Raw genomic sequence first — 115,343 nt, forward strand, 5'->3', positions numbered from 1 at the left:
GCTATTCAACGTGCAAAAGAAGATGCCGAAAAAGGTTTGTTTGATGTTCTTTTAGTATTTATGTTTGACCGTCTGGGTAGGAGAGATGATGAGACTCCTTTCATAGTTGAATGGTTTATTAATAATGGAATAGAGGTGTGGTCAGTCAAAGAAGGACAACAAAAGCTAGAAGATCATGCTGATAGGCTTATTAATTATATTCGATTCTGGCAATCAAGTGGAGAGAGTAGAAAAACGTCAATACGAGTAAACGAGAAGCATTCGCAAATGGTGGAAGATGGTATTTATAGAGGGGGTCTAGTGCCTTACGGCTACAAGACGGTTAATTCGGGGGTTTTCAATAAAAAAGGAAAAGAATTACTTAAGGTTGTAATTGATGAGGAAGAAGCTGAGATTGTTAAAAAAATGTACGATCTTGTTCTTGAGGAGGGATATGGTCAAAGCAGGATAGCTCAATATCTAAACGAAAAAGGTATCCCATCAAAAACAGGGAAAAAATGGACTTCCGGAGCGGTTAATAATGTATTAAGGAACCCAATGTATAAAGGCTACATGGTTTATGCAAGGGGTACTGAAAAAGAAGTGGTATCTAAAGAGAAATTAGAGGAACTAGTAATTATTGATGAGGAAAAGTGGAATAAAGTGCAGAGTATACGTGAGAAGAGAAATCCTGAAAATGTAAAAAATAGGGGAGAAGAAAGTATTATTACGACTACGAAAAGCTCTTTGTTACTTGTGGGGTTAGTAAGATGTGGACATTGTGGAAGTCCACTTTGTACAACATATAATAAAAAGAAATATGTTCGTAAAGATGGAACAGAATATGTAAAGCGTGAGGCTAAATACAGATGTTCGGGTAAAGCACAGAAAAAAGTAGATTGCGATGGACAGACATTGTATTCTCCGAAAAAGATTGAAGGTGTGGTTCTTGATGAACTTTACGATTATTTAGACCAACTTGAAACAATCGACCTTACTAGTAAGATTCAAGAGTTTAAGCAACACAATACTGATAAAGAGGTTAAAACGTTAAAAAAGCTCCAAAGCGAATTTGACAAAGTGAATTCTGCGTTAGTGAAATTAAGAGATGAAGCACTCAAAATAATCATGGGGGAAAGTTTCTTTGATGCAAAAGTTGTTAATGACCTTATTAATCAGAAAGAAAATGAGTTAAGGGAGTTGGAAGAATCAATCAATAAAGCAAAATTAGATTTAGAATCCAAGAAGGTAGAACTGTCTGAAATGGAGGAATTGCAGAGATACATTCCTGTATGGAGAGAAGTATTTGAAAAGGCATCGGTGGAAAAAAAGAAAATGATGTTAAGTACAGTAATTGACAAAATCGTTGTTTTTAGAGACCGGGTAGAAATCACTTTTAAAATCTCTTTGAACCGATTTTTAGTAAATGAGGGCAGTCATTCTAACAATGACGCCCTCCCAACTGAGCTAATGCCCCAAAAAAGGATATGGATGATCTGTCCATGTCCCATTATATACAGGGATGCGGACCATTGCAATCCTTTTTTCATTCATCACCCGCTTTCAATATCAACGTGCACGACATCGTCAATGGAGCGGATGACGTAGTAAAGCTCGGCGGTCGAGCGCTTTTGGTCAATGACGGCTCTTAGTTTCAGCAAATGTTCATTCTCTTCCACATCCTTAATGCGCATCGTTTTAATGTTGATGTCCTGTTGCTTTAAATGGTCGATGACCTTTGTAATGTTTTTGGCGTCCGCTACGGTGATTTGCAGCAGCACCTCTTTTTCGCGCAGCTGCTTCGGTCCGAAAAAATTGATCAAAAACGGAATGAGTTCCACACTGACAATGAGAAGCGCGACGCCGAACGCCGATTCCCAATAGAAGCCTGCGCCGACCGCCACTCCAATCCCTGCCGCCCCCCAAATGATCGCGGCGGTCGTCAGCCCAGTGATACTGTCGTTGCCGCGGCGCAAAATGACGCCCGCTCCTAGGAAGCCAACTCCGGACACAATTTGCGCGGCAAGGCGGAGCGGGTCCATCGTAATATGGTCTTTGAGCGGAAAGACGTACGCCGATTCGATCGAAACGATGGTAAGCAAGCAGCTGGAAATGGAAATGACAAGGCACGTTTTCAATCCGACCGGTTTTCGCTTCAATTCCCGTTCCAGCCCGATAATCAGCCCGAGAATGGCGGAAATCCCTAGTTTAAGGAACGGATCAAACATCATCGTTTCTCACCTCGTTCATGGTATAATGGAAAAAAGCACCCGATGACGCCCGTTTTCGCCTTGCGTTAAAACGGCAGTCAGGGACTGCGCTTGACGAGACAAGGAGAGGAAAACGAATGAAGCCGCCAAGCACCATCAAGGCTTATGCCGCTCTATTCATCGGCGCGCTTGCCGTGTCAACATCGGCCATTTTCGTCAAATGGTCGCAGGCGCCGTCTGCGGTGATCGCCTTTTATCGGCTCTTTTTGGCCGTCGTCATCATGACGCCGTTGTTCCTCCAGCATCGAAACGAACTCCGAGGCATCTCGCGGCGCGACTGGCTGTTTTCGCTCTGCTCTGGGGTTTTGCTTGCCTTTCATTTTATCCTTTGGTTTGAATCGCTCGACTATACATCGGTCGCCAGCTCGGTCGTGCTTGTGACGCTGCAGCCGCTGTTTGCCTTCGCAGGCGGCGCGTTGTTTTTCCGCGAACGGCTGACTGTCGGCGCGGTCGGGAGCGCGGTGTTGGCCATCATCGGCAGCGTTCTCATCAGCTGGGGAGACTTCCGCGTCAGCGGCCAAGCGCTGTACGGCGATGGATTGGCGCTGCTTTCGTGCGCGTTTGTCACGGCGTATTGGCTGTTCGGCCAAGAGGTGCGCCAACGGTTGTCCTTGATGACGTATACCTATATCGTCTATGGCATCAGCGCAGCGGTGCTGTGGCTGTACGTGATGCTGTTTCGTCTTTCGCTGACGGCGTATCCGCTTATCGATTGGCTTTGTTTTCTCGCTCTCGCCGTCATTCCAACCCTGCTCGGCCATTCAGTGATGAACTGGGCGATTAAATGGGTCAGCGCCTCGACGGTGTCGATGGCGATTTTATTTGAACCGATCGGCGCTTCCGTCTTGGCCTACTGGCTATTTGGCGAACCGATCCGTCGGTTTCAATGGATCGGCGGTATTTTTATTTTAACAGGAATCGCCCTGTATTTGTGGGAGAAAAACGAAAAAGGCCCGCTAACGATGCAAGAACAGAGCGGACCCTAACGTTCCAACGATCAACGAAGAGCGGCGGATCGGCAGGCGGAATTCATCGAGGCGGCGAGCGAATTGGGACAAATAAGCGAAATCGACTTGTGTGATATCGGGAAGCAGGTAAGCCGATTTCGTCGCCTCCTGCTTTCGCCTTCGATTGAGGGCGGCGATAATGCCGTCTGCTGTCTGAATGCCAATGCCGTGTCCGTAAAACAACCCATCGCCCAAGTAGATCGTATTTTCCCCTTGCCATTGCGGTGTCTGCGGATCGAATTCCGGGTTTTTGAAATAGAGGCAATCACCTGGGAGAAAGGGTTCCCCTTTTTTTGTCCGAATGCCAAGATCTCGGTCGGTATGCCAGTCATACAGCAGCAAATCCGCAAACAGCCGGTTGAACGTTGATGTGTCAATCACGTCAAGCGCGGCCTTGTAAAACACGATGACAATCGCGGTTGCGCATTCAAAAGCGTATCGCTCGCTATGGATAAAAATGTCCTGAATCGCTTCGGAAGCTGTGACATCTGGGCGGAGGCGAAAACCGCCGCGTTCATCCCGCGTCCAAAACTCGCTGTTGCAGCGCGAAAAACGGAAAATGGCAAACCGCGCCCGGCTTTTCGCCAATTCGCCCGCTGCCCGAACAATGCGGTTGCGCAAGGCGATCTCGAACCGAAGCTGCTGTTCATTCGAATATGTGTATAATTGAGGCGAAGAAACAAGAGCATCTAAGATTCGTTGTTCGCTGACCGAGAGAGAAAACGAACTCGAAACATCAAAGTTGATGGGTGATAACACGCGAATCAAAATAAAGAAGCCTCCTTGGTGAAAGAATCGCAGCAACAATATCGATGCAAAACGGACTAGGGGCATCAGTGTTTTTCACTCAATCACCAGCCCCCAAGGCATGGGGATGGAAGTTGTGTTGTCCGGTCGCCTGGAAGTTGATCCTATGGCATTGCAGCTGGCGTTGATGCGAAAAGGTTTAAATATAATAACGGTGCCATAGAAGAAATGTATGCACCGGCTCCGGTGTTCATTCCTTTTTTCAAGAAAAGAACGTTTTCCTGTAGGATGGAGGGGGAGAAAAAAGGAATCAGCGCGACCTAAAATTTTTAAAAAAAGGTATTGCATTTTTGTATTTGGGGTGATATATTAAAAAGCGTCGCTGATCGAAGAGGATGTTTGACAGCGATGTGAAACAAAAAAAGCAGTTGACATCGAAAAAGATGTTATGCTAACATAAAAGAGCTGTTTGAGAGACAAAACAGTTAAATGCTTGTTCCTTGAAAACTGAACGAAACGAAGCGCCAGCGCTTGGACACCTTCGGTGTCGGCGTTGATCAAGCTAATCAACTTTCTTTGGAGAGTTTGATCCTGGCTCAGGACGAACGCTGGCGGCGTGCCTAATACATGCAAGTCGAGCGGACCGAACGGGAGCTTGCTCTCGTTTGGTCAGCGGCGGACGGGTGAGTAACACGTGGGCAAGCGATAAGGAACGACGAGCGATGGTAAAAAAAGGATTGCCATCGCTTATCGTGTTGGGCCGGAAATTATTTTTGAAAAGTAAATAAAAAATCCTTTATCTTGGGATGGTCTGGATGCGAAATGTGAGTTGCATGATATAAATCATCCATGATTTGATCCAAGAGCATATTTTTCGCTTGTTCCAGCTCGTCTAAAATGTGCGAATATGTCTGTAGTGTGATCCCTATATCCTTATGAACAAGTCGTTTTGAATATTTGACCCGTGCTCGGCTTTACATCCGAACGGGCATGGCATCGCTTTGTCACTGAGAATTTGTTCACAAACGGCTCGTTTCTCGAACGTTCCCGGTACAACCGCCGTTGCCGGGCGCTTGGCTTCGCCATCAAATGGATCGCCGTCGTGAGCAAAACGCGGCCAACATCATGCCTATGCCCTCGTCGACAGCTTGCCGCTCCCGCTGTGCCATACCGCAAGAATGCATCGCGTCAAATGGTTTCAAGAGATCGCCGACATCGGGTATTGCGCTTCCAAAAAGCAATGGTACTATGGGTTGAAGCTGCACCTTCAAGTGACCGATCAAGGGTTGCCCGTGGGCTATGTGGTAACGGAAGCATCCTGCCATGATCGTATCGCCGCTGAAAGCGTGATGACTCAAATTCCTCATCCCTATAACTTGGGGGACAAAGGATTCATTAGCCGTGAGTTGCAAAAAAGGCTGTACGAAGAGTATCAAATGGCGCTTTGGACTCCGTCTCGAAAAAAACCAGAAACATTGCTCGTCCGAGGCATGGGAGAAATGGATCCAACAAAAACGCAACGTGATCGAGGTTGATGGTATACCGCATTTTCGGTGGTGCCAAACGAGGGGGAATATGAGTAACGAAAAGGCGGCGGATCGCTCCGCTTTTTGCATGGATTGACGCACCGAAACATGATGAATTGGACAAACTGGGGCTTTTCATCAAGGGGTGAAACGATCTTTTCGCAAATGCGACTAATGATAACAAAGGAGGAGATAGGGCTGAAAAAATGGCTTCTTTTCATCGCTATAGTGTGGAGTGTTTGGGTGGCGGGCTGCAATACGCCGGCTGACCGCTATGCCATTGAAGGGTATGTCGTAAGAAAAGAAGGACGGAGCATTTTAGTTGTCAGTTCTCATCCGCAAGATTTTCGTTCCACCGGCGGGCTTGAAGAGTTTTACAATGCTATCTTGGTTTCCGATGCGCCAGCGCAAGTGAAGATGGGCCAGACAGTTCGGGTCTGGTTTGATGGAGGGATTGCGGAGTCGTATCCAGGACAAGGAAGGGCTCGGAAAGTATTGGTTGTGCCAAGCGTTCCGCGGGATGGCGCCCGTTTATCGGAGGAGGAAGCGATTCGCCGAGCGCTGAAAAAGGAGGCGATTCGTCTCCAGCATATGATTCCTGTGATTCGAGAGGTTCAGTATGACAAGCAAGCGGACACTTGGACGATTCAAATCCAAGACGCCCATGAACGAACGGAATTCGATGTTCAGATTAAGGATGAGTAAGCGTTTTGCCGCATGCGAAGCAAAAGCCGCCCCTCTTCTCAGCACGAGGAGAGAGGGGCGGCTTGCCGATGACGAGCGATAAACGATTGATTGGATTTCATACAGGAGCTACGAAGAAAACGACGAGACAAGCGGACGGTCCGGCAAGTAGAGCTGGGCGTTGTCGCTTTTTCCAGCGGCGATCCAGTCGCGCAAGCATTTGGCGAGCGCCATGCTGTAGACGGCGCCGTTGTCGCCATAGGCGTAAACGAAATAGCAGTTTGGATATTCGTCATACACGCCGATGATGGGCAGGCCGTCGTGGGTGCCGGCGTAGTAGGCACCCAAGTAAAATTCTGCACGGACTGGGATTGTGGGGAAGCGTTGCTGGAACTCCGCGATCAACTGGTCGCGCTTATGAATGAGTTTGGCGTCGCGCTCATCGGCATAGGCCGTATCTTCATCTAATCCCCCGATGATAATGCGGTTGTCGGCGGTCGTCCGCATGTAGATGTAAGGACGGGCTGTTTCCCAAATGAGCGTCCGGTTGTGCCAGCTCGAGAAATCGTCAACTTGGTTGGTCACCACGGCATATGTGCTGCTGAGCACGGCATTCGGGTCCTTTTTGAAATTCAGCGTTTCATAGCCAGCCGCAATGATCACTGATTTCGCGTGAATGACCGCACCGGTGTTTGTGTAAAACATGGCTTGGTCTTTTTCGAGTTTTTTTCCGTTGATTTCGGTTTGTTCGTAAATGGCAACTCCTCGGTGTTTGGCGTATTCCAACAAGCCGAGCGTCAGCTTGTATGGGTTGACTTCGCCGTCTTCTTTCGTCAGCAGCGCTGCAGGCTTGCGGAACGGGTAATGGCGGGCGATCTTCTGTTCAGTCCACCACTCAACGGCAAAGCCGTGTTTTTTGAGAGCGGCGTATTCTTTTTCTAATTTGCTTACATCTTCAGGAGAGCTGGCGTAATACAAACTGTCGCGGGTGACAAATTCGCAGTCGAACGGCAGCTTTTGGGCCGCGTCGGCGAGATCACGGATGGCCTGCTCGCAAAGTTTGAGGTGCCGCACTGCGTGCATTTCGCCAAAGCTATTGATGAGCTCGAAAAACATTTTTTCCCCCAAGTATTGGATCAGGGCCGTATTGACCGCTGTGCTTCCATGCCCTGCTTTTCGTTTTTCGACGACCACGACGTCAAGATCGGTGTCGCTAAGAAAGTAGGCGCATTGGGCGCCCGAGGTGCCAGCGCCGATAATGAGCACGTCGCAGTCGATGTCTTCCTCTAAGACCGGGTAGCTCGGCGGGTCGGGGAACGTTGTAGGCCAGTAGAATGTTCCGGATTGCAAGTTCACACTTCTCGTCTCCTTCCATTTCATTGTTCGTCCTTAGCATGACCGGAATCATTTGGTTTATTCGCTGTGAAGGAGGAGACGAACATGGGATTCTCGAAGGTTCTCATCTGCCAATTCTTCTGTGGGCGATTGTTGCAATCCGCATTGGAAAAGGAGGTTGTGCGCAAAAAGGGGAAGGGTGCCCCAAAAAGGTCGGGACACCCTTTCTTATGACTTGATATAGGCATAAAACAATCAAACAATCGGTTCGCAAACGATGTGTTGTGTTTGGTGAGGACCATTTCCCTTGGGATTCGTTCGTTTCACCGGGATTTGAAGCTTCTCTTTATCAGGCTGTCCCCCTTGTCCCTCTGTTCCCCTTTGGTTCATTACTGCGCGTGCCGCAGGCTGGCGATAGAGGCTTCGTGTTCGATTGAACGTTTGGAGAGAATGGCTAAAATGTGCTCATGACGCTCTTGATTGACTTCGATTCGTTTGACTATTTGATCGATTTCCATGATGGCTTGATGAATCGGGACAAGGTCCTCTTTGGTCGCCATTTTTGCTTGAATTTCATGGATATTGGACTGAAGATCGTTCACAGTGGAACGGAGCTCGGCGAGTTCGTCCTTGGTGGCCATGTTGGTTTCGATGACGCCGACTTTAGAACGGAGCTCGGCGAGTTCGTCCTTGGTGGCCATGTTGGTTTCGATGACGCCGACTTTAGAACGGAGCTCGGCGAGTTCGTCCTTGGTAGCCATGTTGGTTTCGATGACGCCGACTTTAGAACGGAGCTCGGCGAGTTCGTCCTTGGTGGCCATGTTGGCTTCAATGTTGTTTACTCTTGCTTCGATGCTGTCTACTCTCGCCTCGATGCTGCCTACTCTTGCTTCGATCTTGTTCAGTTGATTTTTCATCTCGTTGACGTCGGATGTCAAGATGCCGACGCTCGAATGAAGTTGATCGAGCCGATCTAAAATTTGGGTAAGCACTGCTTCCACATGGATCATCCTTTCCAAGTGTAGATGGAGGGTGATTCAAAACAGCGATTCATCGTTTTGCTGCTTTCCTCACGCTGTCTCGACCTTGTTGGTGAAGGATTTGCCAAAGGGGCTGGGGATCCGAGAGCATGTGTGCAGCAGATCGGGGGACATCCGATTTCCATTTTAGCATAAGTCGAATGGAGGAAGACAAGGGATTTTTTGAAGAAGATGATGAAAAAGGACGGCAAGTTACAGCGTAGATGATCGTCTTGTGAGAGTCGTCTGTGATATTGGATTGAGCCAATCCTAGTCAAAACGGATTGGTGCTATTTTTTTATCATTGTATTGATAAAGATATTCAATATCAATTACCATCTTTAATTGATAAGGAGTATCATTATTAAATAGAGATTGAAGGGGGAATATGTAACGTGTTGCAGAAAAAATGGACCTCTCTTCTTGCCGTGCTGATGGCGTTGTTCGTGTTGCTTGTGCCGTTGGCTCAACCGGCTGCGCCTGTTGAGGCCGCATCCAAGACAAGGGTGTTTAAGACGGAGCTTGGCAAGCTGGTGATCAAAGGTACCCCGAAGCGGATTGTCACGTTAAGCATGGCGGGGACAGACGCCGTTGTCACGTTGGGCTTAAAGCCAGTGGGGTATACAATTTCTAATTCTGGAACGGTGCCTACATACTTACGCAATAAACTAAAAGGGGTGCCAAGCGTTGGGGCACTTAGCGCCCCGAGTTTGGAGAGAATCGCAGCGCTCAAACCGGATTTGATCATTATCGACCATGAATTTGAGTTCCATAAAGCGATTATCCCTCAGCTGAAAAAGATTGCGCCAGTAGCGGGATTTCGTGCGAACAGCTACAAAGAAGCAATGAATCAGCTTCTTGTATTGGGAGACATCTTAGGGCGGAAGGCGAAGGCAAAATCGTTTGTGAATCAGTTTTATAAAGAATTGAAATCGCAGCAGGCAAAATTAAAAGATAAAAATCTTCGTGTATTGGGCTTTTTCGTCAATAAAGATGGCATTAATGTATGGCAGGACAACTCCTTCTCCGGATCGATTTTTACGGCGCTTAAGGCTGATTATGCATTTAAAGAAAAAGGGGATGAATACTCCGACTTTAAAACAGTAAGTTTAGAAAGAATTTTAGAAATCGATCCAGACGTGCTGTTTGCCTATACGGATCCTGGGAAGAATGACCTGAAAAAAGTGAAAGCCAACCCGATTTGGTCCCAATTAAAAGCGGTGAAAAAGAAGCGGGTGGTGGAAGTCAATCGCGATCTTTGGTCTCGCAGCCGGGGACCGTTGGCGGCGAAATTGATTGTAAAAGAAGCGGCATCCATTTTAAAACGTTATCAGTAATAGGATGATGTTGGCGAGAGGATGTCATCTTTGACATACGGAAAAAAAGCCATATGGATCAGTGTCATTGTAGGATTGGGCATCGTTTTGTTGATGATCGTTTCTTTAGTCTCTGGTCCGTTTTTTGTGCCGATTCCAAAAGTGCTGGATGTCCTTTTGCATGACGATGGCTCCAAAGCACGAACGGTTGTCTGGAATCTACGGTTTCCCCGTGCGCTTTTGGCGGTTTTGATTGGGGCAAATCTGGCGGTCGCTGGAGCGATGATGCAATGTTTAACGAAAAATCCAATGGCCGAGCCAAAAATCATGGGAGTGTCGGCCGGCGCTGCTGCGATGGTTGTTCTCATCGAATATTTTTTCGCCGGCCTTCCCCTTCTTTTCTTTTCTCCCCTTGTCTTTTTGGGGGCGGCGGTTGGGGGAGCCCTCGTATATAGTTTGTCTCTAAAGAGAGGCACCCTTTCCCCGGTTCGTTTGACCCTTGCCGGAGTGGCGGTCAGCGCATTTTTGCATGCGATTACCGTGGGAATTTTGGTCTTGCTTGGCCAGGACGCAGCCGCCGTATATGCATGGCTGGCCGGTGGATTAAATGGCTTGACGTGGCGCCATGTTTCGCTGATCGCTCCGTGGTCTCTTGCTGGCTTGCTCCTGTCCATCATGATCGCTTCGAAAATGGATCTGTTGGAGCTCGGCGATGATACAGCCAAAGGGCTTGGTGTTCATGTGGGGATTCTCAAAACGGTGATGGCAGTCATGATTATTATTTTGGCTGGAAGTGCGGTGTCCGTATCCGGGGTGATCGGTTTTATTGGCTTGATCATTCCGCACATCGTCCGAAAAATGGTCGGGGTGAACTATACGTATATCGTTCCGGTCAGCGCCTTGTGCGGAGGAATGTTGCTTTTGACAGCTGACTTGCTTGCACGCTTGGTGGCGCAGCCGATTGAACTTCCTGTCGGGGTGTTTACCGCCGCCATTGGTTGCCCATATTTTTTGTATTTGATTAGGAAGCAGGGCGAATGGAATGCGTAAGCGTGATGTGGGACTTGTGGCTGGTTTGGCATTGCTTCTTGTCATCATCGTGCCGCTCGGCGCTTGTTTCGGAGATGTGAAAATCCCTGTTTCGCAAGTATGGGAGGCATTTTTCAACCGAAAGTCTTCCCTGAATGGGGAAATCGTGTGGGAATATCGCTTGCCAAGGATATTGGTCGGGCTGTTTGTCGGTGCCAATCTCGCCGTATCTGGAGCGCTGTTGCAAGCCGTGACGCAAAACCCGCTTGCCGCTCCGAATGTCATTGGCATGACGGCTGGCGCCAGCTTATTTGCTGTGTTGGCGCTGCTGATCATTCCGCATTTTCCTGTCAGCGGCCTGCTGTTTGCCACCTTTTTCGGGGCTCTCTTCGCCGGCCTTTGCGTGTATGCGTTTGCTTGGAAGAAAGGAATGGATAAAGGCCGGTTTGCCCTATCGGGGATTGCTTTTGATGCCCTGTTTCAGGCCGTCATTACAGGGATTTTGGTTTTTGCGACCAAAGGAATTGATGCCGCGGTCATTTGGTTGGCGGGGAGTTTATGGGGAAGGACGTGGGAACATGTTTTTCTCATCGCTCCTTGGTCAGTTGTTGGACTCGGACTCGCTTATCTTTGTTATCGCCGCATGAATGTCTTGCAGCTGCACGATGATGTGGCCGCAAGCTTGGGAATGCGTGTTCAGGCGGCGCGTTTCCTGATCTTCCTCATTGCGGTCGGCTTGTGCGGAAGCGCCGTAGCTGTATCGGGTCCGATCGGATTTGTGGGACTGGTCATCCCCCATCTTGCCCGTTTGTTGACAAGGGCCGATTATCAGCGGCTCATTCCGGTCAGCGCCTTATTAGGAGCGATTTTGATGATCAGCGCGGATACGGCGGGAAGAACCATCGCGGCGCCAATTGAAATTCCGGTCGGCATCTTAACGGCATTCATCGGTGCGCCGTACTTTCTCTTTCTGCTTCGACGAGCAAAATTATAATGAAAAGGGGATCGGTATGAGTTGGAAAACATGGATGGTTTCTAGTTTCGCAGCCGTCAGTTTAGCCATAGCGGGAGCGGCGGAGTCTGAAGCATATGCAGCGAAACCGGCCAAGCTTGCCATTGAAAGTGCACAGCCGGTGAATGCTTCAACTGTGAAAGAGTATATCGTAAAAGGAAAAGGGCTCAAGGGAGCGAAGATCAAAATAGTGATCACTGATGGAAAAGCATCTGTCACTCATGACACTGTTGTTCAAAAGAGCGGATCGTTTGAAGCGCCGGTCAACGTATCGACATTACGAGATGGGACATTGACGGTGTCTGTCACGCAAATCATCAAGGGACAGAAGCATAGCCGCGTACAAAAAAAGATTATCAAGGATACGAAGGCGCCTTCCGTTCCGGTGATTACGAATAAAGGATGGATCAATGCCAAGCAGCAGAGCGCTTATGCTGTCCAAGGAACAGCAGAACCCCATAGCGCTGTGCAAGTTTTGTTGAGCGATGGAAAGCAGCGCATCACCAAAACGGTGCGTGCAGACGGCAAAGGGAGATTCCGGGCGGTGGTCGATGCAAGAAAGTTGGCGGAAGGAGAGATTACGGTCTCCGCGGTTAGTGTGGATTCGGCAGGAAACCAAAGCGGACAATCGAAGAAAGTGCTTCGGAAAGATGTGAGCATAGAGGCTCCTGAACTGTTGAATGAAGGATATATCAACGCTTTCAACTATGAAGCTTATCCAGTAACGGGGACAGGAACGCCTGGAGAGAAAGTGGTGGTGGAGGCTGGTGATGGAAAAAAATCCGTCTCAGCGAGCGGACTTGTGGATGAAGATGGGAATTATGAAGTAGAGATCAATACTTCTTCTCTGAAGGACGGGAAGATCACGATCCATGTGAAAACGATCGATCAAGCGGGGAATGAAAGCCGGATAGTAAGTGTCGTCCTTATCAAATCGTTGTCTTCTCCGGCCAAGCCGTCTATTGACAATAAAGGTTACGTGAACGCCAGTGCAGATGCAACTGCTTATGAGGTGACGGGCAAGGGAGAGCCAGGGGCGGAAGTGGAGGTCACGTTGTCCGATGGAACGAATGAAATCAGCACAGTCGGTACGGTGGAAGAAAACGGGAGATACCGTGTAGAAGCGGATATTTCCCCGTTAAGCGATGGACTGATTACCATTACAGCCGTTCAAACGAGTGCAACGGGCAATGTAAGCCCGGAGGCAACCGCGACGGTTTGGAAGGATACAGCTGTTGCCGCTCCATCATTGAACGCCCTGCCAGCTGTTACGAATCAAAATCAAGCGGCATACACGATCGCAGGAATGGCAGAAAGCAACGCATCGGTGCAAATCATCATTACGGATGGGCAAAAATCTCTCGTGGAATGGGCGTCGGCGGACTCGAATGGGAATTTTTCGAAGACGCTCGATCTGTCTGCATTCAACAATGGCCAACTGATGATCATTGTGGTGCAGGAAGACAAAGCGCAAAACCATAGTGAAGCGACCACAGCGGTGGTGACGAAAGGGCAGTAAGAAGGAACCTGTCGGCCGAGCCTTTCTTTGAAGCGGGATGCTTTAAAGAGGACTCGGTCGATTTTTTGATGAATAGACATGTTTCAATATCACATAATTATGGAAACGAGGGGCTCTTAGGGAATCGATGATTGGATTAACATGAGGATAAGGATGGAGCCTTATGTTTTTCGAATCCTAATTATTATGGCAGATTGATAGAGAATGAACATAAAGAATTAGACGAAGACTTGGTTTTCTATTTTTGTTCGGATAGATGAGTCTACTCCCGCTTTTTACAGAAAAAACCGTCTGAAAGCCCACGGTTTCAATCGTGGGATGAAAGACGGTGTTGCTCGGTAAATCCCTTAATGGGATTGTTTAGCGCAACAATGTTTATCTTTAAGAGTTTCAGCATAACCATGAAACTTCTACAAAAAGAGAACGAAATGGTATTTGGTGATCGCGGTCGCCTTTGACGTGAAGCCACGGCACGAAACAAAGGTGATGGGCGTTGACATTGGGCTTCGCTATATCGCCGTGGCTAGTGTGGGCATGAAATCGTGGTTTTTCAACAAAAACGATAGAATCCGAAAAAATTTTGCACGAATTTTGCATTTCTACCATCTAGATCATCCATGTTTTTGTCAATCATTATGTTTTTTGGCTCTTCACCACAACATGTACTTGACAAGCAATACGGCTTTCTGCACAAAGATGTACAAAAATCACTGATTTGTTGATTTTCCCTCACAAGCGTAAATAGGATATGTTCAGAAAAAATCAAGCACAACTTTTGGTGAAGAGCCTGTTTTTTAGTACCCATGATGGATTTGACAAACTGGAGCTTTTCATAAAAGAGTGAAACGATTTTTTCGTAAATACCACTAATGATAGCAAAGGAGATCAACATTTCTAGAGGGAGGAGATAGGGCTGAAAAGATGGCTTGCTTTCCTTGCCGCTGTGTGGAGTGTTTGGTTGGCCGGCTGCAACGAGCCAGTTGGTCGCTATGCGATTGGAGGGTATGTCGCGAGAAAAGAAGGGGGAAGCATTTTGGTTGTCAATTCTCATCCGCAAGATTTTCGTTCCACCGACGGGCTTAATGTGTTGTGTTTGGTCATGATCATTTCCCTTGGGATTCGTTCGTTTCACCGGGATTTGAAGTTTCTCTTTATCAGGCTGTCCCCCTTGTCGCTCTGTTCCACTTTGATTCATTACTGTGCGTGCCGCATGCGATAGCTCCTTCCCCTATTTGCTCCGAAACATGAAGGCCGCAAAGCTCTTCCTTCGAGTTCGTGGCTAGCTAGTGAATCAGATCCGACTATTCGTAATCTTTGAGCCATTTCAACTATCGGAACTTCGCCTTCTTGATCAATCGACTCTGTTTGACTTTCTGACGGAAAACGACGGCTCCACCGCCAACACATCACGCAGAAACTGCTTCTTATTGCTTTTTCGTGTGCGACCTTGGCATGTTATCGTTGCATGAATGTCTTGCAGCTGAAAAAATAATTGACAAAGATTATCATTATTGATTAATATTGAAGTTGGAAACTGATTAATGATAATGATAATCATTTTTTAGGGGGTGCACAAATGAGACGAGTTCTTGCTTGGATTTTATCGCTCTGCTTGCTCATTGCAGGAGGATTGGCCGCTTCTGTTCCAACGGGGGAAGCTGCCTCGTCATCTATTACTGTCAAAGATTTGGCTGGGAGAGTCGTCAAGTTCGCCAGTGTGCCAAAACGAGTGGTTGTGCTTGGCAGCGGGGATTTGAACACCTTGCAAGCGTTGGGGGTTTCTGTAGTGGGAAGGCCGACGACAACGGTGCCTGTGAGTGATGAATTAAAAAAAATTCCTGAAGTAGGAAATATTCATCAACCAAACTTTGAAAAGATTGTAAGTTTAAAGCCAGACGTATTGATTGCTGGAACATCGTTTCAAGGTTATTTGCAAAAAGCTGATTCGCTTGGTTTGAAAGTGGTTTTGACATCTGGAAACTCTGTTGATGATATTAAGGATTCCATTTCGTTGCTTGGAAAGTTGTTCGATAAAGAAAGCAAGGCGAAAACGATCATTTCCAAAATAGATAAAAAAGTAAAAAAATATAGTGGCGCCAAAACGAAAGTTCGAGCGCTCATCGTGTTTGGAGCCGGCTCAACGGCTTTGGTTGCGCTTCCTAATTCCTATGCAGGCGATGTACTGAAGAAAGCAGGAGGAGAAAATGTAGCGGCTGATTTCCCGAAAATCAAAGAGTACCCGGGCTATGCATCATTGAGCAGCGAACGCATTGTTGCAAGCGACCCTGATGTCATCTTCGTCATTACTCATGGAAATAAAAGTGAAACAAAGAAAGCTCTGATCAAAGTCATGTCGACTAGCTCATGGAAAAACTTACGGGCGGTGAAAAACAAACGCGTGGTCTTTCTGCCTAATGAGCTGTTTGCGGCAAGCCCAGGGGTTAAAGTAGGGCAAGCGTTGGATTATCTCAACAAAGAACTGCTGAAGGTGAAAGCGAAAAAACGATAAACACCCAACGCCAGAGACGAGGGCGGTGAGTCGAAGAAATGGATGGACATACCACCATAGAACTGCAGAAACCGCGCCGCCACCCGTACTATAGGCGGCGAGTGGCGACCGCGGTAATTTTGACTATTGCAGTGTTCATTGTGTCCATTTATTCGATTGTAACAGGAAGTGTCAAGCTAAGCTTGCCCCAAGTATGGGAAGGGCTGATGAGGGAAGGAAGTTCTTCCGTGCGGACGATCGTCTGGGATTTGCGGTTGCCCCGCATCATTGTCGGTATGATCGTCGGCATGTGCTTGGCTGTGTCAGGAACAATCATGCAAGGAGTCATGAAAAATCCACTTGCTGATCCAGGAATTATTGGGGTTTCGTCGGGCGCGGCATTAATGGCGGTTATCATTACCATTTTGCTTCCTAAATATATTGTTGTTCTGCCGATCGCCGCTTTTGTTGGTGGATTCGCCACAGCCATGCTCGTTTATGCTCTTTCATGGCAGGGAGGCGGATCTGCGCCCGGACGGATTATTTTAGTGGGAGTGGCGATTAACGCGGTAGTCGGAGCCACGATGAGCGCTATTATGTTGTTGTACAGCGATCGTGTGCAGGCGGTGTTACCCTGGATGGCTGGAGTAATTGGAGGAGCCACGATGGAGCAAGCCAAAATGCTGTTGATATACGGAATCCCCGCCTTGGTTCTTTCATTGTTTGCCATAAAGCCAGTCCGACTGCTGCAATTAGGGGATGACGTGGCGAAGTTGCTTGGTCATCGTGTAGAGCGATCACGGTTTTTTTTAATCATCATCAGCGCACTTCTGACCGGGATTGCTGTGAGCGTGTCCGGTTTGATCGGATTTATTGGATTGGTCATTCCGCATGTCGTCCGAATGATTGTCGGGCAGGATGAACGTTTTGTCTTGCCGCTTTCTGCCTTGGCTGGAGGAGCGTTTCTCGTTTTGGCGGATACGTTCGCGCGCAGTTGGTTTGACCCCGTTGAACTTCCGGTTGGTTTGCTTCTCTCTTTTTTAGGCGGACCGTTTTTCTTATACATTCTTTACAAAAGAGGTGGGCTTGGTGCTTTCCGTTCGTGATGTTAGTATTCGACATTCGGAATTGTTTGCTCTTCGGCATGTCGAATTGGAGATTCACGAAGGAGAAATTGTCAGCATCATCGGTCCGAATGGGTCAGGGAAGTCCACGCTTCTGAAAACGATGGCCCGTTTGCTTTCTCCTTTGGAAGGAGCTATCATCCTTGAGGGTCGATTGCTTGATTTATGGGGCCAAAAAGAGTTGGCGCAAACGTTGGCTATGCTTCCGCAAACGCCCCATCACGGTTTAGATATGACAGTTCGTGAGCTGGTCGAATTTGGAAGAAACCCGCATAAACGATGGCTGCAAACGCTTGACCACGAAGACGAGCGAGTGATCGATTGGGCGCTCGACGTTACCAATCTAAAGGAGATGGAGAATCGTTTTTTGCCGTCTTTATCAGGGGGGGAGCGGCAGCGCGCTTGGATTGCCATGGCCATTGCCCAACGGCCAAAGATATTGCTTCTCGATGAACCGACCACCCATTTAGATATTGTACATCAACTTGAAGTGATGGAATTGGTTCATCAACTGAACAAAGAATGGGGGGTTACAGTGGTCATGGTGCTGCATGATGTTAATCAGGCAGCGCAATATAGTGATCGCCTCATTGCAATGAAGCAAGGAACGATTGTCTACGACGGCCCCCCTCAGCAAGTGATGTGCCGACAAATGTTTGAAGAAGTGTTCGGTGTCGATGTGCGTATCGTCTATGATGACAATCAACCGTTCTTTTTTCCGAGAGCCAAAACGTTCGCCGTGGTACGTTCGGTGCAACGGTATACCCCAACCACAGGATAAAAGGGGAAGACTGCCTCATGAAACAAAAAAGAAAGGAGAGTAAGGAGATGCGGGGATTGCGCATGATGAAATGGGCATCAGCCTTTGCCTTGACGACCGGGATTTGGCTGGGAGGGCATATAGGGGTGAAGGCGACATCCCTTGATATACCGAGCGTGGTCAGTGAAGCGAAAAAGCAGATGAAACAAGCGTATTACACGTACATCCAAACGGCTGAGAAAAAAGGAAAACTTGCCAGCAAGCAAGACATAGAAGCGCAATACAAACAAGCCAATGAGCTGTACGCCAAGGCGAAGAAAGCGGTGCAAGCATCGGGTGGCAAGTCAAAATCTATCTATTTGCGCCAGCTTGACGAAACGTACCGTGAATACATTGCACACCGCGTTGTCCCTTATCTTTATGCTTACGAAGCATGGGAGGCAGCCAATCGGGCTGAGGCGGCTGTCCAAACTGCCCTCCTTGATGAAGATCTCGACGAGCTGCAATCGGCTTACGAACAATTGCGCCAGGCATCAGGAGCAGAACAGGCAAAACGGTATTATCAGGTATACGGCCCACAGGTGCGCCAGCTGTTTTTGCAAGATCTAAAGAAAACGAAAACGCTTCTTCATCAATACACAGCAGATGTCGAAGCGTATCAGTGGCTTGAACAAGCAAGAGCAGATTTGGAAAACGGCGACAATGAGAAAGCCAAACAAGCACTGGACGCTGTAGCTCTGTTGTTGCAACGGCTCTCTCCACTGTTTCAAGAACAATTGAAGGCGGAATATTCTGATTTGATGGAAGTATATGATGATGCCACTAAGGCGCCCGTGGCTGATCTCGATTATGTGGAGGCGAAAAATGGAGAGTTGACGTTGTATTTTGATCTGCCGCCAGCTTCTTTGACAGCAGACGATTTGCGCATTACGATGTCGATCAATAATGGCGCTGCACAAATTGTTGTGCCTTCTTCCATTGCGTTCAATGGGGACAAAACAGTTGCCGTTGTTTCCGTGCCCCGCGTGGCTCCTTCTGAAGAAAATCAGTCTGTCGTTTACACAGTTGAGTATAACGGGCAAAAAATAAGTGCGGATGCGTTCACTGTTTCAAAACCATGATTCAAATGAGAACCATCGAGTGATTTTAATGGGGGAAAGGATGGAAGCGGAATGTATGCGGTGACGAATGCGATTCGTGTAAAAAAAGGATATGCTTCGCAGTTGGTGGAACGTTTTCGTGAGCGGAAAGGAATTGAGAAATCTCCTGGCTTTATCCGATTGGAAATTTTAGTGAATGAGCAGCCTGAGGATCACGATGAAGTACGCGTATGCACCACTTGGGAATCAAAAGAAGCGTTCCTCGGATGGACAAAGAGCGAAGCATTCCGAAAAGCTCATGATCAACGCGGGCGAGAACGTTTGGAATATGTATTGGGCAATCAAATGTATTCATATGAGGTAGCTTTGTCATTCGAGCAATGATCGTTCACCGCTGGAGATGGAAAAGGAGCTCAGGTTGAAGGCAAGCTAAGGCGTATGGCGGAAAACGAATGCGCATAATGATTAGAGAAGAAGGGGCTGGCCCAAAAGGCAGTTTGTCTTCAATATACACACAAAAATATAGTGCGAAAGAAGCGGTTAGTGCCTATATATAAGTGAAAAGGGTGTCCCGATCCTTTTGGGACACCCCCCATAGCCATCAAGTTAAGAAAACAGGAATAAATATATGCCTAATTTGACCATCCTTTTGAAGACCTCATAATGTCTTAGAAAGGGTGGTTTTTTTGAAGACGTCCTTATCTCTCCAAGAAGAATGGCATTGTTTTTTAGACGGATTAAGAAGCGTGTTATCGTGCGAAGAACTTGAACATATGGCCCGAGATCATCAATATCGCTCAACACGGAAAAAAATCAAGGCGTTATACAAAAAAGAGCGCTTTAGACATTATCGAGAGTTTGGTCATCATGCCGGTGTCGTAAGAAATTCCCGCCTCATACCATGAAAAAAACCTTCTATAGGGAAGGTGTATTTGGCATGCCTATCTTTATATATTCTCACGGTCACAGCCTCCAAAGATGAAGAGTGAAGCCTTGGAGCTACTCGCTCCAAGGCTTCACTTGATGGCTATGGGGACACCCCCTTTTCTTTGTTTAGCCTATGCCCGCTCGCTGAAGGCGATTTGAATGCCGATTAGGGCGAACAGGGCGCCTTTTAGCCGATTGATCCGTTTGGCGATTCGTTCGTTTGACAGCAACAGATGCCGCAGTTTTTCGGCGCCGATGCTCACCAAGGTGAAAACAACGAGCGCCTGAATGAGGAAGACAGCGCCAAGAAGCAACATCTGTTGCGGCACGCGGCCCACTGACGGATCAACGAACTGCGGTAAGAGCGCCAAAAAGAAGAGCGACACTTTCGGGTTGAGCACGTTCATGACAATGCCTTTTTTGTATAGCGAGGCATATGCCATTGGCTTCTGCTGCCCAAAGGCGAGACTGCTGTCTTGTTCGCGGAACGTCTGCCATGCCAAGTACAGCAAATACGCGGCGCCGGCGTACTTGACGATGGCAAACGCCAAGGCGGATTGGTAAATGACGGCCGAGACGCCGAGCACAGCGGCGCTGATGTGGACAAGCAGGCCGGTGCACAGCCCGAGCGCGGTGGCGATGCCCGCCTGTTTGCCTTGGGACAGGCTTTGGGCGATGACGAACAAAATGTCTGGCCCCGGCGCTAACGTAAGCAAAACGGCGACCCCTAAAAATGAGAAGATCGTTTCGATTTCCATGAGGCATCCCTTCCTTCGGCATGATGACTCTATATGTTCGCCGCGGATCGTATGGATTCCTTTTTGTTTGAAAGGGAAAATGGACAAACGAAAAAGCCGCCCATGCCATTCAAAGCAGAGGCGGCATTTCCTATTCATGGGAAGCTGTTTTCTCCAAAAACGCCCGGCCATAGTGGCCATGGTCATGGAGCATGGCGTGCTCCACTTGGATGGTGGCGTGCTCGATGCCGTATTTTTCCTTCAACATTTCATTCACCGCCAAGATGACGCACAGCGGCTGGATGCGTTCGTTGACAAACACATGAGCCGACAGCGAGTAATGGTCGGTCGAGATGGCCCATAAGTGCATGTCGTGCACGTCTTCGACCCCTTCGATCTTTCGAATGTCGGCGCGGATTTGTTCGAGGTCGAACCCATCGGGCACGGCTTCCATTAAGATGAGATACGATTCGCGCATAATTTTCGCCCCGCCTGTGAAAATGATGGCGGCGATCACGAAGCTGATGATCGGGTCGAACATCGTCCAGCCGGTGAAGTAAATGAGCAGCGCGGAAACGATGACGCCGATCGAGCTAATCAAGTCGCCGATGAAATGCCAAAGGGCGCTCTGAACGTTCAAATTGTCTTCCTCTTTCGTGCTCCGGCTTAAGACGATGGTCAAGATGAGGTTGACGACGAGGCCGATCGCTGCGATCCCGAGCATGAGGCGAAAGTTGATCGGTTCAGGATGGAGAAAACGCTGAATGCCTTCCCATAAAATCCACAGCGCAATGACGGCCAACGTCAGCCCGTTCAAAAACGATGTGATGATTTCAAACCGCAAAAAGCCGAACGTAAACCGACGGTTCGGCGGGCGCGTCGCCATGTAGAGGGCGACCATGCTTAAGCCAAGCGCCAATACATCGGATGCCATATGGGCCGAATCGGACAAGAGGGCGAGTGAGTTGGAAATCAGTCCGCCAATGATTTCGACGGCGGTGAAAAACATGGTCAACAAAAGCGTCACCCAGAGCGCTTTTTTCGATTCATGTTGTGTTTTGACGTGCGGGAGATGGTGAAAATCGTACAGTGTTGGAGCCATAATGCACCTCCATTATTTATAATAATTATCAACTTGTATATATTATAATATAAAAATCCACCTGTGTGCAAATGAAATTTCGACAGCCAGAAACAGCGGTTGTTGGAATTTGTCTAAAAATATAGACGAAGCATTCAAGGAATGAAGCCTTCTGTTGGCGAATAGGAATCAATGTTGTGTATGGCCATCATTTTGCTTCGGAAAGGATGCGATCCAGCTTGATTGCGGCGAATCCGACAGATTTAGAAGTGTATTTGTTTCATGAAGGCCGTTTGTATCAAAGTTATGAGCTGTTCGGCGCTCATGTCATCCGCGACGGCGGAGCGATCGGTACTCGCTTTTGCGTGTGGGCGCCCCATGCGCGGGAAGTCCGTCTTGTCGGTAGTTTCAACGATTGGAATGGGGCGAATTCCCCCCTGACGAAGGTGAACGACGAAGGGGTATGGACGATCGTTGTTCCAGAAAACTTGGAAGGGCATCTCTATAAATATGAGATCATCACACCGGATGGCCGTGTTCTGTTGAAAGCGGACCCGTACGCCTTTTGCTCCGAATTGCGCCCTCATACCGCCTCGATTGTCTACGATTTGAAAGGATACGAGTGGAATGATTCATCTTGGCAGCGGAAGAAACGGCGAAAGCGGATTTATGACCAACCGATGGTCATTTATGAACTTCATTTCGGTTCGTGGAAAAAGAAACCGGACGGCCGCTTTTATACATACCGTGAGATGGCGGACGAACTCATTCCGTACGTGCTGGAGCGCGGATTTACGCACATTGAGCTGCTTCCGCTTGTCGAGCATCCGCTCGATCGTTCGTGGGGATATCAAGGGACTGGCTATTATTCGGTGACAAGCCGCTATGGCACACCGCACGATTTCATGTATTTCGTCGACCGCTGCCATCAAGCGAGGCTTGGCGTCATCATCGACTGGGTGCCGGGGCATTTTTGCAAGGACGCCCACGGGCTGTACATGTTTGACGGCGCGCCGACGTATGAATACGCGAATGAAAAAGACCGAGAAAATTACGTCTGGGGGACGGCGAATTTTGACTTGGGCAAGCCGGAAGTGCGCAGTTTTCTGATCTCCAATGCGTTGTTTTGGCTGGAGTATTACCATGTGGACGGGTTTCGCGTCGATGCGGTCGCCAATATGCTTTATTGGCCGAACAATGATAGGCTGTACGAAAATCCGTATGCGGTCGAGTTTTTGCGCCAGTTGAATGAGGCGGTGTTTGCCTATGACCCGAATGTCTTGATGATTGCGGAAGATTCGACCGACTGGCCTCGGGTGACCGCGCCGACGTACGATGGCGGCCTTGGGTTTAACTACAAGTGGAACATGGGCTGGATGAACGACATGCTGAAGTATATGGAAACGCCGCCGCATGAGCGGAAATACGCCCATAACCAAGTCAGTTTTTCCCTCCTTTATGCGTATTCGGAAAATTTCATTTTGCCATTTTCCCATGATGAAGTTGTGCATGGCAAAAAATCGCTGCTCAATAAAATGCCTGGGTCGTACGAAGAGAAGTTCGCCCAGCTGCGCCTATTGTATGGCTACATGATGGCCCACCCTGGGAAAAAGCTGCTGTTTATGGGCAGTGAGTTTGCCCAGTTTGATGAATGGAAGTTTGAGGGAGAGCTCGACTGGGTGCTGTTCGATTTTGACTTGCACCGGAAAATGGACGAATATGTGAAGCAACTGATCGCCTGCTATAAACGGTATAAGCCGTTTTACGAGCTTGATCATGATCCGAGGGGGTTTGAATGGATTGACGTTCATAATGCCGAACAAAGCATTTTCTCGTTCGTCCGCCGCGGGAAAAAAGACGGCGATCTATTGGTAATTGTTTGCAATTTCACAAATCAGGCGTATGACGATTACAAAGTCGGCGTGCCGCTTTTGGCGCCGTACCGCGAAGTGCTGAACAGCGATGCAGCGGAGTTTGGCGGATCAGGGCATGTCAATTCGAAGCGGCTTTCCGCTTTCCATGAGCCGTTTCATGGAAAACCGTGCCATGTGCGCATGACGATTCCGCCGTTTGGCATTTCCATTTTGCGGCCAGTGCAAAAACGAGGGGAGAGAAAGCAGAATGAAGAAGACGTGCATCGCCATGTTATTGGCCGGCGGCCAAGGAAGCCGGCTTCGCTCGCTGACGAAAAACATCGCGAAACCGGCCGTGCCGTTTGGGGGGAAGTACCGGATCATTGATTTTACGTTGAGCAATTGCACGAACTCCGGCATTGACACAGTCGGGGTGCTGACCCAATATCAGCCGCTTCTTTTGCACTCGTACATCGGCATCGGAAGCGCATGGGATTTGGATCGAAGAAACGGGGGCGTCACCGTCCTTCCCCCTTATTCCGCCTCTTCCGGCGTCAAATGGTACGAAGGCACAGCGAACGCCATTTATCAAAATATGAATTATATTGAACAATACGACCCGGATTACGTTCTCGTGCTGTCTGGCGATCATATTTACAAGATGGATTACCAGCAGATGCTCGACTACCATATCGCCAAACAGGCGGATGCCACGATTTCCGTCATTGAAGTGCCGTGGGAAGAGGCGAGCCGATTCGGCATTATGAACACGAATGAAAACATGGAAATTGTCGAATTTGCCGAAAAGCCGGCCAATCCGAAAAGCAATTTGGCATCGATGGGCATTTACATTTTCAATTGGCCGTTATTGAGGGAGTATTTGCAAATCGACAACGCCGACCCGCATTCGTCGCACGACTTTGGCAAAGATGTGATTCCGCGGCTGCTTCGGGAGAACAAGCGGCTCGTGGCCTATCCGTTCAAAGGCTATTGGAAAGATGTCGGCACCGTCAAAAGCTTGTGGGAAGCCAACATGGATTTGCTCGATGAACACAATGAACTTGACTTGTTTGACCGCTCGTGGCGCATTTATTCGGTCAACCCGAACCAGCCGCCGCAATACATCGCTCTTGAAGCGGAAGTGAGCGATTCGCTTGTCAATGAAGGATGCGTCGTGGAAGGAACGGTGAGGCGCTCGGTGCTGTTTCAGGGCGTCCGCATCGGCAAAGGGGCAGTCGTGAAAGAAGCGGTTATTATGCCGGGGGCGGCCATTGGCGAAGGAGCGTATGTCGAGCGGGCGATCGTTACGCCGGATTGTGTCATCCCGCCGCATTCGACTGTGAGCCCGGGCGATGCTGATGATGACGTCGTGCTCGTAACGAGTGAGTGGATCAAGCAACGGAATAAGGACACCGCAAGGAAGGATGGAGCATAATGAACAACAACGTGATGTTGGGCGTCATCGACGCCACCACGTATATGGAGGCAATGGCGCCGCTTGTCGAGAGGCGTTCCATCGCAGCAGTGCCGTTTGCCGGGCGGTATCGGCTCATTGATTTCGTGCTTTCAAGCATGGTCAACTCCGGCATTGAAAGCGTCGCGATTTTTCCGAAATACCAATATCGGTCGCTGATGGACCATTTAGGATCAGGGAAGAATTGGGATTTAAACCGAAAGCGGGACGGATTGTTTTTCTTCCCATCGCCGGACTTGTTATTTTCCGGTGAGCGCCGGGTCGGGGCGTTCGCCCATTTTGAGCAGCATATCGACTATTTTTTGCGGAGCCGGCAAAAGTATGCGGTCATCGTCAATAGCTACACGGTGTGCAACATCGACTTTGACGCCGTCCTCGACCGCCATATCGAACGCGGCTGCGATGTGACGCGAATTTGCCATCGCGGCGAGCCGCTGGAGATGTACGTGTTGGAGACGTCTCTTCTGCTTGATTTGATCGCCGGCTACAAAGACCACGGCTATCGGAGCATCGTCGATGTCGTCTGCGATGACTGCCATTCGCTCGCCATTTGCGACTATGAATACAGCGGGTATGCGGCCGTCATCGATTCGCTCGCCCGCTATTTTCAAGCAAGCATGGAGCTGCTTGACCGAAGCGCTTGGGAGCAGCTTTTTCTTCCATCGCGGCCGATTTATACGAAAGTGAAAGACGAGCCGCCGACGAAATACGGGCGGGACGGGAATGTGAAGCGCTCGATGATCGCCAACGGCTGCGTCATTGAAGGAACGGTGGAAAACAGCGTCTTGTTTCGTTCTGTGAAAGTCGGCAAAGGAGCCGTTGTGAAGAACAGCATCGTGATGCAAAAATGCCAAATCGGCGACGGGTGCGTGCTTGATGGCTTCATCGTCGACAAAGATGCGAAAATCGAACCGGGGGTCGTTTTGCAAGGGACGGCGGAACGGCCGTTTGTCGTTCGCAAAGGAACGGTGCAAGGGGAGGTCGCCAGCCGATGAACGTGCTGTTTGCCGTATCAGAATGCGCCCCGTTTGCCAAATCAGGGGGATTGGCCGACGTCGCCGGCGCGCTGCCGAAAGAGCTGCGCCGGCTTGGCGTCGATGTCCGCGTCATGTTGCCCAAGTATGAAACAATCACTTCAAAGTGGAAAGAACGAATGGACAAAGTGGCGGAGTTCGTCGTGCCGGTCGGGTGGCGCCGCCAGTATTGCGGCGTTGAGAAGCTCGAGCATGACGGGGTCGTCTATTACTTGATTGACAACGAATACTATTTCAAACGGCCGCAGCTGTACGGCCATGATGACGACGGCGAGCGGTTCGCTTATTTTTGCCGGGCGGTGCTGGACGCGCTTCCGGCGATTTCGTTTCAGCCCGACATCATTCATTGCCATGACTGGCATACCGGCATGATTCCGTTTTTCTTGCGCGAGCAATACCGCCATGATCCGTTTTATGCGGATATCCGCACGATCTTTACGATTCACAACTTGCAGTTTCAAGGGCTGTTTCCGCGCGGGATTTTAGAGGATTTGTTGAATTTGGACGGACGGTATTTCACCGTCGACCATCTCGAGTTTTACGGAAGCGTCAGCTTTATGAAAGGGGCGCTTGTCGCCTCCGATTTGATCACGACGGTGAGCCCGACTTACAAAGAAGAGATTCAAACCGCCTATTACGGCGAGCGGTTGGACGGTTTGCTGCGGGCGCGGCGGAATGATTTGCTCGGCATTGTAAACGGCATTGACGACGAGTTTTACAATCCGGAAACCGATCCGTTTTTGGCGGCGACCTATAGCGTACATACGCGGGAAAGAAAAAAACTCAACAAGCGCGCTTTGCAGCGGCGGTTTGGTCTGCCAGAGCGGGACGATGCGCCCGTTGTCGCGATGGTGACGCGAATGACGGCGCAAAAAGGGCTCGATTTGGTGACGTGCGTCTTTCATGACCTCATGCAGGAAGACATGCAGCTCGTCGTGCTCGGCACCGGGGATTGGCGCTTTGAACAATTTTTCTCGCAAATGGCGGCGGCCTATCCGGACAAAGTCGGGGTGTACATCGGCTTTCACGAACCGCTCGCCCATCAAATTTATGCGGGCGCGGACTTGTTTTTAATGCCGTCATTGTTTGAACCGTGCGGGCTGAGCCAAATGATCGCGCTTCGGTACGGGACGATTCCGATCGTTCGGGAAACGGGCGGGCTGAACGATACGGTGCAAGCGTACAATGAATTCACAGGAGAAGGGAACGGATTCAGTTTTACGAACTTTAACGCCCACGACATGTTGTACACGATCCGCCGGGCGCTGTCGTTCTACCGCCAGCCATCTGTCTGGGAGCGGCTCATGGAGCGGGCGATGCGCGGCGATTACAGCTGGCGCCGGTCGGCGAGGGAATATCGAAAAGCGTACGAACAGCTGAACAAAAAGGGGGAAGACGCGCTTGTTCGCGGATAAAGAAACGTTTCAACGGGCGTTTGTGACGCGGGTCGAGGCGTTGTGCGGCAAACCGTTTGCGGAGTCGACGGTGCGCGATCATTATCATGTCCTTGGCCATATGGTGCGCGAACATATCAGCCGCCATTGGATCGCGACGAACGAGCGTTGCCGGGCGGAGCGGCGGAAGCAAGTGTACTATTTGTCGATCGAGTTTTTGCTCGGCCGTTTGCTCGGAAGCAACTTGTTAAACCTCGGCGTCCGCCCGATGGTGGAAGAGGGGCTTCGCGAACTCGGCATCCGGCTTGAAGACGTCGAGGAATGCGAAGCGGACGCCGGGCTTGGCAACGGTGGATTGGGGCGGCTCGCCGCCTGTTTTCTTGATTCACTTGCGACGCTCAATTTGCCGGGCCACGGACAAGGCATTCGCTATAAACACGGGCTGTTTGACCAAAAAATCGTTGACGGCTATCAAGTCGAGCTGCCGGAGCAATGGCTGCGAAACGGGAACGTTTGGGAAATACGGAAAGAAGAGCTGGCGGTCGAAGTTCGCTTCTGGGGAAGGGTCGAGGTGTCGGAACAAAACGGCCGCCTTGTGTTCCGCCATGTCGACAGCGAAAACGTGATGGCCGTGCCGTACGATATGCCGGTCATCGGCTTCGGGACGAACACGGTCAACACGCTCAGGCTTTGGAGCGCCGAGCCGGCGAAAACGTTCCCGCTTTATAAAGATGTGATGCAATACAAGCGGGAGACGGAAGCCATTTCGGAGTTTTTGTACCCGGACGATACGCACGATGAAGGCAAACTGCTCCGGTTAAAGCAGCAGTATTTTCTCGCCGCCGCCAGCCTCGGCAGCATCACTCGCGCCCATCGCCGCCAGCACGGGAGCTTGCGCCGCCTCCATGAATATGTCGCCATTCATATCAACGACACGCACCCGGCGCTCGCGATTCCGGAGTTGATGCGCATTTTGCTCGATGAGGAAGGGATGAGCTGGGAAGAGGCTTGGCACATTACAACCCATACGATCGCGTACACGAATCATACGACGCTGGCGGAAGCGTTGGAGAAATGGCCGATCCGCCTCTTTCAGCCGCTGTTGCCGCGCATTTATATGATCGTCGAGGAAATCAACGAACGGTTTTGCCGCGAGCTGTGGGAACGTTATCCCGGCGATTGGGGGCGGATTGAACAAATGGCCATCGTCGCCCACGGGATGGTGAAAATGGCGCACTTGGCCGTCGTGGCAAGCCATAGCGTCAACGGCGTGGCGAAACTGCATACGGACATATTGAAACAGCGGGAAATGCGCTTGTTCTACGAATGGGCGCCGCACAAGTTCAACAATAAAACGAACGGCGTGACGCACCGGCGCTGGCTGTTGAAAGCCAACCCTGAGCTGTCGACGTTGATTACGGAAACGATTGGGCCGCGCTGGATCCGCGAGCCGGAAGCATTGATTGAGCTGAAGTCTTATGCTTCCGATCCGGCGTTTCAGCAGGCGTTGGCTGCGGTCAAACAGCAGCGGAAGGCGAGGCTTGCCGTCCGCATTTACGAAAAAACCGGGATTCTTGTTGACGAATCGTCCATTTTTGACGTGCAAGTGAAACGGCTGCACGCTTATAAACGGCAGTTGTTGAACGTTTTGCACATTATGCATTTATACAATCGACTGAAAGAGGATTCACACTTCTCGATTTATCCCCGCACGTTCATTTTCGGAGCGAAAGCGTCGCCAGGCTATTACTACGCCAAGCGGATCATTAAGCTCATCCATTCGGTGGCGGATCAGGTGAACAACGATAAACGGACGAACGAGCAACTGAAGGTCATTTTTTTGGAAAATTACCGCGTATCGCTCGCGGAAGAAATCATTCCGGCCGCCGATGTGAGCGAGCAAATCTCAACAGCTAGCAAAGAAGCGTCCGGGACGGGCAACATGAAGTTTATGATGAACGGCGCTGTTACGCTTGGCACGCTGGATGGAGCCAACGTCGAAATCGCGGAAGCTGTCGGGGAGGAAAACATGTTTTTGTTCGGGCTGACGGCCGATGAAGTGCTCCGCTACTACGAACACGGAGGCTATCGGGCGCATGAGTATTACCATCATGACAAACGGATCAAGCAAGTTGTCGACCAGCTCATCAACGGCTTTTTCCCTGATGTCGGCGACTACTTTGAGCCGATTTACGACTCGCTCTTGGCGCAAAACGACGAATATTTTGTGCTGCGCGACTTTGCCGCCTACGCCGAGGCGCACGAGCGGGTTGAGGCCGCTTACCGCGATCCGGCGCGCTGGTGGCGGATGAGCGCCGTCAACATCGCCCATTCCGGCCGTTTCGCCAGCGATCGGACCGTAGCGGAATACGCCGCCGACATTTGGGGTCTTTTGCCGTCGGGGGAACGTTTCTCAACTTAGGAAAGGACGTTTTGGGGCTGATTTTTCATTCAATCATCGTCCTTTTTAGGGAATTTCGAGGGAATAAAAGCAAAAGGGCGTTCCGTTTGGCCGGAGCGCCCTTTCTCGCTTAGTCGTCGCCGTCGAGCCAGTCGCCGATGCCGCCGAGGATGCTGCCTTCGCCGACCGACCGTCCGCCGGCGCTCGGGGCTGCAGCGAGGACGCGGTCAGCGAGCCGGCTGAACGGAAGCGACTGCACCCACACTGCTCCCGGACCGGTGACGGTGGCCAAAAACAATCCTTCGCCGCCGAAGAAGGCGGTTTTGATGTTGCCGACATATTCAATATCGTAGTTGACGTCTTTCGTCATGGCGACAAGGCAGCCGGTGTCAATGCGAAGTGTTTCCCCGGGCTGCAAGTCGCGGCAGTGGATCGTTCCGCCGGCGTGCAAAAAGGCAAGCCCGTCACCTTCCAACTTTTGCATAATAAACCCTTCGCCGCCGAAAAAGCCAGCGCCTAGCTTGCGCTGAAACTCAATGCCGACGGAGACGCCTTTTGCCGCACACAAAAAGGAGTCTTTTTGGCAGATGAGCTTCCCGCCAAGTTCGCTCAAATCGACCGGGATGATTTTTCCCGGATACGGAGCGGCGAAGGCGACGCGGCGCTTGCCGCTTCCTTGGTTGGTAAACACGGTCATGAACAAGCTTTCGCCGGTGAGCAGCCGCTTCCCCGCGCCGACAAGGCGGCCAAGCAGCCCTTTTCCGGACGAGGAGCCGTCGCCAAATACGGTTTCCATGACGATGCCGTCATCCATCATCATCATCCCGCCCGCTTCCGCGACCACGCTTTCGTATGGGTCGAGCTCGATTTCGACAAACTGCATGTCATCGCCGTACAGCCGGTAATCGATCTCATGTGCGTTCATCATTTCGCCTCCATTAGGATCATATAACGTTCTGCTCTGTACTACGGAAAACGGCATTGGCCTGTTTCACAAAAAAGACCATCTTGCCGATGGCCTTTTTCATGGAGTCGTTTCCCCAAAATGCTGCTGGGACGGTCTTTCATCGTACCGGCGGTAGCTGTCTTTCGATGTATACGGGTCTTTTTCATACGCCGGCAAATCGCCGATGTTCGACATGATGCCTTCGTCATCCAATATGTTTTCCAGCAGCTCATGCTCCCGTGTCGGGTACACACGTACGCGTTGGCCATGCAAATCGACGGCCGCGAAATTTTCCAAGTCTTCGACATAGCCGACGTTCTCTTCCGACTCGGCATACACTTCGCTGTAGGAATCGACGTTTTTGCCAAGGTCCGAAGGGGTGTCGGACGTGCCGTAGCGGGCTACTTCCTGCCATGCATCTTCCGCGTCGTAAGCGACCGATTCCGCGCGGTCATCGAAATCGAATTTGCCAAACGGCGGCATCAGCACGCCCTCTTCAAGCGGCCGCTTTTGCGACACCGTTTGATCCGGGCTGTGCTCACGGCAGTAGAGTGCTGTTGGCAACGCTTCGAGCCGTTCGTATGGGATCGGACGACCGCATACGCAGCACGTTCCGTATGTGCCGTCGACGATGGCGCCAAGCGCCCGTTCAATCTCGCGAAGTTCGCGCTCGGCATGCTCCTTTAGGGCGAGATCTTTTTCCCGCTCATACAGCTCTGTCGCCTCATCGGCCGGATGGTTGTCGTAGCTCGCCAGCTCACCGACCGCATCGTGGGCGTGGCTGCGGATCGTGCCGAAATGGTCGTTTTGCTTGAGCCGGTCTTCCGTCTCCCGTTTCATGTTGAGCAGTCTCGAGCGGAGGGCGGCAAGCTGTTCGTTCGTCAGCATCAGTCGCAATCCCTTCCTTCGCAGTAGCGTCTATATGATGTAGTATGGGCGAAAATCAAAAAAAAACACGGTCATGTTGACCGTGTTACAGCCAATGGGCAATGAGCAAGCCAGCGGCGAGCAAAAAGCCGAACTGCGTATTCGTTTGCGCCGTCGCCTTCATCGCCGGCATCATCTCGATCGGCTTGATTTTGCCGATAAATCCGCGCGTCGCCGCAACCGCTTTCGGGATGCTCAACAGCGCAAGCAGCGCCCAAGGCGGAACGATGTGAAACAGAACGAGGGCGGCCGTCCAAAGAAAGGCAACGGAGAACATGGCAGCGAGCAGGCGGATGGCCCAGTTGCGGCCGATCAAAATCGCGAGCGTCTTTCGCCCTTTTTCACGATCGCCGTCCAAGTCGCGAATATTGTTCGCCAGCAAAATGGCGCCGACCAAAATCGCGATCGGAATGGCGGTGAGCACGGCACCGCCGCTGATATAGCCTGTTTGGATGAAAAATGAAATCAAAATAATGACAAAGCCCATAAAAAACCCAGCCGCCAGTTCGCCAAACGGCGTATAGGCGATCGGAACCGGCCCTCCGGTGTAAAAATAACCGGCCGCCATGCAAATCGTTCCGACAACGGCGAGCCACCAGCTGCTTTCGGCGCAAATGTAGACGCCGATGAGCATAGCCAACCCAAGACAGCCAACCGCCAACGCCAGCACCGTTTTCGGCTTGAGGCCGTCGCGGACGATGGCGCCGCCGATGCCGACCGATTCCGCGGAATCGAGGCCGCGTTGATAATCGTAGTATTCGTTGAACATGTTCGTCGCGGCTTGAATCAACAAAGAGGCGATCATCATCGCGGCAAACAGCAGCCAATTGACAGACGTTTCGCCCATCGCCAGCACCGTGCCGACGCATACGGGCACAAACGCCGCCGTCAACGTATGCGGGCGCGTCAGCCGCCAAAAGACGCGCCAGTCGCGTCGCGCCGGCGGGCGATGGTCCATATGTGTGAATGATTGCATATTCATTCCCCTTAGATTCTGTGAAAATGTCATTCGTTTATGTCCAAAATAAGTGTAGGCAAACGTTGAAAGCATGTCAACCCTTCCCGATAGATAAATGATTTCCTATTATATATAATGGGAAGTGGGGATGGAGGGGGAATTTTACGACAGAAAGCGTGAGGAACGTGGCGATTGGATTTCGACATCACCTGCAGCAACAATTGCATAGATTGGCGGTGAATGCAGCGCGGCCGTTTGTCAGCTGGGCGGAACCGTGGGAGGGCGTTGATCCGGTTTCTTTTTTTATGCAAGGGCCGTCATGCGGCTTCCGCGAACGGTTTTTTTGGGCGGATCGAACCGGAGGCACGATATTGGTCGGCCTCGGCTCCGTTTATGCGATCGAAACGGAGAAGGCCGACAGCCGGTTTGATGACGTGGAAGCGGGCCGGCGCCGATGGGAGAAGGAGATGGAGCCATACGGCGCGGTCGATGCGCCGCCGTTATTGTTTGGCGGATTTTCGTTTGACCCCTATCGGCCGGGCACCGACATTTGGCGCGGCTTTCCGGCCGGGAAGCTCGTGGCGCCGGCCGCGCTTCTTGCCGTAAGAAACGGCAAAACGACGTTGACCGTCACCATGCCGACCCATCAACAGGGAAGGGATTGGGAGCGGATCGGGCGCTTGCTTGAGCGGATCAGCGGCCCTATGGCCGCTCCAAAGCAACTTCCGCGCCTTGTGTCAGACGAAGAAGAAGAGAAAGAACGATGGTTGGCGGCTGTTCATAAAGCGATCACTTCGATTCGCGCGGGGGAATTGGACAAGGTAGTGCTCGCCCGCGCTCGGCGCCTGGCGTTTGCCAAAACGGTGGATGCCGCAGCCGTACTCCAGCGGCTTCGCGAGCAGCAGCCGTTTGCTTACATTTTTGCGTTTGAACAGGACGGCCGCTGTTTTATCGGGGCTTCCCCTGAGCAGCTTGTCCAAAAAGAAGGGAAAACGTGCCGGTCGGTTTGCCTCGCCGGATCGGTGCGCCGCGGGGCCGCTATGGAGGAAGACGAGCGGCTTGGCGCTTGGCTGCAGGCGGATCGAAAAAACAACGAAGAACATCAGTTTGTTGTGCAAATGATCGGCCGCTTGTTTTCTTCCGTCTGCGAGACGGTCGAGATGCCGCCCGCGCCGCAGCTGCTCAAGCTGCCGCACATCCAGCATTTATGCACTCCGGTTGTCGGCCGTGGCTGCCGCGAGCGCTCGGTGCTCCGCTTAGTGGAAATGATGCATCCGACACCCGCGCTCGGCGGAACGCCGCGCGATCGGGCGCTGGAGGTGATCCGCGCCCTTGAGCCGCTTGATCGCGGATGGTATGCAGCGCCGATCGGCTGGGTGGATGGCGACGGCAATGGAGAATGGGCGGTCGCCATTCGCTCCGCCTTGCTCGCCGGGAAGGAAGCTATGCTGTTTGCCGGTTGCGGCATTGTGGCGGATTCCGATCCTGACAGTGAATATGAAGAGACGAACGTCAAAATGGCCCCGATGTTATCGGCGTTGGGAGTGATGAACGATGGCTGATGCCTTGTCTGTTTATGTAGCGGCATTGGTGGACGGATTGGCGGAGGCTGGGGTGACGGAGGCGGTGATCAGCCCCGGTTCGCGCTCGACGCCGCTTGCGATCGCGATGGCGGCCCACCCTAGCTTGCGACTATATATGAATATCGATGAGCGGTCGGCCGCGTTTTTCGCCCTCGGCTTGGCGAAAGCGAAGCAGCGTCCGGTCGCGCTCGTATGCACGTCCGGAACGGCGGCGGCCAACTATGGGCCCGCGGTTGTCGAGGCATACTATTCGCGCGTGCCGCTTGTGGTGCTGACGGCCGACCGGCCGCATGAACTGCGCGATGTCGGGGCGCCGCAGGCGATTGACCAGCTCTACTTATACGGACGATACGCCAAGTGGTTTGTGGACTTGGCGCTGCCGGAAGAGGCGGATGACATGTTGCGATACGCGCGGACGATGGCGGCAAGAGCCGTTCAAACGGCCGCCGGTGCACCGTGTGGGCCTGTGCATGTGAACGCGCCGTTTCGCGAGCCGCTTGTCCCGCATATCGATGAGGCGGTTTGGGAGCGGGTGCGGTCCGTTTCGAGAGCGCCGCAAGTGTGGCGCGGCCGCCCAGCGCTGCCGCAAGAGAGCGTATCGGCGCTGTATGAGCAGCTGTCGGCGGCGGAACGCGGGGTGATCGTCTGCGGGCCGCTCGATCGCCCTGGGTTTGCCGAGGCGGTCACAGAGTTGGCGCGGGCGCTTGATTTTCCGATTTTGGCCGATCCGCTTTCCCAACTGCGCGCAGGTACGCATGACAAAACGTATATCATCGACAGCTATGATGCCTTATTGCGGGAAGAAACCGCCGCTTCCAAGCTTGTTCCAGATGTGGTGCTTCGGTTCGGCGCCATGCCGGTGTCGAAGCCGCTCTTTTTATGGCTGAAGCGCCATCGCGCGATTCGTCAAATTGTTGTCGACGACGGCGGCTGGCGCGATCCGACGTTGTCCGCGGACAGCTTCGTTCAGAGTGATGAATGGATTCTTTGCCGCCAGCTTCTTGAACAGGCGAAACCGAAAGAAAACAAAAGCGCGTGGTCGGCGATATGGCGCGAGATGAACGCGATCGCCCGCGCGGCGCTTGAGCGCCATCTGCCAAAAGAAGAATGGTTTGAAGGGAACGTGTTCACGGAGCTTGCCGATTTGCTTCCAGCCGGGGCGGCGCTGTTTGTCGGCAACAGCATGCCGATTCGCGATGCGGATACGTTTCTCTTTGCGACGAACAAGCCGCTTCGCGTTTTGGCCAACCGCGGCGCCAACGGCATTGACGGAGTCGTCTCGAGCGCTTTGGGCGCAAGCGTTGCCGCGAACCCGCTTGTATTGGTGATCGGCGACTTGTCGTTTTACCACGATTTAAATGGCTTGTTGGCGGCGAAAATGCATTCGTTGTCCGCTACCATTGTGTTGTTGAACAACAACGGCGGCGGCATTTTCTCGTTTTTGCCGCAGGCGCGCCATAAAGGGGAATTTGAAACGCTATTTGGCACGCCGACGGATTTGTCGTTTGTCCACGCCGTCGAGATGTACGGCGGCCGCCATACGGTGCCGCACCATTGGGTGGAGTTCCGCCGCCATGTATCGGAATCATTGTCATCAGGCGGGCTTCATGTCATTGAAGTGCGCACGTCGCGCGCGGAAAATGTCCGAATGCATCGATTGTTGTGGAACGAGGTTGCCCGGGAAATCGCGAAATATCTCGAATCAAGAGGAATGGCATGACCATGATGGTGAATGGGGTTTGTTACCATGTGGAACAATACGGAGAAGGAGAGCCGCTTCTGTTGCTTCACGGGTTTACGGGCAGCGCGGACACGTGGCGGCCGCTCGCCCCGTTTTGGCCGGACTTCCGTGTGATGGCCGTCGACTTGTTGGGCCATGGGCGGACCGAGGCGCCAAAGGACGCCCGAAGGTATCGGATCGAACACGCGGCGGCTGACTTGGCGGCGCTCCTTGACGAATGGGGCGTCGAACAAGTGAACGTGCTCGGATACTCGATGGGCGGCCGGCTCGCGTTGGCGTTCGCCGTTTGGCATCCGCACCGCGTTCGCCGCTTAGTGCTGGAAAGCAGTTCGCCCGGCTTGAAGACAGAGGAGGAGCGGCGCATGCGGCGGGGAGCGGATGAGGCGTTGGCGCGAAAGATCGAAACGGAAGGCGTCCGTGCTTTTATCGATGATTGGGAAAAAATCACGCTGTTTGCCACTCAGCAGGCGCTTCCGGATTCGGTGCGGGCGGCGATTCGCCGCGAGCGGCTCCGCCATACGGCAACGGGGCTTGCCAACAGTTTGCGCGGGATGGGGACCGGCGTGCAGCCGTCATTTTGGGAGCGGCTTGGGGAACTTGACATGCCCGTGCTCCTTGTTTGCGGGGAGCGCGATGAGAAGTTTTGCCGCATCGCCGCCCAAATGCACGAGCGGCTGCCCAACAGCGAACTTGTCTGCGTTCCGGATGCTGGACATGCAATTCACGTGGAACAGCCCGGCATTTTTGCTAAAATAGTAAGTGAATTCATAACAAAGGGGGAAGTGTAAATGCCGTTTGAATGGGTGAAGCAGTACGACTATGAGGACATTATTTACGAAACGTACAACGGCATCGCCAAAATTACGATCAACCGTCCGGAAGTACATAACGCGTTTCGGCCGAAAACGGTGAACGAGATGATCGATGCGTTCACAAAAGCGCGCGATGATTCGAATATCGGCGTCATCATTTTGACCGGCGCCGGCGGCAAGGCGTTTTGCTCGGGCGGGGACCAAAAAGTGCGCGGCCATGGCGGCTATGTCGGCGAGGATGAAATTCCGCGCCTCAATGTGCTTGATTTGCAGCGGCTCATTCGCGTCATTCCGAAGCCGGTTATTGCGATGGTTGCCGGCTACGCCATCGGCGGCGGGCATGTGCTTCATGTCGTCTGCGATTTGACGATCGCCGCAGACAACGCCATTTTCGGCCAAACGGGGCCAAAAGTCGGCAGCTTTGACGGCGGCTATGGCGCCGGCTATTTGGCCCGCATCGTCGGCCATAAGAAGGCGCGGGAAATTTGGTATTTATGCCGCCAGTACACGGCGCAAGAAGCGCTCGAAATGGGGCTGGTCAACAAAGTCGTGCCGCTTGAGCAACTTGAAGAAGAAACGGTCAAATGGGCGCAGGAAATTTTGGAGAAAAGCCCGACGGCCATTCGCTTCTTAAAAGCGGCGTTCAACGCCGACTCTGACGGCTTGGCCGGCATTCAACAGCTTGCGGGCGACGCGACGCTTCTTTTCTACACGACCGAAGAGGCGAAGGAAGGAATGCGGGCGTTCAAAGAAAAACGGAAGCCGGACTTCGGCCAGTTCCCGCGGTTTCCGTGATGGGAATAAAGCAGCTTGATGAAGAATCAAGCTGCTTTTTGCCGCTTTTTCAAAGCGAGGAATGATGGCCGATGGGCGAGAGCGGCAAGAAAGGAGGAACGCTAGATGACAACGATGCCAAACTGGCTGAAGCAGCGGGCGTTTTTAACCCCGGAGCGAATCGCTGTGAGCGACGGGCGGCGGACCAAAACGTTTGCCGAATTGTATGAAGCGGCTGCCGTCTGGGCGCGTCGCCTCGCTCAAGCAGGCGTCAAGGAAGGAGATATTGTCGCCTTGCTGATGAAAAATCGCATCGAGATGATCGAGATCATCCATGCGTTGTTTTTTCTCGGCGCCCGCGTCCTGCTGCAAAACGTGCGCCTCACGTCCTATGAGCTCAGCTGGCAACTGGATGACAGCGGCGCGCGGCTTGCCATCGCCGATGAGGAGCTGGCCGGGAGCTTTGACGGCGACGGACGCGTTCTGACTGTGGGCGCGGTTGCCGCGCTTCCGGAAGTGGACGTCTCCTTAAAAGAAACGTGCGATTTGGAGGAAACGGCCACGATCATGTATACGTCCGGGACGACCGGCACTCCGAAAGGCGTCTTGCAAACGTACGGCAACCATTGGTGGAGCGCCGTCGGTTCGGCGCTCAATTTAGGCTTGCATGAGCGCGACTGCTGGCTGGCCGCCGTGCCGCTGTTTCATATCAGCGGCCTGTCGATCGCCATGCGCAGCGTTATTTACGGCATGCCGATGCGGCTGCAAACGTCATTTGACCCGAAGAAAGCGAACGAATGGATCATGCGCGGCGACGTGACGATCATGTCGGTCGTGGCTGCCATGCTTCAGCGGATGGTAGCCGAGCTCGGGGAAGCGCGCTACCCCGATACGTTCCGCTGTATGCTGCTAGGGGGCGGACCGGCGCCGCGCCCGCTGCTTGAGGCGTGCAAAGAAAAAGGCATTCCGGTGTATCAGACGTACGGGATGACGGAAACGGCGTCGCAAATCGCGACGCTCGCGCCGGAATACAGTTTGACGAAGCTCGGTTCGGCCGGCAAGCCGCTTTTTCCAGCGGAGCTTTGCATCCTAAAAGACGGAAAGCCGGCTGCGCCGCATGAAGCGGGAGACATTGTCGTCAAAGGGCCGAATGTGACAAAAGGATACTTGCATCGCCCGGAAGCGACAGCACAAGCGATCCGCGGCGGCTGGTTTTTGACCGGCGATATCGGCTATGTGGATGAAGACGGATTTTTGTACGTCCTTGACCGCCGTTCTGACTTGATCATTTCCGGCGGCGAAAACGTCTATCCCGCTGAGGTGGAGGCGGTGCTGCTGTCGCATCCCGATGTGGAAGAAGCCGGGGTGACGGGCGTCGAGGATGAAACGTGGGGGCAAGTGCCGTATGCGTTTGTCCGCCTGAAACGCGGAGCGTCGCCAGACGAGGCGGCCCTTCGCGCATTTTGCCGCGAGCGGCTGGCAAAATATAAAGTGCCGGCCCGCATTTACTTCGTCGACGAACTGCCGCGCAACGCCGCGCAAAAACTGCTGCGCCGCGAACTGAAAAAGCTTATTCCAAAAATGGAGCAAACGGTGAGAGATGAATAGACATATATGTTCGCGAGTAGAAAAAGGCAGGACCTCACCTAGGCCGAGGTTCCTGCCTTTTTGCCGCTGCCATTCCCGTGGCGTTCCGACCGGGTCGTAGGCGTCCGCTGAATGGAAGTCCTTGCTTTTAGACCGCTGTGATCCAGCTTCATCCATCCGCTTTGTCCCCAGTTGGAGGGCGGCAGTCAAACGTCATCCCTTGCACGGCTGATTTCCATCGCGCAGATGGAAACATAGGGATGGCCATCCAACGTCGTTTTTTTGCTCCACCTGGCGTTTGTTCCGAAATGGACGGCCCTCAAACGTCATCCATCCACCCGAGTTCAGCGGCCCGATGGGCGACGAGCCGTTCAATCTCAGGCGGGAGCTGATCAAACGAACCGAACTCATAATCCCACAAACGGGCGAAGGAGTCGATGCAAGCTGGGTATGTTCCTAAAGCGGCCCGCTTCATTTCCGTTTGCAGCGCTTGAATGAGGCTCGCGCGTTTGTTCATCGTCATCCCCCTCGAACGATGCAAGCGCCGCCCGGTCGGCCGGACAGCGCCTCGTTGGTCTCGCATTATGCTTCATGGGCCGGAACAAACGTTTTGCAATCTGTTTCCGTGGAATCAGACGCCATGTTTCCGGCATGGCTGACCACATAAATGGACTCCGCGCTGCAGCGGTTCCCTTCCGCCCAATAATGGCAGTTGCGCACTTCGCAAAGAACATCTTTCGCCATGGTCATCCCCCTTGTCGTGATGAAATCGCCGTCGTCCATAGTTTGACGCACGAGCAAGGATTTTATCCATCGTTACCTGATAAGACTCCCAACGGAAGAAGGGGCAATCGACGACTTCCGTCGCGCCTGTTGCTTCACGCTGTCCCAAATGGAAAGAAGGGCTTCGTGCCGAAATGGTGTTTGCCTCGTGCCGCTGTTGAAGAGGACATCATGGCCCAAAAATAGATGAAAATCTTTCTTATTTTAATTGACACAGAAAATCATTCTCAATTAAAATAAAAGAGAACAAAGAAGAGAACAAAGGAGGATTTTATGATGGCATCGCTTCTTGTCGTTGGAGCGGATCATTTAGGCCATATTACCGATAAATTGGAGCGTTCTGGATTCCGGGAGATCATTCATGTCAGCGGCAGAAAGGTGAATATGGTGAGGCGGGACATCCCTGATCATGTCGACGCCATATTGGTCATGATCGATTACGTGAACCATAATTTGGCGAAAAAAGTGAAAGAAAAGGCGAAAAGCAAAGACAAGCCCATTTATTTTGCGAAACGGTCATGGAGTTCGATCAACGCCGTACTGGAGCAGCTGGAAAAACATGCATGAACAAACAGGAGGCGAGCCATGATGCCTATCCATCACGAGACGTTGGACGTCTGGCCGTATGCGCTGCGCCGGTTTCTTCGCCGCGTCATTCAAGCGTATTGCGACACCGCGCCTTCGCTGCGGTCGCCGCTTTGCTTGCTCCGGTTGATTGATCAGCACCGTTCGCTCCTTCCTTTGTCGATGTTTCCGACGCCGTTGCATTATGCACTCGTGTTGGCCAAGGTGACGGATCATTTGCTGCAGTTTTTTGGTTCGATGGAAGAGGCGGCGTGCAAGCCGCTATTGCTGGCGGACGGCGGACTGGGGGAAGAGGCGGATCGAGCGTTGTACATCGTATACCGCGACCGGATCCGTGTGCTGCTATGGTGCGAGGAAGAGGAAGCCATCCGCCGATGCAAAGAAACAGCGTCGTCTTTATGCCGGGACGCGATCGGATGTTGCCCGAACGAACTGGAATGCTGCTTTTTATGGACGGGCGGACGCCGCGTTGAGTGGCTTTCGGCTTGAATGGAAGGACCACAGGCATGAAAAGCGCCGTTTTATAGGCAAAGCGTTGTCGGATCAATTTTGGCTTGAACAGAGAGGAAGGGACGGCGTATAATAAACGTTAGTGAGAATGAAAATCGTTATTTTAAAAAATGGAGGAGCAAGCCATGAAACGCATGCCTTGGAAAGTCATGGCCACGTCGGCGGCGGCCTCGCTGCTGTTGGTGTCCGGGTGTTCCGCCGTCGGAGAAAAAGGAAACAAAAGCTCCGCGGACGCCGCGCGTCTGCACGTGCCGGTGGCGGACGATCATTTTGATACGGCCGGCAATATGTTTGCCTATTCGGAGTTTGAGCTGTCCGGAGAGCCGTTGGCGGAAGGGCTCGGTCTTGATTTGGACACCCTTGATGCGAGAAAGCCTGATAAACCGACGAAATTCGACTATACGGCTGGCATCGAGTCATACGAGTATTCCGAAGAGGCGATGTACGAAGTGACGGAAAAGTCAGGGCTCGGGCTTCATCTCATCAACGGCCCAATCGCCAAGCAACGGGCCGAACAGCGGCATAAGCCAGCCGATCAGGCGCTCGCCGACCGTTTTTATGAGCTTGCGGACAGCGTCGGCTATCCGCGCGAGGAACTTTTCCGCAACATGTTCCCAACCTTCATTGAGTATGCCGGCGGCGATCCGCATTATGCGCAAAAGGTTGACACGGGCGTGTACGCGGAAAATGACGACGGTACATACGTTCCTGTCTATCAAGTCGATTTCCAATCGCTTCGCTGGGACCGTGCGAAAATGGACAAAGTGCTCACGCCATCGGCTTACGGCGGCGTCTTTTTGAAACAGGCGCTTTGGGCCGGCGACTTTTTGGGCAATTTCCACCAAAAAGACAGCGATGAAGAAGTGGAGGGGAAAACATCGAAGGATGACCAAAACGGAAATATCGCCCTTGGCGTCAGCTCTGCCGATGGGATGCAAGGGATGATTTTGACGGAACAAATATGGAACAAGCTCGCCTTTATCCGTGACCATTTATTTTATGATGCGAAGCAACAGACGTTGACGAAGGCTGCCGGCAGCCGCTACAACCCAAGCGGGGGATTTGTCTATTTGCCTCATGCGGTGGAAGTGGCGGAAGGAGGCAACGAGCTGGCGCCGGACGCGGCGAAGCTTGTCCTCAAAGATCCCCGCAGCCTGCTTGAGGATCAATGGCTCATGCTTTGGCCGGCGGCGGAGTTTTTCGGCATGACCGACCAGCGGCCGGAAAACAAAAACCAAAACCCCGCGTTTTTGGCCGTGTTTGATGGAAAACCGTTCCCAAGCGCGCCAAAGGAAAACCTTGACGCGACGACGGCGAACGACCGCATGGCCGACGACCCGTATTCCGTCAACCGCGACGTGCTGCTGCAAGTGTTCCGCAACATCGATGCCATGCATTTCAATGAAAAAGCGGGCGCGTTTGTGACCGAACATGACGGGCGAACGCAAGGAAATCGGGTCGATACGTTCCAAGCCGGCTATACGATGGAAGCGCTCCGCATCTTTGAACGGGCGATCGATGGGATGCCGGTCGGCTATGCGAGCGGAGAGAGCGCCAAAGGGCTCGGCACGCCAGAAGGAAAGCGGGCGCTCGAGCTCATCCGTCGACAAGCGGATTTTATCATGCACAACTTGATGCGAAAAGACGGACTTGTCGCCAACGGCTATACGATCGGCCAAGGGCCGGATCAAGACGAGCCGACGCTTCTTGCCCAGCTTGGCGCGATCCGCGGGCTGACGGCGGCGTTTTTGGCGACAAAAGACGAAGCATACCGCGATGCGGCGCGCCGTGTTTATGAGGCAATGGACAAACAGTTTTGGGATCCAAAATGGCACGTGTACCATACAGGAGAAAAAGTGGACCAATATACCCCATGGCTCGCTGGCGCGTTGTCGGGAGTGTTTCGCGTGGCGCTGCAAAACTTGAACAACGATCAAGCGGATGAGACGGCGAAATCCCTTGACCGCGAAACGATCATCTCCCGCTACGTCGACTTTTACGACCGAATCGTCGACGGCCCGACGCTTCAGGAAGGGATGCAGGCAAGCGAGTTTTGGGATACGGGGGATGTGTACATGAAAGGGAAAAAACTAGGCAACACCGATCATGACCATGTCCCGCAAGTGCAGGCGGCTGGAGGGAAATATGGCGTCGCTCCAGTGTTGCGGACCGTCAAAGTGGAAACAGGATCAAGCGAAAAATAGTCGAAAGAAAAGCGGCCGATATCATTGAGATTCGCCGCTTTTCTTTATAAAATTGAGGATGGTTATCATTTTCGTGAAAAACGGGGGAAGATGGAAATGCGAAAATGGTGGTTCGCTGCGGCGATCGCCGTGCTGTTGGCCGGCTGTCAGGACGAAAAAGCATGGCAGGAGCAGCCGAAAGTGGTCAGACACGCCCCGGCGCACGGCGACAACATCGCCGTAAGCAGCGACGGGCGCTATGTCTACACCGCCAACATCGATGTGGATACAGTGACAATCATCAATGCGAAAGCGAAAACGAAGGAAGCAGAAATTCCTGTTGGCCGCGAACCGCGCCAGCTCGCTCTCAGTCCGGATGGACGGACGCTGTATGTGTCTTGCATGTATGACGATGAAGTGGATGTCGTATCGATTGACAAGCGGAAAGTCGTCGACCGTTGGAAAACGGGGATTGAGCCATTCGGCATCGTCACAAGCCCCGATGGCAAGGAAGTATACGTCGCCAACTACCGATCGGGCACGGTCTCGGTGTTTGACGCCGAGAGCGGGAAGCGGACCAAAGACATCCAAGCGGGCGATCGGCCGCGGGCGCTGGCGCTGACAGCGGACGGAAGGAAGCTGTATGTGACGCAATATTTGGCGGCCAAAGTCACCGTGATTGACACAAAGAAGCGGCGGGTGGTCAAGGAAATCGCCCTCGCCCCGTCGCCGGACAAAGCCGATCGAAAAAAGAGCCAAGGCATTCCGAACACGCTTGAGCAAATCGTCATCGCCCCGGACGGCAAAAAAGCGTATATTCCGCACTTATTGACGAATATCGATACGCCGATTCAGTTTGAGGAAACGGTCTTTCCGGCCATCTCGGTCATTGATGCAACGAAAGACGTTGAGTTGACGAACGAGCGGAAAGAGCTGTTTGCTGCGATCAATGTCACCGATGTCCATAACGAGACGATCATCGTTTCCAATCCGTACGATGTGGCGTTTTCTCCGGATGGCGGCAAAGCGTACGCGATCATGTCTGGAAGCGAGGATCTCGTCGTCTTTGACTTGCGCCGCGGCGGCAAGGCGACGCAAATTTTGCGCCGCATCCACGGCAACAACCCGCGCGGGATCGCGATTTCGCCGGATGGAAAGACGCTTTACGTCCACAACGCCATGAGCCATGATTTGGCCGTGATCCAAACCGGAGGAACAAGCCCATATGCGAAAGCGAAGCAGGAAGACGGCACGATCCGACTCATTGCGAAAGATTCGCTCTCTCCGCTCGTGCGCGAAGGAAAAACGATCTTTTACAGCGCGAACAGCGACGAGTTTGCCATCAACATCACCGGAAACAATTGGATGAGCTGCGCTTCGTGCCATAGCGACGGCGACATCAACGGCTTGACGCTCATGACGGCGAAAGGGCCGCGCAACGTGCCGAGCAATATTTTGGCGACGAAAACCGGGCTGTTTATGTGGGATGGGTCGCGTGACGATTTTGCCGACTACATTCATACCGTGCAGGGCGAGATGGGCGGCATGATGACGATCGACCCGTCCAAGCCGCTGCCGCCGAACGTCCAGCATATGTTTGACGCCATTCTCGCCTACTTGAACGACCCCCGCTCGTTCCCGGTGCCGAAAAGCCCGTATCGAAAAGCGGACGGCAGCTTGACGGCGGAAGCAAAGGAAGGGGAGCGCCTGTTTAACGGGAAAGGGAATTGCTTACGCTGCCATGGGGGCGAGTATTTCACCGACAGCGTCAAGGCGGTCGGGCCGGACGGGAAATTGACGACTGCCAACACCGCCTACTTGCACGACATCGGCACGGCCAATCCGAAGGACCGCGCCTCCAAAGGCGACGCCCGCGCCCGGTTCACAAACCCGCGGACGCCCAAGCAGTGGGATACGCCGACGCTGCGCGGCGTATGGGCGACAGCTCCGTATTTGCACGACGGCAGCGCAAAAACGATCGAGGAAGCAATCCGGCGCCATCGGACGAAAGAAGTGCAAACATTGACGCCGGGGGAAATTGCGGCCATTGCGGCCTATGTCCGCTCGCTGCAATAGTGAGAGTGAAGGAGGAAAAGGCCGCTTTTCTTTCTGCAGGACAGAAGATAGTACCGTCATAAAGGAAGGTGCCCCATGTGTGTTGGGGACACCTTTTTCCTTGTTATTTTGGCCGTACATAGCGCTTATCGTGCATAAACAAACGCCAGAAATAGACGAAGCCGGGAAACAAAATGAGAAAGCCCACGATGTAGGAGGCAAACAGCGCCCGAAATGTATCCGGATGGGTAAAGGCCGACTCGATCGTGACATCCGGATACACCATATAGGGCAGATGGGCTTTTCCATAGGCATAACTAGCCAGAAAATATTGAATGACAATCGCGATGACCGCAAGCCGTGGCCTCCCTCTGACATGAGGGTGGCGAGAAGACGGCAGGGAGAGGGCGATGCCCGCGGCGGCGAACATCGCCACCGAACCGATCAGCCACGGCCAATACTCCATCATCTTGTCATACAGCCATTTGGCTTCGTAGCGCATCGTCAGCATCATGCCCCCCGTCATCAACAACGAGAGGGGCCCCGTGATCCACGCGTTGCGCCGATACAGGCGATAGGCTTCCCCGTCTCCTGCTTCAAGAGAGTAATCCGCCAATAAGAGAGAAGAGAGAAACAGCGTGCTCAAAATCGCAAAGCCCATGAAGGAATAGGCATGGGGGCTTGTAAAGAAGCGCTCCAAATCGAGAGTCGGGACGCCCTTGCGGATGTCGATGAATTCTCCATGCGTAATGGGCAGCACGCTAATGAGCAAGGCCGGGATGATGATCCCGGTGATGCCGGAAATATAGGTGAGCGCTTTTTCATATTCTTTGGCGACGTGGGCAAACACGAGAAAGGCGCTGCGGACCGCGAGCAAGATCAAAATGATGCTGCCGGGGACAAGAAGCACCGTCCCAAGCAGGAAGGCGGCGCCGGGAAAAAAACTGAACAAGGCGACCACAATCGCGACGATAAAGACATTGGTCACTTCCCAAGTGGGCGATAAATAGCGGTTCGCAATCTTGGTGGCATTCGCTTTGTCGCGATGGATGTAGATCATCGACCAAAACCCGGCGCCAAAGTCCATCGTCGCCATGACAGCATAAATGAAAATAAACCCCCATAGCACGGTAATGGCAATCAGCTCATTGGTCATGAATCGTTCTCCTTTCTAGACGGGCAGCGTGCCTTCATTGGGCGGTTTGCGCAGCTCGTCCGCCACCGGATGGCGGCGAAAATAATAGCGAAGCACAAGCACCACGGCGATGCTCAATAGGATGTAAATGGACACAAACAAAGCAAACAAGACTGCCAAATTTCCGGTTTGCGTGACGGCTTCTTCCGTTTTCATCATCCGGTAAATGACCCATGGCTGCCTTCCGGTGCAGGCAAAAATCCAGCCGCATTCAATGCCGATCACAGCCAGCGGCCCGGCGGCGACAAAACTATATAGGAGCCAGCGCGGAAAGGCAGGCCGCTTCCGCCATTTCTGCCAGATCAATGCGGCTGCCGACAGGAACAGGAGAAGCACGCCGATGCCCACCATGGCGTTAAATAGCGTATGAACAAACAGCGGCGGCCACCATTCTTTCGGAAAATCGTTCAGCCCTTTGACGACGGTGTCGAAACGGTTGCCGGCCAAAAAGCTGAGCGCCCACGGAATTTCAATAGCCCACTTTACAGATTGCGTTTTTGCATCGGTGAACCCGCCGATGGCCAACGGGGCATGGGATTGGGTTTCAAACAGCCCTTCGGCCGCCGCTAGTTTTTCCGGCTGGTATTGATGAAGGAGTTGGGCCGATTCATGACCGTTGATGGCAGTCAACAGCGAGAATACGCCTCCGACCGTCAACGAGAGCTTGAGCGCTTTTTGGTGAAAACGCCGCACTTGCTCGTTTTGGGCGGCGCGCAGCAGCTGGCAAGCGGCGATGGATGCCAACACAAAGGCTCCGGTCATATAGGCGGACAGGACGACATGTCCGGCCGTGACGAAAAAGCTTGGATTGAAAAAGGCCGCCCATGGGTCGACATCCACGATTTCGCCGTTTTCGATCCGAAATCCCGCCGGCGTGCCTTCAAAAGCGTGCACGTTGGTAATTAAAATGGCGGAAGCGCTGGCGCCAAGAGCGACAAAAAACACGCTCACAATCCGCATCAACGGAGAGATGCGGTCAGCGGCGTACACATAAATGGACATAAACAATGCTTCAATAAAAAAGGCGTAAATTTCAATTTGAAACGGGAGGGACATCACTTTTCCGATCACTTCCATAAAGCCCGGCCATAGGAGCGACAACTGCACCCCGGCGATGGTGCCTGACGGAATGGCCACTCCAAGCAATACGGCCAATCCTTTCGTCCAGCGTTTCGCCATGACGGCATAATCATAATCTTTTGTCTTTTGGTATAAAAGTTCCGCCAGCAAAATCATGATCGGGATTCCGACTCCAAGTGTGGCGAAAATGATATGAAACGCCATCGTCGTCCCGAATAAGCTGCGGGCAATGATCACGTCATCCATTTCACAACATCCCTTTCTTTTTTCTTATCGTTTTCCATTTTTTCTTTGATTATTCCTTATTTTAGGGAAAGATGGTCTGGAAGGGAAACGAAACCGCCTGCCTCAATCGAAAGAGGCAGGCGGGTTGTATTTTAATCAAGGGCTTTTTGCAGCACGCGGAGATTCTCGGCCATAAGGGAAAAGTAATCTTTGTGGGCTTTTCGATCTTCATCGGTCAGCGATTCCAAGTTATGCAGACGGAGCGGCTTGGCGCCGATTTCGTTCTGAATCACTTCCGCCGTTTTGGGATGAACATTTTGTTCGAAAATGACATAGCGGATGTGATGCTGTTTGGCTGTCTGGATGAGCTGAGTCAGCTCTTTTTGCGATGGTTCGTTGCTCGGAGAAAGCCCGGAAACGCTCAGCTGTTTGATTCCGTAGCGGTCTTCCCAATATCCGTAGGCTTGATGGGAAACGAGTATCTCTTTTCTAGGAGCTTTCTCCACTGTTGAACGGAATTGCCCGTCAAGGCGCTCGAGTTTCATCTTTAACGTTTCAAAGTTTTGCATAAACAGGTCTTTTTTTTCCGGTTTCAGTTCCATCAGCAAATCGCGGATGTTCTCGGCGATCGCAATGGAGCGGATGGGGTCAAGCCATACGTGAGGATCTTTGTCTCCGTGTTCATGGCCATGTTCTTCCTCATGTCCCTCTCCGTGTTCGTCTTTGTGCCCTTCGCCATGCGCATGCTCCTGTTCATGGTTCGAGTCAAGCAATTCGATGCCGTTTGTAGCAACGAGAAATCGGACATGCTCATGCTGCAGCGTTTCCTGCAGTTTTTCAGCGAACGGCTCCATCCCGTGGCCAATGTAAATGAAGGCGTCCGCATCGGCAATCTGCTGCACGGTTTTGGTTGTCGGTTCGAACGTATGGGCTTCCACTCCCGGCGGGTAAACGCTTTTGACGTTCACGGCGTCGCCGCCGATTTTTTTCGTAAAGTCTTCAAGCGGATAGACGGTTGTATAAATCGTCAATGGGTCGGTCGATGTTTGGGCCTTATGTGCCTCCGGTTTTGCTTGGCAGCCGTATAGCCAGGCGCTTGCCGCCAAAAGGAAAGACAAAAGAATGGATGATAGTCTCATATTGAACTCCTTTCTGGGCTCAAGATGTCCGCATTTATTATATCGTAATCATTACGATTTGAAAATGATGGATCGCCGTTTAGGCCGAAGGGATCAATGAAGGAAACGGATTGGGCAACAGCGTCCAATCTTCCTTCATCTCCTCATCCGTCAGCAAACATTCGTCGAGCGATCGCTCGATGCGATCTGCGTTCATCTGGATACCAATCAACACGAGTTCGGTCACACGGTCGCCGTAGGTGTCATCCCACTTTTCCCGCCATGCTTCCTCTTCTTGCCACAGCTGTTTGATGTCCTCTTCTGGATAGGAAGCCATCCATCGTCCTGCTGCTTGCATGGAGATGGATGTCCCTGCTTGCGATAGGAGAATGCACCAGTCGTTCCAAGACGCGAGCCAAATAAATCCTTTCGCGCGCACGACTTCGGTGGGCCAGTTTTCAAGCCAATTCATCAAACGTTCCGGATGAAACGGCCGCTTTCTTCGATAAACAAAGGAAGAGATGCCGTATTGTTCAGTCTCGGGTGTGTGCTCTTCATTCAGCTCTTTGATCCAGCCGGCTGATTGGCTTGCTTTTTCAAAATCAAATAAGTGGGTGTTTAAAATGGAATCGAGCGGCACTTGGCCGAAAGTGGCCGGGATGATGACGGCTTCTGGATTCAGCTTTTGGAGCACTTTTTGCAGTTTTTGAACTTCCTCCGGCGAAACAAGATCGATTTTATTCACGACAATGACATTGGCGAACTCGATTTGTTCAATGAGTAAATCCGCAATTTCGCGGCTGTCCGTTTCATCGACGGCCTGTTGGCGGTCAAGCAAGGTTTCTCCCGAGGAAAAGTCCGTCCAAAAACGGTTGGCGTCGACAACCGTCACCATGGTGTCCAATCGGCATTTTCGGGATAGATCGATTCCAAGTTCCTCATCCAAATACGTAAACGTTTGCGCAACGGGAATCGGTTCGCTGATTCCGGAAGATTCAATGACAATATAGCCGATTTCCCCGTTTTCGACAAGCTGATCGACCGCTTTGATTAAATCCTCCCGCAAGGTGCAACAGATGCAGCCGTTTTGAATTTGGATGAGCTTTTCTTCGGTGCGGAAAAAGCCGTTTTGCCGAACGAGTTCGGCATCAATATTGATTTCACTCATATCGTTGACAATGACGGCGATTTTTTTTCCTTCCCGATTGTGCAAGATATGATGAAGCAAAGTCGTTTTTCCTGATCCTAAGTAACCGCTTAATACCGTGACAGGGATTTTTTTCATCTGTGGCGCCTCCTTTTTTTGAAAATCATAATCATTACGATTTACAGAATTAATCATATAAAAAAATCAAGCAAATGGCAAGGCCATTAAGTGATTTTGTTTCTTTTCGCATGTTCTGATGATTCAGGAACGGGATCAAAACCGCCCGGATGGAACGGATGGCATTTCAAAATGCGCTTCGCCGTCAGCCATCCCCCTTTTATGGCGCCAAAGCGCCGGATCGCTTCGATGCCATAGTTCGAGCAGGTCGGATAAAAGCGGCATGTCGGCGGCTTGAGCGGAGAAAGAAAGCGTTGATAAAAGCGGATGCACCAAATCAGCCATTGGCCCATGCCCAATTCTCCCTTCTGTGATCATCATGATTACAATAGAACAAACCGTTTTTTTATTCAAGCAAAACGACTGTCGTTCGCTCGGAATGGGGATGCTCGCCCAGACCTTGCTTTTGGGGCATAGACGCCAAGCGAGAGGCAAAAAAGATGCGGGACGCCCCTCGTTTTGGTTATGATAAAGAAAGAGGATCAAAATAGCTAGGAGTGATTGACATGCCTTCACCGGTGGAAAGCTTTGAATTGGACCATTGCGCGGTCAAAGCGCCGTACGTGCGGCATTGCGGCGTTCACAAAGTCGGCAGCGACGGCGTCGTCAATAAGTTTGACATTCGCTTTTGCCAGCCGAACAAAGAAGCGATGGACCCGGCCGCGATTCATACGCTTGAGCATCTGCTGGCGTATACGCTGCGCAAACATGCGGCCAAGTATGATCACTTTGACATCATCGACATTTCCCCGATGGGCTGCCAAACCGGGTTTTATCTTGTCGTGAGCGGCTCGCCGACCGTGGACGAGATCATTGATTTGTTGGAAGAAGCCATGAAGGACGCGCTCGCCGCGACGGAAGTGCCAGCCGCGACCGAGCGGCAATGCGGCCAAGCGAAGCTCCATGACTTGGAGGCGGCGAAAAACTTAATGCGCTTTTGGTTGTCGCAAGAGAAAGAAGAGTTGAAAAAGGTGTTTGGCTGATGAACAAGCCGGCCCCGCGCCGCTACCGCGGCTGCTTCGGGCCGGCTTGTTGTTCGCTGCTGCGCTCTTCCGGGAGCGGATCGACCGTATGTTGGTAGGTATACGCTTTGGACGTCGTGACGACCGCCAGCACAAGAACGACAGCGGCGATGATGAGGCAAACGATCAAGGTCCAGTACATCATGACGCCCGCCTTTTTTCTTTTTATTATACCATATCTGGCAGAGCTGGCGTTCATATTTCCGGTGGAATCGGGCAAGCTATCCATCGATACGTTTTCCATGTTTCATCAACAAGCCAGCTGGGTACAAGAACTATGAGGAGGAGTGAGAGAATGACAACTAGACTGATCGATCTTGTCAACAAGCAAATTGCCAACTGGACCGTGTTGTACGTCAAATTGCACAACTATCATTGGTATGTCACCGGTCCGCAGTTTTTCACGTTGCATGAAAAATTCGAAGAGCTGTACAACGAAGCCGCGACTCACATTGACGCGCTTGCCGAGCGGCTGCTGGCGCTGGGCGGCAAGCCGGTGGCGACGATGAAAGACTGCCTCAATCAGGCGTCCGTCAAAGAAGCGTCCGGAACGGAGACGGCCGAGCAAATGGTCGCTTCGATTGTCAGCGACTTTGAAACGATGATCGGCGAATTGAAAGAAGGCATGGAGCTGGCGGAAAAAGTGAACGATGAAACGACGGGGGATATGTTGCTTGGCATTCATCGCAGCTTGGAAAAACACGTTTGGATGTTGAAATCGTTCTTAGGACGATAAGAAGAGGAGGCTGTCCTCAGGCCGGGGGACGGCCTTTTGCTTTGTCCTTTCTTTGTCGAAAAAGGGCGATTTTTTAGGGAATGCGCCGCGCCGCGTTCTCCCCTCCGGGCATACGATAGTTACGCGTATCCTATGTTCAAGGAGGGGGGAACGTGAACAAGCCAATCCCGATGCTTGGCGTTTCATTGTTTGGCTCGCTCGTGTCGCTGTTTGTCGGCAGCGTGGACTCATTTGTCGTGATTTTATTGGCGCTGGTCATTGTCGACTACCTTACCGGCATTGCCGCCAGCGCGGTTGAAGGCAAGCTGTCCAGCCAAGTCGGCTTCCGCGGCATCGTCCGGAAACTGTTGATGTTCGTGCTGGTGGCGGCGGCTCATTTGGTCGATATGGCGATCGGATGGAACATGCATTTGATTCGCGATGCGATCGTGTTTTTCTACATCGCTAATGAGTTCATCTCCATCGTCGAAAACGCCGGCCGGGCCGGCGTGCCGATCCCGTCGGTGCTGCGCAAGGCCATTCAGCTGTTGAAAGACGAGATGAAGTAAGCATATTTTTCCCGGATTGCCCCACACTAAGCAAAAAGAGCAGAAGGAGTGAACGAAGGTGGCAGACGAACGGAAAAAGACGTATTACGTGTCGATGGCAACCGGGGAAATTTCCCAATTGAAAACCGCGTCGCCGTGGGACTTTCAAATCGAGGCGACTGATGAGGAAATCGCCCTCCTGCGCGAGTATTTCGACCAGAACTACTCGACTGACTGGCAGGCGTTTTGGCGCGCCCATGTGCCATACATCCAATACCACTATGACCGGGAAAACGATGCGTACGACCGGACGTTGACGAAAATTTATGAAATGATTTACCGCCTCGGCAACGAGGAGGCAAAGGAGCATATCCGCTCGCTCGGCATCCTTCCTGACGAAAAAGAAGAGTAAACGCCGCGAGCCGAGCGGCGTTTTTCTGTATAATGGGGAGAGGAAAGGGGAGAGTACGATGCATGAATTTCGCGATTATTACGGGCATCGCGTCCGGCTGGCGTTTACGGCCGATCCGTTTTCCGCCTCCCCCGGGCATGTATGGGTCATTTGCCGCTGTGGCGGCCAATGGCTCCTGACCGATCATCCGCGCCGCGGTTTGGAGTTTCCCGGCGGCAAGGTGGAACAAGGGGAGACGGCGGACGAAGCGGCCGTCCGCGAGGTGATGGAGGAGACGGGGGGAGTGGTCGAGTCGCTTCATTATCTCGGTCAATATGAAGTCCAGTCAGACATCGTGAAAAACATTTATTTCGCATCCATCGCCGCGTTCATGAAGCGGGAGTCGTATGAGGAGACGAACGGCCCGGTGCTGCTTGAGGAGCTGCCGGACGACATCCGCGCCGATTCGCGCTTCAGTTATTTGATGAAAGACGATGTGCTGGCGCTTTCGCTTCTGGAACTCCGGCGGCGCGGCTGGATCGACTGAAACGCGGGCGGCTGTCCTTGAGGGCGAATCTTTAGGAGAAAAGGAACAGCTGGCGGCGTTTTGCCTTTTGCGAGGATGGCTGTACATAAAAAGAGACGCCCATCCCTCGTTTTGGAACGTCCCTTAACGGCGTCTGCTCCACTTTTTCTCGATGATGGCGACAAGCTGATACATCACCGTGGACAACAAGGCGACAATGAGCAGGCTCATCAACACAAGGGTGAAGTTGAACACTTGGAAGCCGTAAATGATTAAATACCCAAGTCCTTGTTTCGAGACGAGAAACTCGCCGGTGATGACGCCGACCCAGGCGAGGCCGACGTTCACTTTCAACGTCGAAATGATCGCTGGGAACGACGCTGGCAGCACCGCTTCTTTAAAGCATTGATAGCGGGTGGCGCCGAACGTCCGCAGCACTTTCAAATAGTTCGGGTCGACCTCTTGGAACGCTGAATAGACGACAATCGTCGTGATGATGATCGAAATGACAACGCCCATGGCGATGATGGACGTAAATCCCGGCCCGAGAGCGACGATCAAAATCGGCCCGAGGGCGACTTTTGGCATGGCGTTGAAGACGACCAAATACGGATCGAGCGTTTTCGCGAGGCGCGGAAACCACCAGAGGACCGCGCCGATGAGCGCCCCGCCGACGGTGCCGATGAGAAAGCCGAGCAACGTTTCAAACAGCGTCGCCCACGTGTGGACAAACAGCGAATGATCGCTGAGTTTTTCGCCAAACAGCTTGACGATGGCCGACGGTGAGCTGAACAAGAGCGGATCGACCCAGTGGAAGCGGCTGGCGGCTTCCCAGACGGTGAAACAGGCGACAAGCAGCACCGCCTGCCAAAGGCGGATCACCCGCCGCTCTTTGCGCAACGCGGCGAGGTACTCACGGTGCAGAGATTCGATGCGATCATGGAGCGGCTTCAAGGTCCTCCATCTCCTTCCAAATGGATTGGAACAATGGCGAAAACGCCGGATGCCGGCGGGCGGCAAGCGGCGGGCAGCGCCGCAGTTCATCGGGAATGGCAAACGTCCGTACAAGGCGGCCCGGACGCGGCGAAAGCAAGAAAATGCGGTCGCTCATGGCGATGGCTTCCTCGATGTCATGGGTGACCAAGATGGCTGTTTTTTCATATTGTTGCAGCGTCGTCCAGACGAGCTCCTCGAGCTTCAGCTTCGTTTGCTGATCCAAGGCGGAAAACGGCTCATCGAGCAAAAGCAGCTTCGGGTCGGTCGCGAGCGTGCGCACAAGCGCCGCGCGCTGGCGCATGCCGCCGGAAAGCTGGCTCGGGTAATACGATTCGACGCCGCCAAGGCCGATCTCGGCCAGCAGGGCGAGCGCCCGCTTTTTCGTTTCTGGCGTCAACGTTCCCGTGATGTTGAGTCCGAGCAAAATGTTTTCCTCGATCGTTTTCCAAGGGAATAGATAGTCTTGCTGAAGCATATAGCCGACCGCGCGCCGCGAAGCCCGGGCGTCTGTTCCGCCTGTCCAGAGCGGTTCGCCTTCCATGAGCACCGTCCCTTCCGTCGGTTCGATCAATCCGGCGATGATCGACAGCAGCGTCGTTTTGCCGCAGCCGCTTGGGCCGAGAAAGGAGACGAACTCCCCTTTCTCGACGGACAGCGACACATCAGCGAGCGCGGTGACGGCGGTCGTTTTTGTCAAATACGTGTGCGAGAGGCGGTCGATCGAAAGAAACATTCCGTTCACCCGCTTTCATTGCGTGTTCATCGCGTTTTTGGCAAACGACGAATCGACAAGCGTGTTTAGATTGATGCGCTTCGGCAGCTCGCCAGCTTCGGCCATAATGTCTTGCAAGTGGTTCCACTCTTCTTCATCTAAAATCGGATCGGTCGCGTACGTGTTTTGGCTTTTGTACCGGTCGACGACTTTTTCGATCAAGGCCAAATCGGTGTCTTTGAAATATGGCTGGATGGCTTTCGCCACCTCAGCGGCGCTGTGCGATTCGACCCATTGCTGCGCTTTGTAGAGGGCTCTTGTGAATTTTTCAATCACGTCTTTATGCTCTTTCATATAGCTTTGTTTCGCCATGTACGATGTGTACGGGACGCGTCCGGACTCCGTGCCGAACGAAGCAACGATATAGCCTTTCCCTTCTTGTTCGAAAAGGCTCGCCGTCGGCTCAAACAGCTGGACGAAATCGCCCGTCCCGCTCGCAAAGGCGTTGGCGATGTTGGCGAAATCGACGTTTTGGATCAGCTTCAAATCTTGATGCGGGTCAATGCCGTGCTTTTTCAGCACATACTCGCCGACCATCTGCGGCATGCCGCCTTTCCGTTGGCCGAGGAACGTGCTTCCTTTCAGCATCTCCCACGTAAAGTGGTCGATTTTTTTGCGGGAAACGAGAAACGTTCCATCGGTTTGGGTGAGCTGCGCGAAATTGATGACCGGATCGTCCGTCCCTTGTGCATACACATAAATGGATGTTTCCGAACCGACCAGTGCGATGTCCGCACCGCCGGAAAGAAGCGTCGTCATCGTTTTGTCGCCGCCCCATGTCGTCGTCAGCTCGACATCGAGCCCTTCTTCCTTGAAGAACCCTTTCGCCAAGGCGACGTACTGCGGCGCGTAAAAAATCGAGCGCGTCACTTCGGCGAGGCGAACGGTTTTAAGCGGTTTTTTTCCTTGATCGGCGCCGTTGCTGCAGGCAGCGAGCGGCAAAAGGAGAAGAAGCGAACACAACCATGCGATCCATTTTTTCATGCGGCCTACCCCCTTTTCGTCCACGTGCGGTGAACATTGGTTTCACCTTATCGTATGCACGCAGCAAAAATGTGTGAATGCCTAAAAAAATAGGCGGCCGGTCGAGAACGGGCAACAAATCCATTCGTACAGCGGGAAGGAGGCGGGCGTATGAACGGGGACATCATCGACCAATACCGGTTTCCGTCACCGCACCCGGGCATCGAGGTGTTCGTTGTCACCTATATGTCCCAAGGGCTGAAGGTGAAAGGGTTTTTCGCGGCGCCGAAAGGAAACGGCGTGTACGACGGGTTTTTGTATTTGCGCGGCGGGATCAAAAACGTCGGGCAGGTGCGAGTGCCGCGCCTCATTGAGTTCGCATCGCGCGGATTTGCCGTCTTCGCCCCGCTTTACCGCGGCAACGGAGGCGGGGAAGGGAACGAAGATTTCGCCGGCGACGACCGCTATGATGCGTTTGCCGGGTTTGAGCTTCTTCGCCGCCATCCGCTCGTCCACCCAGGGCGCGTCCATCTGTTCGGCTTCTCGCGCGGCGGGGCGATGGCGCTCCATGCCGCCCTTATGGCGGAAAAGGTCTGTTCGGTGGCGGTTTGGGGCGGGGTGACGGATATGGAGCTGACGTACTGGGAGCGACCCGACTTGCGGCGGATGATGAAGCGCGTCATCGGCGGGACGCCGAACAGATGCCCAGAGCGCTACCGGCACCGCACGCCGCTCTACCATTTGGAGCGGCTCAAGGCCCCGGTGCTCATCATCCACGGCGGACGTGATGAGAACGTATCGATTGAGCACGCTTGGCGGCTGGAACGGCGGTTGAAGCAGCTCGGCAAACCGGTGACCTCATGGTACTTCCCTGCGTTCACCCACTATTTCCCGCCGCCAGCCAACCGCGAGATCGTGCAAAGGCTTACACAATGGATGCAACAACAGCCGACGGTGTGATACGATACGAGTAGAAAGGCGGCGCGGCCGCCAACGAATCAATGGGCAGCCAAGGAGGTTGAAAGGATATGGGCATGCCGATGGAGCTGCAGACGGTCATTGTGACCAAAGGAAACGAACAGCGCATTCAAGGCAATACGTTTGTGTTGAAAAAAGACGGCTACCGCTTATACCCGCTCGATGTGCCGCTTGAAGTGCGCCGCACACTGCAAAGCGAAGCGAGCGGCATCGCGGTCGTGAAAAAGCTCGAGTGGGAAGACAGCCGAACGACGGTGACGTACGAGCTTGTCAGCCTGTATTCGACAAATTGAATATGGCTGTCTACAGGGAGGGCCTGATCAGTGCGGAACGGATCCATTTGGCACGGGCGCAAACGGAAAAACGGTTTGCGCTCTTTGTTTTGGTTTTTGCCGTCTATTTTCACTTGTGGCGTCAGGACGACTCAGACAAGCATAAACAATAGTCTTTGCTTGAGGATTTCCTGTAGAATGGAAAGCGACGTTTCATAATACCTATAGAAAAAGTAGGGGGGAAGAGAAGGAGTTTGGTTGTGGAGAGAGAATATAATACGATGAATTCAATGTCGCAAGGAGGGGAAACGTGGCCAAACAGCGAATCGATCATGACCGGTTGTTCAAAGAGTTGTTGTCCACATTTTTTGAGGAGTTTTTGCTTCTTTTCTTTCCAGACGTGTACGAGCACATCGACGTTCACCATTTCTCTTTCCTCTCCGAGGAACTGTTCACCGATGTGACGGCCGGAGAGAAGCACCGCGTCGACTTGTTGGTCGAAACAAAGGTAAAAGGGGAAGACGGGCTCGTCATTGTTCATGTCGAGCATCAAAGCTACACCCAGCGGACCTTCCCTGAGCGAATGTTTCTCTACTTCAGCCGCTTGTTTCAAAAATACCGCCGCCGCATTCTCCCGATCGCCATCTTCAGCTATGACGAACAATACGATGAACCTTCCTCATTGGTCATCCAGTTTCCGTTTTTGACCGTTCTCGACTTCCGCTTTTTAACGGTGGAGCTCTGCAAACTGCCGTGGCGCGCGTACATCCGCCATGCCAACCCTGTCGCCGCTGCTTTGCTAAGCAAAATGGGGTATAATGAAGATGAGAAAGTCGAAGTGAAAAAGGAATTTTTGCGCATGCTCGTCCGCCTCGAGTTGGATGAAGCGAAACAGCGGCTGTTGTTCGGTTTTTTTGAGACGTATTTGCGGCTATCCGAAGAGGAGGAAGCCAAACTGCGAAATGAGGTGAGCCAAATGGAAACGAAGGAAGCGAAGCGTGTGATGGAGCTCATCGTCTCATACGAACAGCGGGGGATGGAAAAGGGAATCCAACAAGGAATCGAACAGGGGATAAAGCAAGGGATGAAGCAAGGACGCCAACAAGGGATCGAGGAAGGGAAGCTCGACGTGGTGAAGAGAATGCTGGCGAAAGGGTACGATGTCGACACGATTCACGAACTGACCGGGCTGCCCATTGAGAAGATTGAAAGGCTGAAGGGGTAAGCGCACCTTCGCCGTCAAGCCTCACATTGTCGTCGACCCCCAATCGTGCAAAAACCCCGGGGGATCGACGACAATCATTTTATGCGTTCGAACCTTACGGCCATCGAGGATAAAGTCTATTGACAGAATTTGTCGGTGACGTTCATCGTCCCGATTGGCGTTTTTATCCTACCTGAAAAGGGCAGGAGCGCAAACAACCCTTCGTTTTGCGCTCTGCCATATGATGAAGCAAGACTGATTCCTTTGTTTTGCTCTGAAATAAAGCGATCATTTACAAGAAGGAGGTCACAAAATAGTCCCAGTGATTTCTCCTTTTTGGCTCTCCTTATAACTCCAGATTTTCCGCTGACGATAACTGATCCAACCGCTGATGAAAAAGCAGCAAACAGACAAATAAAACGAAAAGCGAATCCCGTAAACATCGGCTATAAAGCTCATCAATAAGGCGGAAATCCCGAACGTTACGGAACTAATGACTCCCTGCACGGAAAAAACATGAGGCAGAGCGTCCATCCGGGCATTTTTTTGCAAAATCGTCTGAAGGCAAATCACCTTCCATTGTTCGATGATCCCATACAGGGCGGAATACAGAAGCGCCAGCGCACCGTGCGTCGTTGTACCAAACAAAAGCGTTACAGCAGCGATACAAAACGGGCCAAACAATACAAAAAATTGCTGATTTTTTTCAACCGATTGACTAAACGTAACGCTTAACAATCCCCCTATCACCATGCCGCCAAAGAAAACAGAGTTAATATATCCCCACCATTCCTCCCCTACATGTAATTGTTCTTTCACATACATATAAAGGATGGCCGAAATCCAGACGCCATTTCCGATTCCTTCAAAAAATGACATGAAGCTAATCGATTTTGCGTGCACATTTCTCCACGTGTATTCCCATCCTAGACGGATCGAAAGGAGAAAGTTCTTTAGGCCTTTGTCTTGGACCGTATTCTTCTTTGTATGTTCTTGTATAGGCAACAGAAACATGAGAATGCTTGAAACGATATAGAACAATAAGGTGATATGGATTAAAAGGAACGGCGATCCCGCACTGACAATCAAACTCCCGATCGGCCATGCGCTAAGTTTGATGAATTGGTCTAACGTGTTTAAAAAACTGTTGGCTTTCAAGATTTCCTCCTTGGAAACTATAAAAGGAACGAGGGAGTTTTTAATCGGATTATTGATCCCGTCTAAAAAAGCGATCAATGATACAAAAACGTAAACGATCGCAATGTGATGTTCCGCACCCCATTGCAAAAACAGCGAGAGAAAAAGCAGCAGAAATGTTTTACACAGTTGTCCGTAGGACAATAACGTTTTTAGTTTATATTTTTCGAAAAATATCGGTGCGACGATTCCGCTAATAAATAACGACAATGTAACGAAAAAAGGGACTAATGCGGCAGCCATGGCTTTCGATGTCAAATGATATAGGTAAGAGACAACGGAAACAATGTAGAACACATCTCCGAAATTCGCGAAAGATTGTCCGATCCAAAGGAAATGAAATGGTTTCTTTTTCATGAGCTCAATCCTCTCTTTGATCATCGAAACGACTGGTGATGGAATAGTCAAAATGAACCAAAAATCAGATCTTCAGTCTTTGATGAAACTGGCTTTTTGCCACGCCCCAAAACGATGGAGCGAAGGAAAACGGGTTGATTTTCAACAATCTGCTAAAGGTAAATGGATATACTGAAGCAATGGAAGCCTCCCCCTTATTCTGTTAGAGTCCATTTTTATTTCTATGGTGCTGGTTGAGCGTCAGCGCTCAACTAGCACCACGGGTATAGAATAATTTTATTTTTTTGATTGTTGTAATTATACATTTTTTTTTGTTAAAATAGCAATTAATACAAATAGAAGGAGGTGTTATTCCATGAATAAAAAGCATGTCGAAAATATTAAACGTTATGTTGAACATTATTTAAAAAGTAATGCACAAATGTCTCTTGTAGTACAACCACTTAGAATGCAAATTCATTTGACAAAGTAGTTTGTTCAATTTATGAAAAAAATGGGGCTAGTTGATCGCTAAAACTCAACTAGCTCCAGGAACATCGCGAAAAGTCCAACCTCGACGGTTACGACCCATGGGAAGGGGAGCGCTCCTTCACCCGTGGGACATCACCCAAGAGCCTAAAATGGCCTCAAAACTGTCGAACTCGGGTGAAAGATGTACTTGACTTTTAGGAACAAACATGATATTGACCCTCCCGGTTGAACAAAATAACAAAAAATGGAAATTGATCTTTTTGACGTTATGAAAAACGTTTTTTGTCAAGTGTATTTTGTGGTGAAGAGCCATAAATATACCGTGAATAGGGGAGTAGTATGTCAAGTATAGTTCAGACAGAATCAAAAATCTTTTTACCATTTCTGCATAAATCACACATTATCGAGAATATCGAGATTCTAAAAAATTATGTCGAGCAGGAAAGTGGAAAGAAATTCCCATTAGGTGTCACGTTAAAAGAGAAATATTTTGAAGCCATAAATTATATTCAAGATGTTCCTGTTCCATACTCAAACGAAAAAATACATGTTACATATTTTGATAAAACATTGCAAAATAAATTACTTAGTTTGGGTATGATTGACAAAGAGGATTTGGAAAACGATAAACACATTTATTCACAACAAGAGCAAGAAGTAATTACTGATAGAATTGAAAAAGCATTAAAGTTGATCAAAGTATTGCATAATGATTTGTATGATTTAATTAATACACTTATTGGTACCTTTTTGATTTTAAAAAAAGATTTGTTTGGTGGAGGATCAGTGTCCAATGTTATGGGATTAGTATGGTTAAACCCTCAATCTGATTGGTCAATCATTGAATATGCAGAGGCCATTTATCATGAGTTTATCCACCAAAGTATCTTCTTGGATGATATGATTAACTGTATGTTTCCTAATGCTAATGAATGTGCAAAAGAAGAAGCTCTAGTTACATCAACCATCTTGAAAATCAAAAGGCCTTTAGACAGAGCATATCATGCTGCTGGAGTTTCTATAGGAATTATGCATCTTTATCACTTGTTTAATGATTCTAAAAATTCTGAGAAGTATATGGATGATTTGCGGAAAACAGTTGAAGAAATAGAGGCAAGAACACAATTCTTGGGGGAACAGGGAGTAAAAACTTTAGAAATCATGCGCAAGTTCATTAATCATCCATCTTTTGATGACATTACGTATTCCTTACAGAACTAATGGCCATTGCGACAAATGAAAACACAGAAGCCCATTGCGTTTGATCGAGTCCGGTTGTTTTGAGGTTGTTTGAGGCGAATGAAACGGATCGACGTACAGAAATGCTTCAGGATTCAGTGTCGGAGACGAAAGCAGAGGAAAGAACAGAAAAACCGGCCGAACAGGATGTTCCCTGTCCAGCCGGGTTCTTGTTACACGAGCGGTCCGCCGAGTTTTTCGATGGACGGATTGATGTGGGCGAATTTTTGGAAGTTGGCGCGGAATTTTTGCGCCAGCTCTTTTGCTTTTTGTTCGTATGCTTGTTTGTCGGCCCATGTGTTTTGCGGCTGCAGGACGTCATCCGGCACGCCCGGGACGTGCGCCGGGATGGCGAGTCCGAAAATCGGGTCTTTGACCGTTTCGACGTTGTCGAGCTCCCCTTCGACGGCGGCTTGCACCATCGCGCGGGTGTAGACGAGCTTCATGCGGCTGCCGACGCCGTACGGCCCCCCTGTCCAGCCGGTGTTGACCAAAAAGACGCGGACGTTGTGTTCGGCGATTTTTTGCCCGAGCATTTCCGCGTATTCAACGGCCGGGCGCGGCAAAAACGGTGCGCCAAAGCACGTTGAGAACGTTGCTTCCGGTTCGGTGACGCCGCGTTCGGTGCCGGCGAGCTTGCTTGTGTAGCCGCTTAAGAAATGGTACATCGCCTGTTCGCGCGTCAGCTTGCTGATCGGCGGCAGGACGCCGAACGCATCGGCTGTCAAAAACACGATCGTGGACGGATGGCCGGCGACGCTCGGGTCGATGATGTTTTGGATCGCCTGAAGCGGGTAGGCGGCGCGTGTGTTTTCCGTCAGCGTGCCGTCGTCGTAATTCGGCACCCGCGTCGCGTCATCGAGAACGACGTTTTCGAGCACCGCGCCGAAGCCGATGGCGTCAAAAATTTGCGGCTCTTTCTCGCGCGATAGGTTGATGCATTTCGCATAGCAGCCGCCTTCGATGTTGAAAATGCCGCGGCTTGACCAACCGTGTTCGTCATCGCCGATCAAGCGGCGGTTCGGGTCGGTCGAGAGCGTCGTTTTTCCCGTTCCCGACAAGCCGAAAAAGAGGGCGACGTCGCCTTCCTGCCCGACGTTGGCCGAGCAGTGCATCGGCAGGATGCCTTGTTCCGGCAGCACATAGTTCATGACCGAGAAAATCGATTTTTTCATTTCGCCGGCATACTCGGTGCCGCCGATCAACACGGTGCGCCGTTCAAACGAGATGATGATGAACGCTTCCGAGCGCGTCCCGTCCACCTTCGGGTCGGCTTTAAAGTTCGGCGCGCAAATGACGGTGAATTGCGGCTCGTGCGCGGCGAGCTCCTCGGCGTTCGGCCGGATGAACAGCTGATGGACGAACAAGTTATGCCAGGCGAATTCGTTGACGACTTGAATCGGCAGCCGGTATTTCGGATCGGCGCCGGCAAAGCCTTTAAACACGAACAGCTCATCTTTCTTCATTAAATAATCGAGCACTTTGTCGTACAGTTTGTCAAACGTTTCTGGAGACATCGGCTGGTTGACGGCTCCCCAGTCGATCGTTTGCTTCGTGGACGGTTCTTCGACGATGTATTTGTCTTTCGGCGACCGTCCGGTGTACTTGCCGGTCGTGACGGCGACTGCCCCGGTGTGGGTCAGCCGTCCTTCGTTCCGCTGCAGCACTTTCTCGACGAGCTCGGCGACGGACAGCTGATGGCGGACGTATGGTTTTTGCAGCAATACATCCAGTTTATTCGTCATATTTGCGATCCCCATATTCAAAACCTGCCTTTTTTATTGTAATCACTCTTGAAAATAGTATAACACATTTTTATTAATAGTCCATACTAATTGTGTGGGTTTTTCAAACTTTATTTTGTCCAATGTGTTGATTTCCTTGAGGAAAGAATTTTCGCGGCTGGAAATGATAAAAAATGAATTTTGATAGTTGACTTTGCCGATTCCATTGCGATAAGATAAGTCATTGAACGGATACTCTTATCCCGAGCCGGTGGAGGGACAGGCCCGATGAAGCCCAGCAACCGTCACAACTGTACATGTGTGAAATGGTGCTAACCTGTGGCAAGGCGCAGTCCTTGAACGATAAGAGTGAAAGGAGCAATACGATTGCCATGGCCTTTCCTCAGCCGTTACAGGAAAGGTTTTTTATATTGCGAAGGGAAAAAGGGAAATGAGTTCCGTGTCGCCACATTATGCCAAGAGGAGGAAACAAACCGAATGTCAGCCAAACGCCGCTTGTTTACGTCAGAGTCTGTGACGGAAGGACATCCGGATAAAATTTGCGATCAAATTTCTGATGCCATTTTGGATGCCATTTTGGAAAAAGATCCGAACGCCCGCGTCGCTTGCGAAACGAGCGTGACGACCGGGCTGGTGCTTGTGAGCGGGGAAATCACGACGTCAACGTACGTGGACATTCCGCGCATCGTCCGCGATACGGTTCGGGAGATCGGCTACACGCGCGCCAAATACGGATTTGACGCCGATACGTGCGCGGTGCTGACGTCGATTGACGAACAGTCGCCGGACATTGCGATGGGGGTTGACCGGGCGCTCGAGGCGCGCGAAGGTCAGATGACTGACGAGGAAATTGAAGCGATCGGCGCCGGCGACCAAGGATTGATGTTTGGGTTCGCTTGCAATGAGACAGAAGAATTGATGCCGTTGCCGATTTCGCTTGCGCACCGCCTGGCGCGCCGATTGGCGGAAGTGCGCAAAACGGACGTCTTGCCGTACTTGCGGCCGGACGGAAAAACGCAAGTGACGATCGAATACGATGAAAACGGCAAACCGGTGCGCGTCGATACGATCGTCGTGTCCGCGCAGCACCATCCAGAAATTACCCAAGAGCAAATCCAGCGCGACATTAAGGAACATGTCATCAAGCCGGTCGTGCCGGCGGAGCTGCTTGATGAGAACACGAACTATTTCATCAACCCGACAGGACGATTTGTCATCGGCGGTCCGCAAGGGGATGCCGGGTTGACGGGGCGGAAAATCATCGTCGATACGTACGGCGGCTACGCCCGTCACGGGGGCGGCGCGTTCTCGGGCAAAGATCCGACGAAAGTCGACCGTTCGGCGGCGTATGCGGCCCGCTATGTCGCGAAAAACATCGTCGCGGCAGGGCTTGCCGACAAATGCGAAGTGCAGCTTGCCTACGCGATCGGCGTCGCCCGCCCGGTTTCGATTTCGATCGATACGTTCGGCACCGGCAAAGTGTCGGAAGACATTTTGATTGAAGTCGTGCGCAACAACTTCGATCTCCGCCCGGCGGGCATTATCAAAATGCTCGATCTTCGCCGCCCGATTTACAAACAGACGGCCGCTTACGGGCATTTCGGGCGCACGGATATCGACCTGCCGTGGGAGCGCACCGATAAAGCGGCGACGCTGAGAGAACAAGCGCTGGCGAACAAGTAAGGCCGGACGGCGCGGATGCGCGAGTCGTTTCGGGCGTCGGCAAACGCAACAGCACAAGAGCTGCCGGATCACGGCAGCTCTTTTTCGTGAGGACGCGCGGCTTGCTGCAGCGCCTTGTAATACTGCCCTTTCTCGACATATTCACGGCGGATGCGCTCCATTTCGCGGATGTCGTCTTCCGTCAGTTCGCGGACGACTTTCGCCGGCCGGCCGAGGGCGAGCGTGTTGGGCGGAATGTTTTTGCCCGGCGGCACTAAACTGCCGGCGCCGATAAACGCGCCTTCCCCGATTTCTGCGCGGTCCAAAATGATCGAGCCCATGCCGATGAGCGCGTTTTTGCGAACGATGGCGCTGTGCAAAATGACTTGATGGCCGACGGTTACACCGTCTTCAATGATAAGCGGATTGTTTGGACTTTGATGCAAAATTGAGTTATCTTGAATATTGACCCGGTTGCCGATCACCGTCGGCGCCACGTCGCCGCGAATGACGGTATTGAACCAAATGCTCGTCTCTTCGCCGATCACGACATCGCCGGTGATCGTCACATAGTCGGCGATAAAGGCGGATGCGGCAATTTGCGGCGTTTTGCCTTTGTATGGGTAAATCATGGGCGTTCGTTCCTTTCTATGGCAAAATCGATCGTTCACCATGTATTGTACAACGAGGCGTCCAAATCGCCAACGAAAGCGAACGCGCCTAATCGAGATTGGTGAAAAACGTTTCGTTTCGCCTGATGAGGGGTTGGGATCGGGAAAGAAGATCCGATTCCACAAAGCTTCTCAACATGGGAAGAACCGTTGTTGAGCGGCTTTTTCATTTCATCGCCGCCCCTTTTATGGGTTTGCCCCGGCTGCATTGATGGCAATACTGAAAGACGAGATCGCAGGCTGTTCAGACGGGAACCGATTTTGGTTGCCGATAAGATGGAAATGCTAGGAGACGAGACCATGGTGTTTGCACCTGAGGTGAGCCGATTGAACATTCCGAAAAACCCCATCGCCTTGATGAAAATGGTGTATCGTGACGTGCTTCCGCTTGTCCACCGCGAGCTTGCCTATTGGCGGCGCCAGGCCGAGTGCATTCCCGACCCGGAGCTTCGGCGCCAGGCCTTGGCGAGCATCGCGTCGAAAACGTTCCATTGCGAAGGCGGCTCCATTTTGGCGCTCTTGGCCGGAGAAAACATGGAGGATTGCATCCGCTTTATCGTGGCTTACCAGACGATCAGCGATTATTTGGATAATTTGTGCGACCGCAGCACCTCGCTCGATCCGCTCGACTTTCGCGCCTTGCACGATTCGATGCCGGACGCGTTGACGATCGGCGCGGAGCCGTCGAACTATTACCGCCATCGCCGCGAGCAGGAAGACGGCGGCTATTTGCCAGCGCTCGTCCGCACGTGCCAAGAGGTGCTCGAGACGGTGCGCCATTATGAGACGATCGCCCCATTTTTGCATGAATTGGCCGGATATTATTGCGACTTGCAAGTGCATAAACATGTCGAAGCGAGCGAGCGGGTGCCGCGGCTGGTGCAATGGTTTACGCAATACAAAGACGCCTTGCCGCCGATGGAATGGTATGAGTTTTCCGCCTGCTCCGGTTCGACGCTCGGTATTTTCTGCCTCGTCGCCTATGCGTTTGGCGAATCGCTGCCGCCGGAGATGGCGAGACAAGTGCGCGACGGTTATTTTCCATACATTCAAGGGCTGCACATTTTGCTCGACTATTTGATCGATCAAGAGGAAGATCGGAACGGCGGCGATTTGAATTTTTGCTTTTACTATCCGAATGAAACGGTGATGCTTGAGCGGCTTTGCCATTTCATCGAAGAGGCCGACCGCCATGTCGGCGCCCTTCCGCACGGCGAGTTTCACCGCCTCATCCACCGAGGGCTTCTTGGGTTGTATTTGTCGGATGCCAAGGTGAAAAAGCAGCGCGGGCTGCGCCGGCTGGCGCGCCGGCTCGTCCGCGCTGGCGGGGCGGCGTCGCAGTTTTTCTATTGGAACGGAAAAGCGTACCGCTTTTGGCAGGAGCGGCAAAAACGGCTGTCCTTTTCGTAAGGGCAGCCGTTTGCTTGTATCGGCAAAAAGGGACTGGGTTCGATCCATTCAGGCGCCCTGATCTGCCCGGGTTTCGAGCGCGAGCAAAAACGGCGGGTTGTTTTGCCGATTGATGAATTCGTATTTCAAGACATGGATGCGCCGTTGATCAAGAGAGCGGACGTAATCAAGGAGCGCGTCGCGTTCGCGCTTTCCTTCCGGATGGCCTTGGTAGACGACAAGAACGATGACGCCGCCCGGCTTTAGGATGGAAAGAAGCTGATCGACTGCTTTGATCGTCGATTCCGGCTTGGTGGCGATTTGCTTATTGCCGCCCGGCAAATAGCCGAGGTTGAACACGGCGCCGGAGATGCGTCCGTGTACAGCGGCGGGAAGCGTGTCAAGCAGTTCGCTATGGCTTCGTTCGAACAACGTCGCCCGCCCGCATAGCCCATGTTCCGCGAGGCGGGCGGAAGCGGCGGTGATGGCCTCAGGCTGAATGTCAAATCCGAACACATGGCCTGTCTCCCCGACGCGTTCGGCCAAATACACCGTGTCGTGCCCGTTGCCAACCGTCGCATCGACGGCGATGTCGCCTTCGTTGACTGCTTGATCAAGCAAAAAGCGGGCGAACGGCAAAATGTTCAGTAAAGCCATCAGTTGGCCCCTCCTTGTGATCGTTTCATCGTTTATGTTGGCAGGCGTGGTGCTGCGCCAAAGATGTCGGATGCCCTCGCTTTTTCCCTAAAGCCTCGCCATCCTCTGCGCCGGCGTGACAGAAAACCTTGAGCTGACCGACATCGGCCTGATCGAGCTGAACGAAGATCCTCACGTCGGCATTGTAACAAAAACTTCATGGAAAATCGACCGCTGCCAATCATTGGCGTGATACGGCCGGCCGATGCGGCGCATAGTAAACATGAGGGAATATCACGAAACGAGGTGAGCGCATGGCGACAAGACAATCCGTTGAGGAATTTTTGCAGCGGTGTGAAGATGTGATCCGCTACGCGAAAGAGCAATATACGGAAGCGCAAAAGCAGGAGCATTACAACATCACCGAATACACCAACGCCCAGCAGATGCTCGAGCAGACGGTCATCGACCTAGCGCACTTGGCGCGAAGCTGCAACGCCCAGCAGCGCGAGCAGCTGCATCGGATGCGGCTTCAGCTCGAGCAATTGCAAAACGACATGATTTTGCTTGACCGCTAAAACGGGAAGCGGCCGCATGGCGATCATGTTGCCAAGCGGCATCTGTTCGCTTGACTGATGAAACGAGGAGGAACACGGCATGAAGCGACGCCTGAAACAAACGAATCCAGAACAAAAAACACCTAGCGGTCAAAACAATAACGATCTTGAGCTTGGCCAAGACTTTGACCCGGTGAAGCTGGCGAAAAAGCAATACGAGAAAACGGGCGGCCAACCGATCCGCTCCAAGCAGCGGAACGGGTGACGATAAGCCAAAGGGGCGGAAGCCGCTTTGGCTTGTTCTTCTTTTCGCGCAGGAGCCCCGCTTCAAAAGCCATTGTTTCCGTGGGGAGTCAGTTTGGCAAAAAAGTGGCGGAGGCATCGGAACGCTCCGCCTTTTTGATTGCATTTTTTCCTGTTTTCCCCTACAATTATTTCGGAACTCAAAATAAAAGTCAGAAAAGGATGATAACCGATGCCCCGCGCTCTTTGGTGGCTGCTTGTCGGCATGGCGCTCAATGTGACAGGGGCGTCGTTTCTATGGCCGCTAAACACGATCTATTTGCATGAACAGCTCGGTCAGCCGCTCGCTGTCGCTGGTGTCGTGCTCATGCTCAACTCTGGGGGAAGCGTCATTGGCAGCTTGGCCGGCGGCTTTTTGTTTGACCGGATCGGCGGGTTTCGCGTTTTGTTGGCCGGGGCGTGCTTGACGATAGCCGCGCTCGGCGGCTTAAGCGTTTGGCATGGTTGGCCGCATTATGCCGTGTTTTTGGCGTTTGTCGGCGTTGGCAGCGGCGTCGTCTTTCCGGCGGCGTCGGCGTACGCTGGAACGATTTGGCCGGAAGGGGGGCGGCGGGCGTTCAACGCCTTGTATGTCGCGCAAAACATCGGCGTCGCCGTCGGTTCGGCGCTTGGCGGGCTTGTCGCTTCATATTCGTTCTCGCTCGTTTTTTTCGCCAACCTTTTGTTGTATGCCGTGTTTTTGTTTACGGTTGTGGCTGGGCTGCGCCGCGTTCCGTTGCCGCCGCGGCGGAAAAAAGAGCGAGAGGGCCGGACGGGGGACGAGGCGTCCCGGGCACACATCCGCGCCCTCGTCCTTCTTTGTGTCGGCTATGGACTGTGCTGGTTGAGCTATGTCCAATGGTCGACGACGATCGCCGCCTATACGCGCGAGCTCGGGATACCGGTCGGGCAGTACAGCTTGCTTTGGACGATCAACGGCGCGTTGATCGTCTTGGCCCAGCCGCTGTTGTCAGCGCTCATCCGCCGCTTCATGCCGACGTTGAAGCGGCAAATCGTGATCGGTTTTTTGATTTTCGCCGTTTCGTTTGCTATGCTGTTGGGGGCGCATTCGTTTGCCGAGTTTGCTGCGTCCATGATGGTGCTCACGATCGCCGAGATGATCGTCTGGCCGGCGATTCCGGCCGCGGTGAATGAATGGGCGCCGCCGGGGAAGGCCGGGTTGTACCAAGGAATTGTCAACGGAACGGCCACGGTCGGACGGATGATCGGACCGGTCATCGGCGGCTCGGTCGCCGATCTGTTTGGAATGAAGCTGCTCATCATGATGTTAGCATTGTTTGCCTTATTGGCGGTGCTGGCCGCGCTTTTGCATGATCGTCATCTCCCGAAGCGGACGGAGAACGCGGATGAAAAAACCGCGGCTTCCGTATAGATTTCGACTTGCAATTGATCGACAAATTTTTTAAAATAATAATAAATTTGTCATTCTGTCCACTCATCGGTCGATTCATGTGCGAATAAGGCGAATAACGATGAAGAGGAGCAGTAGCGGGCCCGACGGACGGCAGAGAGTTGACGGATGGTGCGAGTCAACCGAAGTCGGCCCGTGAACTCGCCTCGGAGTTGCCGGCGCGAACGATCCCCGACAGCGCCGGCCGTCGATCCGCGTTAAGGAAGAAAGCGGGTGCGCCGTTTGGCGCGCCAAAAAGGGTGGTACCGCGGGAAGCGCGCCTCTCGTCCCTTTGCGTGGGGATGGGGGGTTTTTTTGTACATATTTTCGTCCATGATGCAAGTAGAACTGGATAGGAGGAGTGCTGCGATGAGCTTCAACCACCGCGAAATTGAACAAAAATGGCAGGACTATTGGGAGAAACACAAAACGTTCCGCACGCCCGATGATGATGACAAGCCGAAGTTTTACGTTCTCGACATGTTCCCGTATCCATCTGGCGCCGGTTTGCACGTCGGCCATCCGGAAGGATATACGGCGACGGATATTTTGGCGCGCATGAAGCGGATGCAAGGGTACAACGTCCTTCACCCGATGGGCTGGGACGCGTTCGGGCTGCCGGCTGAGCAATATGCGCTCGATACCGGCAACGACCCGGCGGAGTTTACGCAAAAAAACATCGACAATTTCCGCCGGCAAATCAAGTCGCTTGGCTTTTCGTACGACTGGGATCGGGAGATCAATACGACCGACCCGAACTATTACAAATGGACGCAATGGATTTTCTTGAAGCTGTACGAAAAAGGGCTCGCCTACATGGATGAAGTGCCGGTCAACTGGTGCCCGGCGCTCGGCACGGTGCTGGCCAACGAGGAAGTCATCAACGGCCGGAGCGAGCGCGGCGGGCATCCGGTCATCCGCAAGCCGATGCGGCAATGGATGCTGAAAATCACCGCCTACGCCGACCGCCTGCTTGAAGATTTGGAAGAGCTCGATTGGCCGGAAAGCATTAAGGAGATGCAGCGCAACTGGATCGGCCGTTCGGAAGGAGCGGAAATCGAGTTTGCCGTCGACGGCCATGACGAAACATTCACTGTGTTCACGACGCGTCCGGATACGCTCTTTGGCGCGACGTACACCGTCTTGGCGCCGGAGCATCCGCTCGTTGAGAAAATCACGACGCCGGAGCAAAAGCCAGCCGTTGACGCCTACTTAAAGGAAATTCAAAGCAAAAGCGACCTTGAGCGCACCGATTTGGCGAAAGAAAAAACGGGCGTGTTCACCGGCGCGTACGCCATTCACCCGGTCACCGGCGAGCGGCTTCCGATTTGGATCGCCGACTACGTCTTGATGAGCTACGGCACCGGAGCGATCATGGCCGTGCCGGCGCACGATGAGCGCGACTACGAGTTTGCGAAAACATTCCACTTGCCGATGAAAGAAGTCGTCGCCGGCGGCGATATCGAAAAGGAACCGTACACTGGAGATGGTGAGCATATCAACTCCGAGTTTTTGAACGGCTTGAACAAGCAGGAAGCGATCGACAAAATGATCGCCTGGCTTGAGGAGCATGGCAAAGGGCGGAAAAAAGTGTCGTACCGGCTGCGCGACTGGCTGTTCAGCCGCCAGCGCTACTGGGGAGAGCCGATTCCGATCATCCATTGGGAAGACGGCACGATGACGCCGGTGCCGGAAGACGAACTGCCGCTTGTGCTGCCGAAAACGGATGAAATCCGTCCGTCGGGAACGGGCGAATCGCCGCTCGCCAACATCGAAGAATGGGTCAATGTTGTCGACCCGAAAACTGGGAAAAAAGGGCGGCGCGAAACGAACACGATGCCGCAATGGGCCGGAAGCTGCTGGTATTATTTGCGCTACATCGACCCGCACAACGACAAGCAGCTCGCCGATCCGGAAAAGCTGAAAAAGTGGCTGCCGGTCGACGTCTACATCGGCGGGGCGGAGCACGCGGTCTTGCATTTGCTTTATGCCCGCTTCTGGCATAAGTTTCTTTATGACCTTGGCATCGTGCCGACGAAAGAACCGTTCCAAAAGCTGTTCAACCAAGGAATGATTTTAGGCGAAAACAACGAAAAAATGAGCAAATCCAAAGGCAACGTCGTCAACCCGGACGACATCATCGAAAGCCATGGGGCCGACACGCTGCGGCTGTATGAAATGTTCATGGGGCCGCTTGAGGCGTCGATCGCTTGGTCGACGAAAGGGCTTGACGGGGCGCGGCGCTTCCTCGACCGCGTCTGGAGACTCTTTGTCACCGAGAATGGCGAACTGAACCCGAACATTGTCGACGAACCGGAGAGCGACACGCTCGAGCGCGTCTATCATCAAACGGTGAAAAAAGTGACGGAAGACTATGAAGGCTTGCGCTTTAACACCGCCATTTCGCAGCTGATGGTGTTCATCAACGAAGCGTACAAAGCGGAGCAAATGAAAAAAGAATACATGGAAGGCTTCGTCAAGCTCTTGTCGCCGGTCTGCCCGCACATCGGCGAGGAGCTGTGGCAAAAGCTTGGCCACACGGACACGATCGCCTATGAACCGTGGCCGACGTATGATGAAACGAAGCTTGTCGAGGACGTCGTGGAAATCGTCGTGCAAATCAACGGCAAAGTGCGGTCGCGTTTGCACGTGCCCGTTGACTTGCCAAAAGAAGCGCTCGAGGAGCGGGCGCTCGCCGATGAAAAAATCAAAGAGCAGCTTGAGGGCAAAACCGTGCGCAAAGTGATCGCCGTCCCCGGCAAGCTCGTCAATATCGTCGCCAAGTGATGATGAGGGCGGGCTTCGGCCCGCTCCTGATCCACCAACGAAAGGGGTCGATCTGCCATGGAAGAGATCAAGGAAATCACGCCGGCTGAAGTGAAAGAAAAGCTTGAGCGCGGCGAAAAGCTGAATATTGTCGATGTGCGCGAAGACGAGGAAGTCGCGCTCGGCATGATTCCGGGCGCGAAGCATATCAAAATGGGCGACATCCCCAATCGGCTTGAGGAATTCGACCGCAACGAAGAATATATTTTCGTCTGCCGCTCCGGACGGCGGAGCGAAAACGTCTGCCGCTACTTGCAGGAGCTCGGCTATCGCGTCCGCAACATGACGGGCGGCATGCTCGAGTGGGAAGGCGAAACGACGCCGAAGCGATAAGCGCTTTCCGTTCAAAGAACAGGACATGGCGGCGGGCTGTCATCCAAGTGCTCCCATTTTTGTCGAGACCAAAACGACAGAACGTATCAGCGGATGGAACAGCCCCGCTCGGTCAAGAGGAATGGCTTGCTGGCGCCGGCCTTTTCATGCGTCCGGCGGCTTGCGCGTCTTCGGTCGGCGTATAGTGGGGAGTCGGGCGGTTCCGCGTTTCTCAACGGTGAATATTGTTCTTCCCGCACGGTCCAATGGTTGTTTGCCGCTGGTCTTGCATGAGCGAAAAAGCGTCCCAGCTTTTTGGGGCGCTTTTTCCATTTTGTTTTAGTACCAAAGTGTGATGCAAGAAAAAAAAGGAAAGGATATAATTTTCGGTAAAATCAGACACTTGTTCGAAGGAGGAGCTCTCTATTGAAACTCGGCGACCGCTTGAAATTCGCCCGTTTGATGAAAGGCCTGACCCAAGAAGAAACGGCTGAAGGCATTATTTCGGTGTCTTATTTGTCGAAAATTGAGAATAACCAAGTCATCCCGAGCCAAGAGGTGCTCGAATGCTTGTTTCGTCGGCTGGACATCCGGCCGGGTGGAAACGAAACAATGCCTTCATGGTTCGAATGGGTGATGTCGTGGTATAAGGCGATGACGAACCGTGATGTGCCTGCCGCGCGGGAACTGTATAAAACGGTCAAAGAACGATGCGAGCAGTCTGGGGATGCCGAAGCCATGATTTATTTTCAGCTGATGCGAATCCGGTATTGGCTGCTTCTTGGCGACAAAAAGGGGGCGGAAACGGCGGCGCAAAGCGTGCGGGACTGGTATGGGTCGTTGAGTGATGACATGCGCTATTATTATTGGAAGTTTTTTGGGCTTTTATATTATTGTCAAGAAAAATATGACGATGCCTTGCATTGTTATCAAAAGGCAGAAGAGTTGTTGAAGGGAGAATGGAAAACGAGCAGGGAGGAGGCTGATTTGGCTTACTTGTCGGCGCTTGCTTCTAGCCGTCTGTGGAAATGGTTCCAATGCCTTCAATACGCCGAGCGAGCGCTGGCGCTCAGCCAGGCGGAATACGACTTGCGGCGGAGCGCCGAATGCCATGTGCTGTTGGCGATTTGCCATCGGCGCTGCGGGGAGATCGACAAAGCGGTTGACCATTGTCTGCTGGCCCAAAAGGCGGCGAGGATGGTCGAGGATCGACGGCTTCTTGGGATTGTGGAACACAATCTCGGCCACTTGAAAGGAATGAAACGTCAATACCGCGAGGCGGTGCAACATTATGAGAACAGTTTGATCTATAAAGAGGACGCCCCGCTGGATGCTCGGCTCATCACGCTTTTGTCGCTTGTTCGCGTGCATTGTGATGCCAAGCATTATCGCAAAGCGTCGATGGCTGTCGAGGAAGGGTGGAAACAGCTCGAACAAGCCCCTAACGGCGCGTCCGAGCATTATGAGTATTATTTGCATTTTTCCATTTACCGGCTGCTTTTGAGCGCAGACGATGAACGGTTAGAGCGGCTGCTCAAACAGGAGGCGATTCCCTATTTCCAAAAAAAGAAGGAGTATGACGACGCGTCGTTGTATGCCGAATATTTGGCGGATTGTTATATGCGGAGGCGCCAATACAAGCAGGCGGCCCAATATTATCAGCTAAGCTGCGCCCTCTTGCGGACGCAAACCGGCGTTTGAAAGGAGGTGAAGCTCGTGAAAAAGCGGGTCATCGTGATCGTCGCTCTCGCCGTCCTTGGCCTCGCTTCGGCCTTTGGCCAAGGCATCGGGGTGAAAGAGGCGGCAAAAGATGAGCATCCACCGCCGACCGTGATCGCCCGATAAAAGAAGCGGCCGGATTGGCGCTTTGCCTGTCTGTGTGGATCTTCTTCGAACCGATCCGTCTCCTGTTTTCGCCACGGTGCGAAAGCGGGGGATGAGTCGGTTTTTTTGTTTCGTCCGTCAAAGCACGTTCTGTGGAAATCCGTTGGCTCCAGTGAAAAAGATCAATCGTTTTTTTTGCTTGGCTGCTTCGCTGTCGGTCGTGTTTCACTTTGGCCGTTTTGTCGCAGGCGGAAAGCCGCAAAGAGGGAAAAACGGAAAATAGGCTGCCGGATCAGCCCGCATGTCGCCCGATCATTTTCCCAATACCCAATCAAAATATATTGTAATAAAATTTTATCTAGAATAAATAATCCAAAAAATAAGAAAGGGGTAAAGGGAATGAACAAACGGGCGATGCTTGGCGCGATTGGGTTGGCGGTTGGATTGATGGCTTGGCCGCTCGGCGCTTCGGCGAAGGAAAAATCAATAGTATGGAACGAACAGTGGAAGACGCCATCGTTCGTTTCGGGTTCGCTGTTAAAAGGCGAGGAAGCTCCGGAACAATTGGTTTACCGTTATCTTGATCAAGAGAAGAATACGTTCCAGCTTGGTGGACAAGCCCGTGAACGGCTGAGCTTGATTGGCAAACAAGTGGATGAACTCGGCCATACGGTCATGCGTTTTGAACAGCGCTATCACGGCATCCCCGTGTATGGCGCCGTGCTTGTTGCCCATGTCAACGATGGCGAATTGTCCTCTTTGTCGGGCGCGCTCATTCCGAATTTGGACAAACAAACGTTGAAAACAAAAGCCGCCATTTCCGTTCAACAAGCGGAAAGGATCGCGAAACAAGATGTGGTGGATGCAGTGACGAACGAATGGCCGGCTTTCGAAGTGGGAAAATCAACGCGGCTTGTCATCTATCCGGATGGGGAGGACGCACGCCTCGCTTATGAAGTCAATGTCCGCTTTTTAACCCCTGTGCCAGGCAACTGGATCTACATGGTTGATGCTACAGACGGAAGAGTGTTAGATAAATGGAACCAAATGGACGAGGCAAAGCCGGACGGCGGGCAGCCGGTCGCCGGTACGTCGACAGTCGGCGTGGGCCGCGGTGTGTTGGGCGATCAGAAATATATCAATACGACGTACTCTTCGTATGACGGTTATTACTATTTGCAAGACAATACACGCGGCAGCGGCATTTTTACGTATGACGGACGAAACCGCACTACACTGCCCGGCAGCTTATGGGCCGATAGCGACAACCAATTTTTCGCCAGCTATGACACGGCGGCGGTGGACGCCCATTATTACGCCGGCGTCGTGTATGATTATTACAAAAATGTACACGGCCGGCTGAGCTATGACGGCAGCAACGCCGCCATCCGTTCGACCGTTCATTACGGCCGCGGCTATAACAACGCGTTTTGGAACGGTTCGCAAATGGTGTACGGCGATGGAGATGGACAGACGTTTTTGCCGTTTTCCGGAGGCATTGATGTCGTCGCTCATGAGTTGACCCACGCCGTGACCGATTATACCGCCGGGTTGGTGTACCAAAACGAGTCCGGTGCGATCAATGAAGCGATGTCCGATATTTTCGGCACGCTCGTGGAGTTCTACGCCAACCGCAACCCGGACTGGGAGATCGGCGAAGACATTTACACGCCTGGGATCGCCGGCGATGCGCTCCGCTCGATGTCCGACCCGGCGAAATACGGCGATCCGGATCATTATTCGAAACGGTACACCGGCACGCAAGACAACGGCGGCGTCCATACAAACAGCGGCATCATCAATAAAGCGGCGTACTTGCTCAGCCAAGGAGGCGTCCATTACGGCGTGAGCGTCACCGGCATCGGCCGCGACAAAATGGGGAAAATTTTCTACCGGGCGCTTGTCTACTATTTGACGCCGACGTCGAACTTCAGCCAGCTGCGCGCCGCCTGCGTGCAAGCGGCCGCTGATTTGTACGGGTCGACAAGCCAAGAAGTCAACTCGGTGAAACAGGCGTTCAATGCGGTTGGCGTGTATTAAGACGAATGAAGTTTCTGACGTCACGCGTCCCGCTGTTCGGGGGCGCGTGACGCCTTTTGTGGGCAGGATTTTCCCTAAATGCGTGGAAAAGGAAAAAGAAAACGGGGGAATGGCGATGTACAAAGTGAAAGTGTTTGATAAAGAGCATGAAAAAGATTTGGAAGCGGCGGTCAATGATTTTTTAGCCCGATTGAAAGACGGACAGTTGATCGATGTCAAGTACAGCGTGGCGGCGATGGAATCGGAAGGCGAGCAAATCTACTGTTTTTCCGCCATGGTCATTTACCGGACTTGACACTTCACACGGCTCCAGACTGCGGGATTCTTTGGCCGTTTTCGTGCTGATCCCCCCAAAGCGGGCGACGCTTTTTTCGTTGCGGCATTTCCATTTCAGGCGGCGACATTTTGCGATCGCTCGCCTTGAAGACGGGCGTTGTCGGAATGTCAGCGGACGCCCCCGAGCGCCCGAGGGGCATGAGGACGGCGGTCAATTCGTTGCTGTCTGCTCCGCGGAGCCGTTCGCCCCGTTTTTTTCCGCCAATGCATAGCGGGCGGCGTTCACGCCGGCGAGCCGCCCGGTGACAAGGGCGGCGGTGATGTTGTAGCCGCCCGTGTAGCCGTGAATGTCCAAAATTTCCCCGCAAAAGTAAAGGCCGGCCATGCATTTGGAGGCCATCGTTTTCGGCTCAATTTCTTTGACCGACACGCCGCCGCCGGTGACGAATGCTTTCTCAAGCGGCAGCGTGCCGTGGACGTAAAAGGTAAATTGTTTGCACTGTCGGACAAACGCCCGCAGCGCCTCATGGCCGACCGTGCCGGCAGAGGCGTGCGGGTCGATGCCGGCCCGCTCGAGCAAAAAGACGGCGTACCGCTCGGGAAGCACCGTTTTGGCGATCGTTTTCATCGCCTTTTTCGGCTCCTCTTTGCACAGCTTGGCGAAATGTTGGAACAGCTCTTCCTGCGTCACGTCCGGAAGCGCGTCGATGCTCATTTCGACCGCGCCGTCCGCCGCTTTTTTCAATGCCTTAACGACAAACTGGCTGCAACGGAGAGCAGCTGGGCCGGAAATGCCGAAGTGCGTAAACAGCATATCCATCCGGTGGGTGATGATCGGTTTGCCATTCGGCTTTAAGACGCTTAACGCGACGTCGCGCAACGACAAGCCTTGCAGCGTCCGCTCTTGGATGAACGGCTCATGCGAGACGATCGGAACTTCGGTTGGAAACAATTCGGTCACCGTGTGGCCCGCTTTTTCCGCCCACGGATAGCCGTCGCCCGTTGAACCGGTTTGCGGCACCGATTTGCCGCCGACGGCGACGACAACCGCACGGGCGTGGATCGTCTCCCCGCTTTTCAGCGTGACACCGACTGTTTTCCCTTGTTCATACAGCACGTCCGCCACTGGCGATTCAAGCCGAACATCGACGCCAAGGCGCGACAATTCGCGAACAAGCGCGTCGACGACCGACTGGGCGCTGTCGCTTTTGGGAAACATGCGACCGTGGTCTTCCTCCTTGAGCGGCACGCCGAGCCGTTCAAAAAAGCGGATGATGTCTTCGTTATTGAAAACGGAAAAGGCGCTGTATAAAAAGCGGCCGTTGCCGGGAATATGGCGGACCATTTCATCCACCGGCAGCCGATTCGTCACATTGCAGCGTCCGCCGCCGGAGATGGCGAGCTTGCGCCCGAGCTTTGTTCCTTTTTCCAACAAGAGCACCTTCGCCCCTTCTTCGCCGGCGCCGATGGCCGCCATGAGCCCGGACGGACCGCCGCCGATGATGATGACGTCGTATCCCATGTTCATTCCACCCTTTCTTTCTGCGCGTGGCCGATATTTTTCGTTCCATTGACAACTATGGTAAAATAAATATGTTGTCATTTTCAACGTCCATGGCTAGGGAAGGGGTCATATGTCAACATCGAAACTGCTGCGCGGCACGTTTATTTTAACGGCTGGCGTGATGATTTCTCGCCTTCTTGGTTTATTTTACGTCATCCCGTTTTACCATCTTGTCGGCGAGCGCGGCGGGGCGCTGTACGGATACGGCTATGTGCCGTACCAAATTTTTTTGAGCTTGGCGACCGGCGGGCTGCCGGTGGCGGTGTCAAAGTTTGTGTCGAAATACAACGCGCTTGGGGAATACGGCGTCGGCTATCGGCTCTTTCGCTCTGGCCTTGTCTTGATGATCGCAAGCGGCATCGCCTCATGGCTCATTTTGTACGCCCTGGCGCCCATCTTGGCGCCGCACGTCATCGACGCGAAAACGAACGTCAACTCGGTCGACGACGTCACGGCCGTCATCCGCGCGGTCAGCTTTGCGCTCCTCATCGTGCCGGTGATGAGCTTGATCCGCGGATTTTTCCAAGGACATGAGTCGATGGGCCCGACGGCGCTGTCGCAAGTCGTCGAACAAATCGCGCGCATCGCGTTTTTGCTTGGGGCGTGCTACGTCATTTTGCGCCTGATGGACGGCTCGATCGTCTCCGCTGTGAGCGCGGCGACGTTTGCTGCGTTTGTCGGGGCGGCGGCGGGGCTTTTGGTGCTGCTTGTCTATTGGTGGAAGCGGCGTCCGTATTTGCAGTCGCTGCTTGCGCGTGACCGCGGCGAAGCGGACGTGTCTCTTTTGGCGATGTATAAAGAGCTGCTTCTTTCTTCGATTCCGTTTGTTTTTGTCGGCTTGTCGATGTCGTTGTACCAGCTCGTCGATCAGTTTACGTTCAATCACGCGATGGCGGCGGCGGGCCGCGGGAACATCTCCGAGCACGCGTATTCCGTGTTCAACATGTGGGCGCAAAAGCTCGTCATCATCCCCGTGACGCTCGCGACCTCGTTCAGCTTGGCGCTCATCCCGACGATTACGAAAGCGTATGTCGCGCAAGACCGGAAAGCGCTGCGGCAATATTTGAACCAGACGTTTCAAGTGCTCATGTTTTTAACGCTCCCGGCGGTGATTGGCATGGCGGTGCTGGCAGGGCCGGTGTACAGCTCGTTTTACAGCTATGATCCGCTTGGTGAACAAGTGTTGCGCTGGTACGCGCCGGCGGCGATTTTGTACGCGTTGTTTTCCGTGACGGCGGCGATCATGCAAGGCATCAACGAGCAGCGGTTTACGGTCGTCAGTTTGACAGCCGGCTTGCTTGTGAAGCTTCTGCTCAACACGCCGCTCATTATGAAATGGTCGGCCGTCGGGGCCATTGTGGCCACGATGGCGGGCTATTTCGTCTCGGTGGCGTTCAACTTATGGGTCATTCAGCGCCGCACGCGCTACCGCTATCGGTTTGTCGCCCGCCGGACAGCGTTTATGGCCATCTTGACGGCGGCGATGTCAGCGGCGGTTATGGGGGTCGAGGCTCTGGCGGCCCGATGGATCGATTACCGCGACAGCACTGCCCAATCGGTGAGCGCTGTTGCCATCGGCGCAGCGGTCGGGGCGGCCGTCTATTTGTTTCTCAGCATCCGCTCCGGATTGTTTTCCGTGCTGTTTGGCGACCGGTTTGCGTTTTGGCGCCGGAAAGAGAAAAAGGCGGTATCGTAGGTGAGGATGTATGGGGATCGGCTGTTGACCGGACGGCCGTTTCCTAGAAGCGGCTCGTTTAGGCGGGGAGCCAGGCGGACGGCGCTTCTTGCGAACATCGCGGCGCCCTAGCGAAAGGGTTCGACGACGGCTGTTTTTCACCATCCTCCATGCCGTTCGGCTTGCGGCAAAAAAGAAGGCGGTCGTCCCCGCCTTCTTTCTCGATATCGCTTACGACAGGCCGAGCCGGCGTTCGATGCGATCGAGGCGGCTTTCCACCCGGTCGAGCCGGCGGTCGAGCCGTTCGACGGCCCGCTCAAGCCGTTCGATGCGCCGCGCCCAGTTGGCGAATGGACCTCCCGGGTATCCGGGCCAAAGCTGGCCGGCTGGCGGCTGTTGACGGTAATCCTCCAATGTCGGGACATAATAGTAATATTCGTTCATCAGTAAATCCCCCTTCTCGATGTTTCCTTCACAGTGTATGGGGGGAAGGCGGAAGCGGACTAGATGAATGCCTAATGAAGGAGATATTTTTAGGGAGGGAGATTGGTGGAGCTGCGCATTGACAAGCTGCTCGCCCATATGGGATATGGGACGAGGAAGGAAGTGAAAAAGCTGCTCAAGTCCGGGGCGGTGAAAGTGGACGGCGCGCCGGTCCGTGATGCGAAAACGAAAGTGCGGCCGGATGAGCAAATCGTGACCGTGTGGGGAGAAACGGTCGAGTACAAGCCGTTCATTTACTTGATGATGAATAAGCCTTCGGGGGTCGTTTCCGCGACGGAAGATGCCGTGGAAGAGACGGTCGTCGATTTGCTTGAAGAGGAAGACCGGGCATTTTCCCCGTTTCCGGTCGGCCGGCTTGACAAAGATACGGAAGGTCTGCTGCTCTTGACGAATGACGGCCAGCTCGCCCATCAGCTGTTGTCGCCGAAAAAACACGTGCCGAAAACGTATTTTGCCGTCGTGGACGGGGAAGTGACGGAAGCGGATGTCGCAGCGTTTCGGCGCGGCGTCGTCCTTGATGACGGCTATGAAACAAAGCCGGCCAAGCTCGTCGTGCTGAAATCCGGCCTTCGTTCCGATGTCGAGGTGACGATCACGGAAGGGAAGTTTCATCAAGTGAAGCGGATGTTTCAAGCGGTCGGCAAGCGGGTCGTCTATTTAAAACGAATGCAAATGGGGCCGCTCGCCCTTGACCCGGATTTGGCCGTCGGCGAGTATCGGGAATTGACGGACGAAGAGGTGGACATGTTGAAACAATACCGGCCAGAGATGAACGAAAAAAAAGGAACCTGATGCGGTTCCTTTTTTATGGAAAAATAGTGGATATTCATCTGTGGAAAAATGGTTCGCGTTCATCTCTCATCTTGCCTACCCTATTGGCACCGGGTTTACGAAGAGATGCGCACTTTTTTGTTTGTGGTCGTCCATTTGCCCTTGCTTGGGCTGCGAACGAGATCGTTGTACATAAGCACGTTTAAGTCGCGCTGGATCGTTCGTGGGGTGGTGCCGAACTCATCAACAAGCTCTTGGGTCGTAACCGTTCCTTTTTCGCTAATGTACATATACACGGATTTGATGCGGGTAAGCATCCGATGTGTTGAAGGTTTCAAAAGACCACTCCCTATCTTAGCATCATTCGCATGGCACAACCGACCGCTAGCAGATGAGAGATGTCTTTGTCTGTTTACTACCATTGTACACGAAATGAGAGGGAAAATGCTACCCGGTTGCTTCTATTCACGAAAAATTTCAACACTTTGTCATGAAACGGAAATCGATTTGCAACGAATGAAACATTTTGACTTCCTGTTTTTGATATGATACGTTGGCAACAAAGGGTGTTGAATAAGGAAAGGAAGAATGGCGTTGAACATCAACTGGATGAACGAAGCGAAGAAACGAAAAGACGATCTTGTCCGCGACGTGCAAGCGCTTGTCCGCATTCCGAGCGTCCGCGATGATCGGCAGGCGCAGCCGGGTGCGCCGTTTGGGCCCAAGGTAGCCGAGGCGCTTGAGCATATGCTTCGCCGCGGCGGGGAGGAAGGGTTTCGCGTCAAAAATGTGGACGGGTTTGCTGGGCACATCGAAATGGGGCAAGGGGAGAAATTGGTCGGCGTGCTCGGCCATATCGATGTCGTGCCGCCCGGGGACGGCTGGACGATGGATCCGTTTGCCGCTGAGGTGCGCGGCGGCCGCCTTTACGGGCGCGGCGCGATCGATGACAAAGGGCCGACCGTCGCGGCGTTTTACGCGATGAAAATCGTCCGTGATCTCGGGCTGCCGCTTGCCAAGCGGGTGCGGCTCATCATCGGGGGCGATGAGGAAAGCGATTGGCGGTGTGTGGAGCATTATTTCCGTCATGAAGAAATGCCGGAGGTCGGATTTGCACCGGATGCGGATTTCCCGATCATTCATGCGGAAAAAGGGATCATCGACGCCGATTTGGCGTACTGTCCCTCTGAATCAGAGAGGGCAGAGGGGCTGGCGCTTGCCTCGTTCGAATCCGGGCGTCGCTACAATATGGTGCCGGATGCAGCCGAAGCGGTGGTGGAAGGCGTTCGGGAGGCGGAAGATTGGCAGGAGCGATACGAATCGTTTTGCCGGGAGTGCGGCGTAAAGGGGAGTATGAGGCAAAGCGAAGAGGCCGTCGTCTTTCAATTGGAAGGAGTGTCCGCTCATGGCGCCGAGCCGGAGCGCGGCAAAAACGCTGGCGTCTATTTGGCGCAGTTTTTGGCTTCGCTTCCCCTCGATGGCCGAAGCCGGCCGTTCATTCAGTTCATCGCCTCCGCCTTTTTCGGCGATGCTCGCGGCCGGCGGCTTGGCCTTGCGTATCGGGACGAACAAAGCGGCGACTTGACGGTCAACGTCGGGGTGCTGTCGTATGACCGGCAGCATGGCGGAACGATTGGGCTGAACATCCGCTATCCGGTGACGGCCGACGGCGAGGCGATCCGCCGGACGCTCGCCGGCGCCGCGGCTGAACATGGATTCGCGCTGAGCCGGTTTAGTGATGCGAAGCCGCATTACATCGACCCGAACCACGAGCTTATCCGCACGCTTCAGCGCGTCTACGAAGAGCAGACGGGAGAGCCGGCCCGGCTTTTGGCCATCGGCGGCGGCACATACGCTCGCGCCTTGGCCGCCGGGGTGGCGTTTGGCGCGTTGTTTCCAGGCCGTCCCGATGTCGCCCACCAAAAAGATGAGTATATCGAAATCGATGATTTGGTGAAAGCCACTGCCATTTACGCGCAGGCCATTTACGAGCTGGCGAAATAGGCGGCTCGCCGCCCCGGCGAAACAAGAGAGAGGGGCGGATGTTGTGTTAACGAAAAAAAGGGGGGGCGGGATGGAAGCGACGTTCAAACGGGAGGCGACGGTGCGAAAACAGGTGTTTCCTCTCTTTTATTTTCTCATCTTTTTTGCGTTTGGCGCGTTGTTTCCGCTTTTGTCTGTCTATTTGCAGGAAGAGGCGCAGTTGCCGGGAGCGGCGATCGGTTGGATCATGTCGCTTGTTTCGATTGTGGCGATGGCTGCTCAGCCGCTGTGGGGCGCGGCCGCCGATTATACGCGCAAACCGGTCGAACTGTTGACGGTGGCGCTTGGGGTGGCAGCGCTGTTTGGGCTTCTTTATTCGCTGGCTGGAAGCTACCGGGTGTTCGTCGCCCTGACCGTGTTGTTGTCGGCGGTGCAAAGCGCGATCGTTCCGCTTTCCGACAGCCTCGCCCTTCGCCACGTGCACGAACAGGGAGGAAACTACGGGGCGATTCGGCTTTGGGGATCGATCGGGTTTGCCGCGGCCGTGTTGGTTGTCGGATGGCTGTCCGATCATGTCGCGTTTGCGGTCATTTTTTACGCCTTTTCGTTGGCGCTGTTGGCCGCGTTGGTTTTGGCCGCCCGCCTGCCTCGCTATCAGGCGGCGCCGGGGCGGTTGACATGGCTTGACGTCCGCGGGCTTCTTTCCGTTCGCCCGTTTTGCCTGCTGCTTGTGGCGTCCTTTTTGCTGTTTGGTCCGATTTATGCCAACAATTCTTATTTCGGGCTGTTGATTCACGAGCTTGGCGGCACGCTGACCGGCATCGGCTTCGCCTTTTGGCTGGCTGCCGGAAGCGAAGCGCCGTTTATGAAAACGGCCGACCGGCTCATCCGCCGGTTCGGCATGACGCGCCTGCTCGTGTTGGCTGCGCTCGTGTCGGCCGCCCGCTGGTGGTCGTATGTCGCTGATCCGCCGCTTTGGTTTGTCTATATCACAGCGATCGTTCAAGGATGTTCGGTCGGGCTGGCGATTCCAACCGCCTTGCAGTATGTGCGCCGTTTAGCGCCCGATGGGGTGCAGGCGACGGCCGTCTCTCTTTACGCGGCGACAAGCAGCGGGCTTGGTGCGTGGTTTTGCACGTTGGCGGGCGGATATTTGCTTGAGCGTTGGCAGATCGGCGCTGTCTACGTGTTTTTTGGCGTTTGCACTATTGCGGGCGCGTTGGTGCTCATTTGGTTGGGAAAAGTGGAGAAAACGACCGAATCGGCAGGTGAGAAAGGATGAAACGGAATCATTATTTCATCGCCGTTCCGTTGACAGCGGAAGTGAAGCAAGCCATCGCCCGTTTTTCGAACGAAGCGGCGCCGTCGCTTCCGTTTCGCACATGGGTGCATGAACAGGACTATCATATCACCCTCGCATTTTTAGGCGATGTGCCTCTAGAGAAAATGGCGCCGCTAGGCGAGGCCATGACTGCCGTGGCCGCCCGCTGCGCCCCGTTTTCCCTCGCGCTTGCCGGGCTGGGGACGTTCGGGGAGCGGACGTCGCCGCGCATTTTTTGGCAAGGAGTCGAAACGGAAGCACAGTTGCATGCCCTGCGGCGCGACGTGTATGAAGCGTGCATGAAGCTTGGATTTTCCTTGGACCGCCGGCCGTTTGCCCCGCATATCACGATCGCTCGCAAATGGCAAGGAACCGAACCGTTTCACCCGGATCGCCTCCGTTCGCTTGCCGCGGCCAAGGCGGTGTTTTCGGTGCGTGAGATGGTGCTGTATCGGACGAATATGGAACGGACGCCGAAGTACGAAGCGATCGCCGTGTTCCCGTTGCTTGGCGCGCCGATGAATGGCTGGAACTAACAGGTGAAACAATGGGTCAGCTCGTGAAACTCATGGATTGCATTTCCCGCTACGAAACCGATGTGTACTATTATGTGCCGGAATTCATTCGGCTGAAGCAGCGGCAATGGGAGCAGGCAAAAGCGCGGTGGCAAGCGGAACGGACGGCTGAGGCGAGCGGTTGGCTTGAAACGGGCGAGACGTGGGATGGTTGGCTTGACAAACCGTCATGGTGGGAGCGGCTGACGAAACGATGGCGCCGCCGTGCCGCGCTTACGGAAGAAGAGCCGTTTTCTTTTGCGCCGATGGCTCGTCCGGCGGCGACTCTAGAGGAATTGAAACAGCAGTTTTTGGATGAGTTGTTCGAGTTGCAGCTGAAATGGGCGAGCTCCACGATGATGTACGTTTCCTCCCTCGATGAGGCGGTGTATGGCGATGAGACGTTGAAATATTTTTTGCAGCGGTTTCCGGATACGCATTTATGCTTTTACCGGCCCGTGGCGATGGTCGGCAAGGCGCCGGTGGAGCTGGAGACGATGGTGTTGACGCCATCTGCGATCTGGTGCATTGCCTTTGTCGAAGGAAGGTCGGACAACATCGTCATGGCGTCAACTGGCCGGTTTTGGGTGGAACGGGCGGGAACGAGCGAAACGAGGCGGGTCAACCCAGTCGTGTCGCTGCGGCGGACGGAGCAGATCGTTTCAGACATTTTTCGCAACCATGCGGTTGATTGGCCGATCCATCTCGTGCTGTTAAACCGCTATGGCTACATTGACAGCGGCGGTCTTTTTCCGTTTGTCCGCTATATCGATAAGCGGAACTATGAAGAGTGGTTTTCCCGTCTGCGCCGCTCCGCTCTCCCACTTCGGCATGGGCAGCTGAAAGCGGCGGAGGCGCTGCTTCGCCATTGCGCCAGCTTTTACGACCGCCGGCAAGACGAGAATATGAGCGGCGAGGAAGGGCAACAATAGAAACATCTGTGCATCGATAGGGCGACCGGCCGATGAGTTGGCACCGCCCTTTTTCTTTTACGTATGATAGTATTGACGGGAGGCAAGAAAGGGGTGAACGAACATGCTTCACATCAGCCGAACGTTTGCCGCCTATTTGGACGAGATGGATCAAATCGTTGTGCTTGCGCCGAAATCGCTCGGCTTTGATGGGATGGCGCCGTTGACGCTTGTAGCGCCGAGCGGCGAGGAGATTCCGCTGTCCGTGCAGCACGTCGAGGATTGCGGGGAGACGGTGAAATATGTGTGCCGGTTTGCATCCGCGTTCGAGTTTGGAGCGACATACTGGGTGCGTTCTTGCCGCGGGGAGGAGACCGATGTTCAAATCGGCGCCGTTGTGCGCACTCCTGCATTTGATGATCGGTTTTTCTATGATGGGCCGTTAGGCGTGGAGTATTCCAAAGAACAGGCGGTATTTCGCGTATGGGCGCCGACTGCCACCGCGGTCAACGTCAAGCTTGTTCATCCGCATCTCGGCGAGATCCGCTGCGTGCCGCTTGAGCGCGGCGAGTGCGGCGTATGGTCAGCCGCCGTCCCCGGCGATTGGGAACGAGCGTGTTACACGTATATCGCCTGCATCAACCGCGTATGGCGCGAGGCGGTGGACCCGTATGCAACTGCTGTGTCGATCAATGGCGAGTTCGGCGTCGTGATCGACTGGGAGAAAACGAAGCTGACGCCGCCCTCTTCGCCGCTTCCGCCGCTCTGTTCGCCGACGGATGCCATCCTTTATGAACTGAGCATCCGCGACTTTACAAGCCATCCGGACAGCGGCGCCGTCCATAAAGGGAAGTATCTCGGGTTGGCTGAAACGAACACAAGCGGGCCAAACGGGACGGCCACTGGGCTTTCGTATGTCAAAGAGCTGGGCGTCACCCATGTGCAGCTCATGCCGTTTATGGACTTTGCAGGCGTTGATGAGCGCGACCCACAAGCAGCATACAACTGGGGATACAATCCCCTTCATCTATATGCGCCGGAAGGGAGTTATGCGACCGATCCAGCGGATCCATACGCACGCATTGTAGAATTGAAGCAGGCGATCCACACGCTGCACGAAAATGGATTGCGCGTCGTGATGGATGCGGTCTACAACCATGTCTACGATCGGGAGCAATCGCCGCTTGAGAAGCTCGTTCCCGGCTATTACTTCCGCTACGACGCCTATGGCCAACCGGCCAACGGCACAGGCGTCGGCAACGACATCGCTTCGGAGCGGCGGATGGCGCGCCGTTGGATCGTCGATTCGGTTGTGTTTTGGGCGAAAGAATACGGCCTTGATGGGTTCCGCTTTGATTTGATGGGCGTGCACGATATCGAGACGATGAAGGCGGTGCGCGATGCCCTCGACACCATCGATCCATCGATCCTTGTGTATGGGGAAGGGTGGGACTTGCCGACACCCCTTCCGCCGGAACAAAAGGCGACGATGGCCAACGCCAATCAGTTGCCGCGCTTCGCGTATTTTAATGACCGGTTTCGCGATGCGGTGAAAGGGAGCACCTTTCATTTGCCGGATCGGGGATTCGCCCTCGGCAACCCAGGCGGGCGAGAACAGGTGAAGCTCGCCATTGCCGGGAGCTTGCGAGCGCTCGGCGGGCTGTTTTGCCACCCGCGTCAGTCGATCAATTACGTCGAATGCCATGACAACCATACGTTTTGGGATAAGATGGAGGCGGCCAACCATGATGAGCCGGAATGGCTCCGGCGGAAGCGGCAAAAGCTGGCGACGGCGATCGTTCTGTTGGCGCAAGGCATTCCGTTTTTGCACAGCGGCCAAGAGTTTTATCGGACGAAAGGCGGCGATGGGAACAGCTACCGATCGCCGGATGCGGTCAATCAGCTGGATTGGGGGCGGAAAAGCCGCTATGAAGACGACGTCCGCTACGTTCAAGGATTGATCGCTCTTCGCCGCGCGCATGGCGCGTTCCGCCTCGCCACGGAAGCGGAAGTGCTGCGCCATTTGACGTTTCTTGAGCCGCTGCCGCCCTCGGTCATCGCCTACCGATTGCATGATGTCGCCGTCTATGGGCCATGGGATGAGATCATCGTCATTCATCATAACGAAGAAAAAAAAGAGGCCATCCACCTTCCAGACGAACGGGAATGGGACATCGTATGCGACGGACAGCGGAGCGGAGCGGCGCCGTTTCGCCGAGTGCGTGGCAGGCTTGAGCTTGACGGCATTGGCACATGGGTGCTCGTCAAAACGGACGCTTGATGCGGCGAATGAGGCCCCGGCGGCAGACAGTCCATCTCTTCTTTTTTGGCCTTGGCGGGCCAGGGCTGGAAGCTTTAACATCTTTCCGAAAGAAGTCTCCCACTTCTAAACGAAGTGAAAGTGGGAGATGAATGTCGGTTGGCGTTAGCCAACGAGTATGATAGAATATGGCTAGAACGGACACCTTCGGAACGAAGGGAAGCGTAAAGGGTTCTTGTGTGTGGCTTACCGTTCGGCGAACACACACAAGTCGCTTGAAGCCCCCACCTCTAAGCGAAGCGTAGGTGGTGGGTAGTTCACGCAGCTTGTTTGGCAAGAAAAATGTTTGCATGCCGGAGCGATATTTCAGTATAATACAAGTAAAACGGACGGAGGAAGGACGCGGCCTGGCCGTCCTTTTTATTTGGCGCGAGAAGAACGGAGACGTTTCTATTTTTAAGTCGCAGGTGAACACGCTTGGAACAGTTACTAGGTAAGGAGTGGGAGATCACTCCCGCTGGCGGCGCTACAGGGGATGCGTATTTTGCGGAATATGAAGGAAAGAAATTGTTTTTAAAGCGGAATTCTTCTCCGTTTCTTGCTGTGCTGTCGGCCGAGGGCATCGTCCCGAAGCTTGTATGGACGAAGCGGCTCGAAAACGGCGATGTATTTACGGCCCAGCAATGGCTGAACGGCCGGGAGCTGAAGCCGTGGGAGATGGGAAGCGAGCAAGTGGCGGCGCTGCTCAGGAAAATCCATCGTTCCAAAGAGCTGGTGACGATGCTGAAGCGGCTTGGCAAATCTCCGCTGCGCGCGAAGAAGATGCTCGCTCTCCTAGCCGAGCAGCAGCGGCGTCATCCAGTCGGCGTTTTGGCCGTTGGCCAGGCGCTCGACTGGCTGGAGCAGCATGTGTCGTCATTGCCAGATGGCGAATATGTTGTCTGCCACTGTGACATCAACCATAACAATTGGCTGCTGGCCGATGATGGCACGTTGTACTTGATCGACTGGGACGGAGCGATGATCGCTGATCCGGCGATCGACATCGGCATGCTGCTTCATCTGTACATTCCGCGCGCCGAATGGAAGGCGTGGCTCGACCAGTATGGATGGGCATGGAGCGAAGAGCTTGCCCTCCGCCTGAAGTGGTATACGATCGCTCATACGCTGCACTCGCTGTTTTGGCCGAAAGGGAAGGACGGCCAAAAAGAAAAGGAGCAGTCGCTTCGGTTATTGGAACGGGTCATCACCGAGCATTGACAGCGGCCTGCCCCGCTTCTGTCGAAAGGGGCGAAACGCCGGCGGTCCCGGGTGTTTGGATCATCATCTTTGGCCGGGAAGACGCGGGGCAAGGGGAGAAGGTCATTCCAGCTCATTCACCCAATCGGCGAGCTGGCTTTGGTGAGCGGAAATATGAGCGCTTAAGTCGGCGCTGTATTTCCCGCCTTGGCCGTAAGCGTAGATATGAGGGAGAATTTGCTTGACTCGGCTGTCCACATCATCGTTGGCGAGCAGCGATTGGACAAGCCGTTCAATTTGTTCGCATTCGGACACCGTCCCGCAGCAATCGAGCTGATGTTCGGATAAAATGTCGCGCAGCACGGTCAGTTGATGGCTGTAGTCGAGCGGCATGCTGGCCACCATCCTTTCGCAAAGGTGTACGGTTTTATCATGCCCGGATTGAGCCGGGTTTATCATCCCAAACAGAGAAGACCCCCACGAGTGTGAGCGTAAGCGGGAGAGTGTTCAAGTCCGGGCGTTTTTCCGTTTTTGCTTCTTCGTTGCAAGTATATATTCATCATCCTTGACGGAAAAGCAGTTTATCCATATTTCGACCGACGGAGGCAAGCTGCAGGCTTCCCCGTCACGCCAAGGCGTGGTGGAAGGCCGAACAGCCGCCTGCTTCACAAACCTATATATGGGGTCTTTAAGCGGCGTTGTTCGGTCGCCCGACAGTCAATCCAATACTCCGTAAAAGCGGCAAGTGGTAAAGCTTTCAATAGAGGATCGTCAAACCAACAAACGAAAACGAGGCTGAGGTGTCGATATGCGTTTGCGCAACAAACCGTGGGCGAAAGACAAAATCGCCGCGTATCCGCAATATGTCATCCCCGATCCCGAAACAAAGCGCGGGCGATGGCGAGAGCTGTTCGGCCGAGACCGGCCGCTCCATGTCGAGATCGGGACGGGGAAAGGGAAATTTATCACCGAAATGGGGCGTCTCCATCCGGATGTGAATTTTATCGGCATCGAGCTGTACCCGAGCGTGTTGGTGTCCGCGCTTGACAAACTGATCGAAAGCGGGCTCTCAAACGTCAAGCTGTTGAACGCCAACGCGAAAGATCTGACCGCGTTTTTTGCCGATGGAGAAGTGTCGCGCCTTTATTTGAACTTTTCCGACCCATGGCCGAAAAAACGGCACGAAAAGCGGCGGCTGACGCATCGGGGCTTTTTGGCGCTCTATGACCGCATTTTGGCGGAAGACGGGGACATCCATTTGAAAACAGACAATCAATCGTTTTTCGAATACTCGCTTGTCAGTTTGTCGCAATATGGGTTTGTGCTCGCATCGGTCCAGCTCGACTTGCATCAAAGCGGCATTGCGGACAATGTCATGACGGAGTATGAAGAAAAATTTTCCGCCAAAGGAAACCGCATTTACCGCTGCGAGGCGGTGCGTCCGTTGCGGCAGTCGTCATAGGCCCGAACCGATTGGTCGGGTCTTTTTCTATTTCCGATTGATGGAGAAAATGGTACACTAGTGGAGGGGGGAGAGAGGAAATGGAACAGTTGCGAATTGGACAAGTCACCTTGACATGGCTTCGGGGCGGCGTCACTCATCTGGATGGCGGAGCGATGTTTGGCGTTGTGCCGAAGCCGCTTTGGTCGAAAAAATATCCGCCGAATGACCACAATCAAATTGAGCTGCGCACCGATCCGATTTTGATCGAGGCAGGCGGCACAAGGCTGCTCCTTGAATCGGGAATCGGCAACGGCAAGCTGACCGACAAGCAAAAGCGCAACTTCGGCGTCACGGAAGAATCGGCGCTCGATGAATCGCTCGCCGAGCTCGGGCTGACGCGGCGCGACATCGACATCGTCCTTATGACCCATTTGCATTTTGACCATGCGTGCGGATTGACCGTTTGGGAAGACGGACGGCTTGTGCCGGCGTTTCCGCGCGCAAAGGTCATCGTGTCGGATGTCGAGTGGGAGGAAATGCGAAACCCGAACATCCGATCACGCAATACGTATTGGAAAGAAAATTGGGAGCCCATTGCGGATCAAGTCGTTCCATTTGCAAAGGAAACGGAAGTCGTTTCGGGCATCCGCCTTATCCATACCGGCGGGCATAGCGCCGGGCATGCGATCGTGATCATCGAATCAGATGGGGAGATGGCCATTCACCTTGGCGATTTGCTTGGCACGCACGCTCATCAAAACGTCCTCTGGGTGATGGCGTACGACGATTATCCGATGGATTCGATTTTTGCCAAACAGCGCTGGCTTCCGTACGGCATGGAACGAAACGCGTGGTTTACGTTTTATCACGACGCCTATTACCGGGCAGTCCAATGGCGGACCGATGGAACGGTGGAAGCTGCCGTGAAGCGGGAGCGGCCGCTATGACAGCGGCCTAGCGTCCACGATGGCTCCCGTGTAGGCGTTGACGAAAAATTCGTCATCCTCATCGCCGCGGCAGACACCGCCGCGGTATACGGTGTACGTCCATCCGTCCTTTTCATACCGCTGTGGGGCGGATTGAATCCAAAAACCGCGGATGCCCCCTTGGCCACCAAGCGCGCGTTTGGCCATGGCCAGCGCTTGTTCCGGAGCAAGGAGCGCTGGTTTGGAAGCGGAGCGGATGGCATAGACGACGGCCGCACCGACGGCGGCCGCGGCGAGCCACTGTTTCCAAGCCATGTTTCGTTCCTCCTTCTCGCTTTGATACGGTTTAGTATAGCCGATTTTGGCGGAACATGTAAGAAGGTCGGAAAGGAAACAGAATGGTGAAATCGAACACAGAAAGGAAGACGCGTAATGAATGAGGACACGCTGCAATTGTTCCAAACGTTGACCGAGCTCCCAGGTGCACCGGGTTATGAACATCCGGTGCGGCAGTTTATGCGCCAAGAGCTCGCGAAATACGCCGATGACATTGTGCAAGACCGCCTCGGCAGCCTTTTCGGCGTCAAGCGCGGCGAGGAGGCGGGCCCGACGGTGATGGTCGCCGGCCATATGGATGAAGTCGCATTTATGGTGACGGCGATCACCGACAATGGGATGATTCGGTTTCAGCCGCTCGGCGGCTGGTGGGATCAAGTGCTCCTTGCCCAGCGCGTGCAAATCATGACGAACGAAGGGCCGATCATCGGCGTGATTGGATCGATCCCGCTGCATTTGCTTGATGAGGAACAGCGCAAAAAACCGATGGAGATCAAAAACATGTTGATTGACATCGGAGCGGAAAGCCGCGAAGATGCTGAACGGGTCGGCATTCGCCCCGGCCAGCCGATCGTGCCGGTCAGCCCGTTCACGGTGTTGGCCAACGGAAAAACGGTCATGGCAAAAGCGTGGGACAACCGGTTTGGCTGCGGGTTGGCGATCGAGTTGTTAAAAGAGCTGAACGGCGAAACGGTGCCGAACGTCTTGTACGCTGGGGCGACCGTGCAGGAAGAAGTTGGGCTGCGGGGGGCGCAGACGGCGGCGGCGATGATCAACCCCGATATCTTTTTTGCCTTGGAAGCCAGCCCAGCGAATGACATGTCCGGCGACAAGCAGGCGTTCGGCCATATCGGCAAAGGGGCGCTCATCCGCTTGTACGACCGGACGATGGTTACGCACCGCGGCATGCGCGAATTTGTGCTTGATACGGCGGAAACGATTGGCGTTCCGTACCAGTTTTTCATTTCCCCAGGCGGCGGAACCGACGCCGGGCGGGTGCATATCGCCAACCGCGGTGTTCCGTCGGCGGTGATCGGCATTTGCGCCCGCTACATTCATACGCATGCGTCGATCATTCATATCGATGATTACGCGGCGGCGAAACAATTGATCGTGGAGCTCGTCAAACGGTGCGACCGGACGACGGTCGAGACGATTCGCCAAAACAGCTGAGGAGAAGCGAACGCTTCTCCTTTTCCATGACAGGGAGGGCACTGGATGAAAATTGTTGCGGTCGGAACGAACAACGAAGCGAAAATCGCCGCTGTTCGGGCGGTGCTTTCGGAAACGGAATACCGCATTGTATCGCTTGAGGTGCCATCAGGCGTTTCCGCGCAGCCGCTGTCTGATGAGGAGACGCGGCTGGGCGCCATCGGGCGCGCCAAACGGGTGCTCGAAGCGGCCAAGGCGGACATCGGCATCGGATTGGAAGGCGGCGTGACGAAGATCGATGGGCAATGGTGGCTGTGCAACTGGGGAGCGCTCGCTGACCGAAACGGCGTGGTGGTGGCCGCCGCCGGCGCCCGTCTCGCCCTCCCGCCGGACATCGAGGCCGGCATCGAGGCGGGGCGCGAGCTTGGCGATGTGATGGAAGCGTACACCGGCCGGAGGAACGTTCGGCGGAAAGAAGGCGCGGTCGGTGTGCTGACGAACGGGCGCGTTGGCCGATCAGCGATGTTTTCCCATATCGTCGAGCTTTTGGCCGGCCAATATGAATGGCTTTGTCAAAACGGGCCGTTCCATGTATGATAAATAACGAACGGTCATGCCGATGATGGCGGCCGGCTGAATGAGCGGGCCGCGTTCCGCCAAGGAGCTGGATCGAGCGGCCGGCAAAGCGCGCGGCGGCAAACGGGGGAAACGCTGCGCGGGCATGGCCAGGATGGTCAAAGCCGGATGCGCCCTTTTCCAAGCCTCTTCAGAAAGAGACGGAAAAGCGCGGTCGCCGGCAACATGAAGGAGGAACAAGAATGAACAGCCGGCAAATGTATGAGAAGATGAAAGAGCGCCTCGCCGCCCACCCGCACTGGACGTTTCGCTTTGACCCGAAGCAGGATGCGATGCGTGTGGAAGACCGCCGCACGAAAAAAGGGGTGACGATCTCGCTTCCTGGCGTGATCGCCAAATGGCACGAACAAAAAGACGAGGCGGTGCGCGAAGTCGTTTATTATGTGGAGCAAACATTGAAAACGATGGAGGGAGACGCGGGGCTTTCTAGTCATGAACGAAACATTTATCCCGTCATTCGCTCGGCGTCGTTTCCGGCAGAGACGAAAGAAGGCGTTCCGCTGCTGTTCGACGATCATACAGCCGAAACGCGCATTTACTATGCGCTTGATCTCGGCAAAACGTATCGCTTGATTGATGAGCGCATGCTGGAGAAAGACAACTGGAGCCGCGAGCGGGTAAAGGAGATCGCCCGTTTCAACGTTCGGTCGCTGCCGACGCCGGTGAAAGAGGACCGGGTGGCGGACAACGTGTTTTATTTTGTGAACACCAATGACGGGTATGATGCGAGCCGCATTTTAAACGAATCGTTTTTGGCCGGCATGCGGGCGCGCGTGGCAGGAACGATGGCTGTTGCGGTTCCGCATCAAGATGTGCTCATCATCGCTGATGTACGCAACGACATCGGTTATGACGTGCTCGCGCAAATGACAATGAGCTTTTTTGCCGGCGGCCGCGTGCCGATCACGGCGCTGTCGTTTTTATACGAAAATGGGAAACTTGAACCAATTTTCATTTTAGGAAAAAAACGGAGAACGTAACCGCAAGGGGGAATGAAGCGATGAACGTGTTTTACAACCGAGAAGGGGTCGGCGACGTGCTGCTTGTGTCGCTGAAACCGGCGGCGGATGAGGAACGGACGTTTGTCAGACAAGGTGACGTCGTCCGCATCATGTCCGAACGGACGGGCGAGACGGTCGGCTATAACATTTTTTCCGCATCTTCATACTATCCGTTTTCCGGCAACGGTCCGCTGGAAGTGAATGAGGAGCTCGTCGGCGTCATCAACGACATCTTGGCGAAAAACGGGTTTGACGAACCGATCGAAGCTGACTTGTCGCCGAAGTTTGTCGTCGGATATGTGAAAGAGAAAACGAAGCATCCGAACGCCGATCAATTGAGCGTCTGCCAAGTCGATGTCGGCGGTGAGGTGCTGCAAATCGTCTGCGGAGCGCCGAACGTCGCCAAAGGGCAAAAAGTCGTCGTCGCCAAAATCGGCGCGGTCATGCCCAACGGCCTCGTCATTCAAGAAAGCGAGCTGCGCGGCGTCCGGTCATCCGGCATGATTTGTTCGGCCCGCGAGCTTGGGCTGCCAAACGCCCCGCAGGAGAAAGGCATTTTGGTGCTGTCCGATGAGTATGAGGTCGGCCAGCCGTTCGTGTTTTGACGTTCCGACGGGCGGTGCAGACGGATTCCGACTGTTGTTTCGCCACTGGAACGACGCCAGTGGCATTTTTTCCGACAATGAAGGCAAAGAAAGAGTGACGTGATGGATGAAATTTTGGAAACGATGGCTTCGTTTTCTCACGAGCGACGAGGAAGAGGAAGGGAACGAGCAGCGAGCGAATTCCCCTTGGTCGGCCGGCACGCCCGAGCGCGGCGCGGTGAATGTCATTTCCCCATATCCACAAGGCCGCTTTCGCTTTCCGTTGATTCCGGATGACCAGCCGGGTGAAAATCGGGAAAGGCCGAGGCGGGCGAAAAGCGAGGCATCCCGGCCGTTGCCGAGTCGGCGCCCGTCGGCTGGCGTTTCAAGGGAAATAGAGGAAAAACGACCGTTCCGCCCGTCCGATGTGCCATCCCCGGTTTTTGGATATGATCGGAATCGGGGGAAACAGCCGCAACGAGCGGATGAAATGGAGTCGGCCGGTGCGGGGGACATAGAGAATTGGAGCGATGAGGCGGTTCGGGAAGAGGCCCTCCGCGGCGAAGCGGCGCGGCGAGACGCGCGAGAGGGCACAGAAAGCCGGGCGGCTGAACGGCCAAAAGAAGAGGCGCCTTTGGTCAAGCAGGAAGAGGAATGGAACGAAGACGCGAGCAAAGCGATGCCCGCGGCGGTTATGGAAACAGAAGGAGACGATGAGCTCGCGCCGGCGGCAGGGCAGGAAGAACGTGATGCCGAGGAGGATGAAACCAAAAGGCAGGAGCTGGACGAACGAGGCGGCGAGCACGGGCCGCACGAGCCGGCCGACGGCTTGGAGAGCGAAGGGCGGGAAGCGCCATCACAGATGGGGAATGGAGACGGAGGGAGCGCTTCTTCGACAGAACAGCGGGAGACGACCCAAGATCGCGAAATCCGTCACTCGGCGGCGCCTGTTCGCCGAGAGGAGGCCTCCCGCCCTGAACGAACGCGCATTCCGTATAATGTGATGATGTTCAAGCAAGATTGGCGCAAACTCGAAGAAAAGGCAGCGAATCGATCGAACGGCAACGCGCTGCCGCCCTTGGTGCTTCTCGAGCCGCCGGAAAAAGCGGCCGAACGCGACGAGCAGTGGCTTCGCGAGCAATGCCGGCGGTTGGACGAGACGTTTGCGAGTTTTCAAATCGGCGCGCACGTCGTTGATGTGACGCAAGGGCCGACAGTGACGCGGTTTGAAGTGCAGCCGGATTTAGGAGTGAAAGTGAGCAAGATTACGAGTTTAATCGATGATATCAAGCTCAGTCTAGCGGCGAAAGATATTCGCATCGAGGCGCCGATCCCAGGAAAGCGGACGATCGGCATTGAAGTGCCAAACCCGACGAGCCGTCCGGTGCGCATTCGGGAAATTTTAGAAAGCGAAGCGTTCCGCAAAAGCCCATCGCCGCTTACCGTGGCGCTTGGCCTTGACATCAGCGGTGCGCCGGTTGTGACCGACATCCGAAAGATGCCGCATGGGCTCATTGCTGGAGCGACCGGATCGGGAAAAAGCGTCTGCATGAACGCCATGCTTATCAGCATGTTGTATAAAGCAGCGCCGCACGAAGTGAAATGGCTGCTCATCGACCCGAAAATGGTCGAACTGGCGCCGTACAATGGGCTGCCGCATTTGCTCAGCCCGGTGATCACCGAGGCGAAGGCGGCGGCGGGGGCGCTCAAGTGGGCGGTTGGCGAAATGGAACGGCGGTATGAACAGTTTGTCCACGCCGGCGTGCGCGATATTGAAAAGTATAACGCTCATCTTCGCGAAAGCGGCAGCAGCGAGCCGCCGCTGCCGTACATCGTCATCGTCATTGATGAACTGGCGGACCTGATGATGGCCGCTCCAGCCGATGTCGAAGAATCGATTTGCCGGCTGGCACAAAAGGCGCGGGCATGCGGCATCCATCTGCTGATCGCCACGCAGCGTCCGTCGGTCGATGTCCTCACGGGATTGATCAAGGCGAACATTCCGACCCGCATCGCGTTTTCCGTCTCCTCGCAAGTCGATTCGCGCACCATTTTGGATGTAAATGGGGCGGAGCGGCTGCTTGGGCGCGGCGATATGCTGTTTTTGGAAAATGGTTCGGCCAAGCCGGTGCGGTTGCAAGGCTGCTTTATTTCCGATGAAGAAATCGAGCGGGTGGCAGCGCACGTGAAAGAGAAGCAGGGTCCATCCTATCTGTTTGATCCAGACGATTTTCGGCAAACGGCGTCGATGGGCGGCGAGGATGACGAACTGTTCGAGGAGGCGTGCCGGTTTGTCATCGCCCAAGGAGGAGCGTCGACATCGAGCCTGCAGCGTCATTTTCGCATCGGCTACAACCGCGCCGCCCGGCTGATCGAGATGATGGAGCAGCAAGGGTTGATTTCGGAGGCGCGCGGCAGCAAACCGCGCGATGTGCTGATGAGCGAGGACGAGTGGGAGCGCTGGCGCGAGCAGAACAGCTGAAGGCGGACGGCCTCCTTTGGGCGGGCGGTAGTGTTTTGCCTCCTTGCATGCTATAATGAGGAAATGAAATGGATGGTGCCCCGCGATGAGAGAAATGGCAAAACGAGATGGATATCATATACTGTCTTACAGAGAAGACGATGGTTGGAGGGCTTAACGATGACAGTTTACCATTTTGTAGGCATTAAAGGCACGGGGATGAGCGCGCTCGCGCAAGTGCTTCATGACCTTGGCTATACGGTGCAAGGGTCGGATGTAGAGAAATGGTTTTTCACGCAAAAGGCGCTTGAAGAGCGAGGAATCCCGGTGCTGCCTTTTTCGAAAGACAATATTCGCCCAGGTTATACGGTCATCGCCGGCAACGCATTTCCGGATACGCATGAGGAAATCGAGGCAGCCCGTCAGCTTGGCGTGCCTGTCATTCGTTACCATCGCTTTTTAGGCCAGCTGGCAGGCAAGTTTACGAGCATCGCGGTGACCGGTTCGCATGGAAAGACGACGACGACGGGGCTGCTTGCCCATGTGATGCAAGGAGCCCATCCAACGTCCTATTTGATCGGAGACGGCACGGGAAAAGGAGAGCCAGGAAGCCAATACTTTGTGTTTGAAGCGTGCGAATACCGCCGTCACTTCCTTTCCTACTTTCCAGATTATGCGATCATGACAAATATTGACTTTGATCACCCGGATTATTTTGCCAATGTCGATGATGTGTTTTCCGCTTTCCAGCAAATGGCGAATCAAGTGAAAAAAGCGATCGTCGCCTGCGGGGATGATCCGTATTTGCCGAACATTCAGGCGAAAGTGCCGATTTTGTTTTATGGATTCGGCGAAGAAAACGATTTTCAGGCGCGCAATATCGTCAAGACGACGGAAGGGATGGCGTTTGATGTGTTCGTGCGCAACACCTTTTTCGCTTCGTTTGCCATTCCGCGCTTCGGCGATCATAACGTATTGAATGCTCTCGCCGTCATCGCCCTCTGCCACTACGAAGGGGTGGATGCGGGCACGATCGCCAAGCGGCTGCAAACGTTTGAAGGCGTGAAGCGCCGCTTCAGTGAAAAAACGGTCGGGCGCCAAGTGCTGATCGATGATTACGCGCATCATCCACGCGAAATTACGGCGACATTGGAGGCGGCAAGGCAAAAATATCCGGGGCGCGAAGTGGTGGCGATTTTTCAGCCGCATACGTATACACGGACGCAGACGTTTTTGCGCGAGTTTGCTGAAAGTTTGCGCCAGGCGGACCACGTCTATTTGTGCGACATTTTCGGCTCGGCGCGCGAACATGAGGGCAAATTGTCGATCTGTGATTTGCAGGCGCAAATCCCGCGTTCCCAGCTGCTTGAGGAGCAAAACGTAGCCGTGTTGAAGCAGCATCAAGACGCGGTGTTGGTGTTCATGGGCGCTGGCGACATTCAAAAGTTTCAGCACGCTTACGAACGGGCCGTTCTTTCCGCTTGACGCGGATCAGAAAGGCGGGCCATAGAGATGGTCCGCTTTTTTCTGTTTCAAATCGTTCAAAAGGTGTTAAAGAATAAAAGACGCAGTAGAGAAGGAGGGAGATGGAGTGGAATGGATGCTGTATGCGAGTGCGGTTATTGCGGCGCTGGCCTTTTTGTTATTGGTGATTTACATAGCCAAGACGCTCGTTGTTTTGCAAGAGACGCTCCGCCGGTTGACGGAGGCCATTGGGCATACGGACGAGCAGGTGAGGGCGTTGTCTGGAGAGATTCAACAATTGTTTCATACAGCTAACAGCGTTGTCCACGATGTGCAAAAAAAGGTTGATGCGCTCACTGGGGTAGTGGAAGCGGTCGGAGAAACAGGAGATGCCATCAGGACGATGAACCGGGCGATTCGCCAGACAGCGTCTGCTCTGCTTAGCGCGACGACCGCTGGGACATCAAAATGGAAAAAAATATTGCGGTGGGCTGATGGTTTTCGCGACGGATGGGAAAAATGGAGAAAAAAGCAGTCTACAAAGGAGGTTGTCGTCAATGGGAAAAAATAATGGAAATTTTATCATCGGTGCGTTGGTCGGCGGCATTGCCGGCGCAGCCGCTACGCTGTTTTTGACAAGCGGGAAAGGGCGCAAATGGCTTGAGGAGCAAAAAGTAGATGAGAAATGGGAGACTGTGAAAACGACAACGACGGAGCTGCTGGAAACGGCGAAAGAAAAAACGAGAGAAGTCGCTGACTACATTCCCATCAAAGCAAGCGAAGTCGCGTCGGGGGTAGGCGTTGCGACGAAGGAGGCAGCGGTCAGCGCCAAACAAGCCATGAAAGAAGTAGCGGCCAATGTCAAAAACGTGGCGAAAGAAGTGGCGACAAACGTGGAAAACGCCGTCAAAGAGATGATGCCAAAAGCCAATAGCGCAGTAGAAAAAGCATCTGACAAAACAGGAGAAGTGGTCGAACAGATCGCTTCTCAAACGGAGGAGGTTGTGCAAAACGTATCTTCCAATGTGGAAGAAGCGCTGCAAAACCTCAAAGAAACGATCGACAGACAGGAAATCAATCGAGAAACGCTGCAAAAACTGCTAGAAGAAGCCGAGGCAGCGTTTGACGACGCCGAGAAAAAAGCTGAGGCGAGAAAAGAATCGGAGTGAGAGCCGAGAATGGAGAAGCTGGAGACGATCGAACAGTTTGAGCGCATCAAGAAGGAAACGAACCGTTTTTTGTTCGTCAAGCATAGCCTCACCTGCCCGATCAGCCGGGCGGCGTTAGGCGAATGCGAGAAATTCGCTGCCGACCATCCAGAGCTTCCTATGTATGGCTTGTACGTTCAAGAGGCGCGGCCGCTCTCCAACTATATCGCCGAAACGACCGGAGTGAAACACGAGTCGCCGCAAGTGCTGCTGTTTGAAAACGGCCGCGTCGTCTGGCATGCGTCCCATTGGGCCATTACGTATGGCGCGCTCTCGGAGCATGTCGGCGTTTGACCGTCCGCCTTGACTGCGGGCGGTTTTTTGCACCCTTTTCGCTTTATTGCTTAAAAGCGTTTAATCAAAAAAGCATTTTTTTCGTGACAACGATAGCTCCATCGATTATAATAAACACTAATTACACGATTTCGCTCTCCAAGACGGGGGAGCCGCTTGCCAGAAAGCGGCGAAAACAATGCACGACACTTGGCGAAAGGATGAGAAAAGCATGAGCAATGAGAGATTAGACGAACTGCGGGCGCGAGTCGATGAGATCAACTTGCAGCTGCTCAAGCTGATCAATGAACGGGGGCGGCTCGTTCAGGAGATCGGAAAAATTAAAGAAGCGCAAGGGACGCACCGCTACGACCCGGTGCGCGAACGGAAAATGTTGGATCTCATTTCCGAGCATAACGATGGGCCGTTTGAAACGTCGACGCTGCAGCACATTTTCAAGGAAATTTTTAAAGCAGCGCTCGAGTTGCAGGAAGATGACCATCGGAAAGCGCTCCTTGTCTCGCGGAAAAAGCATCCGGAAAACACAATTGTTGAAGTGAAAGGCGAGCGAATCGGCGACGGCAACCAATATTTCGTCATGGGCCCGTGCGCGGTCGAAAGCTATGAACAAGTCGCGGCGGTGGCGGAGGCGGTGAAAAAACAAGGCATCAAGTTGCTGCGCGGCGGCGCCTACAAACCGCGCACATCACCGTACGATTTCCAAGGGCTCGGCGTGGAAGGGCTGAAAATTTTGAAACGGATCGCCGATGAGTTTGATTTGGCGGTCATCAGCGAAATCGTCACGCCGGCGGACATTGAAATCGCCTTGGACTATATTGATGTCATTCAAATCGGCGCGCGCAACATGCAAAACTTTGAGCTGCTTAAGGCAGCCGGCCAAGTGAACAAGCCGATTTTGCTGAAGCGCGGCTTGGCGGCGACGATCGAAGAATTCATCAACGCCGCTGAGTACATCATGTCGCAAGGAAACGGGCAAATCATTTTGTGCGAGCGCGGCATCCGCACGTACGAGCGGGCGACGCGCAACACGCTCGACATTTCCGCTGTGCCGATCTTAAAGAAAGAGACGCACTTGCCGGTGTTCGTCGATGTCACCCACTCAACGGGGCGGCGCGATCTGCTCATCCCATGCGCCAAAGCGGCGTTGGCGATCGGCGCCGACGGCGTCATGGCCGAAGTGCATCCGGACCCAGCGGTTGCCTTGTCCGATTCGGCCCAGCAAATGGACATCGCTCAATTCAACGAGTTTATGGAAGAAGTGCGCGCGTTCCAACGTCAGTTTGTTCAGGCGTAAGACGATCCCCTCGGTTGCGGCCGAGGGGATTTTTTGATGAGATGGCGAGTGTTGGGGCAAACTACCCGTGAACGGTTTGTGAACAAACCGGCAAAATGGTTGCGATTTCGTTGCGAGTTGGCGATAATGTATCGTATGATAGTTGTACATACATTCGGAATTCACGGGTTACCGGATCGAGTGAAAAGGAGTGAACGCAATGACCGTAACGATTTACGATGTGGCGCGGGAGGCGAACGTCTCGATGGCGACCGTCTCGCGCGTCGTCAATGGCAACCCGAACGTCAAACCGTCGACGAGGAAAAAAGTGCTGGAGGCCATCGAACGGCTCGGCTACCGCCCGAACGCCGTGGCGCGGGGGCTCGCCAGCAAAAAAACGACGACAGTCGGGGTGATCATCCCGGACATCTCAAGCATTTTCTTCGCTGAGCTGGCGCGCGGCATAGAAGACATTGCGACAATGTACAAATACAACATTATTTTAAGTAACTCCGACCAAAACAAAGAAAAAGAGCTGCATTTGCTCAATACGATGCTTGCCAAGCAAGTGGACGGCATTTTGTTTATGGGCGGGACGATCACCGAAGAGCACGTCGCTGAGTTTCAAAAGTCGTCGGTGCCGATCGTGCTTGCGGCGACGATGGGACCGAATGAGATTCCTTCGGTCAACATCGACTACGAGCAGGCGGCGTTTGAAGCCGTGACGTATTTGCTGGAAAAAGGAAACCGCCGCATTGTCTATGTGACCGGCCCGACTGACGATCCGATCAACCAGCGGAAGTTGGCTGGCTACCGGCGCGCGCTTGAGGAACACGGCGCGTCGTATGAGGAAGAGCTCGTCATTGAGGGCGACAACTCGTACGACTCCGGCTTGGAGGCGTATGAGAAAATCATAGAGCTGGCCGAACGGCCGACGGCGGTGTTTGCCGGCACGGACGAAATGGCGCTCGGCATCATTCACAGCGCCCAAGACCACGGGGTGCGCGTGCCGGATGAACTGGAAGTCGTCGGTTTTGACAACACAAGGTTGGCGACGATGGTGCGGCCGCGGCTGACGACCGTCGTGCAGCCGATGTATGACATCGGAGCGGTGGCGATGCGGCTCTTGACGAAGTATATGAACAAAGAGCCAGTGGACCACCATATCGTTGTCTTGCCGCACCGGCTTGAAGTGCGGGAGTCGACGCGATGACCAAAAGGGCTGATCGAAGCGCATTGTGCGTTCCGGTCAGCTCTTTTTGTTTTGACACCCACTTTGACGGTTAAACAATGGGACTACTTGCATGAGAGGTCGCCCGTTTTCACGAAAAGGGATAGAATAATGATAAAATTTTCCTTTAATTTCTCGTTGTCGTGTTCATAAAATCATACTTGACTTATAGGAATAATGTGTATATGATGAAAATATCTTCGTCACATTAGTCAATGGAGGAATGATATGGGACGGATGTATCAAATCGCACGTCGTTCGGTCGTGTCAGCTTATTTGCTTTTATTAGTGGCATGGCCGATCTCCGCCATTTATATACAAGGGTTTTCTAACGGTTGGAATGACTTTTGGAAAGAAATCACAAATATTTTGGCATGGAAGGCCATCATCTTGACGTTAAAGTGCAGTGCCATCGTTACGCTATTTCAAGCAGTGGCAGGAACATGGGTTGCGTTTGTGCTCGCCCGCTATCACTTTATTGGGCGGTCGTTGCTGAATGCGTTGATTGACTTGCCCTTCTCGCTGCCCACTTCTGTGTCTGGAGTCATGTTGTTGTCGCTTTTCGGGCCCGGCCATCCCATTGGCCGCTGGCTAAACGAACACGGAATTTCGATTCTTTATCAGCCGTATTCGATTATGGTAGGCATGTTTTTTGTGACGTTTCCTTTTGTGATTCGCACTGTTCAACCGCTTATGGAGAAGCTGGACCGAGCGGAGGAAGAAGCTAGTTATGTGCTGGGGGCGGGCAAAGTGTATACGTTTTTCCGCGTTCTTCTTCCTCATGCATTTCCTGGTGTGATAGCGGGGAGCATGCTTGCTTTTTGTAGATCGTTATCTGAATTCGGCGCCTTATCGATTATTTCTGGAAATTTGCCTGGGAAAACACAAGTGGCATCTGTTTGGATTTACGGGGAAATTGAAAGCAACAATATCGCAGGGGCTTCGGCTGTATCGGTTGTTCTGATTACGATTGCATTCGTCGTGCTGTTAGCGGTCAACAGCTGGCAAAAGAGGAGTGATGGATATTGAGCAGAGCCGTTATGATTGCATCAACGGTTGTATGGCTGTTGCTTGTATTGATTCTGCCGTTTTCAGGCGTGGTCACGGCTGCGTTTTCTGAGGGAACGGCTTCTATGGTGAATGCCTTAACAAGCAGAGAAGCTACCCACGCATTTACGATAACCGGGATCGTGACGGTGATTGTCGTCTTGTTCAATGGAATAGTTGGAACAATGCTTGCGTTTGAGTTGGCGAGGGGAAAGCGCCAAACAAAACGATTGTCAGCCGTTCTCCATGCCATTGTGGATCTTCCATTTTCTGTTTCCCCTGTCATCGCAGGGCTGATGATCTTATTGATATTTGGCCCTTCTACGATGTTGGGAACGTTCTTTGGCCATATAGGGGTCAAGATCGTCTTCGCGTTGCCGGGAATGGTGTTGGCGACGATTTTTGTGACATTCCCTCTGATGGTGAGGGAAATCGCTCCTGTTTTAACGGCCATCGGAACGACAGCTGAAGAAGCGGCAGCTACGCTTGGAGCAGGACCGGTTCGCACGTTTTGGACGGTAACTTGGCCGATGATTCGTTGGGCTGTTGGATATGGACTTGTTTTGACAATGGCGCGTTCGGTGGGAGAATTTGGCGCTGTACTAGTTGTATCAGGCAATATTATGAATCAGACGCAGACCGCGACGACGCTTATCTACCAACATGCCGTTAATAATGAGATGGTGGCAGCTAACAGCATCGCTTTTGTGTTGGGAATGTTTTCGGCTTGTGTGTTGCTTGTTTTAGAGTGGATGAAACAGAGAAAGGAAGGGAAAAAAGATGCGCATCGAAGTGCGGCAGTTGGAAAAGCGATTTGGATCGTTTCAAGCCGTTGACAATGTTAGTTTCTCCATTGAGCAAGGACAATTGGTCGGACTGCTTGGGCCAAGCGGCGGGGGGAAAACGTCTATTTTGCGCATGTTGGCTGGATTGGAGATGCCGGATCAAGGGGAGATTTTCTTTGATGGGAAGATTGTCAATCCTATCCCTCCTCAGAAAAGGGGCATCGGATTCGTTTTTCAGCATTATGCCCTCTTTCCACATATGGATGTGTTTGAGAACATCGCCTATGGCTTGAGAGTGCAAAAACGAAAAAAAGCTGTGATTCGCGAACGCGTTTATGAATTGCTCCATATCGTCGGATTGGAGGGAATGGAGAAGAAATATCCCCATCAACTGTCCGGGGGACAGAAGCAACGGGTAGCTTTAGCTCGTGCGCTGGCACCCGAGCCAAAATTATTGCTTCTGGATGAGCCGTTTTCTGCTATTGATGCTCAAGTTCGCAAAGAGCTTCGGCGATGGTTGAGGGGATTGATCGAACAGTTGGGGATGACAACAGTGTTTGTCACCCATGATCAAGAAGAAGCCATTGAACTGGCTGATCAGCTTATCGTTGTGCGGGAAGGAAAAGTAGAACAGCAAGGTACGCCATGGGACATTTACCGAAATCCTGTTTCTCCGTTTATTGCCTCTTTTGTTGGAGAGACGAACCGTTGGCAAGGACCTGTCAAGCTCGCCGGTTTCCCAGAGTTGGATCGATTCCATGGTTCACTCTTTATTCGGCCTGAATGGATTCATATGAGGAGGGAGGGAGGTCCCGGACATGAAAAAGGAATGGTAAAGCAAATCCGATATCAAGGGGGAAGATGGCAAATTGAAGTTGAGTTGGCAAACGGTTTGCATCTGTTGACCTTTATTCAAGGAGACCATCATATTTTCTCTTTAGGACAGCAGGTCTCGATTTGGATTGAAAGAGCGCTCGGATTTACAGATAAGGAGGTGAGGGCCTTTGAGTGTGCATCTCCCAAGACAGTGAATGCGCCAGCGCTCTCGTCCGTGTAACGCCATATTTTGAAGATTGAGACAAAATAAATATGGACAGATAAAGAAATTGGTGCGCGTGAAAGGACAGTCAAAGGGCGTTGCTTCCTCATGATCACAGAGGGGTCGTTCCATCGGTTGCTTGCATTCATGGCGGTGCAGGCATCGCAAACATCATAGTCCTTGTTATAGATTGGAGAACTGCTAGGGGAGGAATCGAGCATGAAATGGAAGCAAACCATAATGGGAGCGATAAGCAGTGTGCTCTTAGTGGGAATGCTGCTTTCAGGGTGCAGTGCATCAGAGGGAAAGAGCGGGGATAAGGAAAATGCTGCCAAGACGGCGGACAAAACGATCACGCTTACGCTTGGATGTTATTCCACCATTAAAGATGAAATAGAAGAAATCATCCCCATTTTTCAAAAGCAATGGAAAGAGAAAACAGGGCAAACCGTGCAATTTCATGAATCTTATCAAGGCTCAGGCGCTCAGGCGCTCAATGTGATCAATGGATTTGAAGCCGATATTGTGGCACTTTCTTTGGAAGGTGATATTCAGAAGATTGTGAAATCAGGACTCATTACCCATGATTGGAAAAAAGATCCTTATAAAGGGATTGTAACGAAATCGATTGTTGCTCTAGGGGTAAGGGAAGGAAATCCCAAGCATATTGATGATTGGTCTGATTTGACAAAAAAAGGGGTGCAAGTGTTGTTCCCTGACCCGAAAACGTCGGGAGGGGCCAAATGGGATATCAACGCTATTTATGGAGCAGGATTGAAAATCTCTGAGGAAACGAAAGGCCAAAAAGATGAAGTCGCTGCAAAAAATCTGCTCCGCAGTATTTATCAGAATGTTGCTTCACTTGATAAAAGCGGTGAAGAATCGATGTCCACGTTTGATAAAGGTATAGGAGACGTGATTGTCACTTATGAAAACGAACTGCTGTCCCGCATACAGCAAGGGAAGCACTATGAGATCGTCATTCCGCGCTATACAACTTCGATTGAAAATCCTGTCGCTCTTGTCGACAAATATGTTGATCAACATGGGACGAGAAAAGTAGCTGAGGCATTCTTACAATTTTTGTTTTCGAAAGAAGCCCAAGAAATTTTTGCAAAACACGGATTTCGTCCAGTGGAGCCATCTGTTGCGCAACAATACAAAGAAAAGTATAAAGAGCCAGAAGGATTGTTTACAACGGATTATCTAGGGGGATGGGAGAAAGTCAATGAAACGATTTATGGTCCAGGAGGAGTATGGGAGCAAGTCGTTTCTGGAAGATAAGAGAAAATTCCCATCCCGCAAAGGCAGAGTGAAGGAAATGGGCTCTGCATGCAACCGCCGTCAAGGGAAATAGGGAAGAATGTCGATTAACTAAATGGGACAAAGGGCAGCGCCAAATACGCGTCCGCCTCCCTTGGCAGGCAAGGGAGGCGGCGTTTTTTATGGTTGTCTCGACTTTTGGCTGCGGATGAAATACAACGCTTTTTCCACCGTCTGGGCGTTTTTTTCGCTGATCTCCGCCTTGCGCGGGATCGGGGGATACAAGTCATCCGGGTCGTCCCACTCAAGCGGAAGCGCGACAGGTGAAAGCGGTTGCCACCGTTTGCGCCATTCATCCGGCAGCGGGCCGGACACATCGGCTTGTCCCGTCATCTCGAGCCAAAGGAGCGCCCATGCCCGCGGCACGACGCGCCAGATGTCATAGCCGCCGCCGACGGCGATCCAGCGTCCGCCGCAATATTCATGCGCGATTTCGTGCGCGAGCTTCGGAATGGCTCGGTACGTTTTCATCGTCACCGACAAATGGGTGAGCGGGTCGTAATAGTGGGCGTCAACGCCGTTTTGCGTCACGATGACGTCTGGGCGGAAAAAGTCGGCGATCTCTCGCAGCGCGGTCGTATAGGCGGCGATCCATGATTCGTCTTCCGTGAACGCATCAACGGGAATGTTGAACGAATAGCCGTAGCCCGCGCCTAAGCCGCGCTCGTTGACGTTTCCTGTTCCGGGAAACAAATAGCGTCCTGTTTCATGAATCGAGAACGTGCAGACGTTCGGATCGTCGTAAAACGCCCATTGCACCCCGTCGCCATGGTGGGCGTCGGTGTCGACGTACAACACGCGCAGTCCGTATTTCTCCCGGATGTATTGAATGGCGACCGCGCTGTCGTTGTAGACGCAAAAGCCGGACGCTTTGCCGCGGAAGCCGTGGTGCAGGCCGCCGCCCAAGTTGAGGGCATGCTCAGCCGCTCCGGAAAGAACGGCATCGACGGCGGTGAGGGTGCTGCCGACCAAAAGAGCGCTCGCTTCGTGCATGTTCGGGAAAATCGGCGTATCCTCGGTGCCAAGGCCGTAGTTGTGCGCCGCCGCTTCCGACAGTTCGCCGCGCCCGGCTGCTTTCACCGCCTCGATGTACGAGCGGTCGTGAATGAGCGCGAGCTCGTCGTCCGTTGCCATGCGTGGGGCGATGACGTGCCGGTCATCGAGGGCGCCGAGCGTGCAAAGCAAGTCGTATGTCATTTTGACCCGCAGCTGGTTGAACGGATGGTCGTCATGAAATTTGTACTGAAGAAATTGCTCGCTGTAAACAAATACGCACTTTTCGCTCATGACGTAACCCCCGGCAAGTTCGGCCATAGCACGCGATAGCCGGCGCTTTGCAAATCGCGGATCAATGGAAGCGGGTTCATCGTCTGCACGCGGAAAACTAAAATTTTCTCATTCGGATCCGGAGCTGGGTACACCAAGACGCTGGCGATGTTCACATGGCGCTCGCTGATGATGGCCGCCGCTTTGCTTAACATGCCGGCCTCGTTCGGCACTTTGATCTCGATTTGCGACCCCGGCTGGTGAACGCCAGTCAATTCAATGAACGTGCGGAGCAAATCCGTTTGTGTGATGATGCCGACGAGTTTCCCATGGTTGACGATCGGCAGGCAGCCGATTCGGTGTTCGTAAAAGAGCGCCGCCACCTCCTCAACGAAATCGAGCGGATGGCCGACGATGAGGTCGGTTTTCATCATCGTGCTGACCGGTTTTTGCAAGTCTTCCAAATGTTCATGAAGATGGAAAATGGACGGGCTCGCGTCGCGCAAATCTTGGCTCGTCACAAGCCCCAGAAGACGTCCTTCCTCGTCGACGACCGGCAGATGGCGGATGCGGTGATGTCTTAGCAGCTGCAGCGCTTCGGCGATCGTATTCGTGGGACAAAGCGTCACGACCGGCGCTTTCATGATTTGTTCGACAAGCATCGTTCTCCTCTCCCCTTTGTGCGTGGCATTTCATGCGCACCGCCCGCAACCGGCAAGGCGGGCGCAAACGTCCGGACAGCCGAGAATGTCAGCTAGTACATATAGCGGTTCATAAACCGAAGCCGGTCGAACCGCTGAATGGATTCGGCGTCGACTCGTTTGCCGATGCGGACCATGAGGCAGTTTGCCGGATGGGAGCAAATTTCCGGGTCATCGGTCGCATACCAGACGAGCCCGCCGGCGTTCATCATTTTCTCCATCACTTTTCGGTACTCCCATACGTTCAGCCCAGTGCCTTTGAGATCCCAATGCCAGTAATACTCCGTTGTAATGATGATGTAGTCTTCCATGGCGTCGTCCATCATCGACACGATGAGCAAGTTTTTTCCGACGCCAAACCCGCGGAACTCCGGAATGACTTCAATGGCGCCAAGCTCAAGCAAATTTTCCATGTTCCCTTCCGACCAACGCTCAAGCGGATCGGGATACAAAAACGTCACATATCCGACAATCACCTCGCCGCGGCGGGCGATGATGATCCGCCCTTCCGGCAGCTTGGCGATTTCGATCAACGCTTTGTGCTGTTTGGCAGGCGGGCGGAAGGAAGTGAGGTCATGGTGGAATCCGTAGCTGGCCAACGCTTCCGGCGTCACCGGCCCTTCGATGAGGAGCGTTCCTTTCGGGGTTTTCAGCTCTTTGGCGTTATACGTTTTTTTATGTTCCATTCGTCCACCACCTGAATTGGTCGTTCTGCTTCCATTATACATAAAAATGGCGCCAGCTGGCGCGGTTCAAAAAAATTTCAAAAAAGCGGGGACAAGGAATATTTTAAAAATTGAGAAATGGTTTTCAATGGACTATAATAGAAATGTAATCACTTACATAAGGGGGATCGGAGAATGAACACAGAACGGCTTCCCGTCATACAAGGGGACTACAATTTGAAAAACTACGAAGAAACATATAAACAGTTTCAATGGTCGGAAGTGGAGAAAGAGTTTTCTTGGCATGAAACGGGCCGAGTCAACATGGCGTATGAGGCGATCGACCGCCATGCTGAGTCGTTCCGTAAAAATAAAGTGGCGCTCTATTACCGCGACGCGGTGCGGAACGAGAAATATACGTTCAAAGAAATGAAAGAGATGTCCAATAAAGTGGCGAACGTCTTAAAACAGGCGGCGGACATTCAGAAAGGCGACCGTGTGTTTGTGTTCATGCCGCGTTCTCCGGAACTGTACTTTGCGGTTTTGGGCATCATCAAAACCGGCGCCATCGTCGGGCCGTTGTTTGAGGCGTTCATGGAAGGAGCGGTGCGCGACCGCCTCGAAGACAGCGGGGCGAAAGCGATCATTACGACGCCGGAGCTTCTGCCGCGCGTGCCGGTCGGCGATTTGCCGGAGTTGAAGTGCGTCTTTTTGGTTGGCGACGGTATTGTCGAGGAAGGGCCGTACATCGATTTGAAAAAGCGGATGAATGAGGCAAGCAAGCACTTCGACATCGAATGGGTCGACCGCCAAGACGGCTTGATTTTGCATTACACATCCGGTTCGACCGGCAAGCCGAAAGGCGTTTTGCACGTCCATAACGCGATGATTCAGCACTATCAAACGGCGAAATGGGTGCTCGACTTAAAAGAAGATGACATTTACTGGTGCACGGCTGACCCGGGGTGGGTGACCGGGACGTCGTACGGCATCTTCGGCCCGTGGCTGTGCGGAGCGTCAAGCGTCATCGTCGGCGGCCGCTTCAGCCCGGATGCTTGGTATCAAACGATCCAAGATTTCGGCGTCACCGTCTGGTACAGCGCGCCGACGGCGTTCCGCATGCTGATGGGCGCCGGCGATGAAGTCGTGAAAAAATATGATTTAAGCTCGCTCCGCCACATTTTAAGCGTCGGCGAGCCGCTCAACCCGGAAGTCATCCGCTGGGGGATGAAAGTGTTCGGCCGCCGCATCCATGATACGTGGTGGATGACGGAAACAGGCGGGCATCTCATTTGCAACTACCCGTGCATGGAAATCAAGCCGGGATCGATGGGGAAACCGATCCCAGGCGTCGAGGCGGCGATCATTGATGACCAAGGAAACGTCCTGCCGCCGTACCGGATGGGCAACTTGGCCATCAAAAAAGGCTGGCCGTCGATGATGAAAACGATTTGGAACAACCCGCAAAAATATGAATCGTACTTTATCGGCGACTGGTACGTATCCGGCGATTCGGCCTACATGGATGAAGACGGCTACTTCTGGTTCCAAGGCCGTGTTGACGATGTCATCAACACATCCGGCGAGCGCGTTGGGCCGTTTGAAGTGGAGAGCAAGCTCGTCGAGCATCCGGCCGTTGCCGAAGCCGGCGTCATCGGCAAGCCGGATCCGGTGCGCGGGGAAATCATCAAAGCGTTCATCGCGCTTCGCGAAGGGTACGAGCCGTCCGAGGAACTGAAAGAAGACATCCGCCAGTTCGTCAAAAAAGGGCTCGCCGCTCATGCCGCGCCGCGTGAGATCGAGTTCCGCGACAAACTGCCGAAAACGCGGAGCGGGAAAATCATGCGCCGCGTCTTAAAAGCGTGGGAGCTCAACTTGCCGACCGGCGATTTGTCGACGATGGAAGACTGATGAGCGAAAAGCGTCTGGAACATCCGCTGTTCCAGGCGCTGTTGTTCTTTTCCGGCGAAAGCCGAAGCGGGGCGGCTGCAAAGACGGTGATGGAACGGAAAACGCGGCCAACAGCGTGATTTCTCCATTTGAAAAACCTGATAAATGCCCGTTTCCTCTTCGCTTAAGAACCATCCATTTGGCGAAAATCGTTGTGCTTTCCCCATCTTCACAAAACAAGAAAGGGTGTCCCAACAAGGATCGGGACACCCTTTTCGATCACCATATATACGCGCCAACTCTTTGTTCAAAACGAATGGCATCTTCTAAAGAAAGCCAATCAAAGAAAGACAATCTTTTGGGTCAGCTCCTTGTCACTCCACGTCACCCGACGGCGGGGGAGAAGACGGCTCGCCGCTCTTTTGATGACCGGAATTGGGCGGCGAGGCGGACGGCAACGAAACGGGGTTCGACGGCGCCGATTCCTGTCCGGCGATGTCCACAGCAGTGACGCAGTACGCGGCGCCCGGCTGCAGCGGCGAAAACGAGGCTGCCTCGTCCGCTTTAACAGCGGCGGCGAGGCGTCGTTCCCCCGTTTCGTTCACTAGATAGACGCGGTAGCCGATGACATCCGGCTCGTTATGGCGATTCCAGACGAGCTTGCCCCCTGCAAGCCGAGCGGCGGGTGGAGCCGGTGGACGGCCGTTTTCCTTTAATGTGGAGACGAGCGATGCATCGCCCGCCTGCCCTTCGCCGTTGATCCCCCAATCGGCGAGAAGCTTCGGATTCACGATCACTTCGCGAGTGACAAACTCTTCCGGCGTCGTCTCAAGCGCCATATAGCGGCGTCCGCCGATGACGACGACCCGGCTTTCCATCACTTCCTCGCCGCTTCCTTCCTGCGGCGCAAACTTCGTATTGTACAAATCGTAGCGGACGAGCCCGGCTTTTTCGCACGCGGCCGACGGACTGAAGCCGCTTGCGGCGCAGTAAGCGCGGCGGACGATGCCGCCCGGCATGAGAAACCGCTCCGGCGGAGCGATGAGCTTCGGATTTTGGTCATAAGCCGCATTCATCAGCCGCGCCCATAACAGCTGGGTGCGCCGGCTGTAGGAAAGCCCTTTGTAGCGCGATTCAAGCGGCGCCGGCCGGTCATAGCCGATCCAAACGCCGAACGTGACGTTCGGATTGACGGCGACAAACCACGAATCGCGATTGTCTTGCGATGTCCCTGTTTTGCCGGCCCAGTCCGCGGAAAATTTCAAGTAGTGCGGCACCGATGAGGCCGTTCCACCGTGAAGCACGTCGCGCATCATATCGATCATCAAGTACGACGTTTGCGGCGAAAACACCGGGACGGGTTTGCTTTGATGTTCGTAAACGATCTTTCCGTTCTTGTCCACAATCTTCTCAATCATGTAGGCGTCCACGAACGAGCCGTAATTGGCGAACGTCGCGTAGGCGTTGACGTTTTCCTCAACCGTGACACCGATGTGCGTCCCGCCGATCGCCAAAGCCGGATTGGCCTCTTCTTGTTTGGCGACGCTCGTGATCCCCATTTTATGCAAATAGTCGATCGGATGGCGGGATCGAATTCTCATATACGTCCGAACGGCCGGAATGTTGAACGATTGCTGCAAGGCATAGCGCGCCGTGACGAGCCCGTGCGTTTTTCCGTCCGCGTTTTTCGGCGCGTATGAGCCGATCGAAAGCGGCAAGTCGGGAATGATCGTCGCTGGCTGGATGACGCCCATCTCCATCGCCGGCGCGTACACCAAGAGCGGCTTCATCGTGGAGCCGTTCGAGCGGTGCGCTTGGGTGGCGTGGTTCAACTGCTCGCGCCCATAATCGCGGCCGCCGACGAAGCTGATGATTTTTCCCGTTTTGTTTTCGATGAGCATCGCCCCGACTTCGACCGGTTGGCGATGAGCGACCGTTTTTCCGGTTTTGTTGTCTTTGGTGTAATAGACGTTGTCGTTTCCGTAATACGGGTAGCGGGCGGCGATGCGCTGCATTTGTTCATAAATCTTTTTGTCGATTGTCGTATAAATCCGATATCCGCCTTGGCGCAGCGCTTTTTCCGCTTCGCCGAGATAGCGGCGGAAACGAGCGGGGTCGCGCTTCACCTCTTCTGGCTTATAGCCGTCGCGCTTGGCGAACGTCTCGGCGAGCACCTCTTTCGCCCGCCGCTCAATCTCCATCGTCAAAAACGGATATTGTTCAAACGGCGACGGCTTTGGGGCGGCCAAATGCTTCGCCACATCATAGGAAAGCGCTTCCTTATACTGCTTTTCCGAAATATAGCCGGCCCGCTTCATCCGGTACAGCACCGTTTTCATCCGTTTCAATCC

At 53.3% G+C, this 115,343-nt stretch carries 105 protein-coding genes, 4 pseudogenes, 1 riboswitch and 1 other annotated feature (2 of these 111 cut by a window edge); of the genes and pseudogenes, 74 read left to right on the top strand and 35 right to left on the bottom strand.

What is annotated here, in order from left to right; all coding sequences use genetic code 11:
• Nucleotides 1-1,587: the 3' portion of a recombinase family protein gene (locus B9L19_RS03625; RefSeq protein WP_089113859.1), read on the top strand. It extends 198 nt beyond the left edge of the window; the window shows 1,587 of its 1,785 coding nt (coding positions 199-1,785); its start codon lies off the left edge, out of view; the stop codon is at nt 1,585-1,587.
• Here the strand turns inward: B9L19_RS03625 and B9L19_RS03630 are convergent.
• Nucleotides 1,533-2,210 (bottom strand): MgtC/SapB family protein, encoded by a 678-nt coding sequence (locus B9L19_RS03630; RefSeq protein ID WP_011232387.1) that lies wholly within the window; start codon nt 2,208-2,210, stop codon nt 1,533-1,535. The genes B9L19_RS03625 and B9L19_RS03630 overlap by 55 nt on opposite strands.
• 116 nt (nt 2,211-2,326) lie before the next feature.
• Between B9L19_RS03630 and B9L19_RS03635 the strand changes: the two genes are divergently transcribed.
• Nucleotides 2,327-3,235 carry a DMT family transporter gene (locus tag B9L19_RS03635; protein WP_025950009.1) on the top strand — a complete coding sequence of 303 codons (909 nt, stop codon included), beginning with the start codon at nt 2,327-2,329 and terminating at the stop codon, nt 3,233-3,235.
• Here B9L19_RS03635 and B9L19_RS03640 read toward each other — a convergent pair.
• Nucleotides 3,206-4,024, bottom strand: a complete 819-nt coding sequence (locus tag B9L19_RS03640) for a protein-glutamine gamma-glutamyltransferase (RefSeq protein ID WP_047752591.1) — start codon at nt 4,022-4,024, stop codon at nt 3,206-3,208. The genes B9L19_RS03635 and B9L19_RS03640 overlap by 30 nt on opposite strands.
• 746 nt (nt 4,025-4,770) lie before the next feature.
• Nucleotides 4,771-4,974: pseudogene (locus tag B9L19_RS19645) on the bottom strand (hypothetical protein); the annotation flags it as partial.
• Between B9L19_RS19645 and B9L19_RS03650 the strand changes: the two are divergent.
• Both B9L19_RS03650 and B9L19_RS03655 read left to right on the top strand, forming a co-directional pair.
• A pseudogene (locus B9L19_RS03650) lies at nt 4,968-5,533 on the top strand (IS982 family transposase); the annotation flags it as partial. The pseudogenes B9L19_RS19645 and B9L19_RS03650 sit on opposite strands and share 7 nt — an antisense overlap.
• Before the next feature lie 239 nt (nt 5,534-5,772).
• Nucleotides 5,773-6,234, top strand: coding sequence for a YobA family protein (locus B9L19_RS03655; protein ID WP_033024243.1), 462 nt, complete (start codon nt 5,773-5,775; stop codon nt 6,232-6,234).
• 108 nt (nt 6,235-6,342) lie between these two features.
• Here B9L19_RS03655 and B9L19_RS03660 read toward each other — a convergent pair whose 3' ends face one another.
• Entirely contained in the window at nt 6,343-7,569 is a 1,227-nt protein-coding gene (locus B9L19_RS03660; RefSeq protein ID WP_025950171.1) for an NAD(P)/FAD-dependent oxidoreductase, read from the bottom strand.
• Between the two features lie 368 nt (nt 7,570-7,937).
• Nucleotides 7,938-8,558, bottom strand: a complete 621-nt coding sequence (locus B9L19_RS03665; protein ID WP_241771951.1) for a hypothetical protein — start codon at nt 8,556-8,558, stop codon at nt 7,938-7,940.
• Nucleotides 8,559-8,962: 404 nt separating this feature from the next.
• Here B9L19_RS03665 and B9L19_RS03670 point away from each other — a divergent pair, with 404 nt between their 5' ends.
• The 5 genes and pseudogenes from B9L19_RS03670 to B9L19_RS18560 all read left to right on the top strand — a co-directional run.
• Entirely contained in the window at nt 8,963-9,904 is a 942-nt protein-coding gene (locus B9L19_RS03670) for an ABC transporter substrate-binding protein (protein WP_013524490.1), read from the top strand.
• Between the two features lie 21 nt (nt 9,905-9,925).
• Complete coding sequence (locus B9L19_RS03675; protein WP_047752606.1) at nt 9,926-10,933, top strand: FecCD family ABC transporter permease; 1,008 nt, start codon at nt 9,926-9,928, stop codon at nt 10,931-10,933.
• A complete protein-coding gene (locus tag B9L19_RS03680; protein ID WP_025950175.1) occupies nt 10,926-11,906 on the top strand; it encodes a FecCD family ABC transporter permease in 981 nt (326 codons plus the stop codon). Before B9L19_RS03675 ends, B9L19_RS03680 begins: the two co-directional genes overlap by 8 nt.
• 16 nt (nt 11,907-11,922) lie before the next feature.
• Nucleotides 11,923-13,443 (top strand): Ig-like domain-containing protein, encoded by a 1,521-nt coding sequence (locus B9L19_RS03685; RefSeq protein WP_198527150.1) that lies wholly within the window; start codon nt 11,923-11,925, stop codon nt 13,441-13,443.
• Nucleotides 13,444-13,854: 411 nt separating this feature from the next.
• A pseudogene (locus B9L19_RS18560) lies at nt 13,855-14,034 on the top strand (RNA-guided endonuclease TnpB family protein); the annotation flags it as partial.
• On the opposite strand, the gene B9L19_RS18950 reads toward B9L19_RS18560, so the two are convergent.
• Nucleotides 13,994-14,638 (bottom strand): hypothetical protein, encoded by a 645-nt coding sequence (locus B9L19_RS18950; protein ID WP_047752607.1) that lies wholly within the window; start codon nt 14,636-14,638, stop codon nt 13,994-13,996. The pseudogene B9L19_RS18560 and the gene B9L19_RS18950 overlap by 41 nt on opposite strands.
• Before the next feature lie 381 nt (nt 14,639-15,019).
• Here B9L19_RS18950 and B9L19_RS03700 point away from each other — a divergent pair, with 381 nt between their 5' ends.
• The 5 genes from B9L19_RS03700 to B9L19_RS03720 are packed head-to-tail and all read left to right on the top strand — an operon-like array spanning nt 15,020 to nt 19,299.
• A complete protein-coding gene (locus B9L19_RS03700; RefSeq protein ID WP_047752608.1) occupies nt 15,020-15,952 on the top strand; it encodes an ABC transporter substrate-binding protein in 933 nt (310 codons plus the stop codon).
• A 38-nt stretch (nt 15,953-15,990) separates the two neighbouring features.
• A complete protein-coding gene (locus B9L19_RS03705) occupies nt 15,991-17,037 on the top strand; it encodes a FecCD family ABC transporter permease (protein WP_047752609.1) in 1,047 nt (348 codons plus the stop codon).
• Nucleotides 17,021-17,836, top strand: a complete 816-nt coding sequence (locus B9L19_RS03710; protein ID WP_047752610.1) for an ABC transporter ATP-binding protein — start codon at nt 17,021-17,023, stop codon at nt 17,834-17,836. Before B9L19_RS03705 ends, B9L19_RS03710 begins: the two co-directional genes overlap by 17 nt.
• A 47-nt stretch (nt 17,837-17,883) precedes the next feature.
• Nucleotides 17,884-18,936, top strand: coding sequence for a hypothetical protein (locus tag B9L19_RS03715; RefSeq protein WP_053004380.1), 1,053 nt, complete (start codon nt 17,884-17,886; stop codon nt 18,934-18,936).
• A gap of 51 nt (nt 18,937-18,987) precedes the next feature.
• On the top strand, nt 18,988-19,299 hold the full coding sequence (locus tag B9L19_RS03720) for an antibiotic biosynthesis monooxygenase (RefSeq protein ID WP_047752611.1): 312 nt from the start codon (nt 18,988-18,990) through the stop codon (nt 19,297-19,299).
• 674 nt (nt 19,300-19,973) lie between these two features.
• On the opposite strand, the gene B9L19_RS03725 is transcribed toward B9L19_RS03720, so the two are convergent.
• The gene (locus tag B9L19_RS03725; protein WP_047752613.1) at nt 19,974-20,600 is read right to left on the bottom strand and encodes a LysE family translocator; all 627 of its coding nucleotides are present in this window, start codon (nt 20,598-20,600) and stop codon (nt 19,974-19,976) included.
• Nucleotides 20,601-20,730: 130 nt separating this feature from the next.
• Nucleotides 20,731-21,681 carry a cation diffusion facilitator family transporter gene (locus B9L19_RS03730; protein WP_047752614.1) on the bottom strand — a complete coding sequence of 317 codons (951 nt, stop codon included), beginning with the start codon at nt 21,679-21,681 and terminating at the stop codon, nt 20,731-20,733.
• Between the two features lie 206 nt (nt 21,682-21,887).
• Between B9L19_RS03730 and glgB the strand changes: the two genes are divergently transcribed.
• From glgB to B9L19_RS03755, 5 genes are read left to right on the top strand one after another with little or no spacing between them, the layout of a single operon-like run.
• Nucleotides 21,888-23,900, top strand: a complete 2,013-nt coding sequence (gene glgB / locus B9L19_RS03735) for a 1,4-alpha-glucan branching enzyme (protein WP_047752632.1) — start codon at nt 21,888-21,890, stop codon at nt 23,898-23,900.
• Entirely contained in the window at nt 23,782-24,948 is a 1,167-nt protein-coding gene (locus B9L19_RS03740) for a glucose-1-phosphate adenylyltransferase (protein WP_082131167.1), read from the top strand. Before glgB ends, B9L19_RS03740 begins: the two co-directional genes overlap by 119 nt.
• Nucleotides 24,948-25,982 carry a GlgC family sugar phosphate nucleotidyltransferase gene (locus tag B9L19_RS03745; protein WP_047752615.1) on the top strand — a complete coding sequence of 345 codons (1,035 nt, stop codon included), beginning with the start codon at nt 24,948-24,950 and terminating at the stop codon, nt 25,980-25,982. Before B9L19_RS03740 ends, B9L19_RS03745 begins: the two co-directional genes overlap by 1 nt.
• On the top strand, nt 25,979-27,436 hold the full coding sequence (gene glgA, locus B9L19_RS03750) for a glycogen synthase GlgA (RefSeq protein WP_025950184.1): 1,458 nt from the start codon (nt 25,979-25,981) through the stop codon (nt 27,434-27,436). Before B9L19_RS03745 ends, glgA begins: the two co-directional genes overlap by 4 nt.
• Nucleotides 27,423-29,837: a glycogen/starch/alpha-glucan phosphorylase gene (locus B9L19_RS03755; protein ID WP_047752616.1), complete on the top strand. Its 2,415-nt coding sequence runs from the start codon at nt 27,423-27,425 to the stop codon at nt 29,835-29,837. Before glgA ends, B9L19_RS03755 begins: the two co-directional genes overlap by 14 nt.
• A gap of 109 nt (nt 29,838-29,946) precedes the next feature.
• Here the strand turns inward: B9L19_RS03755 and B9L19_RS03760 are convergent, their stop codons facing one another.
• The 3 genes from B9L19_RS03760 to B9L19_RS03770 form a co-directional block, all read right to left on the bottom strand.
• Nucleotides 29,947-30,741, bottom strand: coding sequence for a TIGR00266 family protein (locus B9L19_RS03760; protein ID WP_025950186.1), 795 nt, complete (start codon nt 30,739-30,741; stop codon nt 29,947-29,949).
• A gap of 99 nt (nt 30,742-30,840) precedes the next feature.
• Nucleotides 30,841-31,650 carry a yteA family sporulation protein gene (locus tag B9L19_RS03765; RefSeq protein ID WP_047752617.1) on the bottom strand — a complete coding sequence of 270 codons (810 nt, stop codon included), beginning with the start codon at nt 31,648-31,650 and terminating at the stop codon, nt 30,841-30,843.
• Nucleotides 31,651-31,735: 85 nt separating this feature from the next.
• Complete coding sequence (locus tag B9L19_RS03770) at nt 31,736-32,665, bottom strand: 1,4-dihydroxy-2-naphthoate polyprenyltransferase (protein WP_025950188.1); 930 nt, start codon at nt 32,663-32,665, stop codon at nt 31,736-31,738.
• Nucleotides 32,666-32,832: 167 nt separating this feature from the next.
• Here B9L19_RS03770 and B9L19_RS03775 point away from each other — a divergent pair, with 167 nt between their 5' ends.
• The 5 genes from B9L19_RS03775 (at nt 32,833) to B9L19_RS03795 (ending at nt 39,165) form a co-directional block, all read left to right on the top strand.
• Nucleotides 32,833-34,209 (top strand): isochorismate synthase, encoded by a 1,377-nt coding sequence (locus tag B9L19_RS03775; RefSeq protein ID WP_025950189.1) that lies wholly within the window; start codon nt 32,833-32,835, stop codon nt 34,207-34,209.
• Nucleotides 34,202-35,950, top strand: coding sequence for a 2-succinyl-5-enolpyruvyl-6-hydroxy-3-cyclohexene-1-carboxylic-acid synthase (gene menD, locus B9L19_RS03780; RefSeq protein ID WP_047752618.1), 1,749 nt, complete (start codon nt 34,202-34,204; stop codon nt 35,948-35,950). The genes B9L19_RS03775 and menD overlap by 8 nt, the downstream gene beginning before the upstream one ends.
• On the top strand, nt 35,947-36,759 hold the full coding sequence (gene menH / locus B9L19_RS03785) for a 2-succinyl-6-hydroxy-2,4-cyclohexadiene-1-carboxylate synthase (protein WP_025950191.1): 813 nt from the start codon (nt 35,947-35,949) through the stop codon (nt 36,757-36,759). Before menD ends, menH begins: the two co-directional genes overlap by 4 nt.
• Nucleotides 36,760-37,578: a 1,4-dihydroxy-2-naphthoyl-CoA synthase gene (gene menB / locus B9L19_RS03790; protein ID WP_025950192.1), complete on the top strand. Its 819-nt coding sequence runs from the start codon at nt 36,760-36,762 to the stop codon at nt 37,576-37,578.
• A gap of 105 nt (nt 37,579-37,683) precedes the next feature.
• Nucleotides 37,684-39,165: an o-succinylbenzoate--CoA ligase gene (locus tag B9L19_RS03795; RefSeq protein ID WP_047752619.1), complete on the top strand. Its 1,482-nt coding sequence runs from the start codon at nt 37,684-37,686 to the stop codon at nt 39,163-39,165.
• Nucleotides 39,166-39,463: 298 nt separating this feature from the next.
• On the opposite strand, the gene B9L19_RS03800 is transcribed toward B9L19_RS03795, so the two are convergent.
• Nucleotides 39,464-39,661, bottom strand: coding sequence for a hypothetical protein (locus B9L19_RS03800; protein ID WP_025950194.1), 198 nt, complete (start codon nt 39,659-39,661; stop codon nt 39,464-39,466).
• A 65-nt stretch (nt 39,662-39,726) separates the two neighbouring features.
• Nucleotides 39,727-39,888, bottom strand: coding sequence for a DUF1540 domain-containing protein (locus tag B9L19_RS03805; RefSeq protein WP_075261389.1), 162 nt, complete (start codon nt 39,886-39,888; stop codon nt 39,727-39,729).
• Between the two features lie 315 nt (nt 39,889-40,203).
• Here B9L19_RS03805 and B9L19_RS03810 point away from each other — a divergent pair, with 315 nt between their 5' ends.
• The 4 genes from B9L19_RS03810 (at nt 40,204) to B9L19_RS03825 (ending at nt 45,281) form a co-directional block, all read left to right on the top strand.
• Nucleotides 40,204-40,494 (top strand): DUF2325 domain-containing protein, encoded by a 291-nt coding sequence (locus B9L19_RS03810; RefSeq protein ID WP_047752620.1) that lies wholly within the window; start codon nt 40,204-40,206, stop codon nt 40,492-40,494.
• 18 nt (nt 40,495-40,512) lie between these two features.
• Nucleotides 40,513-41,001, top strand: coding sequence for a hypothetical protein (locus tag B9L19_RS03815; protein ID WP_025950196.1), 489 nt, complete (start codon nt 40,513-40,515; stop codon nt 40,999-41,001).
• 146 nt (nt 41,002-41,147) lie between these two features.
• Nucleotides 41,148-43,226, top strand: coding sequence for a hypothetical protein (locus B9L19_RS03820; RefSeq protein WP_047752621.1), 2,079 nt, complete (start codon nt 41,148-41,150; stop codon nt 43,224-43,226).
• Nucleotides 43,227-43,322: 96 nt separating this feature from the next.
• A complete protein-coding gene (locus tag B9L19_RS03825; protein ID WP_025950198.1) occupies nt 43,323-45,281 on the top strand; it encodes a beta-propeller fold lactonase family protein in 1,959 nt (652 codons plus the stop codon).
• A gap of 103 nt (nt 45,282-45,384) precedes the next feature.
• Here B9L19_RS03825 and B9L19_RS03830 read toward each other — a convergent pair whose 3' ends face one another.
• The 5 genes from B9L19_RS03830 to yidD all read right to left on the bottom strand — a co-directional run bounded on the left by B9L19_RS03830 (nt 45,385) and on the right by yidD (nt 50,495).
• Nucleotides 45,385-46,416: a cytochrome d ubiquinol oxidase subunit II gene (locus B9L19_RS03830; protein ID WP_047752622.1), complete on the bottom strand. Its 1,032-nt coding sequence runs from the start codon at nt 46,414-46,416 to the stop codon at nt 45,385-45,387.
• A gap of 15 nt (nt 46,417-46,431) precedes the next feature.
• Complete coding sequence (locus B9L19_RS03835; RefSeq protein WP_047752623.1) at nt 46,432-47,781, bottom strand: cytochrome ubiquinol oxidase subunit I; 1,350 nt, start codon at nt 47,779-47,781, stop codon at nt 46,432-46,434.
• Between the two features lie 131 nt (nt 47,782-47,912).
• Nucleotides 47,913-48,899 carry a metal ABC transporter substrate-binding protein gene (locus tag B9L19_RS03840; protein ID WP_047752624.1) on the bottom strand — a complete coding sequence of 329 codons (987 nt, stop codon included), beginning with the start codon at nt 48,897-48,899 and terminating at the stop codon, nt 47,913-47,915.
• Nucleotides 48,900-48,978: 79 nt separating this feature from the next.
• Nucleotides 48,979-50,163, bottom strand: coding sequence for a GTP-binding protein (locus B9L19_RS03845; protein WP_047752625.1), 1,185 nt, complete (start codon nt 50,161-50,163; stop codon nt 48,979-48,981).
• 86 nt (nt 50,164-50,249) lie between these two features.
• Entirely contained in the window at nt 50,250-50,495 is a 246-nt protein-coding gene (gene yidD, locus B9L19_RS03850) for a membrane protein insertion efficiency factor YidD (protein ID WP_011232336.1), read from the bottom strand.
• A 213-nt stretch (nt 50,496-50,708) separates the two neighbouring features.
• Here yidD and B9L19_RS03855 point away from each other — a divergent pair, with 213 nt between their 5' ends.
• Entirely contained in the window at nt 50,709-51,185 is a 477-nt protein-coding gene (locus tag B9L19_RS03855; protein WP_025950203.1) for an S-ribosylhomocysteine lyase, read from the top strand.
• A gap of 22 nt (nt 51,186-51,207) precedes the next feature.
• Here B9L19_RS03855 and ytzI read toward each other — a convergent pair whose 3' ends face one another.
• Nucleotides 51,208-51,369 (bottom strand): YtzI protein, encoded by a 162-nt coding sequence (gene ytzI / locus B9L19_RS03860; protein ID WP_075261390.1) that lies wholly within the window; start codon nt 51,367-51,369, stop codon nt 51,208-51,210.
• A gap of 150 nt (nt 51,370-51,519) precedes the next feature.
• Between ytzI and B9L19_RS03865 the strand changes: the two genes are divergently transcribed.
• The 4 genes from B9L19_RS03865 (at nt 51,520) to ytkD (ending at nt 53,425) form a co-directional block, all read left to right on the top strand.
• On the top strand, nt 51,520-51,960 hold the full coding sequence (locus tag B9L19_RS03865; RefSeq protein ID WP_025950204.1) for a Dps family protein: 441 nt from the start codon (nt 51,520-51,522) through the stop codon (nt 51,958-51,960).
• A 152-nt stretch (nt 51,961-52,112) separates the two neighbouring features.
• A complete protein-coding gene (locus tag B9L19_RS03870; protein ID WP_025950205.1) occupies nt 52,113-52,508 on the top strand; it encodes a phage holin family protein in 396 nt (131 codons plus the stop codon).
• A 58-nt stretch (nt 52,509-52,566) separates the two neighbouring features.
• Nucleotides 52,567-52,899, top strand: a complete 333-nt coding sequence (locus B9L19_RS03875) for a hypothetical protein (RefSeq protein ID WP_047752626.1) — start codon at nt 52,567-52,569, stop codon at nt 52,897-52,899.
• 58 nt (nt 52,900-52,957) lie between these two features.
• Nucleotides 52,958-53,425: an RNA deprotection pyrophosphohydrolase gene (ytkD, locus tag B9L19_RS03880; protein WP_025950207.1), complete on the top strand. Its 468-nt coding sequence runs from the start codon at nt 52,958-52,960 to the stop codon at nt 53,423-53,425.
• Between the two features lie 123 nt (nt 53,426-53,548).
• Here ytkD and B9L19_RS03885 read toward each other — a convergent pair whose 3' ends face one another.
• Genes B9L19_RS03885 through B9L19_RS03895 form a run of 3 tightly spaced genes read right to left on the bottom strand, consistent with a single transcriptional unit; the run spans nt 53,549 to nt 56,156 of the window.
• Nucleotides 53,549-54,358, bottom strand: a complete 810-nt coding sequence (locus B9L19_RS03885; RefSeq protein WP_025950208.1) for an ABC transporter permease — start codon at nt 54,356-54,358, stop codon at nt 53,549-53,551.
• Nucleotides 54,342-55,133, bottom strand: coding sequence for an ABC transporter ATP-binding protein (locus tag B9L19_RS03890; RefSeq protein ID WP_025950209.1), 792 nt, complete (start codon nt 55,131-55,133; stop codon nt 54,342-54,344). The genes B9L19_RS03885 and B9L19_RS03890 overlap by 17 nt, the downstream gene beginning before the upstream one ends.
• A 15-nt stretch (nt 55,134-55,148) precedes the next feature.
• A complete protein-coding gene (locus B9L19_RS03895; RefSeq protein ID WP_047752627.1) occupies nt 55,149-56,156 on the bottom strand; it encodes an ABC transporter substrate-binding protein in 1,008 nt (335 codons plus the stop codon).
• Between the two features lie 150 nt (nt 56,157-56,306).
• Between B9L19_RS03895 and B9L19_RS03900 the strand changes: the two genes are divergently transcribed.
• From B9L19_RS03900 to B9L19_RS03910, 3 genes are all read left to right on the top strand, one after another.
• A complete protein-coding gene (locus tag B9L19_RS03900) occupies nt 56,307-57,095 on the top strand; it encodes an alpha/beta hydrolase family protein (RefSeq protein WP_025950211.1) in 789 nt (262 codons plus the stop codon).
• 68 nt (nt 57,096-57,163) lie between these two features.
• Complete coding sequence (locus B9L19_RS03905) at nt 57,164-57,406, top strand: DUF2584 domain-containing protein (protein ID WP_025950212.1); 243 nt, start codon at nt 57,164-57,166, stop codon at nt 57,404-57,406.
• A gap of 289 nt (nt 57,407-57,695) precedes the next feature.
• Complete coding sequence (locus B9L19_RS03910; RefSeq protein ID WP_025950213.1) at nt 57,696-58,610, top strand: Rpn family recombination-promoting nuclease/putative transposase; 915 nt, start codon at nt 57,696-57,698, stop codon at nt 58,608-58,610.
• A gap of 285 nt (nt 58,611-58,895) precedes the next feature.
• Here the strand turns inward: B9L19_RS03910 and B9L19_RS03915 are convergent, their stop codons facing one another.
• Nucleotides 58,896-60,143, bottom strand: coding sequence for an MFS transporter (locus B9L19_RS03915; protein WP_025950214.1), 1,248 nt, complete (start codon nt 60,141-60,143; stop codon nt 58,896-58,898).
• An 810-nt stretch (nt 60,144-60,953) separates the two neighbouring features.
• On the opposite strand from B9L19_RS03915, the gene B9L19_RS19260 reads away from it, so the two are divergent.
• On the top strand, nt 60,954-61,835 hold the full coding sequence (locus tag B9L19_RS19260; protein WP_025949573.1) for an aKG-HExxH-type peptide beta-hydroxylase: 882 nt from the start codon (nt 60,954-60,956) through the stop codon (nt 61,833-61,835).
• Nucleotides 61,836-62,026: 191 nt separating this feature from the next.
• On the opposite strand, the gene pckA is transcribed toward B9L19_RS19260, so the two are convergent.
• A complete protein-coding gene (gene pckA / locus B9L19_RS03925; protein ID WP_047752628.1) occupies nt 62,027-63,613 on the bottom strand; it encodes a phosphoenolpyruvate carboxykinase (ATP) in 1,587 nt (528 codons plus the stop codon).
• A 219-nt stretch (nt 63,614-63,832) separates the two neighbouring features.
• Nucleotides 63,833-63,947: riboswitch (SAM riboswitch) on the top strand.
• A gap of 128 nt (nt 63,948-64,075) precedes the next feature.
• Here pckA and metK point away from each other — a divergent pair.
• Nucleotides 64,076-65,281, top strand: coding sequence for a methionine adenosyltransferase (metK, locus tag B9L19_RS03930; protein WP_047752633.1), 1,206 nt, complete (start codon nt 64,076-64,078; stop codon nt 65,279-65,281).
• A 68-nt stretch (nt 65,282-65,349) separates the two neighbouring features.
• Here the strand turns inward: metK and B9L19_RS03935 are convergent, their stop codons facing one another.
• Nucleotides 65,350-65,892: a gamma carbonic anhydrase gene (locus B9L19_RS03935; protein ID WP_047752629.1), complete on the bottom strand. Its 543-nt coding sequence runs from the start codon at nt 65,890-65,892 to the stop codon at nt 65,350-65,352.
• Nucleotides 65,893-66,231: 339 nt separating this feature from the next.
• On the opposite strand from B9L19_RS03935, the gene B9L19_RS03940 reads away from it, so the two are divergent.
• Nucleotides 66,232-67,341 carry a tetraprenyl-beta-curcumene synthase family protein gene (locus B9L19_RS03940; protein WP_082131168.1) on the top strand — a complete coding sequence of 370 codons (1,110 nt, stop codon included), beginning with the start codon at nt 66,232-66,234 and terminating at the stop codon, nt 67,339-67,341.
• A gap of 48 nt (nt 67,342-67,389) precedes the next feature.
• Here the strand turns inward: B9L19_RS03940 and mnmM are convergent, their stop codons facing one another.
• Nucleotides 67,390-67,977 (bottom strand): tRNA 5-(aminomethyl)-2-thiouridylate-methyltransferase MnmM, encoded by a 588-nt coding sequence (mnmM, locus tag B9L19_RS03945; protein ID WP_025949568.1) that lies wholly within the window; start codon nt 67,975-67,977, stop codon nt 67,390-67,392.
• A gap of 293 nt (nt 67,978-68,270) precedes the next feature.
• On the opposite strand from mnmM, the gene B9L19_RS03950 reads away from it, so the two are divergent.
• The 9 genes and pseudogenes from B9L19_RS03950 (at nt 68,271) to B9L19_RS03985 (ending at nt 77,503) form a co-directional block, all read left to right on the top strand.
• Nucleotides 68,271-68,534 (top strand): YtzC family protein, encoded by a 264-nt coding sequence (locus tag B9L19_RS03950; RefSeq protein WP_011232317.1) that lies wholly within the window; start codon nt 68,271-68,273, stop codon nt 68,532-68,534.
• A 79-nt stretch (nt 68,535-68,613) separates the two neighbouring features.
• Nucleotides 68,614-68,778, top strand: coding sequence for a hypothetical protein (locus B9L19_RS03955; protein WP_025949567.1), 165 nt, complete (start codon nt 68,614-68,616; stop codon nt 68,776-68,778).
• Between the two features lie 210 nt (nt 68,779-68,988).
• On the top strand, nt 68,989-70,188 hold the full coding sequence (locus tag B9L19_RS03960; protein WP_025949566.1) for an MDR family MFS transporter: 1,200 nt from the start codon (nt 68,989-68,991) through the stop codon (nt 70,186-70,188).
• A gap of 91 nt (nt 70,189-70,279) precedes the next feature.
• Nucleotides 70,280-70,501, top strand: a binding site (T-box leader).
• 74 nt (nt 70,502-70,575) lie between these two features.
• Nucleotides 70,576-72,993, top strand: coding sequence for a leucine--tRNA ligase (gene leuS / locus B9L19_RS03965; RefSeq protein WP_025949565.1), 2,418 nt, complete (start codon nt 70,576-70,578; stop codon nt 72,991-72,993).
• A 57-nt stretch (nt 72,994-73,050) separates the two neighbouring features.
• Nucleotides 73,051-73,365: a rhodanese-like domain-containing protein gene (locus tag B9L19_RS03970; RefSeq protein WP_025949564.1), complete on the top strand. Its 315-nt coding sequence runs from the start codon at nt 73,051-73,053 to the stop codon at nt 73,363-73,365.
• 405 nt (nt 73,366-73,770) lie between these two features.
• Nucleotides 73,771-75,045, top strand: a complete 1,275-nt coding sequence (locus B9L19_RS03975) for a helix-turn-helix domain-containing protein (protein WP_047752635.1) — start codon at nt 73,771-73,773, stop codon at nt 75,043-75,045.
• A 15-nt stretch (nt 75,046-75,060) separates the two neighbouring features.
• On the top strand, nt 75,061-75,189 hold the full coding sequence (locus B9L19_RS19510; RefSeq protein ID WP_256363765.1) for a hypothetical protein: 129 nt from the start codon (nt 75,061-75,063) through the stop codon (nt 75,187-75,189).
• Nucleotides 75,190-75,648: 459 nt separating this feature from the next.
• Nucleotides 75,649-77,208, top strand: a pseudogene (locus B9L19_RS03980) (M4 family metallopeptidase); the annotation flags it as partial.
• A gap of 115 nt (nt 77,209-77,323) precedes the next feature.
• A complete protein-coding gene (locus tag B9L19_RS03985; RefSeq protein WP_008880941.1) occupies nt 77,324-77,503 on the top strand; it encodes a sporulation protein Cse60 in 180 nt (59 codons plus the stop codon).
• 192 nt (nt 77,504-77,695) lie between these two features.
• Here the strand turns inward: B9L19_RS03985 and B9L19_RS03995 are convergent, their stop codons facing one another.
• Nucleotides 77,696-79,006, bottom strand: coding sequence for a BaiN/RdsA family NAD(P)/FAD-dependent oxidoreductase (locus B9L19_RS03995; protein ID WP_047752637.1), 1,311 nt, complete (start codon nt 79,004-79,006; stop codon nt 77,696-77,698).
• Nucleotides 79,007-79,118: 112 nt separating this feature from the next.
• On the opposite strand from B9L19_RS03995, the gene B9L19_RS04000 reads away from it, so the two are divergent.
• Nucleotides 79,119-80,744 carry a putative polysaccharide biosynthesis protein gene (locus B9L19_RS04000; protein ID WP_047752638.1) on the top strand — a complete coding sequence of 542 codons (1,626 nt, stop codon included), beginning with the start codon at nt 79,119-79,121 and terminating at the stop codon, nt 80,742-80,744.
• A gap of 210 nt (nt 80,745-80,954) precedes the next feature.
• Here the strand turns inward: B9L19_RS04000 and B9L19_RS04005 are convergent, their stop codons facing one another.
• Entirely contained in the window at nt 80,955-81,167 is a 213-nt protein-coding gene (locus B9L19_RS04005) for a hypothetical protein (RefSeq protein ID WP_025949558.1), read from the bottom strand.
• Nucleotides 81,168-81,272: 105 nt separating this feature from the next.
• Between B9L19_RS04005 and B9L19_RS04010 the strand changes: the two genes are divergently transcribed.
• Entirely contained in the window at nt 81,273-82,019 is a 747-nt protein-coding gene (locus B9L19_RS04010) for a pseudouridine synthase (RefSeq protein WP_025949557.1), read from the top strand.
• Between the two features lie 95 nt (nt 82,020-82,114).
• Here B9L19_RS04010 and B9L19_RS04015 read toward each other — a convergent pair whose 3' ends face one another.
• Nucleotides 82,115-82,336 (bottom strand): DeoR family transcriptional regulator, encoded by a 222-nt coding sequence (locus B9L19_RS04015; RefSeq protein WP_008880936.1) that lies wholly within the window; start codon nt 82,334-82,336, stop codon nt 82,115-82,117.
• A gap of 250 nt (nt 82,337-82,586) precedes the next feature.
• Between B9L19_RS04015 and pepV the strand changes: the two genes are divergently transcribed.
• The 6 genes from pepV (at nt 82,587) to B9L19_RS04050 (ending at nt 90,287) form a co-directional block, all read left to right on the top strand.
• Nucleotides 82,587-84,002 carry a dipeptidase PepV gene (pepV, locus tag B9L19_RS04020; RefSeq protein WP_082131169.1) on the top strand — a complete coding sequence of 472 codons (1,416 nt, stop codon included), beginning with the start codon at nt 82,587-82,589 and terminating at the stop codon, nt 84,000-84,002.
• 70 nt (nt 84,003-84,072) lie between these two features.
• Nucleotides 84,073-85,263, top strand: a complete 1,191-nt coding sequence (locus B9L19_RS04025; RefSeq protein ID WP_025949555.1) for an MFS transporter — start codon at nt 84,073-84,075, stop codon at nt 85,261-85,263.
• Entirely contained in the window at nt 85,260-85,838 is a 579-nt protein-coding gene (gene thpR / locus B9L19_RS04030) for an RNA 2',3'-cyclic phosphodiesterase (protein WP_025949554.1), read from the top strand. Before B9L19_RS04025 ends, thpR begins: the two co-directional genes overlap by 4 nt.
• An 11-nt stretch (nt 85,839-85,849) precedes the next feature.
• Nucleotides 85,850-86,788: a hypothetical protein gene (locus B9L19_RS04035; protein WP_047752639.1), complete on the top strand. Its 939-nt coding sequence runs from the start codon at nt 85,850-85,852 to the stop codon at nt 86,786-86,788.
• A 103-nt stretch (nt 86,789-86,891) separates the two neighbouring features.
• Entirely contained in the window at nt 86,892-89,048 is a 2,157-nt protein-coding gene (gene pulA, locus B9L19_RS04040; protein ID WP_025949552.1) for a type I pullulanase, read from the top strand.
• 456 nt (nt 89,049-89,504) lie between these two features.
• A complete protein-coding gene (locus B9L19_RS04050; protein ID WP_025949551.1) occupies nt 89,505-90,287 on the top strand; it encodes a phosphotransferase family protein in 783 nt (260 codons plus the stop codon).
• A gap of 102 nt (nt 90,288-90,389) precedes the next feature.
• Here B9L19_RS04050 and B9L19_RS04055 read toward each other — a convergent pair whose 3' ends face one another.
• Entirely contained in the window at nt 90,390-90,659 is a 270-nt protein-coding gene (locus B9L19_RS04055) for a YtzH-like family protein (protein WP_025949550.1), read from the bottom strand.
• Between the two features lie 415 nt (nt 90,660-91,074).
• Here B9L19_RS04055 and trmB point away from each other — a divergent pair, with 415 nt between their 5' ends.
• Both trmB and B9L19_RS04065 read left to right on the top strand, forming a co-directional pair.
• Nucleotides 91,075-91,728, top strand: coding sequence for a tRNA (guanosine(46)-N7)-methyltransferase TrmB (trmB, locus tag B9L19_RS04060; protein ID WP_025949549.1), 654 nt, complete (start codon nt 91,075-91,077; stop codon nt 91,726-91,728).
• 80 nt (nt 91,729-91,808) lie between these two features.
• Nucleotides 91,809-92,657, top strand: coding sequence for a YtnP family quorum-quenching lactonase (locus tag B9L19_RS04065; RefSeq protein WP_025949548.1), 849 nt, complete (start codon nt 91,809-91,811; stop codon nt 92,655-92,657).
• Here the strand turns inward: B9L19_RS04065 and B9L19_RS04070 are convergent.
• Entirely contained in the window at nt 92,652-92,951 is a 300-nt protein-coding gene (locus B9L19_RS04070) for a PepSY domain-containing protein (protein ID WP_025949547.1), read from the bottom strand. The two genes, B9L19_RS04065 and B9L19_RS04070, sit on opposite strands and share 6 nt — an antisense overlap.
• Nucleotides 92,952-93,068: 117 nt before the next feature.
• On the opposite strand from B9L19_RS04070, the gene B9L19_RS04075 reads away from it, so the two are divergent.
• The 15 genes from B9L19_RS04075 (at nt 93,069) to B9L19_RS04145 (ending at nt 108,431) form a co-directional block, all read left to right on the top strand.
• Nucleotides 93,069-94,145: a M42 family metallopeptidase gene (locus tag B9L19_RS04075; protein WP_047752640.1), complete on the top strand. Its 1,077-nt coding sequence runs from the start codon at nt 93,069-93,071 to the stop codon at nt 94,143-94,145.
• A 45-nt stretch (nt 94,146-94,190) separates the two neighbouring features.
• Nucleotides 94,191-94,721 (top strand): DUF84 family protein, encoded by a 531-nt coding sequence (locus tag B9L19_RS04080; RefSeq protein ID WP_025949545.1) that lies wholly within the window; start codon nt 94,191-94,193, stop codon nt 94,719-94,721.
• A 221-nt stretch (nt 94,722-94,942) separates the two neighbouring features.
• On the top strand, nt 94,943-95,740 hold the full coding sequence (locus B9L19_RS04085; RefSeq protein ID WP_047752641.1) for a DUF1444 domain-containing protein: 798 nt from the start codon (nt 94,943-94,945) through the stop codon (nt 95,738-95,740).
• A gap of 20 nt (nt 95,741-95,760) precedes the next feature.
• Nucleotides 95,761-96,366 (top strand): YtpR family tRNA-binding protein, encoded by a 606-nt coding sequence (gene ytpR, locus B9L19_RS04090; protein WP_025949544.1) that lies wholly within the window; start codon nt 95,761-95,763, stop codon nt 96,364-96,366.
• Nucleotides 96,367-96,472: 106 nt separating this feature from the next.
• Nucleotides 96,473-98,827: a DNA translocase FtsK gene (locus B9L19_RS04095; protein ID WP_025949543.1), complete on the top strand. Its 2,355-nt coding sequence runs from the start codon at nt 96,473-96,475 to the stop codon at nt 98,825-98,827.
• Between the two features lie 159 nt (nt 98,828-98,986).
• Nucleotides 98,987-100,291 (top strand): UDP-N-acetylmuramate--L-alanine ligase, encoded by a 1,305-nt coding sequence (gene murC / locus B9L19_RS04100; protein WP_025949542.1) that lies wholly within the window; start codon nt 98,987-98,989, stop codon nt 100,289-100,291.
• A gap of 115 nt (nt 100,292-100,406) precedes the next feature.
• Complete coding sequence (locus tag B9L19_RS04105) at nt 100,407-100,841, top strand: DUF948 domain-containing protein (protein ID WP_241771955.1); 435 nt, start codon at nt 100,407-100,409, stop codon at nt 100,839-100,841.
• Nucleotides 100,828-101,439 carry a YtxH domain-containing protein gene (locus tag B9L19_RS19750; protein ID WP_025949540.1) on the top strand — a complete coding sequence of 204 codons (612 nt, stop codon included), beginning with the start codon at nt 100,828-100,830 and terminating at the stop codon, nt 101,437-101,439. The genes B9L19_RS04105 and B9L19_RS19750 overlap by 14 nt, the downstream gene beginning before the upstream one ends.
• Nucleotides 101,440-101,448: 9 nt before the next feature.
• The gene (gene ytxJ, locus B9L19_RS04115) at nt 101,449-101,772 is read left to right on the top strand and encodes a bacillithiol system redox-active protein YtxJ (protein ID WP_047752643.1); all 324 of its coding nucleotides are present in this window, start codon (nt 101,449-101,451) and stop codon (nt 101,770-101,772) included.
• A gap of 211 nt (nt 101,773-101,983) precedes the next feature.
• Nucleotides 101,984-103,066, top strand: a complete 1,083-nt coding sequence (locus B9L19_RS04120) for a bifunctional 3-deoxy-7-phosphoheptulonate synthase/chorismate mutase (protein ID WP_011232285.1) — start codon at nt 101,984-101,986, stop codon at nt 103,064-103,066.
• A gap of 199 nt (nt 103,067-103,265) precedes the next feature.
• A complete protein-coding gene (gene ccpA / locus B9L19_RS04125; RefSeq protein ID WP_025949538.1) occupies nt 103,266-104,258 on the top strand; it encodes a catabolite control protein A in 993 nt (330 codons plus the stop codon).
• A 246-nt stretch (nt 104,259-104,504) separates the two neighbouring features.
• The gene (cysT, locus tag B9L19_RS04130; RefSeq protein ID WP_025949537.1) at nt 104,505-105,305 is read left to right on the top strand and encodes a sulfate ABC transporter permease subunit CysT; all 801 of its coding nucleotides are present in this window, start codon (nt 104,505-104,507) and stop codon (nt 105,303-105,305) included.
• 11 nt (nt 105,306-105,316) lie between these two features.
• Complete coding sequence (locus B9L19_RS04135) at nt 105,317-106,159, top strand: sulfate ABC transporter permease subunit (protein ID WP_081804127.1); 843 nt, start codon at nt 105,317-105,319, stop codon at nt 106,157-106,159.
• Nucleotides 106,104-107,165 carry an ABC transporter ATP-binding protein gene (locus tag B9L19_RS04140; protein ID WP_025949535.1) on the top strand — a complete coding sequence of 354 codons (1,062 nt, stop codon included), beginning with the start codon at nt 106,104-106,106 and terminating at the stop codon, nt 107,163-107,165. The genes B9L19_RS04135 and B9L19_RS04140 overlap by 56 nt, the downstream gene beginning before the upstream one ends.
• Before the next feature lie 201 nt (nt 107,166-107,366).
• Nucleotides 107,367-108,431 carry a sulfate ABC transporter substrate-binding protein gene (locus B9L19_RS04145; protein ID WP_025949534.1) on the top strand — a complete coding sequence of 355 codons (1,065 nt, stop codon included), beginning with the start codon at nt 107,367-107,369 and terminating at the stop codon, nt 108,429-108,431.
• Nucleotides 108,432-108,590: 159 nt separating this feature from the next.
• Here B9L19_RS04145 and B9L19_RS04150 read toward each other — a convergent pair whose 3' ends face one another.
• The 3 genes from B9L19_RS04150 to B9L19_RS04160 form a co-directional block, all read right to left on the bottom strand.
• Complete coding sequence (locus tag B9L19_RS04150; RefSeq protein WP_089113862.1) at nt 108,591-109,757, bottom strand: acetoin utilization protein AcuC; 1,167 nt, start codon at nt 109,755-109,757, stop codon at nt 108,591-108,593.
• On the bottom strand, nt 109,754-110,398 hold the full coding sequence (locus B9L19_RS04155) for an acetoin utilization AcuB family protein (RefSeq protein ID WP_025949532.1): 645 nt from the start codon (nt 110,396-110,398) through the stop codon (nt 109,754-109,756). The genes B9L19_RS04150 and B9L19_RS04155 overlap by 4 nt, the downstream gene beginning before the upstream one ends.
• A gap of 92 nt (nt 110,399-110,490) precedes the next feature.
• Nucleotides 110,491-111,123: a GNAT family N-acetyltransferase gene (locus B9L19_RS04160; protein WP_025949531.1), complete on the bottom strand. Its 633-nt coding sequence runs from the start codon at nt 111,121-111,123 to the stop codon at nt 110,491-110,493.
• 174 nt (nt 111,124-111,297) lie between these two features.
• Here B9L19_RS04160 and acsA point away from each other — a divergent pair, with 174 nt between their 5' ends.
• Nucleotides 111,298-113,013: an acetate--CoA ligase gene (gene acsA, locus B9L19_RS04165; protein WP_047752644.1), complete on the top strand. Its 1,716-nt coding sequence runs from the start codon at nt 111,298-111,300 to the stop codon at nt 113,011-113,013.
• 353 nt (nt 113,014-113,366) lie between these two features.
• On the opposite strand, the gene B9L19_RS04170 is transcribed toward acsA, so the two are convergent.
• Nucleotides 113,367-115,343, bottom strand: the 3' portion of a protein-coding gene (locus B9L19_RS04170; RefSeq protein WP_089113863.1) for a transglycosylase domain-containing protein. Its footprint extends 774 nt past the window's final position; 1,977 of the gene's 2,751 nt are visible here — the last part of the coding sequence; the start codon falls outside the window, past its right edge — the gene reads right to left on this strand; it ends in the stop codon at nt 113,367-113,369.

It is taken from the genome of Geobacillus thermocatenulatus (genome assembly GCF_002217655.1).
GTDB lineage: Bacteria > Bacillota > Bacilli > Bacillales > Anoxybacillaceae > Geobacillus > Geobacillus thermocatenulatus.

What these genes read in the sequence shown, in the direction of transcription:
- B9L19_RS03950 (WP_011232317.1), top strand. Translation starts at nt 68,271, where the DNA reads ATGGCGACAAGACAATCCGTTGAGGAATTTTTGCAGCGGTGTGAAGAT.
- B9L19_RS03940 (WP_082131168.1), top strand. Translation starts at nt 66,232, where the DNA reads ATGGTGTTTGCACCTGAGGTGAGCCGATTGAACATTCCGAAAAACCCC.
- B9L19_RS03725 (WP_047752613.1), bottom strand. Translation starts at nt 20,600, where the DNA reads ATGGAAATCGAAACGATCTTCTCATTTTTAGGGGTCGCCGTTTTGCTT.
- ytzI (WP_075261390.1), bottom strand. Translation starts at nt 51,369, where the DNA reads ATGATGTACTGGACCTTGATCGTTTGCCTCATCATCGCCGCTGTCGTT.
- B9L19_RS03915 (WP_025950214.1), bottom strand. Translation starts at nt 60,143, where the DNA reads ATGAAAAAGAAACCATTTCATTTCCTTTGGATCGGACAATCTTTCGCG.
- B9L19_RS03865 (WP_025950204.1), top strand. Translation starts at nt 51,520, where the DNA reads ATGACAACTAGACTGATCGATCTTGTCAACAAGCAAATTGCCAACTGG.
- B9L19_RS03745 (WP_047752615.1), top strand. Translation starts at nt 24,948, where the DNA reads ATGAACAACAACGTGATGTTGGGCGTCATCGACGCCACCACGTATATG.
- cysT (WP_025949537.1), top strand. Translation starts at nt 104,505, where the DNA reads ATGGGACGGATGTATCAAATCGCACGTCGTTCGGTCGTGTCAGCTTAT.
- B9L19_RS03810 (WP_047752620.1), top strand. Translation starts at nt 40,204, where the DNA reads ATGGCATCGCTTCTTGTCGTTGGAGCGGATCATTTAGGCCATATTACC.
- B9L19_RS03955 (WP_025949567.1), top strand. Translation starts at nt 68,614, where the DNA reads ATGAAGCGACGCCTGAAACAAACGAATCCAGAACAAAAAACACCTAGC.
- B9L19_RS03740 (WP_082131167.1), top strand. Translation starts at nt 23,782, where the DNA reads ATGAAGAAGACGTGCATCGCCATGTTATTGGCCGGCGGCCAAGGAAGC.
- B9L19_RS04160 (WP_025949531.1), bottom strand. Translation starts at nt 111,123, where the DNA reads ATGGAACATAAAAAAACGTATAACGCCAAAGAGCTGAAAACCCCGAAA.
- B9L19_RS03890 (WP_025950209.1), bottom strand. Translation starts at nt 55,133, where the DNA reads ATGTTTCTTTCGATCGACCGCCTCTCGCACACGTATTTGACAAAAACG.
- B9L19_RS03680 (WP_025950175.1), top strand. Translation starts at nt 10,926, where the DNA reads ATGCGTAAGCGTGATGTGGGACTTGTGGCTGGTTTGGCATTGCTTCTT.
- B9L19_RS04055 (WP_025949550.1), bottom strand. Translation starts at nt 90,659, where the DNA reads ATGCCGCTCGACTACAGCCATCAACTGACCGTGCTGCGCGACATTTTA.
- B9L19_RS03935 (WP_047752629.1), bottom strand. Translation starts at nt 65,892, where the DNA reads ATGATTTACCCATACAAAGGCAAAACGCCGCAAATTGCCGCATCCGCC.
- B9L19_RS03675 (WP_047752606.1), top strand. Translation starts at nt 9,926, where the DNA reads ATGTCATCTTTGACATACGGAAAAAAAGCCATATGGATCAGTGTCATT.
- B9L19_RS03895 (WP_047752627.1), bottom strand. Translation starts at nt 56,156, where the DNA reads ATGAAAAAATGGATCGCATGGTTGTGTTCGCTTCTTCTCCTTTTGCCG.
- B9L19_RS03830 (WP_047752622.1), bottom strand. Translation starts at nt 46,416, where the DNA reads ATGACCAATGAGCTGATTGCCATTACCGTGCTATGGGGGTTTATTTTC.
- menD (WP_047752618.1), top strand. Translation starts at nt 34,202, where the DNA reads ATGGCTGATGCCTTGTCTGTTTATGTAGCGGCATTGGTGGACGGATTG.
- B9L19_RS03835 (WP_047752623.1), bottom strand. Translation starts at nt 47,781, where the DNA reads ATGGATGACGTGATCATTGCCCGCAGCTTATTCGGGACGACGATGGCG.
- B9L19_RS03635 (WP_025950009.1), top strand. Translation starts at nt 2,327, where the DNA reads ATGAAGCCGCCAAGCACCATCAAGGCTTATGCCGCTCTATTCATCGGC.
- B9L19_RS03760 (WP_025950186.1), bottom strand. Translation starts at nt 30,741, where the DNA reads ATGAACGCACATGAGATCGATTACCGGCTGTACGGCGATGACATGCAG.
- B9L19_RS03770 (WP_025950188.1), bottom strand. Translation starts at nt 32,665, where the DNA reads ATGCAATCATTCACACATATGGACCATCGCCCGCCGGCGCGACGCGAC.
- leuS (WP_025949565.1), top strand. Translation starts at nt 70,576, where the DNA reads ATGAGCTTCAACCACCGCGAAATTGAACAAAAATGGCAGGACTATTGG.
- B9L19_RS04000 (WP_047752638.1), top strand. Translation starts at nt 79,119, where the DNA reads ATGTCAACATCGAAACTGCTGCGCGGCACGTTTATTTTAACGGCTGGC.
- B9L19_RS04085 (WP_047752641.1), top strand. Translation starts at nt 94,943, where the DNA reads ATGAACAGCCGGCAAATGTATGAGAAGATGAAAGAGCGCCTCGCCGCC.
- menB (WP_025950192.1), top strand. Translation starts at nt 36,760, where the DNA reads ATGCCGTTTGAATGGGTGAAGCAGTACGACTATGAGGACATTATTTAC.
- B9L19_RS04005 (WP_025949558.1), bottom strand. Translation starts at nt 81,167, where the DNA reads ATGAACGAATATTACTATTATGTCCCGACATTGGAGGATTACCGTCAA.
- B9L19_RS03700 (WP_047752608.1), top strand. Translation starts at nt 15,020, where the DNA reads ATGAGACGAGTTCTTGCTTGGATTTTATCGCTCTGCTTGCTCATTGCA.
- B9L19_RS03970 (WP_025949564.1), top strand. Translation starts at nt 73,051, where the DNA reads ATGGAAGAGATCAAGGAAATCACGCCGGCTGAAGTGAAAGAAAAGCTT.
- B9L19_RS04140 (WP_025949535.1), top strand. Translation starts at nt 106,104, where the DNA reads ATGCGCATCGAAGTGCGGCAGTTGGAAAAGCGATTTGGATCGTTTCAA.
- B9L19_RS03715 (WP_053004380.1), top strand. Translation starts at nt 17,884, where the DNA reads ATGCGGGGATTGCGCATGATGAAATGGGCATCAGCCTTTGCCTTGACG.
- B9L19_RS03855 (WP_025950203.1), top strand. Translation starts at nt 50,709, where the DNA reads ATGCCTTCACCGGTGGAAAGCTTTGAATTGGACCATTGCGCGGTCAAA.
- B9L19_RS03630 (WP_011232387.1), bottom strand. Translation starts at nt 2,210, where the DNA reads ATGATGTTTGATCCGTTCCTTAAACTAGGGATTTCCGCCATTCTCGGG.
- B9L19_RS03815 (WP_025950196.1), top strand. Translation starts at nt 40,513, where the DNA reads ATGATGCCTATCCATCACGAGACGTTGGACGTCTGGCCGTATGCGCTG.
- B9L19_RS18950 (WP_047752607.1), bottom strand. Translation starts at nt 14,638, where the DNA reads ATGAATCAAAGTGGAACAGAGCGACAAGGGGGACAGCCTGATAAAGAG.
- murC (WP_025949542.1), top strand. Translation starts at nt 98,987, where the DNA reads ATGACAGTTTACCATTTTGTAGGCATTAAAGGCACGGGGATGAGCGCG.
- B9L19_RS04145 (WP_025949534.1), top strand. Translation starts at nt 107,367, where the DNA reads ATGAAATGGAAGCAAACCATAATGGGAGCGATAAGCAGTGTGCTCTTA.
- B9L19_RS03705 (WP_047752609.1), top strand. Translation starts at nt 15,991, where the DNA reads ATGGATGGACATACCACCATAGAACTGCAGAAACCGCGCCGCCACCCG.
- B9L19_RS19750 (WP_025949540.1), top strand. Translation starts at nt 100,828, where the DNA reads ATGGGAAAAAATAATGGAAATTTTATCATCGGTGCGTTGGTCGGCGGC.
- B9L19_RS03985 (WP_008880941.1), top strand. Translation starts at nt 77,324, where the DNA reads ATGTACAAAGTGAAAGTGTTTGATAAAGAGCATGAAAAAGATTTGGAA.
- glgB (WP_047752632.1), top strand. Translation starts at nt 21,888, where the DNA reads ATGCGATCCAGCTTGATTGCGGCGAATCCGACAGATTTAGAAGTGTAT.
- menH (WP_025950191.1), top strand. Translation starts at nt 35,947, where the DNA reads ATGACCATGATGGTGAATGGGGTTTGTTACCATGTGGAACAATACGGA.
- thpR (WP_025949554.1), top strand. Translation starts at nt 85,260, where the DNA reads ATGAAACGGAATCATTATTTCATCGCCGTTCCGTTGACAGCGGAAGTG.
- metK (WP_047752633.1), top strand. Translation starts at nt 64,076, where the DNA reads ATGTCAGCCAAACGCCGCTTGTTTACGTCAGAGTCTGTGACGGAAGGA.
- B9L19_RS04080 (WP_025949545.1), top strand. Translation starts at nt 94,191, where the DNA reads ATGAAAATTGTTGCGGTCGGAACGAACAACGAAGCGAAAATCGCCGCT.
- B9L19_RS04035 (WP_047752639.1), top strand. Translation starts at nt 85,850, where the DNA reads ATGGGTCAGCTCGTGAAACTCATGGATTGCATTTCCCGCTACGAAACC.
- glgA (WP_025950184.1), top strand. Translation starts at nt 25,979, where the DNA reads ATGAACGTGCTGTTTGCCGTATCAGAATGCGCCCCGTTTGCCAAATCA.
- B9L19_RS04105 (WP_241771955.1), top strand. Translation starts at nt 100,407, where the DNA reads ATGCTGTATGCGAGTGCGGTTATTGCGGCGCTGGCCTTTTTGTTATTG.
- yidD (WP_011232336.1), bottom strand. Translation starts at nt 50,495, where the DNA reads ATGGGCCAATGGCTGATTTGGTGCATCCGCTTTTATCAACGCTTTCTT.
- B9L19_RS04025 (WP_025949555.1), top strand. Translation starts at nt 84,073, where the DNA reads ATGGAAGCGACGTTCAAACGGGAGGCGACGGTGCGAAAACAGGTGTTT.
- B9L19_RS04065 (WP_025949548.1), top strand. Translation starts at nt 91,809, where the DNA reads ATGGAACAGTTGCGAATTGGACAAGTCACCTTGACATGGCTTCGGGGC.
- B9L19_RS03795 (WP_047752619.1), top strand. Translation starts at nt 37,684, where the DNA reads ATGACAACGATGCCAAACTGGCTGAAGCAGCGGGCGTTTTTAACCCCG.
- B9L19_RS04155 (WP_025949532.1), bottom strand. Translation starts at nt 110,398, where the DNA reads ATGCTTGTCGAACAAATCATGAAAGCGCCGGTCGTGACGCTTTGTCCC.
- B9L19_RS03805 (WP_075261389.1), bottom strand. Translation starts at nt 39,888, where the DNA reads ATGGCGAAAGATGTTCTTTGCGAAGTGCGCAACTGCCATTATTGGGCG.
- B9L19_RS03845 (WP_047752625.1), bottom strand. Translation starts at nt 50,163, where the DNA reads ATGAAAAAAATCCCTGTCACGGTATTAAGCGGTTACTTAGGATCAGGA.
- mnmM (WP_025949568.1), bottom strand. Translation starts at nt 67,977, where the DNA reads ATGGCTTTACTGAACATTTTGCCGTTCGCCCGCTTTTTGCTTGATCAA.
- B9L19_RS03820 (WP_047752621.1), top strand. Translation starts at nt 41,148, where the DNA reads ATGAAACGCATGCCTTGGAAAGTCATGGCCACGTCGGCGGCGGCCTCG.
- B9L19_RS03900 (WP_025950211.1), top strand. Translation starts at nt 56,307, where the DNA reads ATGAACGGGGACATCATCGACCAATACCGGTTTCCGTCACCGCACCCG.
- ytkD (WP_025950207.1), top strand. Translation starts at nt 52,958, where the DNA reads ATGCATGAATTTCGCGATTATTACGGGCATCGCGTCCGGCTGGCGTTT.
- B9L19_RS03840 (WP_047752624.1), bottom strand. Translation starts at nt 48,899, where the DNA reads ATGAGACTATCATCCATTCTTTTGTCTTTCCTTTTGGCGGCAAGCGCC.
- B9L19_RS03905 (WP_025950212.1), top strand. Translation starts at nt 57,164, where the DNA reads ATGGGCATGCCGATGGAGCTGCAGACGGTCATTGTGACCAAAGGAAAC.
- B9L19_RS03720 (WP_047752611.1), top strand. Translation starts at nt 18,988, where the DNA reads ATGTATGCGGTGACGAATGCGATTCGTGTAAAAAAAGGATATGCTTCG.
- pckA (WP_047752628.1), bottom strand. Translation starts at nt 63,613, where the DNA reads ATGGGGATCGCAAATATGACGAATAAACTGGATGTATTGCTGCAAAAA.
- B9L19_RS03730 (WP_047752614.1), bottom strand. Translation starts at nt 21,681, where the DNA reads ATGGCTCCAACACTGTACGATTTTCACCATCTCCCGCACGTCAAAACA.
- B9L19_RS03685 (WP_198527150.1), top strand. Translation starts at nt 11,923, where the DNA reads ATGAGTTGGAAAACATGGATGGTTTCTAGTTTCGCAGCCGTCAGTTTA.
- B9L19_RS03765 (WP_047752617.1), bottom strand. Translation starts at nt 31,650, where the DNA reads ATGCTGACGAACGAACAGCTTGCCGCCCTCCGCTCGAGACTGCTCAAC.
- B9L19_RS04075 (WP_047752640.1), top strand. Translation starts at nt 93,069, where the DNA reads ATGAATGAGGACACGCTGCAATTGTTCCAAACGTTGACCGAGCTCCCA.
- B9L19_RS04095 (WP_025949543.1), top strand. Translation starts at nt 96,473, where the DNA reads ATGAAATTTTGGAAACGATGGCTTCGTTTTCTCACGAGCGACGAGGAA.
- B9L19_RS03800 (WP_025950194.1), bottom strand. Translation starts at nt 39,661, where the DNA reads ATGAACAAACGCGCGAGCCTCATTCAAGCGCTGCAAACGGAAATGAAG.
- B9L19_RS04150 (WP_089113862.1), bottom strand. Translation starts at nt 109,757, where the DNA reads ATGAGCGAAAAGTGCGTATTTGTTTACAGCGAGCAATTTCTTCAGTAC.
- ytpR (WP_025949544.1), top strand. Translation starts at nt 95,761, where the DNA reads ATGAACGTGTTTTACAACCGAGAAGGGGTCGGCGACGTGCTGCTTGTG.
- trmB (WP_025949549.1), top strand. Translation starts at nt 91,075, where the DNA reads ATGCGTTTGCGCAACAAACCGTGGGCGAAAGACAAAATCGCCGCGTAT.
- acsA (WP_047752644.1), top strand. Translation starts at nt 111,298, where the DNA reads ATGAACACAGAACGGCTTCCCGTCATACAAGGGGACTACAATTTGAAA.
- ytxJ (WP_047752643.1), top strand. Translation starts at nt 101,449, where the DNA reads ATGGAGAAGCTGGAGACGATCGAACAGTTTGAGCGCATCAAGAAGGAA.
- B9L19_RS03995 (WP_047752637.1), bottom strand. Translation starts at nt 79,006, where the DNA reads ATGGGATACGACGTCATCATCATCGGCGGCGGTCCGTCCGGGCTCATG.
- pulA (WP_025949552.1), top strand. Translation starts at nt 86,892, where the DNA reads ATGCTTCACATCAGCCGAACGTTTGCCGCCTATTTGGACGAGATGGAT.
- B9L19_RS04135 (WP_081804127.1), top strand. Translation starts at nt 105,317, where the DNA reads ATGATTGCATCAACGGTTGTATGGCTGTTGCTTGTATTGATTCTGCCG.
- B9L19_RS03825 (WP_025950198.1), top strand. Translation starts at nt 43,323, where the DNA reads ATGCGAAAATGGTGGTTCGCTGCGGCGATCGCCGTGCTGTTGGCCGGC.
- B9L19_RS04120 (WP_011232285.1), top strand. Translation starts at nt 101,984, where the DNA reads ATGAGCAATGAGAGATTAGACGAACTGCGGGCGCGAGTCGATGAGATC.
- pepV (WP_082131169.1), top strand. Translation starts at nt 82,587, where the DNA reads ATGGCGTTGAACATCAACTGGATGAACGAAGCGAAGAAACGAAAAGAC.
- B9L19_RS03665 (WP_241771951.1), bottom strand. Translation starts at nt 8,558, where the DNA reads ATGATCCATGTGGAAGCAGTGCTTACCCAAATTTTAGATCGGCTCGAT.
- B9L19_RS03960 (WP_025949566.1), top strand. Translation starts at nt 68,989, where the DNA reads ATGCCCCGCGCTCTTTGGTGGCTGCTTGTCGGCATGGCGCTCAATGTG.
- B9L19_RS19260 (WP_025949573.1), top strand. Translation starts at nt 60,954, where the DNA reads ATGTCAAGTATAGTTCAGACAGAATCAAAAATCTTTTTACCATTTCTG.
- B9L19_RS04070 (WP_025949547.1), bottom strand. Translation starts at nt 92,951, where the DNA reads ATGGCTTGGAAACAGTGGCTCGCCGCGGCCGCCGTCGGTGCGGCCGTC.
- ccpA (WP_025949538.1), top strand. Translation starts at nt 103,266, where the DNA reads ATGACCGTAACGATTTACGATGTGGCGCGGGAGGCGAACGTCTCGATG.